Below are 113,286 nucleotides of genomic sequence, written 5' to 3' on the forward strand. Positions count from 1 at the left end.
CCGTCTGAATTTGCGGCGGCCTGGAGAAAGGGTAATTCTGATAGTGAAGGATCCGACATTACTAAGTGAGCGTTGTATCTAATCCTGGGGGCAGGTCACAGGATATGCGCCAACATTTTTATTCCGTGGAAACGCTGGCGAAGTTTGTTTCTGCACAGCGTAGCAAATAAGGGGTTTTCATGGATAAGCAAGAAATTTACCTGCAAATTAAGACGTTGCTGGTCAAACTGTTTGAGCTTGATGCCGATGACATCAAGCCAGAATCCCGCCTGTACGAAGAGCTGGATCTGGACAGTATTGACGCGGTGGATCTGGTGGTGCACCTGCAAAAAACAACCGGCAAGAAGATCAAACCGGAAATGTTCAAGTCGGTGCGCACCGTGCAAGACGTAGTTGATGCCATTGATGAGTTGCTTAAGTCAGACAGCTAAGGCCGCTGCGTTAAGGTGAAAACGTCCCCTTGGATAAACCCGATGTTGCGGCTGTTGCAGGCCGTAACCTGGCTGGTGTTGCTGCTTTACCCGCTGGCGGTCTGGGTGGGTTTGGCGCGTTGGGGTACCACCGTTCTGGCACCGCTGTTGGTGACGGTCTTTACCTTACGCCTGATACTGCTGCGCGGTAAACTTCGTCAGCAAATGTGGTTGGGCAAGGCCTTGGCTATGGTCGGCATCTTGTTGGCGCTTGCCAGTTGGGCGCTGAAGCAGAGTCATTGGCTGCTGTATTACCCGGTCTTGGTTAACGCATTACTGCTGTTGCTGTTTGCATATTCGCTGTTTACGCCACCCACTGTGGTGGAGCGATTGGCGCGTATAACCGAACCACAGCTGGATGCCGCTGGCGTGGCTTATACTCGCAAGGTGACTCAGGTCTGGTGCGGGTTCTTTATTGTTAACGGTGCGATAGCTCTGGCAACCTGTCTGTCCGGGGATATCACACTCTGGACGCTGTATAACGGCGGCATCAGCTACCTGCTGATGGGGGCATTAATGGGTATTGAATGGATAGTCAGGAAAAGGGTCAGACGCGCCTGAGTTTGCCGATGAGCCAATGGCTCAGCGTGGAGCGTGATGATGGGATGCTTATTGCCTGGCGTGGGGCTCAGGCATTCTGTCTCGGTCAATTTCGCCGTGATGTTGCCGTATTGGTCGCACAACTGGCAGGTAGGGAAGAGCAGCGTTGGGCGCTGTGTTTTGATGATAGCTATCGTTTTGCCGTTGCGTTGTTGGCCTCTTTGTATGCCAACAGGGTGCCGGTAATTTTTGGTCATCAGCGCGAAGCTATCCTCAAAGAGCAGCGGGCAGACTTCGACGCACTGCTCACTGATTTACCCCTCAATCTTGAGGTACCGATTTTGCCGGTACCAGAAGCGGGCAGTACGGAGATAGCACTGCCCGCTTGGCCTCAAGACCCACGGTTTATCCTTTATACTTCTGGTTCGACCGGCCAACCACAGGCAGTGACCAAGTCCGTTGCCTGCATGGATCGTGAAAGCGAGCTGTTGGCCGCAAGCTGGAAAGATGTCTTTCAGGGTTGCAGCGTCATCGCGTCGGTCTCTCATCAGCATATGTATGGCCTGAGCTTTCGCTTGTTCCTGCCACTGGCGTTTGGCCTGCCGTTCGATGCGCAGTTAACGCAGTATCACGAGCAGTTGATTGCCCGTCACCAGGGGCGGCGTTTGGTGTTTGTCAGCAGCCCAGCCTGGCTTAAGCGTTTGGATAACCGTTTGGCACTGGCTGAGTGCGTTGAGGTATTTTCCGCCGGCGGTCCGCTATCTTACGCGGAGGCTAATCTGTCGCAGCAAACATTGGGCGTATTGCCGCTGGAAATTTACGGCACAACGGAAACCGGCACGCTGGCATGGCGCAAGCAAGTTCGAGAGGCCTCCCTGTGGCGATTGTTTGCCGGAGTGACGTTAACGGTAAATCCAGATAACAGCATGAATGTTGCATCGCCACTGATACCCGATACCGGTGAACTTACTCTAAGCGATATTATTCAGCTCGCGCCGGATGGTCGGCAATTTCAGTTAAACGGTCGGGCTGACCGCATTATCAAGCTGGAAGAAAAACGTCTGTCGCTGACCGAAGTTGAGCGTCGGCTGGTTTCCCTGCCGGAGGTCGCCGATGCTGCCGTGTTAACACAGCAGCGAACAGGGCGTACGGTATTGGTCGCGGCGATAGTATTGTCGCCCTATGGCGAAAGCCGTCGACAAGAATTGTCAGAAGGGCCGTTAACCCGCGAACTGCATCAGGCGTTGCGGGGCTGGCTGGAACCGGTGGCCCTGCCGCGCCGTTGGCGTATTATCGATGCTATCCCTCTGAATCCGCAGGGCAAGCGCGCCTATGCTGAATTACAGGAGCTGTTTTTATGATGCAACCTGAGGTGCTGCAACAGCAGGTGAGCGATGCTACCCATGCCAGCCTGCTACTGCGCTTGCCTGCCGAACTGTTTTGGTTTCGCGGTCATTTTCCTGAGCATCCGATCCTGCCGGGGGTCACACAGCTGAATTGGGTGATGCAGTATGCCCGTCAATTGCTGGCTATCGAGGCCGGGTTCAAAGGGATCGAGGTGGTGAAGTTTCAACAGCCCTTGCTGCCGGAGCAAAGCGTGTTATTGCAGCTTGAGTGGCAGCCGGCGCGGCATAAACTGTTGTTTAGCTACCGTGTGGGCGAGGCGATCGCCAGCAGCGGCAAGATCTCATTATGTCAGTGAAGGCACCCTTTACTCCCTGCATTGTTATTCCCTGTTTCAATCACGGACAGATGATGGCCGCAGTGCTGACCAGGTTAGCTGATTATGGCCTGCCATGCCTGATAGTGGACGATGGCAGCGATGTTAGCACCGCCGAAGAGCTACAGCGCCTGGCTGCTGACCGGCCATGGGTCAGGTTGATGCGGTTGGATAAAAACCAGGGGAAAGGAGCGGCGGTGATCGCCGGCCTGCAACTGGCGCAACGGCAGGGTTACAGCCACGCTTTACAGGTGGATGCCGACGGCCAACATGAACTGAGTGATATACAGGCAATGATTGACGAAGCCCGCGTTCATCCGGATTGTCTGATTTCCGGTCGCCCCATTTACGACAGCTCCGTGCCAAAAGCACGCCTGTATGGCCGCTATGTCACCCATGTCTGGGTGTGGATAGAAACCCTGTCGCTGTCGCTGAAAGACAGTATGTGCGGTTTCCGCGTGTATCCGGTGGTGCCGACGTTGGCATTAACAACGCGCCATCAGCTCGGCAAACGGATGGACTTCGATACCGAAGTGATGGTCAGACTGTACTGGCAGGGCGTACCCAGCCGTTTTCTGCCGACGCGCGTGATCTATCCGGCTGACGGTGTTTCTCATTTTGATGCACTGCGCGATAACCTGCGCATTTCCTGGATGCATACCCGTTTGTTCTTCGGCATGTTGCCGCGTATTCCTCGTCTGCTGCGCCAACGCCGACGTGCTGCCAGTTCACAACACTGGTCGGCAACCCAGGAACGCCATGGCCTGTGGGGCATCCGGCTGATGTTACAAGTCTACCGACTGTTTGGCCGCCGGGTATTTCAATTATTGTTGTATCCGGTGATCGGTTATTTCTGGCTGACCGGGCGCAGTCAGCGTGAGGCCTCACGCGACTATCTGCAGCGCCTGCGGCAATTCGCCGAGCAGCGGCAGCAGCCACTGCCTGCACCGCTCAACAGCTTCAGTCACTTTATGAGATTTGGTGATGCGATGCTCGACAAGCTGGCGAGCTGGCGAGGAGAACTGAATGACATTCGGTTGGTGGATCGCACGGGCTGTGAGCGGCAGATAGCGTCCGGCAAAGGCACGCTGATACTGGCTTCACACCTGGGGGATATCGAGTCTTGCCGCGCACTGGGCGAGTTGGATTCTGGCGTAAAGGTGAATGCCCTGGTGTTTACCGAGCATGCCGAACGCTTCAATCAGGTGATGAAAGAGGTGAATCCGCGTGCCAATCTGAACCTGATCCAGGTGACGTCGCTGGGACCAGAAACTGCCATGCGCCTGCAAGATAAATTGGATGCCGGTGAATGGGTGGCGATCGTCGGCGATCGTACCTCGGCCGGCAAGCATCAGCGGGGTGAGCAACCGCGCGTAGTGTGGAGTCGCTTCCTTGGCCAACCGGCGCCCTTTCCGCAGGGGCCATTTGTCCTGGCCGCAGCCCTGCGTTGTCCGATATTTCTGATGTTCGGCCTCAAGCAGCAGGGGCGCCTTAACGTTTATTTCGAGCCGTTTGCCGATCCGCTGTTATTACCTCGTCAGCAGCGCCAGCAGGCGTTGCAAGATGCGGTGGACAGTTATGCCGCGCGGCTGGAGCATTATTGCCTGTTGGCACCGCTCGACTGGTTTAATTTTTTCGATTTCTGGCAGTTGGCGGCACCGCCGTCAGTGCAACAGAGGCCTGAGACATGAAGCTAAAAGACGATCCGCGATTTTCCGTCAGCATTGAAATCGCTATCCCTTTCCATGATACCGATGCCATGGGCGTGGTATGGCACGGCAACTACTTCCGTTATTTCGAAGTCGCGCGTGAAGCGCTACTCAAACAGTTTAATTACGGTTATCGGCAGATGCAGGATTCGGGCTATGTCTGGCCGATCGTGGATACGCGAGTGAAATACATTGCGCCAGTGCTGTTTGAACAACGCATCATCGTCTGTGCCGAGCTGGAAGAGTATGAAAACCGCCTGCGTATTGGTTACCGAATCCTCGATGCGGATAGCGGCAAACTCACTACTCGCGGTCATACCATTCAGGTCGCGGTGGATGCCGACAGCAAAGAAATGTGCTTTGCCTCGCCGCAGGTGCTGTTGGACAACATTGAGGGGGCGAAATGAAGTACGGGTTATTGTTTCTTATCACCTTTTTCAGCCTGAGCGTCCAGGCGGTCACGCTGCCGGAACTGCAACAGCGCTTTAGCCAACAGCCGGTACTGCGCGCTGAGTTTGAACAGCAGCGCAGCATCAGCGGTATGACGAAACCCTTGAAGTCCAGCGGTGAGCTGCTGATTTCACAGCAAAAAGGGCTGTGGTGGGCACAACAGAAACCCTTCCCGCTGACCCTGCTGCTGGATGATAAGCGTATGGTGCAAACTCTGGCCGGCCAGCCGCCGCAGGTAGTGACGGCAGAAAATAATCCGCAGATGTTCCAGTTCAACCACTTGCTGACCGCATTATTCCACGCCGACAGTCAGGCACTGGAGCAAAACTTTGCTTTGCAGTTCAGCGATTTGGGTAATAAGCAATGGCGACTGGTGCTGACGCCAAAAACCACGCCGCTCGACAAGCTGTTCAGGCGCATCACCCTCAACGGCGGGGATTTCCTGGAAACCATTGATATCGATGATATGCAAAGTGACGCTACCCATATCCGCTTTTTTAACCAGCGTACGGCACCACAGACGCTGACCACCGAGGAGCAACAGCGTTTTGCGTCCTGAGCTGCACCGGCGGCTGGCGTTTGGCTGGCTGGCGATTTGCCTGCTGTTGTTGGCGGCACTGTGTTGGCTGTTGCCTCGCAGCCAGATCAACAGCAGCGTTTTGGCGTTACTACCGAAGCAGCAACTGGTGGGCGTGCCGGATGAATTGGCCGAAGGTTTCAGTCGTCGGCTCGACCGGCAACTGATGTGGTTGGTCAGCCCGCCGCCGGGTGCGGACAACGCCGCGGTGAGCTGGTGGTGGCAGCAATTGCGCCAGATGCCTGAACTACAGCAGGTAGGCGGGCCTATGGATGCGCAGCGCCAGCAGCAGTGGGGGCGTTTTTTCTATCAGCACCGCAATGTGCTGCTCGATGACACCACCCGGCAGCGTTTGCAGCAGGGCGCGGACGCGCAAAGCCAGTGGATCCTCGGGCAACTCTATTCTGCCTTCGCTGGGGTTAGCGGCAAGGAGCTGGCTAACGATCCGCTGATGCTGGTGCGTGCCTCGCAGTTGGCTCAGCAGCAAAACGGTGGCTTGCTGAGCCTGTCCAATGGCTGGCTGGTGGCGCGCGATGCGCAGGGCCGCAGTTGGTATCTGCTGCACGCCGAATTAAGTGCCTCTTCTTACGACATCAGCAGTGCCCGACGCACGGTGGACAAACTGGGCGCGTTGCAACAGCAACTGCAGCAGCGCTGGCCGGGGGCAGAGGTACTCAACCGCGGTACGCTGTTTTACAGCAACTATGCCAGCCAACAGGCCGAGCGAGATATTTCGACTATTGGCCTGGCGTCGGTAGTTGGCGTGTTCTTATTGGTGTTGTTGATGTTCCGTTCGCCATTGCCACTGCTGTTGTGCGGGTTATCCGTGGGGATAGGGGCCTTGGCAGGCACCGTCGCCACGCTATTGGCTTTTGGCGAAATACATTTGATGACGCTGGTGTTGAGCATCAGCATTGTCGGCATTTCGGCCGATTACACGCTCTATTTCCTGACCGAACGTATGGTGCACGGTGACCAATCAACGCCGCTGGCCAGCTTGCAGAAGCTGTTGCCCGCGTTGTCGATGGCCATGCTGACCACCGTGGTTGCCTATCTGGCGCTATTAATTGCTCCTTTCCCGGGCCTGCAACAGTTAGCGGTATTTGCCGCTGCCGGGCTAAGCGCCGCCTGTATCACCGTAATTTGTTGGTACCCAGGTTTGTCGCGCCGGCTGCCGGTGCGTCCGGCACCGGGCCTGCGGCTGATCCTGGCCTGGCTGCACGCCTGGCGTCATCGGCGCTTGCTGCGCTACGGGTTGCCCACGGCGGTATTGTTACTGGTGGTGGGCGGTTTCAGCCAGTTGAAGGTTGACGACGATATTGGCCAATTGCAGGCTTTACCCGCGGCGTTGCAACAACAGGAACAACGTATCGCGGCTTTGACCGGGCAGCATAACGATCAGAAATGGTTGGTGGTGTACGGCGAAAATGCCGAACAGTTGTTGCAACGTATCGAACTATTGCAGCCCAGGCTGGCACAGGCAAAACGGCAGGGCGTGCTGGCGGATTATCGTCTGTTACCTCTGCCTTCGCTTCAGCGTCAGCAGCAGAACGTCGCTCTGTTGCAGCGGGTGGCACCGCAGGTGATGGCGCAATTACAACAGGCGGATCTGGCCCTGAAAGCTCCCGATTTAACCCCGGAATGGGTGCAACCGGATCAGTGGCTGGGCAGCGTGGTTAGTGAGGGGTGGCGGCTACTGTGGTTATCTCTGCCGGATGGGCGCAGTGCGGCGCTGGTACCGGTCAACGGCGTGCAGAACAGCGCGGCGATGCAGGCCCTGGCCGAACAGGTACCGGGCACGGGTTGGATCGACCGTAAAACCGAGTTCAGTGAGCTTTTTGGCCAGTACCGGCTGTATCTTTCCTATTTGCTGATGCTGTCGGTGGCGGCGATCGCACTGATTTATCTGTGGCGTTTTGGCCTGCGTCACGGCCTGCGCTGCATGGTGCCGACTCTGCTGTCGCTGGGCAGCGGCATCGCGGTATTGGCGTTGAGCGGGCATACGCTGAACCTGTTCTCGCTGTTGGCACTGGTGCTGGTATTGGGGATCGGCATTAACTATACGCTGTTCTTTACCAATCCCCGGGGCACGCCGACCACCTCGATGTTTGCCATCTTTATGGCGGTATTCACCACCCAACTGACCTTTGGCATGTTGGTGCTGAGTCATACTCAGGCCATCAGCAGTTTTGGTATCGTATTGAGCAGCGGTATCGCCGTGGCCTTTCTGTTGGCGCCACTGACGTTAGCAACCAGAAGAAAAAGAGGAAAAGCCTGATGTGCGGCTTACGAATGACGTTGTTAATACTGGCCACCCTGCTGGCCGGCTGTGCCGGTTCGCAGAAACAAACCCTGCCTCAGGCGTGGCTGAAACCCGGTACGCGGGTGACATTACCGGCTCCGACGCTGGCGCAACCTTTCAGTCAGCAGCAACTGTTGACCGCCGAAGTGAAAGGGCAGCAGCATTCGATGCTGGTGTTGCTCAACGCCGACGGCCAGCGCCTGCAACTGGTTGGCATGTCACCGCTCGGTATCCGGTTATTCAACCTGACTTACGATCGCCAGGGGATCCATACCGAACAGTTGATCAAAGTGGGTGAATTGCCCCCTGCCAATCAGGTGTTGGCCGACATTATGCTGAGTTACTGGCCGTTGGCAGACTGGCAGCCTTTGTTGCCCGCCGGATGGCGGCTTGAGGATCGGTCGCAGGTACGGCGGCTGTTTGACGATCGCGGGACGATCATTAGCGAAATCCATTACCAGCAGGTCGACGGCCGGCGCGAACCTCAGTCGATTGCCCAATCCGCCTTCCACTACCGCATCGTTATTCAGAATCTGGGGAGCGAATAATGGTTTACTTCTCTGCCGTAGGGATGGTGAATGCGCTGGGCAACAGCCTGTCGCAGATCGCGGAAAATCTGGCGCTTGGCGTGTCGCCCGGCATGCAGCAGCAGACGCAGTGGCTGCTGGGCGGGGAACCTTCCTGGTTCGGTAACGTACAGGGCGAACTGCCCGTCATTCCCGAACCTCTCAAACGGCATAACTCGCGCAATAACCGCCTGCTGTTGGCTGCGCTGGCGCAGATCGACACGCCAGTGCGTGCCGCCATCGCCCGCTACGGTGCGGATCGCGTTGCGGTGATTATGGGTACCAGCACCTCCGGTATTCATGAAGGAGAGCTGGCGTTGCAGCAGTATCAGGCGGGACAGTGGCCACAGGGCTATGACTATCGGCAGCAGGAGCTGGGCGATCCGGGCTTGTTCCTTAGCGCTTTTCTCGCGACCCGTGGTCCGGCCTATACCCTGTCTACGGCCTGTTCTTCCAGCGCGCGGGCCATCATCAGCGGTAAACGGCTGATCGACGCCGGGCTGGTGGATGCGGCGATTGTCGGTGGTGCCGACAGCCTGTGCCAAATGCCCATTAACGGGTTCAACAGCCTGGAGTCACTGTCCGCACAACGTTGCACGCCATTTGCGACGGGGCGCAGTGGCATTAATATCGGCGAGGCAGCGGCGTTGATGCTGTTAACGCGGGAACCAGCAGCGGTAGCGCTGTTGGGCGTTGGCGAATCATCCGATGCCTGGCATATGTCAGCACCGCATCCCGCCGGTGAGGGCGCCGAACGGGCCATCAGCATGGCGTTGCGGCAGGCCGGTCTCAATGCCGGACAAATTGGTTATATTAATCTGCACGGCACGGCTACGCGGCTGAACGATCAGGTTGAAGCGCAGGTAATCAATCGTCTGTTTGGCACCGAGACGCCCTGCAGTTCTACCAAACATCTCACTGGCCACACGCTGGGCGCGGCCGGTGCGGTCGAGGCGGCGTTGAGTTGGCTATTGCTGACTCAGCCGTTGCCGCTGCCGCAGCAAGATTTCAGCCACGTGCCGCGCGATGCCGAACTGGCACCGATCGGTCTGGTTTGCCAGCCACAATTGCTGGGGCAGCGTGCGATTTTGTCCAATTCGTTTGCCTTTGGCGGTAACAATGCTTGTCTGCTGCTGGGGGACGCCCGATGAATCGTTATCATGCTGCCGAATATTACCTGCCCCATGCAGCTCCAATGGTGCTGCTGGAGCAGGTGCTTGAAGTAGGGGAAGAACATGCCCGATGCGCCGTCACGGTTAGTCGCGACGGCGTGCTGGCGCCCTTTCTTGATGCACAAGACGCCCTTCCAGGCTGGTATGGCATTGAGCTGATGGCGCAGGCGATCGGGGTCTGGAGCGGCTGGCATGCTTGTCAGAGCGCTCAGCTACCGCAGCTTGGCATGCTGCTGGGCGGACGCGCGATTCACTGTGATCTACCGACTTTTCCTGCTGGCAGTAAACTGTTGGTTAGTGTGCAGCAACTGTTGAAAGATGAAAAACTGGCCAGTTTTGAGTGTGAAATCAGTATCGATAATGTGCGCATCGCGCAGGGCAGGCTGAACACTTATCAGCCTGATCAACAAGAAATCATTCAATTGACGACCTTAAGGGGAGACGCATGATGCGTTCCGTTTTAGTCACCGGTGCCAGTAAAGGGATCGGCCAGGCTATTGCCTGCCGCCTGGCTGCCGATGGCTTTTTGATAGCCGTTCATTACCACAGCGATAAGACCGGGGCCGAACACACACTGCAGCAGATTGTCAGCGCCGGCGGGCAAGGGCGACTGATTCAGTTTGATATCAGCCATCGTAGCCAGTGTCGTGAGGTACTGGAGCAGGATATTGCCACCCACGGCGCCTATTATGGCGTGGTGAACAATGCCGGTATTACCCGTGATGGTGCTTTCCCTGCGCTGAGCGAAGACGACTGGGATGGCGTGATCCATACCAATCTCGACAGCTTCTACAACGTACTGCACCCCTGCGTGATGCCGATGATTGGCCTGCGTAAGGGCGGGCGGATCGTCGCGTTGTCATCGGTTTCCGGCGTGATGGGCAACCGTGGGCAGGTCAACTACAGTGCGGCCAAGGCCGGAGTGATCGGTGCCTGCAAGGCGCTGGCGATTGAGCTGGCGAAACGCAAAATCACCGTTAACTGTATCGCCCCTGGGCTGATTGACACCGGCATGATCGACATGGAGCAGGCGGCGCTGGATGAAGCGATGCGTGTTATCCCGCTCAAACGTATGGGTTCGGCGGAAGAGGTGGCCGGGCTGGCCAGCTATTTGATGTCGGATATCGCCGGCTATGTGACGCGGCAGGTCATTTCCATTAATGGAGGAATGGTATGACACAACGAGTGGTAGTGACCGGCATGGCAGGCGTGACCGCGTTTGGCAATAGCTGGGCAGAGGTGTCCAGCCGCTTGCAGCAGGGCAAGAATGCGGTGCGTTATATGCCGCAGTGGGAAGAGTATCAGGGGCTGAATACCCACCTTGGCGCGCCGGTAGAGAATTTTGTGTTGCCGGATCACTATACCCGCAAGCGCATTCGTTCGATGGGGCGGGTTTCACTGTTGGCCACCCGCGCGACCGAACTGGCACTTGAGCAGTCTGGGTTGCTGGGGGAGGCGGTATTGATCAATGGTGAGACCGGTATCGCTTACGGTTCATCGACCGGTAGTACCAAGCCGGTCAGCGAGTTCGCCACCATGTTAACCGAGAAGCACACCGGCAATATTACCGGCACCACCTATGTACAAATGATGCCTCATACCGCGGCGGTGAACACTGGCTTGTTCTTCGGTCTGCGCGGCCGGGTGATCCCGACCTCCAGCGCCTGCACCTCGGGCAGTCAGGCAATCGGCTACGCTTACGAGAGCATTCGTCACGGGTATCAGACCGTGATGGTGGCGGGCGGTGCCGAAGAGCTGTGCCCTTCAGAGGCGGCGGTGTTCGACACGCTGTTTGCCACCAGCCAGCAGAACGATCACCCGGAGCTTTCGCCACGTCCGTTTGACGGTCAACGTGACGGACTGGTGATAGGCGAAGGAGCCGGGACGCTGATCCTGGAATCACTCGAGCATGCGCTGGCGCGTGGTGCCACCATTTATGGCGAGATTATCAGCTTCGCCACCAACTGCGATGCGGCACATATTACCCAGCCGCAGCAGGAAACCATGCAAATCTGCATGCAGCAGGCACTGAAGGCCTCCGGGCTGGCGAGCAGCGATATCGGTTATATTAGTGCCCATGGCACGGCGACCGATCGGGGTGATATCGCAGAAAGTCAGGCAACGGCAGCGATCTTCGGCAATAGCACACCGATTTCGTCATTGAAAAGTTATTTTGGTCATACGCTGGGGGCCTGCGGCGCACTGGAGGCCTGGATGGCGCTGGAAATGATGCGTGAAGGCCGCTTTGCGCCGACCATTAACCTCAGTGAGCCGGACAGCGCCTGTGGAGATCTGGACTACATCATGGGCGGCTATCGCCAGATCGAGACCGAGTTTGTGCAATCGAACAATTTCGCGTTTGGCGGCATCAATACCTCACTGATCCTGCGCCGCTGGGCGTAATTTTGCGTTGCCGGGGTGCTCGCCCCGGCAATTGTTGCCGTTTAATCAAAAGTCTTATGCACAATAGGGCGTTTTTGATCAACAAAACAGTTGCCATAATCCTCTCATATCGCTTCAACATCCCAATGAGAGAATAAAATTATGAGCATCCCTGCATTTGGTTTAGGTACCTTCCGTCTTCAGGAACAGGTTGTCATCGACTCGGTCAGCACGGCGCTGGAACTGGGGTATCGCGCCATTGATACTGCACAGATCTACGAGAATGAAGCTGCGGTGGGCCAGGCGATCGCTGCCAGCGGCGTGCCACGTGACGAGCTGTTCATCACCACCAAAATCTGGATTGCCAATCTGTCGAAGGGCAAGCTGATCCCAAGCCTGCGGGAGAGCCTGAGCAAACTGCAAACCAGCTATGTTGACCTGACTCTGATCCACTGGCCTTCGCCGAATGACGAGGTCTCGGTGGCCGAGTTTATGACCGAGCTGGCGGAAGCCAAAAAACTGGGCCTGACCCGCCAGATTGGGGTGTCCAATTTCACTTTGGATCTGATGCAACAGGCGATTGATACCGTGGGTAGCGACCAGATAGCCACTAACCAGATCGAGCTGTCGCCGTATCTGCAGAACCGAAAAGTGGTGGCGTTTGCCCAGCAGCACGGTATTGCCATCACTTCCTACATGACGCTGGCCTATGGTCAGGCACTGCAGGATGAGGCCATCAAGGCCATCGCGGCACGCCGCCATGCTACTCCGGCGCAGGTTATCCTGGCCTGGGCGTTGCAACTGGGTTACGCGGTGATCCCATCATCAACCAAGCGTGAAAATCTGGCGAGCAACCTGTTGGCTCAGCAGTTGACGCTGACCGCTGATGAAATGGCAGAGATCGCCAGGTTGGAAAACAATGGCCGTTTGGTCAGCCCGGAAGGTTTGGCTCCCAACTGGGACTGATTCTTCGCAGGTGACACATCGGGGCGCCCACAGGGGCGCCTTTTTTATTACGCCAATCGCTCACTGATAAAATCGATAAAGCTGCGCAGGCGGTTGCTGACCGCACTGTCGCTGTAATATACCGCGTTAACGGGCATTGCTACCGGCAGGGTTTCTTTAACCAAAATCGGTACCAGATCGCCGCGTTTGATATCTGCATCAATCATAAAATTCGACAGGCAGGCAATACCATTGCCGTGCAGACACAGATGACGCTGGGTTTCCCCACTGTTGGTGGTCAGGCTCGGAGTAATTTCCAACTGGCGGCCATCAGTACAGGCCAGCGGCCAGCGGTTGAGGCTAGGCAAATCGTTAAAACCAATACAGCTATGTTGTGCCAGTTCCTCGACCGAGCCCGGTGTGCCGTACTGTGCCAAATAGGCGGGGGAGGCCAGGACACGCCGGTAACTGGTCATCAGCTTGCGCGCCTTGAGGCTGGAGTCGGTCAATTCGCCGACGCGAATGGCGATATCCACCTTACGCTCAATCAGATTGATAAAGTTCTCCGATGACACCAGCGACAAAGACATTTCCGGATAGAGCGCCCGGAACTCCGCCACCAGCGGGGTCAGTACGTGCAGCACTACCGGGGTGGCGGCATCGACGCGTAGTAGTCCCTGAGGACGCTGACGGCTCTCCATCAGCGCATTCTCTGCCGCAGCCATATCACTCAGTACCTTCTGCACCTGACGGAAATAGTTTTCCCCTTCCTGCGTCAGACTGATCTGGCGCGTAGTGCGGTTGAGTAACGTTACGCCCAGCTTGGCTTCCAGCTTCTTGACCGTGCGGCTGACCACCGAATTGGCCTGATCAAGTTGTTCTGCCGCCCGGCTGAAGCTGCCGCTTTCCACCACGGTGACAAAGGTAATTAACTCATCAGAGTTCGCTTTCACTATTGCTCCTTTGGCAAAATTAATTTGATATTTTGAGCATTTTTATCATTTAAGCACGGGTCGATAATAGCCGCCATCAACCTGAATGCTATTTGGAGTAAAAAGATGCCTCTCGCATTACTTGCATTGACCATCAGTGCCTTTGCCATCGGCACCACGGAGTTTGTGATTGTCGGACTTATCCCTACTATCGCAGAACAGCTGGGGGTGACCGTGCCGTCAGCCGGGCTGCTGGTGACCATTTATGCTATCGGTGTGGCCATCGGTGCACCGGTGCTGACAGCCTTAACCGGTCGCGTGCCGCGCAAGTTGCTGTTGATCAGCCTGATGGTATTGTTCACTCTTGGTAACTTATTGGCCTGGCAGTCGCCTGGCTATGGGACGCTGGTGGTGGCCCGTTTGCTGACCGGCCTGGCTCACGGGGTCTTCTTCTCAATCGGTTCGACTATTGCTACCGGCCTGGTCGCGAAAGAGAAGGCCGCCTCGGCGATCGCTATCATGTTTGGTGGTCTGACCGTGGCGCTGGTGACAGGGGTGCCATTGGGAACCTTTATCGGTCAGCACTTTGGCTGGCGTGAAACCTTCCTGGCAGTATCACTGATTGGTGTAATCGCCACCCTGGCCAGCGCTATTTTGGTGCCAAGCAACATTAAAAATCAGGCCAGTGCCAGTATTAAGGAACAGTTTAAAGTGCTGACCCATCCTCGCCTGTTGCTGATTTATGCCATTACTGCACTGGGCTACGGCGGCGTGTTTACGACTTTCACCTTCCTGGCACCGATGATGCAGGAACTGGCGGGTTTCTCTGCTCCGGCAGTCAGCTGGATCCTGCTGGCCTACGGCATTGCGGTGGCGATAGGTAACATCTGGGGTGGCACACTGGCGGATCGTCACGGAGCGGTACGCGCACTCAGCTTCATTTTTGCCGCGCTGGCCGTTCTGCTGCTGGTATTCCAATTCACTGCCAGCCACAGCATTGCCGCGTTGCTGACGGTGATCGTCATGGGGGTGTTTGCTTTTGGTAATGTTCCTGGTCTGCAGGTGTATGTGGTGCAGAAAGCTGAGCAGTACACACCTAATGCGGTGGATGTGGCTTCCGGTCTGAACATTGCGGCTTTTAACGTAGGTATTGCCCTTGGCTCGGTGATTGGTGGGCAAACGGTAGCCACTTTGGGGCTGGCACAAACTCCGTGGATTGGTGCTTCGATTGTGCTGGTGGCTCTATTGTTGGTTAGCTTAAGTGGACGGCTGGATAAGAAATACCGGCCGCAATTAGCCTAAACTCCAGCGCTTTCCCTTTTCAGGCCCACATTTTGCGGGCCTTTTCGCATTTATGACACGGCGCCGCCAACCTTTACACACATATACTGTCAGAAGATTGAAATCCCTGCATCACGCCCCTATAACTGAAAGGGTATAACCCCTAAAAGCCATGCCGTCAGCCGAGGGCAGGCGTATAATCAATTCATTGTTGGCGGGAATGTCACTGCCAGTTTTATCCTAATGGGAAATAGGCGAATAGCGTGCCGAAACGAACTTATGCAATGAGGTATGTTGCAGGTCAGCCAGTTGAGCGAATTTTCCCTGGCGCTATCACCCAACCGCTGCCGCCTGGGGCTGCATTGCCCACGTCCGGCGCATTACGGGTGATGGTGTGGAATATCTTTAAACAGCAGCGGGCCGATTGGCTTTCAGTGCTGAAAAGTTATGGCAAGGATGCACAACTGGTGCTGTTGCAGGAGGCGCAAACCACGCCTGAGCTGGTGAGCTTCGCCACGTCAAACTATTTGGCTGCCGATCAGGTGCCGGCATTTGTGTTGCCTCAGCATCCTTCTGGCGTAATGACGCTGGCGGCGGCGCATCCGGTCTATTGTTGCCCACTGCGTGAACGTGAGCCATTGCTGCGACTGTCCAAGTCGGCACTGATTACTGTCTACCCGTTGTTTAACGGCCAGCTTTTGATGGTGGTGAATATCCATGCGGTGAATTTCAGCCTGGGTGTGGATGTCTACAGTAAACAACTGGGGCCGATTGGTGAGCAGATTGCCAATCACCATGGGCCGGTGATCATGGCCGGGGATTTTAATGCCTGGAGTCGTAAGCGAATTAATGCGCTATACCAGTTTGCCAGTGATATGGCGCTACGTGAGGTGAACTTTACCGATGATCACCGCCGCAAGGCTTTTGGCCGCCCGCTGGACTTTGTGTTTTACCGCAATATGGGGGTAGCAGAGGCCTCGGTGCTGGTGACCAGCGCGTCGGATCATAATCCGCTGCTGGTGGAGTTTCACCCTGAGGCCGACAAGCCGCACTGGTAATATTCGCTCCGTATGCAGACAATAAAAAAGCACCCCGAAGGGTGCTTTTTTTGTGCCGAAAATTTAGGTATCCGGCGACGTTTTATCGCTGACAAACAAGGTCAATTTCAGACCCGGCTGCAGGTTGCTGTTGGCTTTGGCAAGCGTTGAGTTCCAACGCATCACGTCGTTAATATCGACGCCGTGACGACGTGCAATACTGGCAAGCGAATCACCTTTACGAACCTGATAGGTGATGCTGCTGTTACTGCCGGTATTGCTGGCCACTTGCAGGGTTTGCCCAACTTTTAGCGTGCTCTTGGCGCGCAAATTGTTCCAACTCTGCAAATCGCTGGACTTAATATTCAACCGCTTGGCAATACCCGATACCGTGTCGCCGGAGCGCACTTTATACGAGCTGCCACCAGACAAGCCGCTGTTCTTTGCCAACTGAGTGGTTGGCTGAGTCACTGCGATCTGGCCATCGGCCAACGAGTCTTTCAGCTGATCGGCATGACCTTTGGGAACCATAATATAATGGGGCCCGTTGGGTGCCGTAACGCCTTTTTTGTAGCCTGGGTTATAAGCCTTCATCTTGGTCAGTGAAAGCCCAGCCATCTCAGCCGCCTGAGTTAACTGTATTTGCTGCCCAACATCTATACGCGCCAGTGCACGGGTGTTATCAGTCTTAGGCAGATTGATACCGTACTTCTTGCTGTTTTTAATGATGTCGCTCAGCGCCAGCATTTTCGGGACATAAATTGACGTTTCACGTGGAAGCGACAATGCCCAGAAATTGGTTGGCTTACCCTGGCGTTTATTCGCCTTAACCGCCTGCATGACACGGCCTTCACCACTGTTATAAGCGGCAATGGTCAGTAACCAGTCACCGTTAAACATGCGGTTCAAATACTGCATCATATCAAGCGCAGCAGTTGTCGAGGCCACGACATCGCGTCGCCCGTCATACCACTGATTGTTTTTCAAACCATAATTCCGACCCGTTTGCGGCACGATTTGCCATAGCCCTGCGGCGTTGGCACTTGACGTGGCGTGAGGGTCAAAAGCGCTCTCCACTATGGGTAGCAGTACCAGTTCCATCGGCATATTACGTTTCTTAATCTGCCCGACTATCCAGTACATGTACGGCTCTGCCCGTAATGTTACATCGTGGAGATAGCTCTTACTTTTTAGGTACTTTCTTTTTTGATCACGGATCCGGGAATTTTCCGGAACCTCCATCTTCAGCTCGTCGCTAATGAAGTTCCACAGGTTCTGTTGCGCGGCACCACTATTGTTATCTAGCCACCGCGCCGAGCTCGCTCGACCATTCGCTGTGTACTCTCCTGCTTCACCTTCTTGACCTGCCGAAGACAAACTCTGTGCATGCTGCTCTGGGGCCGGTGCGTCCTGCTTGGACGACTGGCACCCCACTAGCAAGACTGAGGCGAGAAATATCGCTTTAGCCTTCATGTGTATGTCAATGTAGTTGCTTAAAAGACGAGCAATCATACTTTGCTTCGCCAAACAACACAACTAAAAGCTCAGAAGTTGTCTTTACGCAGGCGTAATTCGGAAAAAACTGAATGAAGGTGCTGCGGTGGCGTATGAAAGCCTAATTCTCTTTGTAAATCAGTGTCATGACAGCGTAAAAATAGGTTAATTTTACGCTCTAATTGTAGCTTGGTTGGCACGCTGGGTTGGCCTTTTGCCCGTAACGCATCGACTTGTTGCTGATATGTTTCAATGTGTCGATCTTCCGGCAAAATAGCTCGCGCAAACTTAAGATTTGAAAGCGTATATTCATGCGCGCAACAAATTAAGGTGTTATCGGGAAGTTGCGCTATCTGTTGAAACGAGTTGAACATTTGCTCTGCGGTTCCTTCAAAAAGCCTTCCGCAGCCGGCAGAGAAAATAGTGTCTCCGCAGAACAGATAAGGTGCGCTATAGAATGCTACATGGCCCAAGGTATGTCCGGGAACCGCGATTGTGGCGAATTCTTGGCCGTTAATTTCGATGGTTTCGCCATCATGAACGATGTGGTTGGCTCCCTTGTCGGCAGTTTCCTGCGGCCCATAGACTTTCAGCCCGGAATAACGCGCTACAATTTGCGCTACCCCGCCAACGTGATCGTGATGATGATGGGTAAGCAGGATTGCGTCAGGTGTCAGACTCAGGCGATCCAGAGTTTCCAATACCGGCTGCGCTTCACCGGGATCGACGATAATGCAATGCCCCTGCTGGTTATCCAATAACCAAATGTAATTGTCCTGGAAGGCGGGAATGCTGATAAGATTCATGTTGGACCTCTCTCTCTCTGTTGGCAACGGCTTGAAAGAAGATAATAAATCATGAAACCAGCCCATACTCTACAAAAGCTCACCGGCCCACAGTCCTGGGCGGAGTTGCCGTGGGGGGAATACTATCGTGAGGCGCTCGAGCGGCAGTTGCAACCCTGGTGGTCGAAGCTGTTTGGTTTCCACCTGTTAAAGCTCGGTAATCTCAGTGCCAGTCTGGCGACCGACAAATGCGCCATTTCTCATCAGGTAAATGTAGCCCTGGAAGGGCAGAATCTGCAGGTGATCGCGGATGCCTATCAGCTCCCCTTTGCTGCTAAATCGGTGGATGCCTGCCTGTTGGCGCATACGCTGTCCTATGCCGATGACCCGCACCGCATGCTGCGAGAGGTCGATCGCGTGTTGATCGATGACGGCTGGCTGGTGATTAGCAGCTTCAATCCGTTCAGTTTATTGGGATTGGGTAAACTGGTGCCTGGGTTACGTCACCGTCAGCCTTATGCTAGTCGGATGTTCACCCAGATGCGTCTGCTGGACTGGCTGAGCCTGCTGAATTATGAAGTATTGCATCAGTCACGTTTTCACGTGTTGCCGTGGCAGCGTAAAGGCGGGACGTTTTTATGCACTCATTTGCCGGCATTGGGCTGCATGAGCGTGATTGTGGCGCGTAAACGCACCTTGCCGCTGACGCCAACGCCGATGAAATTCGGTGCGAGAAAACCTGCTCTCAGCCGCGCCGTCGGCGCGACCAAGAGTTATCGCAAACTGCCTTAACTTTCCGGTTTGTAACCGACATCATCCTGGGTTGGATTGCCGGCCGCATCACGCGCCAGCACGTCGCAGCGTTCGTTTTCCGGATGGCCGGCGTGGCCCTTGACCCATTCCCATTTAACCGTATGTCGCTGAATGGCCAAATCCAAGCGCTGCCATAAATCGACATTCTTGACCGGTTTTTTGTCGGCCGTTTTCCAGCCGCGCTTTTTCCAGTTGTGGATCCAACTGGTAATGCCCTGGCGCACATACTGGCTATCGGTGCTCAGGGTCACTTCGCACGGCGTAGTCAGAGCTTCCAGCGCGACAATCGCCGCCATCATCTCCATGCGGTTGTTGGTGGTCAGGCGGAAGCCCGCGCTGAAGGTTTTTTCAGTCTGCTTATAACGCAGTATTGCACCATAACCACCGGGGCCCGGGTTGCCAAGGCAGGAGCCGTCGGTGAAAATTTCTACCTGTTTGAGCATCTCTGGTAGACTCTTCCTATCAGTTTTATAAAAGCCAAGTCTGACATAAACAAGCGCTGCGAGCACTGCAATATGATCTCTACAACCACCAGACAGATTGTCCTCGATACCGAAACCACCGGTATGAACAAACTCGGGGTACATTACGAAGGCCATCGCATCATTGAAATTGGTGCGCTGGAAGTGATTAACCGTCGCCCAACCGGTCGTCACTACCACGTCTACATCAAGCCGGACCGGCTGGTGGATCCTGAGGCTTATGGGGTCCATGGCATCAGCGATGAGTTCCTGGCGGATAAACCGACCTTTGCCCAAATTGCCGATGAGTTTATCGATTTTATCCGCGGCGGCGAGTTAGTCATTCATAACGCGGCGTTCGACATCGGCTTTATGGATCACGAATTCCGCATGTTGCAGCAGGGCATCCCGAAGACCGATACCTTCTGTACCATCACCGACAGCCTGTTAATGGCGCGTCGTCTGTTCCCCGGCAAGCGTAACAATCTCGACGCCCTGTGCGGCCGTTACGAGATAGACAACAGCAAGCGTACGCTGCACGGCGCCTTGCTCGATGCCGAGATCCTGGCGGAAGTCTATCTGGCGATGACCGGCGGTCAAACCTCGATGGCATTCCAGATGGAAGGCGATACGCAAAATAGCAATTCAACGCAGGACATTCAGCGCATTGTGCGCCCGGCGACGACGATGAAAGTCGTCTATGCCAGCGATGCAGAAGTGGTGGCCCACGAAGCGCGTCTGGATTTAGTGGCGAAAAAGGGTGGCAGCTGCCTGTGGCGCACGGAAGTGGAATAACGCGGTTTTAATCCGGGCAGATAATCTTTCGGCCCTGTTAGCTGAAAAACTGTGCAAACGGTTCATTTGGTAAGAAAAAGGCATTGACGGCATAGTGGCTCAACCGTAATATGCGCCTCGTTCCTCTCGAAAGAGAAGAACGGCGCGGAGCGGTAGTTCAGTTGGTTAGAATACCTGCCTGTCACGCAGGGGGTCGCGGGTTCGAGCCCCGTCCGTTCCGCCAACATTAAGAAGCCCTGAGTTAGCAATAACTCAGGGCTTCGTTGTTTTTAATCTTTGCTCAATTCTGCCCTGGCAAAGGTTACCGCTCGATTGGCTGCCCATTCGCGGCGGGCAATGATTCGATAGCATCCCCCCAGCGGCGCACCAATAAAACCACTGACATTCGCTACCCGATACAAACTTGGTGCAAAGCCGATCAAGAAGCTGGCGGACACCGCATAGCCTCCCTTTGTTCATGCGTAGGTACCAGGTCGTCGTTACACCGCTTTGGCCTATAGTTTGCATTAGGGTATGAGAGGGTATTTTGACGAGCCGACGCCATGGTCTGTTTTGGCGCTCCGTGTTTACGGGTTTTAACGGACAATCAGAAGAGGGAAACTGCATGAATGAATATCAGTTCAATAAAGATTATCCCCGAGATTTAATAGGCTACGGTGGCCGTCCGCCGCACGCTGGTTGGCCTGGTCAGGCACGAATCGCGGTGCAGTTTGTTCTCAACTACGAAGAGGGCGCGGAAAATAACGTGCTGCACGGCGACGCCGGTTCTGAACAATTTCTTTCCGATATCATTGGTGCTGCCAGTTACCCCGAACGGCACATGTCGATGGATTCCTTGTACGAATATGGTTCACGTGCTGGTTTCTGGCGCATTCATCATGAGTTTCAGCGCCGTGGTCTGCCGTTGACGGTGTTTGGCGTGGCGATGGCGCTGGCGCGTAATCCGTTAGTAGTTGAAGCGATAAAAAATGCCGATTACGACGTAGTCAGCCACGGCTGGCGCTGGATCCACTATCAACATATGGATGAAGCGACCGAACGGCAGCATATGCAGCAGGCCATCACAGTACTGCGCGATCTGTTCGGCAAGGCGCCTCTCGGCTGGTATACCGGCCGCGACAGTCCGAACACCCGCCGGTTGGTAGTGGAACAAGGTGGATTGTTGTACGACAGCGATTATTACGGTGATGATTTGCCGTTCTGGACCGAAGTGCAGTGCGTCAATGGCCAGAAGAAACCGCATTTGATCGTGCCTTATACGTTAGAAGCTAATGACATGCGCTTTGCCTCGCCGCAGGGGTTTAACACCGGTGAGCAGTTCTTTACCTACCTGAAAGACAGCTTTGACGTGCTGTACGCCGAAGGGGCAGAGTCGCCGAAGATGCTGTCGATCGGGATGCATTGTCGCTTGCTGGGGCGTCCTGGCAAGTTTCGCGCATTGCAGCGTTTTTTGGATTATATCGAGCAACACGATCGGGTTTGGGTATGCCGGCGGCAGGATATCGCCGAGCACTGGGTAGCGCAGCACCCGTTTAATAAATGAAGAAAGGGCCGAAGTGGCCCTTTCTTCATGCTGTTTGGGCGCGAAAATGCGCCCAGGCAGGGATCAGAACAGTACGGAGTAGTTCAGACCGAAAGTGCGGCCACGGCCTTTATAGCTGTAAAGCTCTGGTGAGCCGTAGGTTGGGCTATAAAGGATAGGTGCGCGCTGGCCCCAGACGGTGGTGTATTCCTTGTCCAGCAGGTTCTCTACGCTAAAGCTGAGTTTACCCACCGGCAGGGCATAGCTGCCGAGGAAATCGATGGTGTTGTAGCCATCAATTTTGCGGCCCTGAGTGGAGCCGGCCTTGGTGTAATCACCGTCATCCGATACGTCGAAGCTCTGCTGTGACTGCAGACGCAGGTTCCAGTCGCCCGGTGCCCAGCCGACATAGGCGGTGACTTTCGATGGGCTGGCCGTGTCCACCAACAATTTTTTCCACTCGCCGTTGACCTTGGTCTCGGAGCGAATGAAGTTGAAGTTGGTGCCCGCGCTCCAGTCACTGTCTTCGAAGAAGTAATCGACCGCGCCTTCCACCCCGTAGATACGACGCTTATCCGAATTGACGTTGATGGTCATATCGGTTTTGTTGACTGAAATACTCTTATCGGACAGTGAGTAGTAGCCGGCGATCTGCGTGCGCAGGTTGTCACCGGTATAGCGCCAGCCGAGCTCATAGGAATTAACCTTAATGCCTTCCAGCTTGGAATCGCCGACGTTGACGCTTTTGTTCAACTGATAGTGACCGTTGTTCAGCGAATAAGAGCCGTTGCCGTAATATTTGCCCGGATCCGGGATCTCGTAACCCTGCGAGAAGTTGACCCAGGTCTGTTGACGTTCAGTCAGGTGCGCCAGCAGGCCGGCGTTGAACAGGGCGTTGTTGTAGTCGGTTTTCCCACCTGGGATCGCGTCCGCTGAGGTTGCGCCGCCGGTGGCGATGGCCTGCTGTTGGCTATAACCGACAAAGTCATCAATCTTGTTTTCAGTGTACTGATAACGTACGCCGCCGCTTAGGGTAAAGATAGGGTTGATATCGTAGCTGGCCTGCATAAACGTGGCCAGATTGCTGGTGGTGTAGCCCGGATAGCGCCCGGTGTTATAGGCATTCTCCAGCGTCATACCGCCGGATTGCTGTGCCTTGGCCAGATTGAAGAACTGCTGGTTGGAGTTGAACGTTTCATGCTCGGCGTCGATGCCGTAGGTCAGCGTCAGAGCGTCGATCGGTTTGCTGTTCAGCGTCAGCTTGCCGCCGTAAAAGTCGGTTTTCTGCTGTGAGGCGCCGATGCTGCTGACGTAGTAGTTCGGTGCTTTGCCCGCCAGCGTCGGGAACGGGTAGAAGGTCAGCGACTCATCGCGATAATAAACCTGCGCCACCAGATCCTGCCCGAGGAAATCGGTGTTGGAGTACTGCAGGTTAATCAGGTGACGTTCAGTGCCAGGAATACGATCCGAATTCAGGTTGCCGCTGTTATAAGCTTTGGCGCTGCCGGTCACCGCGGAGAAATTCTCCCCCAGGAACAGGCCGTGGTCGCCGTCGGACTGGCTTTTGTAATACTGGGTGGTCAGTTGCAGCTGCTGGTGATCGTCGATATTAATGGTGCCGGTACCCATCACGTCGAGGCGATCGGAGTATTGCAGGCCAGTCTGGGTATTGTCGATCAGGACTTCATTGCCCTTACCGTCGTACCAGCCGCCGTAGCGCTGGTAAGAGACCGACAGGCGGCCAGAGGCATTATCGTTACCGCCGCTGACTGCCGCCGCCACGTTTTCGTCGTGGTCGTTATGGCCGCCAAAGCCGGTTTTACCACCGATCTGCAGCTCAACCTGCTGCTCCTTCTGGCCTTTTTTGGTGACGATGTTGATCAAGCCGCCGGTACTGCCGCCGCCGTACAGCGAGGTGGCACCGGAGATCACTTCAATGTGGTCGATATTAAACGGGTCGATCGAATCCAACTGACGGCTGTCGCTACGTGAAGAGTTCAAACGCACGCCGTCGATCATCACCATCATTGAACGGCCACGCAGGTTCATGCCGTAGTTGGTCCGGCCCTGACCGCTGACGTCCATCCCCGGGATCAGCTGCGCCAGCATGTCCTTGATCTCTTTACCGCCCTGTACCTGTTGCTCAATTTCCTGGCTCTCAATCACCCAGGTGGTCTGCGCCATTTCTGCTACGGTACGGTGCGCACGGCTGGCGGAGACTACCATTTGCTCTTCGCTTTTTTGTTCTTCTGCCCAGGCTGCTGTTGGTGCGATCATCGCCAGCAGACAAGGATTTAATACCCAGAGGTGTTTGCGCTTCATCATTATCTTCCAGTGTTTCCCATCATTGGTGTGTATACCCGTCATCTTTCAAGCTGCAGCGTTGTTACCTGCACTAACTCACCCCAGTTACTTACTAAAGTAAGCGCCTGGGGATGAGTTAGCTGGCCGCCTGGCTGCAACTTGAAAGCTATAAGGTAGAGTTAAAACTCGGTGTAATTGAGCATGGCGTGTGCCGCTCGGGCTGGGGTGCCCGGTTGCTGGCTGCGCCATTGGATCACCGCCGGGGTGGACGTTAAATCGAACTGGTCGCGTCCTAAAGCCCGGTTGAGAATACGAGCCGAACGCCAGGCCATCAGGCTGAGCTGGGGTTCGGCGATGCCGTGACTGTGCATACCGGCGTTAACCGCAAACAGGCAATTTTCGCTGGGGCCTTGCCACTCCAGGGTGAAGTCGGGGGCCACGCGGTATTGGTCATCGGCGCTGGTTAACAGACGGTCCGCCAGCGGTTCAAGGAACGCCGGGCGATCCTGCTGATAGCCGGTGGCGAAGATCACCACATCGGTATCGAAGGTTTCTTTGCCCTGATCGAGATGATGGTGGGTCACTAACTGCCAGCCGTTGCCTGCGGCCTGGATGGCCGCCAGCGAGCGGCTGGGTAACAGGCGTGCCCAGGGCTTTTCGCGCAGCACTTCGAACTGGTGGTACATCGCCCGGTAAATTGCTAACAGCGAGTCGCTGGTGATGCCGTCAGAGGTCATCTTCTGTTCGGTCAGCATGCGCTGTTTGGCGCCGTCGTTAAGGCCATAGAAGCTGTCAACGTAGTCCGGGGTGAAGTACTCGTTGGCGAAAGCGGCTTCATCCAGGGCGTTATAGTTGTTGCGACGCGAGATCCAGTTCAACTGCGCCGGTTGGCCCCACTCGGCGCGGAAGATGTTCAGGAACAGATCGGCACCACTCTGGCCGCCGCCGACGATGGTGACGCGCTTGCCGGTCAGATCCGGGTTACGCAACGTCATCTCGCTGGCATGGAAGCAGCGATCGTTTTGTTCGGTCACGCAGTCCGGCAGCTTGATGCGTTTGCCGATGCCCAGACAGACGTGGCGTGCCCGGTAGGTGGCGCGCTGGGTGGTGACGACAAACAGCCGCTGCTGGTCGTCAAAGTCCACGCTTTGAATATCCTGGCTGAACTCGAGCGACTTCAGGCCATTGGCGGCCCAGTCGAGGTAGTCGGCAAACTCTTCGCGCGACACCGTGCGCAGTTCGGTGGTCAGGAAACGGTAAAATTTCTTCCGTTTCACCAGATAGTTAATAAAGCTGTAGGGATTGGTTGGCGATACCGCGCTGACCAGATCCTTGAGGAAACTGGTCTGCATATGGCAATCCGGCACCATCATGCCGGGGTGCCAGGAAAAGTGCGGTTTGCGCTCGAGAAATTTACTGTTAAAACCGGCAACTTCGCTGCCGAGTGCGGCAATACTGAGGTTGAACGGACCTACGCCAATGCCGATGAAATCCAGGGGCTGATTCATTGGGCAAACTCCTTGGTGACCAGGTAAAGAGGGTTATCCAGATCCTGCAGATAGTTTGGCAACATACGGTTGCCGCCATCCTGCTCCGAGTAGGTAAGTTTCACCGGGTTGAGCACCACGCGAATGATGTGTGGTTTAAACAGATCAAACAGGGCAAAACGTTCCGCCATCTCCGGGTGCCGTGCCATATAGCCTTCCAGCACCTGCGCCAGCAGCTGATAGAAACGGGGTTCACTGACTCCGCAGGCCTGCATCAGCGGTGAGATAAAGCGCAACACGGTGACGAAATGCCCGGTTTGCAAGTCATGGATCAGGTAGTCGGCGGACAGACGTACGGTGACGTCCTTCACTACTGTTGGCAGCGTCGCCGCTTCGGGGAAGTCCTTATCCACCAGGCGCATATCTCCCTGGAAGTCTTTAAGCAGCACGCGCTGCGGCACGTGGTCTTTCATCACCAGCGTGATGTTCTGCCCGTGGGCGATCAGCGCCACGCCGTAGCGGCACATCAGGTGATACATCGGCAACACCACCACGCTGAACATCTGTTGCAGCCAGGCTTCAGCGCTCAGGCCGGAGCGAGCAATATAGGCGGCGATCAGCGGCTGGCCATGGTTGTCGGTTTCCATCAGCGTCGCCATCAAAATGGCTTGCTCACCTTCTTGCAGATAGCATGAAGGGTTCTCACGCCAGATCACGCCAAGCATTTCCTGATAGCGGTAGGGGGCTTTGGTCAGGGATGCGTAGGTTGGGTGGGTCATATAACCCGCCGCCGGTTCACCCAGGATTTCGGCGCCGCTGGCACGCAGCGTGCTGTCTTCGGAAAAGATCTGCTGCAGCCAGCGGGAAGCGGCCGGCCCGGCGCTGATATACTTGCCAGGAATACCTCGATAGCACGAGGTGTTGTAAATGGTCAGCGGCAGCTTGATGTCGAAGGCGGAGCGGCGGCTGATATTGGTCAGGGTACGCAACGATTGCTGTGCCAAATAGTTGTCACCAAATTCCCCCAACTCCACCAGTTCACCTTCGGCCAACTGCGGCAGGAAGTGCAGAGCGATCTTTTGCTGCCACTGCCACGGATGCAGGGGCACCGGGATCCAGTCATGGGTCAGTTTCAGTTCACGCCAGCGGTGGTCGAAGCGCTGGCGTTCGGCGCTGTCCATGGCGCTATCGAGCAGCTGGGTCAGCGGATATTCTTCATCAGCACACCAGACGAAGCTGCCACGCTTGGCCGCCACCCAGTGCAGGCGGAACTGGCCCTGGTATTCCGGGGCATACTGCTGCAGCGCGGTCAGGCCCCAGCCACGACGACCTTTATTAAAGATAAACTTGGGATGTCCGGCCAGCAGGCATTGCAGCTTATCGGCGTCCAGCGCGATCAGATCCTGCGCACTCATGCCGTGACGGGCAGACAACAACTGCATATCGCCGCGCAACGTGGCGTACAGGTCTTCCAGATGTTCGGCGACCTGCGCATCGTCCATCTTCAACACCTGTGCCAGTTGGCGCAGCGTTTGGTCGGCGGCTAACGGCGATTGATCGCAGGCCAGCGTAGCAGGATCGATGTGCAGCCAGCCCCAGATGCCGCGTTCGGCGCGAAAGCGGTAGTGGGCGTCGCCCAGCGCAATGTGCCATTGTTCGTCGTGCTGTTCGGCCTGCAGCGCGCGCTCGTATTCCAGCTCGGCGAGGATCTTGGCGATCATCTGGCGGTTAACGCGCTGCCAGTCGGCGTAATCTGGGGTCATCATACGCAGGTCTCCTGGAAGAATTCGGCACGCTTATTCACGATCAAACGCGAACGCTTATGTGGGAAATCAAACTCTTTAAGGGTGTGATAACCGGCGGCAGGCAGATGACGGAACAGGCGTTGGTTGTCGGCACGCGGCTCGGCGACCACTCGCGTGGTGCGTGGCTCGTCCAGGTACAAATAATGCGTCAGGCCGCGCAGCCAACTGCGGATGTACTGCGCACCGCGGCAGTCTTCTTCACCCACCAACATGTGCAGCCCACGATCGAAGGGTTGCCAACGGTAGTGACGGCCAATGCGATCTTCGGGGGCCCAATAGACTTCGAAATAGCCGAACGGGCGATCGTCAAAGCAACCCAGCAGCGGGTAGCAGTAGCTGGAGTCCAGTTGACGCTGCAGGTAGGCGGCCTGGGTTTCGAGCGGGCCGCTCATTTCCCAGAAGGCGTCAACGCGCGGTGAATTCATCCAGCGGGTGAACTGTTCGGCGTCGCGTTCCACTTCCGGCAGGCGGAAACTGAGGGTTTTCTTCAACTGCGGATCGTAACGGCGATACACCTCACCGTTGGGACGCGCCGGGCGCTGTGGGTACCACAGGCTGCGTTCGGCGTCATACTGCATCTGGCCGGAGGCGCGGTTGCGTTCAGCCATCAGCCACAGCGGCAACTGATAAAAGGTTTCACGTGCCAGATAGTCACCGCTGGCCAACGCGAACAGCGCCTGCGCCTGCGGTTCTTCACGCCATTGCGCGTAAGGCAACGTGACGCCGCTGAGCTGTGGCGCGGCCACCAGTAACTGGTCTAACGCTTGAACCAGCCAGCCTTGTGGCAGCGGGCCCGGATAGTGCAGCACGGCGCTACCGTCGAGACCGAGACCCAGCTGCAGCTCCCGTTCCAGCCGTTCACAGCGAAAACCGTTGCCGGTATGCATCAGTTTGGCGTGCGGTATCATTGGGCGGCCCCCTGGCGCAGCGGGTTAACGAAATCGAAGTAAATCACCGCCGGATCAACGATGGTGTTTTCGTTATGGTCGTGCAGGTAACAGAAGAAGTTGCCTTTGCAGTTCCAGTGGCTGCTGTCGAGCACGTAGTCCAGGCACAGGGTGTTTTTGGCGCTGGCGCGCAGGCCGCTCAGTGCGTCGCGTACCCGGGCCATCAATGCCTCTTCACTGTCGAAACCGGCCGCAGCCAGTGCGGCGGTGACCGCCAGGCTGGAGTTGACCAACAGGTAGTAAGGGAAGTAGCGCAGCAACTGTTGCTCGCTGAAGCGGTTTTCCGCATCGGCTTCGCCAATTTCTTCCAGCCAGGGGCCGGCGTCACGGGTAAAACCACTGCCCTGGCAGTCGCGATACAGCATGCCGATCGGCAGGTCCTGCTGCATCTCTACCAAAATGTTTTGCTGGTGAGCCAGCAGCACCAGCCCGTAATCGGCTTCGGTGCTGAACAGCGGCAGCAATACCTGTTGGCAGTAGGCATCCAGCCAGGTGTGGGCGGCTTGTTGCAACGGCAGGTTCAGGCGGCTGGCCAAACGGCGCACCGCGGCAGCCAGCAGACTGTCGCCGCCATCCGGTGCGGCCTGGGTCAGCGTCACCAACACGTTGGTCTGGCTTTGCGGCTGCTCGAACAGCAGGTTATCGCGCAGCGCCATCAGGCTTTCTTCCTGGATGGTGCCGTCAGCCGAGCGAAGACCGGCCCAGCCGTCTTCCTGCATTACGCGGAAGGTTGGATAGCGCGCCTGCAACTGTTGCCAGCGTGGAGTTTGCGCCAGACGCGCCAGGCGGATCCCACGCTTCACTTCTTTTACCGACAGGGTGCGCACCGAGTTGGTCAGGCGCACGCTAAGGGAGAATTTGATCATGTCACGGTTACTGGCGCTGTACAGCGAACGCGAAGAACTGGTAGGCAGCCAGCGTTCGCCGGCTTCGCCCAGATCGCACAGCAGGCCCTGGGTCACCAGATCCTGGCACCAGCTCTGCGTCAGTAAATGGTCGGCCTGCCAGGGATGCATCGGCAGCAGCCAGACGTTATCGCTAAAGTGTGCCAACAGCTGCGGGGCACTTTCGGCGGCAAAACGTTGCAGACGCTGCTGCAGCGTCAGGTTCAGGCTGTCGCCGCACAGTTGGCGTTTATCGACGGCAAACCAACGCAGCGGGAAGCTGGCGGCAAAATCCGGCAGATAGCGGTGCGCCTGCTGTTGGTTGAATGACTCATGAGACTTCGGTGCCGGGTGGAAGGCGTGCCCCACCAGCAGGCCCTGCTCCGCCTGGGCGAAGTTCAACGGCTTGTCGCGCAGCGCGGGCCAATCGAGACGAATATCGATCGCCTGCTGGGTGTTGTCATGACTCTCCAGCACTCGCTGACGGAAGCGGGCCACCACTTCATCCGACAGTTCGCCTTTTACCGCCGGTTTTTCCAACAGCAAGGAGATAAGCTGTTCCACGCTCAGCGCAACCCCTGCACCGTCATCCTGCTGATACAAATAAGCGGGGAACAGGTACTGGTGATGCTGAGTGGGGGAGGTATGGCGTAAAGCGATGCGAATAGCCTGAGAAGACGAAAGTGGAATGTGCAGTTGCGGATACTGTTGGTGGCTGGCCGCCGGAACGATTTGCCAGTCCCGGGTTTCACGCATCAATGCGTTGAGAAAACATTGTGCAGCCACGTCGGTCGTCGCGGTTTCAAACTGGATTGTCATGATCCCATTTCACTGTTGAATCAATTGAGAATGATTCTTATATCAATAATATTTATTGTTATCAATCGTCCTATGATACAATTTTTCAATGAATTGAACATAACCTTATAATTTTATTAACGGTAAATTTACGTTTGATGCATATTTCTTCTCCCCCTAAATCACCGACAATTGGGAATACGTCTCCTTCCAACTGGCCGCTGGCGCTTTGTGCCGGGTTGTTGGGCATCGGGCAAAACGGCCTGCTGGTGGCATTGCCGGTGTTGGTCAGCATGACTCATCTGTCGCTTTCCGTCTGGGCCGGGCTATTAACGCTCGGCTCAATGTTGTTTCTGGTCGGCTCGCCGTGGTGGGGCAAGCAGTCGGAAATTCGCGGCTGCAAGTTTGTGGTCACCATGGCGCTCGCAGGGTATTTGTTCAGTTTTGCCTTGCTGGCACTGGCGGTTTGGGGGCTGGCGGCCGGTTGGCTTTCGCCAATGCCGGGTTTGGGCGGCCTGATTGTGGCACGGATTATCTATGGCTTGACGGTGTCCGGCATGGTGCCTGCCAGTCAGACCTGGGCCCTGCAGCGGGCCGGTTATGAGCAACGTATGTCGGCGTTGGCGACCATCAGCTCCGGGCTGAGCTGCGGGCGGCTGCTAGGGCCCTTGTGCGCCGCGCTGGCGTTGTCGATTCATCCGATGGCACCGCTGTGGCTGATGGCGATTGCGCCATTAATCGCCTTGCTGGTGATATGCCGCCAGCATAACGATCCGCCTTTGCCACCGGTGGCTCATCAGCAAAATCGGCTGCGCCTCAATATGCTGCCTTATTTGCTGTGCGCGGTCCTGTTGGCGGCCTCGGTCAGCCTGATGCAACTCGGGTTGGCGCCGCATTTGAGCCGTTTATTCAGCCACTCTGCCACCAGCGTCAGCCATCATGTGGCGGTGCTGTTGAGCGTAGCGGCGGGTTGTACCTTGTTGGCACAGTTTCTGGTGGTGCGCCCGCAGCGCTTTAGCGCATCACAACTGCTGCTGCTTGCAGCGGTATTGATGGTGGTCGGGCTGGGCCTGATGTGCGCTGAGCCGCTGGCGTTGTTCTATGCCGGTTGTGCGCTGGCCTCCTTTGGCGCGGCTATGGCGACACCGGGCTACCAGCTGTTGCTGAACGATAAATTGTCCACCGGCAAAGGGTCGGGAGCCATCGCCACCAGCCACACGCTGGGTTACGGTCTGAGCGCGCTGATGGTGCCGGTGGTGGCCAGGTTTTATGGTGAGTCGCAGCTGATTGCGGCGGCTCTGACGATGGCGGTGCTGTTGGGCGGTATCAGCGGCTGGCTGTGGTGCCAGCACCGTGTCAGGGTAAATTCTGCGGGAGAGTAACAGCTATGTCCGGCGCATCAAGCTACAGAGTTTTTGATATCACACTGAAAGTAAAAGAAAACGTATCGCCTTCCTTACTGCGCTGCGTTTTCGAAGGACCGGACGTCCACCGCATGAAGCTGGAGGCGCCGGATCAGCGCATCAAACTGTTGTTCCCGGCCGAGAATGGTCAACTTTCCTGTCTGGAAAACAGCGACGACTGGTATCGTCTTTATATGGCGATACCGAAAGAGCAGCGCCCGGTGATGCGTACTTACACGCTGCGAGCCTTGCGCACTGAACTCCATCAGATGGACGTCGAGTTTGTGTTGCATGGCGTCAACGGCCCGGCTTCCGCCTGGGCGACCGAGGCCAAACCGGGTGATACCCTGCAGGCGGTTGCGCCCAATGCCGATTTTGATGGCGACAGCGGCGGCTATGAATGGTCACCGCCGAGCGCCTTGCAACAGGCACTGCTGATCGCCGATGAAACTGCAGTGCCGGCGGCCGTGGGGATTTTGGAACAGTTGGCGCAGCAGGCCAATCCGCCACGGGTACAGGCGTTCTTTGAAGTACCGGTCGCAGGTGACTGCCTGAATATGGACCGCTTCCCGTTTGCCGAGGTGTATTGGTTACCGCGTGACGTGGGGCATCAGCAGATGCACGGCACCTTGCTGGTGGAATCGGTGCGCCAGCGGGTGAATATTCCGGCGTCGGCGCGTACGCAGTCACAATCGCTGACCGAAAACAGCCTGGGTGGCGACCTGCTGTGGGAACGGGCCGAAGGGGCGAAAAGCTTCTACGCCTGGGTCGCGGCAGAATCTTCAGCGGTGAAGGCGTTGCGCCGTTATTTGATTGGCGAACGCGATTTGGACCGTTCCACCGTTAACTTTATGGCCTATTGGTGTTGAGTTAATCCCTCAATAACCGGCTTCACTTTGGTGGCGTACCGCCAGCAGTACTGCGGTGTTGCCATCAAAATGATACAGCGCGATATAACCAGTGTTGCCAAAATCGATGGGCCATTCTCTAAATTCCGTATCCATCTCTTCTATCGGACGGCCTACCTGTGGCTGGTGAGCCAGGATATTGATGCTACGACGGATAGTGACAACCGCCCGTTTTGCCGAGTTGAGGTCTTTCTCCGCCAGAAATCGATACAATCGCTGAATATCTTGTAGCGCTGCAGGCGTCCATATCAGTTGTGGCACTCCGGGATCTCCGTATCGTCACCTTTTTCCAGGTCGGCGAGCCAATTATTGGCCTCTTCCTGAGACAGATGTTTACCATTTGCCTGATAGGCTTCCCATGCCTGTAACGCATCTTTGCGCAACGCTTCGCGTTTTTCTTCTCGTTCGACATATTCACGGATCGCCTCACGCATTATCCAGTGTGCGCTGCGCTGACGTGTAGCCGCAATTTCCTGTATCCGCTGCTTCAGTTGTTCATCAATTTTTATCGATGTTGCACTTGTCATTGGTCGTCCCAGTTAGCTAAAGGTAATACCTTTGGCTACTATACGGCGGGCTGCATCGAGCTGTCCAATTTTTGTTCAGTCGCAATTATTCCGCCATCAAACTCACATGCGCGGCGACGATGCGCCAGCCGCAGGGCAATTTGACCCAGGTTTGCATCTGACGGCCTAGGCTGTCGCTGCCAGGGCGGCGGAATTCGGTGCTGGCGACGGCCATATCGTCACCGTAGGTGGTGATGACGGTGTTTTCCAGCACGCGATCCAGCCCTTTTGATGGCCGCTGTTGGCGGAAGTCGCGGATCTGTTCGATACCGTACAAATTCTCCGTCGCACCATAACGGACGGTGCGCCCATCGTGCCAAAACAGCTCGTCCAATACGTCAATATCATTGCCAGTCAGCGCCTGTTCGTAACGATAAAAGGCGGCGTTCACTTCTGCCAGCACTGCCGGCCGATCGATATATTCACTCTTCATCAGTTAATCCTGTTTCCCCGGTAAAACACAGGTAGCTACGCCGCGTTGCTCCAGCGCATAGGCGGCTCGCAGCGCCAGATCCTCACGCCATGGCGGTGCGATAAGCTGCAGGCCGATCGGTAGCCCCGCCGCGGTTTTCAGCGGCACCGTCACCACCGGCAGGCCGAGGAAGGATATCGGCTGTGTCAACATGCCCATGCTGGCGCGGATCGGCAGGTCGGTGCCGTTGATACGCATAGTTTCCTGACCAATGACCGTTGCGCTGCACGGCGTGGCCGGGGCGATCAGGATGTCCCAGTGTTCAAACAGCGGCAATACCCGCTGCTGGAAATGGGTGCGGAAACGTTGTGCCTGCAGGTACCAGGCGGCGGGCAGCATGGCACCGGCAAGTAACCGTTCGCGCGACAGCGGTTCAAAGCGCTCAGGTTGGCTGCGCAACTGCGGCAGATACTGGTTACCTCCCTCGGCGGCAGTGAGAATAAACGCCGCCGAACGCGCCAGTTCAGCCTGTGGCAGTTCGACTTCGGTGATGGCCTCCAGCGCCTGAGCGACCTGCTGCACCGCCGCTTTGGCGTCGTCATTGCACCATTGCTGGAAATAGCCGGCCAGCACTGCGCAACGCAACCCTTGTTGACCACGCGGCAGCAGCGATTCGGTTTGGGTGATCGGTTTTTCCGCCTGGAAGCGGTCTTCGATATCGGTGCCCTGCATCACGTCATACACCGCGGCCAGATCGCGCACCCGCCGGGCAAAGGGGCCGACATGATCCAGACTGGCGACAAACGGCTGGCTGCCGCTGCGTGACAGGCGGCCAAAGGTCGGCTTCAGCCCGAAAATGCCGCACAGCGAAGCGGGGACGCGTATTGATCCGTTGGTATCGCTGCCGAGTGAAAATGTTACCAGCCCGGCGGCGACCGCAGCCGCTGAACCACCAGAGGAACCCCCGGCAATACGCGAGGTGTCGTGTGGGTTACGCGTCGCGCCGTAGTGGCTGTTTTCGGTGGTGAAACCGTAGGCATAGGCGTCCATATTCAGCATGCCGGAGAGCAGCGCGCCCTGTGCCGCCAGCTTGTTCACTACCCAGGCATCCTGTTTGGCTGGCGGGTTGTCGCACAACAGGCTGGCACCGGCCAGGGTGGTTTCGCCGGTGATATCGAACAGATTTTTCACCGCATAAGGAATGGCCGCCAGGCTGGGTAGCCTTTGCCCTTTGGCGCGGGCACGATCGAGGAGATCGGCCTCCGTCAGCATTCGTTCGCGGGTGACGTGGGTATAGGCGTTCAGCGAGGGATTTTGGGTGTCGATATTATCCAGCGTTTGCTGGGCTATCTCGCGGGCAGAAATCGCGCCCTGCATCAGGGCGGCGCGGATCTCGGCGATCGACAGTGCGCTTATCGGACTCATGCTCGATATACCCCGGCAACTTCCAGACGTTGATCGAGCGGCAGGGCCATCAGCGGCTCTGCCATTGCGGCGATGCGGTTGAATTGGAGCAGCAGTTCCTGACGGCGTGCGTCATTCAATTCCAGGGCCAGTATGTTCTCCATCTGGCTGATATAAGCCGCCCAGTCGGTGGCAGGTGGATGGTTCATGGGGATCCCCTTATTGAGAGAGCGGCTAGAAGCCGGCGGCGCTGCCGTTGCTGCGTGGATCAAAAGCGCCTTCGAGCATGCCGTTAGTATGGCGAACAATGGCGCCGGCGTGGCCGACCGCCTCGCTGAAATCCGCTAACAGTTCTACCTCATGGCCGCGTTGACGCAGGTAGGTCAGGGTTTCTTGGCTAAAGCGCCCCTCCAGTTTTAATGAGTCGGAGCTTTCACCCCAGGTGCGGCCGAGCAGCCAGCGCGGCGCGCTGATCGCCTGTTGCAGCGGCAGCCCCTGCACCACATGGCGGACAAACACCGCCGCCTGGGTTTGCGGCTGGCCGTCGCCGCCCATCGAGCCGTACACCAGGGTACGCCCGTCATACAGGCGTGCAGCTGCCGGGTTCAAGGTATGGAAAGGTTGTTTACCCGGCGCCAATGCCAGCAGGTGCGCGGCATTCAGGCTGAAGGACGCGCCACGGTTTTGCCACAGCACGCCACTTTGCGGCAGTACCACGCCGCTGCCGAATTCGTGATAAATGCTTTGAATAAAGGACACCGCCAGACCGCTGCTGTCCATCACCCCCATCCACACGGTATCGCCCGGCCCTTTGCCTTTACCCCAGGGGGCGGCGTGTTCAGGATCGATGCGCCTGGCCAGCGCATCCAGATGTTCGGCCGTCAGCAACGCCTGCGGATCCTGCGTCATTTGACGCGGATCGGTGATGAATTGGTCACGCAGGCCGAAAGCCAGTTTGGTGGCCTCGACGATGCCATGCACCACCGCGCCTTCACTGCGGCTGGCAAGCGGCAGACGGTCGGTCAGCCCGAGGATCGCCAGCGATACCAGGCCCTGAGTCGGCGGCGTCAGGTTAAAGATTTCACCTTTCTGATGCTCCAGCCGCAGCGGCGTGCGGCGGCGTGGCCGATAATCCGCCAGATCCTGCGCAGTGAGCGGCATGCCCAGCCTGGCCATATCCGCCGCCATGTTCTCTGCCAATCGGCCGCGATAGAAGCTGTCCAACCCCTGTTCGGCCAGGGTAATCAGAGTCTCCGCCAACTGTGGCTGGCAGAAACGCTGTCCGGCGTGAGGAATCTCACCGTGCGGCAGGTAGGTGCGGGCAAAATGCTCTCGTTCTGCCAGCTCATGATATTTGCTGCGGGTAGCCGCCTCCTGCGAGGCGGTGACCGGAATACCGTCTGCGGCGTAGCGAATTGCATCGGCCAGCAGGCGCGGCAACGGCAACTGTTCGCCGCCCAGTTCAGCGGAGTAATCCAGTGCTTCCTGCCAGCCCCCGACGGTACCGGCGACGGTCAGTGCGGCTTTGGGTCCCCGATGGGGAATGTGACTTTCCCCGGCGTAAAAATCCAGCGTGGCCAGAGAGCCGGCTGCGCCGCTGGCGTCGATGGCCACCGGGTCACCCTGCGGTGGCACGATCAGCCAGAAACCATCGCCCCCCAGGCCGTTCATATGCGGGTAGACCACGGCGATGGTAGCGGCGGCGGCGACCATGGCTTCAATCGCGTTGCCGCCTTTGCGCAGTATCGCCAATGCGCTTTCGCTGGCGAGGTGGTGCGGCGTGACGGCCATGCCCAATGGCGCGGTGTTGCTGTTAATCATTTCTTGGCCCTTGTTTGAGGTCAGCGTCTGCCTCAAACACAAGCAAGAGACGTTCCATGTTTTCCGCCAGGACAATAATCGCTTGCCAGCGGGTGGATTGGCCGTGTTATGTTCCGCTGAAACAAAGGTTACAATCCCCGTCATATTTCATATTGCTGCGGCGTTGGCTTCCCTCGCTCACCCCAGTCACTTAGTTGATTAAGCTTCTGGGGACTTGCTTGGTTGCCGCCTGGCTGCACTTTGAAATCTATTGGGGAAAGCAGGAGTAGCAATGCAGCAGATTGATGAACGCCTGCGCGGGGAATATCCGCAGCTCACGCCGCAGGAACAACGGGTGGCCGATTTTATTTTCGATCACTTTGATGACCTGATCAGCTACAACAGCGCTGAACTGGCGCGGCTGAGCGGGGTATCCAAAGCCACCGTCAGTCGCTTGTTCAAACGCCTGGGCTACCCGAGCTACCGCGCGATGCGTGACGAATTGCGTACACTGCGCCAGAGCGGTATGCCGCTGACCGATAACCGTGACGCGGTGCAGGGCAATACCCTGCTGGCACGCCACTACAAGCAGGAAATGGCTAACCTTACCCAGTGGGTTAACCATATTGATGCTGACCAGTTCAACGCAGTGATTGCTGCTTTGGTGCAGGCTCGCCGGGTGGTGTTGATGGGGTTTCGCAACAGCTATCCGGTGGCGATGCACCTGCGCCAGCAACTGATGCAGGTGCGTGATCAGGTGTTACTGGTGCCACAGCCGGGTCAGACACTGGCGGAAGAGCTGGTGGATCTAGACCTGCGAGATGTCGCGATAGTGGTGGCGTTTCGCCGCCGACCGCGCCAGGTGCGGGCGTTATTGATGCAGTTGCAGGTTCAACAGGTGCCGACACTGCTGGTGTGTGAACCCCAGGCACAGGCGTTGATCCCGCTGGCCAACTGGCATCTGGCGGCACCGCTCGACAGCGTTTCCGCCTTTGACAGCTATTCCGCTGCCATGAGTCTGGCCAACCTGCTCAGCAATGCTCTGCTGCATGAGACGCTGGCGCAAGGGCGGCAACGAATTCATCAAATCGCAGACCTGTATGCTGGTTTGGATGAGCTGGAGCAGCGCTGATCCCAGCGCCATTTTGGTGCTTTCGCACTTTGATGGTGCGCAAATTGCTCACTTTATTCATTCACCCTGTCATCGCGTTGACAGGGAAATTCCCATCTTAATCCCCTAACTTAGCGGCACTAAAGCCGATCGTTTCCGATGCTGCTTGTTGGCACATTAGTTGCAGAGTTGTGATCAAGGAATCTTTTGTTTCATCATTTCATCATCGGGGATAGTCTATGAACTTCAAGAAAATCGGCGTAGTGGCATTAGGTGCAGTGCTGTTGATGGCTCAGGCCGCTTCGGCGATGGCGGATCAACTGCAGGAAATCCAGCAGCGCGGCGTGTTGCGGGTAGCGGTGCCGCAGGACTTCCCGCCGTTCGGCTCCGTGGGCACCGATCTGCAGCCACAGGGTTATGACATCGATATGGCGCAGTATCTGGCCGACCAGATGAAACTTAAGTTGCAGCTGGTGCCGGTCACCAGCGCCAACCGCGTGCCTTATCTGCAGACCAACAAGGTTGATCTGGTGATTTCCAGCCTGGGCAAAAACGCGGAACGCGAGAAGGCGATCGCCTTCAGCCGCACTTATGCGCCGTTCTTCCTGGGGGTATTTGGCCCGAAAGAGTCGGCGCTGGCAGACGCCACGCAGCTGAATGGTAAAACCATCGGCGTCACGCGAGGGGCGGTGGAAGACATGGTGCTAAGCGACACCGCGCCAAAGGGCACGCAGATCAAGCGCTATGAAGACAACAACACCACGCTGTCGGCCTATCTGTCCGGTCAGGTGCAATACATCGCTACCGGCAATCTGGTGGTGAGCGCCATTGCGCGGCAGAATCCGAGCAAGGCACCGGTGGCCAAATTTATGCTGAAAGATTCCCCCTGCTTCGTTGGGCTACGTCTGGGGGAGCCGGCGTTGAAAGCGAAAGTGGACCAACTGATTGAACAGGCATTGAAGGATAACACCCTTAATGGCCTGTCCGAGAAATGGCTCAAAGCGCCGCTGCCTGCCAACTTCGGCGCATAACGGGGACGCCTGATGACCTATCAGCTGAACTTTCCCGCCCTGTGGCCTTACCTGCCCGAGTTGCTGGCCGGTTTGTTGACCACCATTGAACTAACGGCTCTGGCCACGTTGATCGGGGTGGCGCTGGGGATTTGTGGTGCGGCGATCCGCAGCGGCAAGGCTAACCTGGTGAGTCGCGTTTGGGGCATTTACGTTGAGGTGGTGCGCAATACGCCGTTCGTGGTGCAACTGTTCTTCATCGTCTTCGGCCTACCGAGCCTGGGTTGGAAACTGACCGCCGGTCAGGCGGCGCTGCTGGCAATGGTGATTAACCTGGGGGCCTACAGCACCGAGATTATTCGTGCCGGTATTCAGGTGACGCCGAAAGGCCAGTGGGAGGCCGGCAGGGTGCTGGGCCTCAGCCGTAGCCAGACTTTTTTGCGCATCGTGCTGCCACCGTCACTGCAGCGGATTTATCCGGCGTTGGTCAGCCAGTGCATTATCGTCATGCTGGGGTCATCGGTGGTGTCGCAGGTGTCGTTCGAAGAGTTGACCTTCGCCGCCAACCTGATCCAGTCCCGTACCTTCCTCAGTTTTGAGGTGTATCTGGTGACGGCGCTCCTTTACCTGCTGTTATCCATACTGATGCGCCAGCTGTTGCTGGCCGCCGGACGCCGTTTTCTAGGGAGCCAGAGCTGATGCTGACTTTTACCGACTGGGACATTGTGCGCAACCTGCTGCTGGCGGCACGCTGGACCTTACTGTTGTCGCTGACGGCATTTTTGGGCGGCACCCTGGTGACGCTGCCGCTGTTATTGCTGCGCCTGAGTAAAGGGAAGTGGGCGCTGCGGTTTGTTCGCGGTTATTCCGAGCTGTTTCAGGGCACGCCGCTGCTGATGCAGCTGTTCCTGGCCTTTTTTGGACTGGCACTGTTCGGCATAGATGTTAGCCCCTGGACCGCGGCCGCATTGGCGCTGACGTTATTCACCAGCGCTTTTCTGGTGGATATCTGGTCCGGCAGCATCGCCGCACTGCCGAAAGGCCAGTGGGAAGCGTCGCGCTGTCTGGGGCTGAGTTTTGGCCAGACGCTGGTACGGGTAATTGTGCCGCAGGCCGTGCGTATCGCCATTGCACCTACCGTCGGCTTTTCGGTTCAGGTGATCAAGGGGACCGCACTGGCGTCGATCATCGGTTTTGTCGAACTGACCAAGGCCGGCACCATGCTGAACAATGTTACTTATCAACCCTTTAAAGTTTTTGGCCTGGTCGCGTTGGGCTATTTCCTGATGTGTTATCCGCTGTCGCGCTACAGTCATTATCTGGAGAAGAAATTCCATGCCGCTCATCACAATTAATCAGGTTCAAAAATATTACGGTCAGAACCATGTACTGAAGGGCGTGGATCTGGATATCGACATGGGCCAGGTGATTTCGATCATTGGCCGCAGCGGCTCCGGCAAAAGCACCTTGTTACGCTGCATCAACGGGCTGGAAGGTTATCAGGAGGGCAGTATCAAACTGGGCGGTATGACGGTGACCGATCGCGATTCGCAAGCGCGTGAAATCAGTCGCTCCATTGGCATGGTGTTCCAGAACTTCAATTTATTCCCGCATATGACCGCGCTGGAGAACGTGATGCTGGCGCCGCGTCGGGTGCTGAAAAAAAGCCCGTCCGAATGCCGCGAGCTGGCGGAAGAGATGTTGAACAAGGTTGGGTTGAGTGAGCGCATGCATTACTCACCGGCCAACCTTTCCGGTGGCCAGCAGCAGCGGGTGGCGATTGCCCGGGCGTTGGCGATGAACCCGAAAGTGTTGCTGTGTGACGAAATTACCTCGGCGTTGGATCCTGAACTGGTGGGCGAAGTGCTGAAAGTGCTGGAACAGCTGGCCAAAGAGGGCATGACGCTGATCCTGGTGACCCATGAAATGAACTTTGCCCGTGAGGTCGGTGACCGGGTGGTGTTTATGCACCAGGGCAAGGTCTGGGAGCAGGGCGATAGCCGCACGCTGTTCGCCAATCCGCAAACGCAGGAATTAAAACAGTTTATTGCATCGGTTCGCGGCCTGTCTGAGCACTGATAAGCGTAAATCTCTACCCAATAGATTTCAAGATGCAGAAAGGCGGCAACGCAGCAAGTCCCTGGGAGCGTACAGGTAGTACGTGGCCAGGGCGAGCGAGGAAAGCCAACGCATCTGCAACTTGAAAGATGAAGGGAATATTAAGCTGGTAAGGAATTAACATGTTAGATATCACCCAATTCGATCAGATTAATCCACCCGCCCGCCTGTTGATGGGGCCGGGGCCGATCAACGCGGATCCGCGCGTGCTGCGTGCCATGTCGAGCCAGTTGATTGGTCAGTACGATCCGGCGATGACCGGGTACATGAATCAGGTAATGGAACTGTACCGCGCATTGTTCCGTACCGAAAACCGCTGGACCCTGCTGGTGGACGGCACTTCTCGCGCCGGTATAGAAGCCATGCTGGTTTCCTCCATTCGTCCTGGTGACAAGGTGCTGGTGCCGGTATTTGGTCGTTTTGGCCATCTATTGTGTGAGATAGCCCGCCGCTGCCGCGCCGAAGTACACAGTATCGAGGTACCTTGGGGCGAAGTATTCAGTGCCGACCAGATTGAAGACGCGATCAAGAAAGTGCGCCCGCGCCTGCTGTTGACGGTGCAGGGCGATACCTCCACCACCATGCTGCAGCCGCTGGATCAACTGGGTGATATCTGCCGCCGTCACGGCGTGCTGTTTTACACTGATGCCACTGCTTCCTTTGGCGGTAACCCGCTGGAAACCGACGCCTGGGGACTGGATGCGGTCTCCGCCGGTCTGCAGAAATGCCTGGGCGGCCCATCGGGCAGTTCGCCGGTCACGCTCAGCCCGCAGTTTGAAGAGATTGTTCGCCGTCGCAAATGCGTGGAGCAGGGTATTCGCACCCTCGATCACGCCGATGGTGAGGACGAGATGATCTACTCCAACTATTTCGATCTCGGCATGATCATGGATTATTGGGGCCCGGAGCGCCTGAACCACCATACCGAAGCCACCAGCATGCTGTTTGCCGCGCGCGAGTGCGCCAGAGTTCTGCTGGAAGAAGGGCTGGATAACGCCATCGCCCGTCATAAGCTGCACGGCGCGGCCATGCTGGCCGGGATTCAAGGCATGGGGCTGGAAGTCTTTGGCAGCCTTGATAATCGAATGAATAATGTGCTTGGCGTGGTGATCCCGCAGCAGGTTCATGGCGAGCAGGTACGCCAGATGATGCTGAACGACTTCGCCATTGAGATCGGCACCTCGTTCGGCCCGCTGCAGGGTAAAATCTGGCGCATCGGCACCATGGGCTATAACGCGCGTAAAGACTGCGTACTGCAGACGCTGACAGCACTGGAGGCGGTGTTGAACCGGTTGGGTTTCGCCAGCAAACAGGGCGAAGCGCTGCAGGCGGCATGGAATACCTACGACGACGGCAGCCATTGATGGCCGCGCTGTTAACCGCCCAGGAGGCGGAGCAGGCCGCAGCACGGGTGATGGCCCGCTGCGATGCGCTGGCGGCGATCAGCGCCACGCCGGGCCAGTTGACGCGGGTCTACCTGTCGCCGGAGCATCAGCGAGCCAACCAACTGGTCGGCGACTGGATGCGCACTATCGGCATGAAGGTCTGGCAGGACAGCGTCGGCAACCTCTGTGGCCGCTATGAAGGCCAAACGCCCAATGCCCCCGCACTGCTACTCGGTTCGCATCTGGATACGGTACGCAACGCCGGGCGCTATGACGGCATGCTCGGCGTGTTGACCGCGCTGGAAGTGGTGGCGCATTTACATCGGCAGCAGCGGCGTTTGCCGGTGGCGGTAGAGGTGATTGGTTTTGCCGATGAAGAGGGCACACGTTTTAGTATCGCCCTGTTGGGCAGCCGGGGCATCAGCGGGCAGTGGCCGGCCGACTGGCTGCAACGCACCGATGCCGACGGCATCAGCGTGGCACAGGCGTTACGTGAGTTTGGGCTGGATCCGGCAGCCGTCGGTGAAGCGCGGCGATCACCCGGTGATATTTGTGGCTATCTGGAATTGCATATTGAACAGGGGCCGTGCCTGGAGGCCGCCGATTTGGCTTTGGGGGTGGTGACGGCCATTAACGGTGCCCGTCGGCTTAACTGTACCTTTACCGGCCAGGCTGGGCATGCCGGTACCGTACCGATGGGGCAACGCAAAGATGCGTTGGCGGCGGCGGCGGAATGGATGGTGGCGGTAGAAGCGATCACCTCGGCCGCCAATCGGCACCTGGTGGCTACCGTTGGCCGGATTGAAAGCCTGCCGGGGGCGGTGAATGTGATCCCCGGTGAGGTCAGGCTGTCGCTGGACGTGCGTGGGCCTGAAGATGGCGCGCTGGCGGCGTTGTTGACGCAGTTGCTGGAACAGGCGCAGGCGATCTGTACCCGTCGGGGACTGCGTTTTGACAGTGAAGAGTTTTACCGCATAAATGCAACGGCCTGTGATGCAAATTTGCAACAGCGCTGGCAGCAGGGCGTGATGGCGGTTCAGGGGCGCAGCATGGCGTTGCCGAGCGGTGCCGGGCATGATGCTATTGCCGTAGCGGCCTGTTGGCCGGTGGGTATGCTGTTTGTCCGCTGCGATCGCGGCATCAGCCACCATCCGGCCGAAGCCGTCAGCCAGTCCGATGTGGCGCTGGCGATCCAGGCTTACTGCCATACGGTTGGCAGTTGGGAGGAGGGCTGATGAGTCTGCAGCGATTTAATCAGTTACCGGAGGCGCAAGCGGAGCTGTTACTGCGGCCCTGCGTGGACATTGCGGCCTGGATTGCGGCGGTGGTGGTAGCGCGGCCATTCAGCAGTGTTGATGCCGCGCTGGCGGTGGCCTGGCAAGCGGCATTGCGCTGGCAACCGGAAGAGGTAAGACAGGCACTGGCCCAGCACCCGCGTATCGGCGAAGGTGCCAAAGGCCTGGGGCAAGAGGCGCAGTTTTCGCAGCGTGAACAAGCGGCGGTCAATGCGCAGGATGCAGAGCTGAGCGAAGCGCTGCGGGTCGGCAATCGACGCTATGAACAGCAATTTGGTCAGGTGTTTTTGATCCGTGCCGCCGGTCGTGACGGCCAGAGCATTCTGCGCGAGTTGCAACGGCGATTGAATAACAGTGCGGAGCAGGAACGGCAGGAAACGGCCGAACAACTGCGCGAAATCACGATGCTGCGTTTTAAGGAGCTACTGAGCGATGAGTAATATCAGCACCCATATTCTGGACACCTCACTCGGTAAACCTGCTGCGGGCGTGCGGGTGTGGCTGGAACATCAACAGGACGGGCTATGGCGAACCCTGGCAGAAAGCCAGACCGATGCTGACGGCCGCGCGCGTGATCTCACTTCTGACAGTCTGGATGCCGGACATTACCGCCTGTCTGCCGATCTCGGCGCTTACTTTACCCGTGACCTGCGTGAAACGCTGTACGTCACGGCAATTATCGATTTCGTTATCCAGGATGCGGCGCAGCATTACCATTTACCGCTGCTCATCAGCCCGTATTCCTACTCAACCTACCGGGGCAGTTAAATGCCAGCCTGAGGTTACGGGTGCAGCGGACCGCACCCGCAATGATTAATCGTGGCGCAGGAAGCTGTCGGCATCACGCCAGGCCGGGAAGGCGCTGCGGTAGCTTTGCAGGTTTTCCAGTGACAGTTCGGCGTCCAGCCGCGCGGCGGCACCGGGTTCCACCTGGGCCAGTGTTTCTCCCTGCGGGCTGAGGATCAGGCTGTCGCCGCTGTAGTTCAGGCCGTTACCGTCTTCGCCGACGCAGTTACAACCGGCCACATACACCTGATTCTCGATGGCGCGAGCCGCCAACAGCGTTTGCCAGTGGTTACTGCGCGGGGCCGGCCAGTTGGCGACGTACAGCGCCAGATCGTAATCCTGCTGATAGCGTGACCACACCGGGAAGCGCAGGTCGTAACAGATTTGCGGCAGAATGCGCCAGCCGCGCCACTCGAAAATTTCACGTTTTTTGCCTGCCTGATAGTGCAGGTGCTCACCGGCCATGCGGAACAGGTGGCGCTTATCATAGGCATGCACTCGGCCGTTCGGCTCCACCAGCAGAAAACGGTTAACCGCGCCTTCGGCGGTTTTCAGCGCCACGCTGCCGCCGACCAGAGCGTTACTTTTGCTCGCCCAACCGTGCAGCCAGTCGACAACCTGTTGTTCCGGCAGTGCGCTTTCTCCGGCATCCATGGCAAAACCGGTGGTAAACATCTCCGGCAGTACAATCAAGTCGCGGCCGCTTAATGGCGCCAATAGCTCGTCAAAATGCCGCAGGTTGGCTTCGCCATCACGCCAAACCAGGGGTTGCTGCAACAGGGTAATTTTTAAAGTCGACATAACCGCTCCGCAGCCGCATCCAGCGTGGCATCCTGTTTAGCGAAGCACAGCCGGACCAATTTATGAGGGAAAGGATCGGCACAGAAGACCGACAGCGGGATCGCCGCCACGCCTACGTGCTCGGTTAACCAATGGCAGAACGCCACGTCGTCCAAATCGGAGACGGCGCTGTAATCTGCCAGTAAGAAGTATGTACCCTCGCAGGGCAAAATTTCCAGTCGACTGCTGGACAGCGCCTGCACAAAACGATCGCGCTTGGCGCGATAAAATGCCGACAGCTGTTGCCAGTGTTCCGGCTCGCTGCGCAGCATATCCGCCAGCGCCAACTGGGCCGGGGTATTGACCGAGAAGGTCAGGTACTGATGCACCTTGCGCACTTCCGCGCTAAGCGCTGCCGGTGCTACGCAGTAACCTACTTTCCAGCCGGTCATGTGGAAGGTCTTACCGAAAGAGGACACCGCGATGGCGCGTTGCCGCAGTTGCGGGTGAGCCAATACGCTGGTATGGCCGCCTTTGGCGAAACAAATGTGTTCGTAGACTTCATCACTCAGCACGTAGATTTCGCGATCGCTAATGGCGTGCCACAGTTGCTGCATATCTTCCGCCTGCCAGGCAGTAGCAGAAGGATTGTGCGGCGTGTTGAGGATCACCAGCCGGGTGCGTGGTGACAGCAACTTGCCGAACTGTTGCCAGTCGACGCTGAACGCCGGGGGCTGCAACGCAATGCGTTTTAGCGTGCCACCGGATAGGGTCACCGCCGGCGCATAGCTGTCGTAGCTGGGATCAAAACAGACAACTTCATCACCGGGGCGCACCAGCGCGCTGATGGCGGCGAACAGTGCCTCGGTGGCACCCGCCGTGATGGTGACTTCGTTAGTGGCATCCGGTAGCCAGCCGTACAGAGCAGCGGTTTTCTCGGCGATGGCTTCGCGCAGTGGGGCAACGCCGGTCATTGGTGCATATTGGTTCGCCCCCTGGCTGACATGCCAGGCCAGACGTTCTTTCAGGTAGTCCGGGCCATCGAAATCGGGGAAGCCCTGCGACAGGTTGATTGCCTGATGCTGCGCCGCCAGCGCACTCATCTGGGTGAAAATAGTGGTGCCCAGCGCGGGTAGTTTACTGTCGGGGATCAGTGCTGAAGTGCTCATCGTAGGCTAATACTCCTGGCGCTTATGTTGCCGTCAATATAACACGATGTTAGTATTTGGCAATCAAGACGCTTAGATGGCTAAATGAAGAAAAAGTCTTACTATTAATCAAATCATTCTAGGCATCATTTGCTTATAACCTACAGGTCAAAAAATGTTAATGACTGAAAATCAGCAACTTAAAGCGTTATTGTCGGCCTGTCACTGGATTGGTGAAAAGGGCTGGTGCCCGGCGACCGGCGGCAATATGTCGCTGCGTCTCGATGAGCAACATTGTCTGGTCACCGAATCCGGCAAGGATAAGGGCAGCCTGACCGAAACTGACTTCCTGCTGGTGGAAACCGCAGGCAACCATGTGCCGAGCGGCCGCACGCCATCAGCGGAAACCGGTCTGCATACCCTGATTTACCGTTTGTACCCACAGATTGGCGCGGTACTGCATACGCATTCGGTGAATGCGACCGTGCTGTCGCGGGTGGAACGCGGCGATGGGCTGGTGTTGCAGGGCTATGAAATGCAAAAATCACTCGGTGGACAGACTACGCATCTGGACAGCGTGGTGATCCCGATTTTCGATAACGATCAGGATATTCCGCGATTAGCAGCGCGGGTGGCAGCCCATGCCGAAGCCACGCCGTTGCAGTACGGTTTTCTGGTGCGTGGCCACGGTCTGTATTGCTGGGGCCGCCAGGTCGCGGAAGCTCGTCGTCATCTTGAAGGGCTGGAATTCCTGTTCCAGTGCGAACTGCAACGCCGTTTACTGGAGGCCAAATGATCCGCGCCATCGTTACCGACATTGAAGGCACCACCAGCGATATCCGTTTCGTTCATCAGGTGCTGTTTCCCTACGCACGTGAACGTCTGGCCACATTTCTCCGTCTTCACGCTGAAGATGCCGAAGTCGCCGCGCCACTGACTGCCTTACGCCAGGAGCTTGACCAGCCGCAGGCGGATATTGAGCAACTGATTGCCGCGCTGTACCGCTTTATGGACGAAGACCGCAAATCCACCGCGCTGAAGGCGCTGCAAGGTATCATTTGGCGCAGCGGTTATCAGAACGGTGATTTTCGCGGGCATTTGTACCCCGAGGTGGCCGCGCAGTTGGCCGCCTGGCAGCAACAGGGGCTGAGGCTGTACGTCTATTCTTCCGGCTCGGTGGAGGCGCAAAAGCTGCTGTTCGGCTACAGCGATGCCGGGGATCTGCAGCCGTTGTTCAGCGGTTATTTTGATACTCACGTCGGTGCCAAGCGTGAAACCGCTTCGTACCTTAATATCGCCGGTAAAATCGGTATTGCACCTGATGAACTGTTATTTCTTTCCGACATTCATCAAGAACTGGACGCCGCGCGTGCCGCTGGTTGGCATACCTGCCAACTGATCCGCGATGAAGCCGATAACCAAAGCCAGCATCCGCAGGTTAACCGTTTTGATCAAATCGATTTAGGGGAGTTTGCCTCATGAGTGGATTGACCATTTTCAGCGATAAAGAGCCGCAACAGCCACTGTGGCAGAGCCGTGACGCGCAGGCCATTGAGCAGCAACTGGCGCAGATTGGCGTACGTTTTGAACGCTGGCAGGCGGATCGTGAGCTGGGTGAAAACCCGGATCCGGCAGCGGTGATCGCCGCTTATCAGCATCAAATAGACCGCTTGGTGGCGGAGAAAGGCTACCAGAGCTGGGATGTGATCAGCATGCGTCCGGATAATGCCCAGCGCGAAGTGTTGCGCAGCAAGTTTTTGTCCGAGCATACCCACGGCGAAGATGAAGTGCGTTTCTTTGTCGAGGGGGCCGGGCTGTTCTGCCTGCATCTGGAGGGCAAGATCTTCCAGATCCTGTGTGAGAAGAACGATCTGATCTCGGTGCCGGCCAATACCCGCCATTGGTTCGATATGGGCTCAGCACCGAATTTCACTGCGATCCGCGTGTTCGATAACCCGGAAGGCTGGGTGGCGCATTTCACCGGCGATAACATCGCCGATGCCTATCCGCGTCTCGACTGAGCGCTATAACGCGGGCGTTAACCCAACGCCCGTTGGAAAATCCCTTCATTGACCTGCTGTGGCGTTATCACGCCGCTGTCGAAGACCCAACCGCTAATCAATGCCGCCGGTGTCACGTCAAACGCCGGGTTATAAACCGGGGCATCGACGGGTGCCCACTGACATGAGCCAAAGCTGCCGGTGACACCGGTCACTTCAACTGCGGCCCGTTGCTCAATCGGGATGGCAGCGCCGTTCGGGCAGTGCGGATCGTGCGTGGTGTGCGGTGCGGCGACGTAGAATGGAATGTGATGATAGTGCGCCAGTACCGCCAGGCTATAGGTGCCAATTTTGTTGGCGACGTCACCGTTGGCAGCGATGCGATCGGCCCCCACCCATACGGCGTCTACCTGTCCCTGCGCCATCAGACTGGCCGCCATGGAGTCACAAATCAGCCGGTAGGGGATACCCAGTTCACCCAGCTCCCAGGCGGTCAGTCGGCCACCCTGTAATAGCGGACGCGTTTCATCGACCCACACCTGCTGCACCTTGCCCTGCTGATGAGCACGTAACACTACGCCGATAGCGGTACCAATACCGGCGGTAGCCAGGCCCCCGGTATTGCAGTGGGTCAGCAGGCGGCTGCCGGGTTTCACCAGCTCGGCACCGTGATCGGCAATGCGATCGCACAACTTTCGGTCTTCTTCCACCAGCCGCTGCGCTTCTTCCACCATCGCAGCTACCCATTGTGGCTGTGCCAAGGCCAGCTTCATACGGTCCAGATTATTCATCAGGTTGACTGCCGTTGGCCGTGAGGCACGCAGAGTGATTAGTGCCTGTTCCAGTTCCTTACGCGGCAAGCCGCGCTCGGCCAGCAAGGCCAATAACAGACTGGCGGACAGGCCGATCAGCGGTGCCCCCCGTACTCGCAGGGTAAGGATATGATCGACCAATTCTTCCACGCTGTCGCAGCTGCGCCACTGTTTTTCCTGTGGTAAAGCCTGTTGATCGAGGATCCAAAGTCGGTTGTCACTCAAGGTCAAACTGGTGGTGTTAAGCGCTTGCATCGGCGGTTAATTCCTTGTTGCGTAGTTATTGCATCTGGAAAGCTATTCTGCCAACATGACTTCCGGATGTATAGACGTCCAAATGCTTTTACGTCTAAAAAATATAATCGCTGGGTCAGTGAGAAAGTTCAGAGGGGTTGGGAATGTCGCATTATCGTACGTTTACTGCTGCTGATGCCGTTGAGTATGCTCGCCAATACGGGCAGTTAGCCGATCCTCTGGCGTTGGTGAGCGCTGACGAGATTGGTGACGGTAATCTGAACCTGGTGTTCAAGATCCGCGATCGTGACGGCGTTAGCCGGGTGATAGTCAAACAGGCGCTGCCGTATGTACGTTGTGTGGGCGAATCCTGGCCGCTAACGCTTGACCGGGCGCGCATTGAAGCGGAAACCCTATTGATCCACGGCGGTTTTTGTCCAAGGCATACGGTAAAGGTGTTGCATCACGATGCCGAATTGGCGGTGATGGTGCAGGAAGATCTTTCTGATCACCACATTTGGCGCAGTGAGTTGCTCAAGGGCCACTATTACCCCTTGGCGGCCGGGCAGCTGGCGGAGTATTTGGCACAAACTCTGTTCCATACTTCCGACTTTTATCAGACCGCGCAGGAGAAAAAAGCGGAGGTTAGTCGCTTTAGTAACCCCGAACTGTGCCAGATCACCGAGGATCTGTTCTTTACCGATCCCTATATCGAGCATGAGCGCAATCAGTTCGAACCGCGGCTCTTACCGCAGGTGCTTGAGCTGCGTAACGATGCGGCGCTGAGATTGGCGGTCGCCGGACTGAAGCACCGCTTCCTGAGTAAGGCGGAAGCGCTGTTGCACGGGGATATTCACAGCGGTTCGGTTTTTGTTGCAGAAGGCAAGTTGAAGGCGATCGACGCCGAGTTCGGCTTCTATGGCCCGATCGGTTTTGACGTCGGTACCGCGCTGGGTAATCTGTTATTGAATTACTGTGGTCTACCGGGCCTGTTTGGGCCGCGCGACGCCGCTGCCGGGCGTGAACAACGTCTGCAGGATGTGCGCGAGCTGTGGTTGATTTTTGCCGATCGCTTCCTGGCATTGTGCCACCAACAGACCCGCGAAGTGGCACTGGCGGTGCCGGGTTATGCCGAACAGTTCCTGCAGCAGGTGTGGACAGATGCCGTTGGCTACTGCGGCAGTGAGTTGATCCGCCGTACTATCGGTCTGGCGCACGTTGCCGATCTGGACAGTATCGATGATGTTGAGATGCGTACCGAATGTCAGCGCAACGCTTTGGGGTTGGGCCGTGCGTTGATTGTGAATGCGCCCCAGATTGAGCATATCGATGCGTTGTTGGCGCGTATTCGCCAGAACGGTTAAATCTCCTGGATACCGTGAAAAAGGGTGCTCATGGATCCGTCGCCAACAACCAACAGGCGGGGCGAACCCCGCCGTTGGGTTGCCTTACCCTTCGGTTTCGTAAGCCAAAATGGCGGCAACCTCCGTGTCTCCCAGTGTGATGCGCAGTTCACATAGCGAACCACGGGTGATCCACATCAGCGCTATCAGCGTGATGCAGATAATCATCAGCCTCAGAACGACCCGTTCTTGCTGCATTTTTGACCTCCTTATCCTTGCCTTGCGGCGGGGAAGAGGCTAACCTGACGTTGCTAAGCGTTCAGAGTGGCCTCGGGTTGATTACATCGACTCGGGGCCTTTCTCTTTCTATCCGTTATCAATACAAGGCTCCGGACAGAAAGATCCAGAGCACCCATCCGCAGTCTATCCGATTATCCCCGGGGTTAAATTAGCCGTTCTGGTAACCTTGCGGTGTGCCACGCAGTTTAAGCAGAAATAGAAAAGGGGCGATGATTATCGCCCCTCAAATTGCTGATTAAGTTCTTTGCAGTTACGCGGCTTCGGTGTGTTTCAGGCGCTTATCCTGCTTGAGTGACTTTTCCGGCTTGCTGGCCGCCAGCGCATCCGGTTCGAAGTCATCCACGTTGATGGAGCGCAGACGGCTCTCCTCGGCTTTCACCAGGATCTTCGCCTCGTCGGCGCTGATCTTGCCTTCTTCCAGTGCACGTTGTGCCAGACGATCCAGTCGGGTGAACGGCAGGTTCTTGCCGGCCGCCTTGCACAGACGGTCGTGAATCGGTTCGGCGGCGATCACGTCAGCCAGTGCGGCTTCCAGCAGGCCAACCGGGTTGTGCTCGCTGGGTGTCAGATACTGGCCACGGCCCAGACGGCTACGGGTAGCAGACGGCTGTTGGATAATCTTGGCCAATTGGTGATCCAGACGGTCAGACGGTGCAGTATGGACACGGCCTAACGGGAAGACGACCAGGCGCATCACTCCGGCGATAAAGCGGTTCGGGAAGTTGCGCAGCAGATCGTCCAGCGCCTGTTCTGCCTGATGCAGACTGTCCTGTACGGCCCAATGTACCAGCGGTAAATCTTCTTTCTGACGGCCTTCATCTTCAAAACGTTTCAGTGCCGCAGAAGCCAGATACATTTGGCTGAGGATATCCCCCAGACGGGCGGAGATACGCTCACGGCGCTTCAGGCTGCCACCCAGCACGCCCATGGAAACGTCTGACAACAGTGCCAGGTTAGCGCTCAGGCGGTTCAACTGTTGGTAGTAACGACGAGTCGCGTCTTTGGTTGGTGTGCTGCTGGTGCGACCGTTAGTCAGGCCCAGCCAGAAGCTGCGCACCTTGTTGCTGCCCACGTGGCCCAGATGGCCGAACAGCAATTTGTCATAGGCGTTCAGGTCGTTCTTCTGCGCTGCAGCCATTTCGTCCAGCACGTAAGGATGGCAGCGAATAGCCCCCTGACCGAAGATCATCATGGTACGGGTCAGGATATTGGCACCTTCTACCGTGATGGCGATAGGCGCGCCCTGATAGGCTCGGGCCAGGAAGTTGGATTTACCCAGCATGATGCCTTTACCGCCGGCGATATCCATTGCATCAATGATTGCCTGCTGGCCGCGATGGGTACAATGGTATTTCACGATGGCCGACAGCACGGCCGGTTTCTCGCCCAGCATCAGGCCACTGGTGATAAGCGTAGCTGCAGCGTCCATCACATAGGTGTTACCGGCGATACGCGCCAGTGGCTCTTCGATACCTTCCATCTTGCCGATTGAGAGCTTGAACTGACGGCGGATATGGGCGTATGCCCCAATCGCCAGTGCCATGGACTTCACGCTACCGGTCGAGTTGGAAGGCAGGGTGATGCCACGGCCTACCGACAGGCACTCAACCAGCATACGCCAGCCCTGACCGGCCATTTTTGGCCCGCCGATGATGTAATCAATAGGGACGAACACGTCATTGCCGCGAGTCGGGCCGTTTTGGAACGGCACGTTCAGCGGGAAGTGGCGGTTACCGATTTCAACACCTGGGGTGCTGGTTGGGATTAGCGCACAGGTGATGCCCGGTGATTCGTTATCGCCCAGCAGGTGATTCGGGTCATACAGTTTGAACGCCAGGCCCAGCACGGTAGCAACCGGTGCCAGCGTGATATAGCGTTTGTTCCAGGTCAGGCGCATGCCCAGTACCTGTTCGCCTTGCCATTCACCCATGCAGACGGTGCCGACGTCCGGAATGGCCCCGGCATCGGAACCGGCTTCCGGGCTGGTCAGGGCGAAACAAGGGATCTCGTCGCCGCGCGCCAGGCCTGGCAGGTAATGGTTTTTCTGTTCGTCAGTACCGTAATGCTGCAGCAATTCGCCAGGACCAAGGGAGTTTGGCACGCCGACGGTGATGGCCAGAATGCCGGAAACGCCGGACAGTTTTTGCAGCACGCGCGCCTGAGCATAAGGAGAGAAATCCAGGCCGCCGTACTCTTTCTTGATGATCATCGCGAAGAAGCGGTGTTCTTTCAGGTATGCCCACAGTTCCGGCGGTAAATCGGCCAGCTCGTGGGTGATTTGGAAGTCGTTGGCCATACGGCAGGCTTCTTCCACCGGGCCGTCGATGAACGCCTGCTCTTCGGCGGTCAGCTGCGGTTTCGGGTAGTTATGCAGCTTGTTCCAGTCCGGCGTACCGCGGAACAGATCGCCTTCCCACCAGGTGGTCCCGGCTTCGATCGCTTCCTTTTCAGTGGTGGACATTGGCGGCATCACCTTGCGGAATGCGCGCAGCGCCGGGGCGGACAGCATTGAACGGCGTAATGAGGTGACGTTCAACGGCAGCAGGATAATCGCCAGCGGCAGCAGCATCCAGAAGCTCCACAGGCCGATAGCGCCCATGGCGGCGGTGTATGCCAGAAGAATAAGGCTACTGAGGGTGAGGTTCACTCGGTGATAAAACACCACACCAATGAGTGCCAGTAAAACAACAATACTAAGAACCATCATAAGAAGCTCCAAAGTGGCAAGAGGTCTGACCTGTTGTGTGTATGTAATAGGTTTTAGTACAACCCCATATTTTTATCAATGCATTTACAGTTTAATTACAACTTAAGTCACAAACTGACCGCATCAATCATCAAAAACCTCATCGCTGCCTCAACCGGGCTGCTGTTTGACTGACAATGCTTCTCGGTTTTTCCCCAATCCGTTACACTGCGGGGCGGAAGATTGACGATAACAAGAGGTTCCTCATGTACCACGACCTTATTCGCAGTGAACTGAACGAAGCGGCCGATACCCTGACGAAATTTATCAGTGACGACGCCAATATCGACGCCATCCAACGCGCAGCCGTGCTGCTGGCCGATTCCTTTAAAGCCGGCGGGAAAGTCATTTCGTGCGGTAACGGCGGCTCCCACTGTGACGCGATGCACTTTGCCGAAGAGCTGACCGGCCGCTACCGTGAAAACCGTCCGGGTTATCCGGCGATTGCCATTTCCGACGTTAGCCACCTGTCTTGCGTCAGCAATGACTTTGGTTACGAGTATGTGTTTTCACGCTATGTGGAAGCGGTAGGCCGTGAAGGCGACGTATTGCTGGGCATTTCCACCTCGGGTAATTCCGGCAACATTATTAAAGCCATCGAAGCGGCGCGCGCCAAAGGGATGAAAGTGATCACCCTGACCGGCAAAGATGGTGGAAAAATGGCCGGTTCTGCCGATGTGGAAATCCGCGTACCGCACTTCGGTTACGCTGACCGCATTCAGGAAATTCATATCAAAGCGATCCACATCTTGATTCAGCTGATTGAAAAAGAGATGGTTAAGGCTTAACGGCTTTAGGGGGCACCGTGCCCCCATAAATAATGCACAGGGGCGCAGCAGGCCGCGCCCGAATAGACGGTGTCAGTGTGGTCAAGGAGTGCTGGCGATGTGTGAACTGCTCGGGATGAGCGCAAACGTACCGACCGATATTTGCTTTAGCTTTACCGGGCTGGTTCAGCGCGGTGGCCGTACCGGGCCACATAAAGATGGTTGGGGCATTACCTTCTACGAAGGGAACGGTTGCCGCACGTTTAAGGATCCCCAGCCGAGTTTCGACTCGCCGATTGCCCGTCTGGTGCAGGAATACCCGATCAAATCCTGTGCGGTGGTATCGCATATCCGCCAGGCCAATCGCGGTGAAGTTGCGCTGGAAAATACCCACCCTTTTACCCGTGAACTGTGGGGCCGTAACTGGACCTACGCGCACAATGGCCAGTTGAAAGGCTACCGTCAGTTGGAAACCGGCACTTTCCGCCCGGTGGGTCAAACTGACAGCGAATATGCTTTCTGCTGGTTGCTGCATCAGCTTTCGCTGAAATACCCGCGCACTCCGAGCCGTTGGCCAGCAGTTTTCCGGTATATCGCTTTGCTGGCGGATCAGCTGCGTCAGAAGGGGGTATTCAATATGTTGCTGTCGGATGGGCGCTTCGTGATGGCTTATTGCTCGACCAACCTGTACTGGATCACGCGTCGCGCGCCGTTTGGCAAAGCCACCTTGCTCGATCAGGACGTAGAGATTGATTTCCAGCAACAGACCACACCTAACGATGTGGTCACGGTGATTGCTACCCAGCCGCTGACGGCGAATGAAACCTGGCACAAGATTGCACCAGGTGAGTTCGCATTATTTCACTTCGGTGAGCGGCTTGGTCTGAGCGAAGGGATTGGTACTGATAACGGGAGCCGTGGTTGACGCGTACTGCGTCATCTGGCTGCTGCTCAGCACGGGCTGACCCAATACGTACTGGCCATTGGCTACGCTGACCATCGGCGGCTGGTGGTTTTTGACGAAGTAGTCATAGCCCGGTTTCAGCTGACGCCAGAAGGAGATATAGCTGGAGGAGCTGTGGCGCTTCAGGTTATTGTCGGTCATGCGGAACGGATAGATACTGATATCGATTCGGCTCTGGCCGTAAGCGAATGCGGCTTCGACGTAACGATAGATCTCGTCCATATAGGTGTTGGTCATCGCGTAACAACCAATCGATTTACATTCACCGTGGATCATCAGATAAGCGCCGGAATACCCCTGTGATTTATCGTAATCATTAGGGAAGCCGATATTTATTGCCCGATAATATTTACTGTCGGGTTTCAGATGACGTGCGTCAACGCTATAAAAGCCCTCCGGGCTTTTAAAGTCACCTTCACGGCGTTTCGGGCCGAGGCCGCCGGAGAAATTACAGATTTGGAAAGAGTTCACCAAGCGGAATTCGTTGCCCATTTTGGCATACAATTCCAGCGTGCGTTCCTCTTTGAAGATCTGAATATAAACCGGTGAACCCACTAATTGCTGTTTAACTACCGGAACCTCGGGAACCTGCTCGCTGGCGCTGCAGGCCGTGATCATCGGCATAGAAAAAAGCATCGCAAACAACAACGCGATTTTGCTCATTATTATTCCTGCTTATATTTATCTGCTGGCTCAATGCACTTGGCCAACATGCCACTGATTATTGTTTTACGGTCTTAAAACACCGCCAGATTACCAGTGTGTTCTTTTTTAGCAATATGTGTTGTGTATAAAAAAACTACAAACTTCGATAAAAGTGAATCGACAGGCAGATTTTAACGATTAGTGGGGCGAAACAGCCGGAATTTAATTGTGTTTGCTTGACTCAGGTCACTGCCTAACGCAGAAAAATGTTATGGAAAATGTTAATATTCCGCCTCGAATTAGCGCGCAAAAAATGGACGCAGGAGTTAACCAACGGAATGTACGCTACCCCATTTTGTCAGTGCGAAAGATTTCATGTTGAGCGTGATGTCGTTGCGCTCAACCCAGAGGCTACCGAAGCGGCCTCATCATCCAGGCATCGTCAGCACCAGCCTCTGGGGCCGGTAAGACGTGTGAAACTAACCAACATCGTATAAATCCTATGATTAAAATCAGAAAAGGGTTAGATCTGCCAATTGCCGGAGCCCCGGCTCAGGCGATTCAGGACGGCCCAATCATTCAGCATGTCGCCCTGCTTGGGGAAGATTACGTCGGAATGCGCCCGTCTATGCTGGTGCAGGAAGGCGAGAGCGTTAAGAAAGGTCAGGCGCTGTTCGAAGATAAAAAGACCCCCGGAGTTTTTTTCACCGCTCCTGCCAGTGGCCGTATCCTGGCAGTCAACCGCGGTGAACGGCGCGTATTGCAGTCGGTGGTCATCGCCGTTGAAAATGGCGGCGATGAGCAACTGGAGTTTGCCCATTATCCGGTTGCCGAACTGGCCATGCTGCCGCGGGAACAGGTCGAAAGCGAATTACTCGCCAGCGGTCTGTGGACCGCGCTGCGTACCCGCCCATTCAGTAAAACGCCTGCGCCGGGTACCACCCCGCGTGCCATTTTTGTTACTGCCATGGACAGCCAGCCTCTGGCTGCCGATCCACAGGTGATCATCGCCGAGCAGTTGGCAGCGTTCAACGCCGGGCTGGCGGTTTTGGCCCGCCTGACCGACGGCAAGGTGCACGTTTGCCACGCCGCGGGCGTGAACCTGGGCAAACAACCCGATGCCCAAGTGACCTATAACGAATTTGCCGGCCCACATCCAGCGGGCCTGGTAGGCACGCATATTCATTTCCTCGAGCCGGTCAGTTTGAAAAAAACCGTCTGGCATATCGGCTATCAGGATGCGATCGCCATCGGCACCTTGTTCACCACCGGTAAGCTCGATACCCGCCGGGTGGTAGCACTGGCCGGGCCGCAGGTGGAACAGCCAGTGTTGCTGCGCACCCGATTGGGCGCCAGTATCGAAGAGCTGACCGCCGGGCGTCTGAAAGCCGGTGAGAACCGGGTGATTTCCGGATCGGTGCTGAGCGGTACCCACGTTGCCGGGCCGAACGCTTACCTCGGCCGTTTCCATTCGCTGGTTTCCGTGCTGCAGGAAGGGCGCGACAAAGAATTATTCGGTTGGATCGCGCCATCACCGGATAAATTTTCCATCACCCGCACCACGCTGGGCCACTTCCTGAAGAACAAACTGTTCGCCTTCTCGACTACCACCCACGGGGGTGAGCGTGCGATGGTGCCGATTGGCAACTACGAGCGGGTGATGCCGCTGGATATCCTGCCGACCCTGCTGTTGCGTGACCTGCTGGCAGGTGACAGCGACAGTGCACAGGCGCTGGGCTGTCTGGAGCTGGATGAAGAAGATCTGGCGCTGTGCACCTTCGTTTGCCCCGGCAAGTATGAATACGCTCCGGTGTTGCGCGATGTGCTGACCAAGATTGAGCAGGAAGGATAACCGATGGGCCTGAAGAACTTTTTTGAAAAAATCGAGCATCACTTCACACCAGGCGGCAAGTTGGAAAAGTGGTACCCGCTGTTTGAAGCGACTACCACAGTGTTCTATACCCCTGGTTTGGTGACGCGCGGTGCTTCGCACGTACGCGATGCCATCGATCTGAAACGTATGATGATCCTGGTGTGGCTGGCGGTATTCCCGGCGATGTTCTGGGGGATGTACAACGTCGGCCAACAGGCCATTCCGGCATTGCACCACCTTTACAGTGGCGATCAACTGCAGCAGGTGTTGGCGGGCGATTGGCACTATCGGTTGGCGCAATGGCTGGGGGCATCACTGGCGGCAGACGCGGGCTGGATCAGCAAAATGGTGCTGGGCGCCTGCTATTTCCTGCCGATTTACGCCGTGGTGTTCCTGGTTGGTGGTTTCTGGGAGGTACTGTTCGCCGTCATTCGCAAGCATGAGATTAACGAAGGCTTCTTCGTCACCTCGATTCTGTTTGCGCTGATTGTGCCACCAACGCTGCCGCTATGGCAGGCCGCATTGGGTATCACCTTCGGCGTAGTGGTGGCGAAAGAAATATTTGGTGGCACCGGACGCAACTTCCTCAACCCGGCTTTGGCTGGGCGCGCGTTCCTGTTCTTTGCTTATCCGGCGCAGATTTCCGGTGATCTGGTGTGGACCTCCGCCGACGGGTTCTCTGGCGCGACGCCGCTGGCACAGTGGAGCGCGGGCGGGGCACACAGCCTGAGCAACGTGGCTACCGACCATTCCATCAGTTGGATGGATGCGTTCCTCGGCAACATTCCCGGCTCGGTGGGGGAAGTCTCCACGCTGATGATCCTGCTCGGCGGGGCGATAATCCTGTTTGGCCGCGTAGCATCCTGGCGCATTGTCGCCGGCGTGATGCTCGGCATGATGGCGACCGCCTTCCTGTTCAACAGTATCGGTTCAACCACCAACCCGCTGTTTGCCATGCCCTGGTACTGGCACCTGGTGTTGGGCGGCTTCGCCTTCGGCATGATCTTTATGGCTACCGACCCGGTTTCCGCCTCGTTCACCAACAAGGGGAAGTGGTGGTACGGCATTCTGATTGGCGTGATGTGCGTGCTGATCCGGGTGGTCAATCCGGCCTATCCTGAAGGCATGATGCTGGCGATCCTGTTCGCCAACCTGTTCGCGCCGCTGTTCGATTACCTGGTGGTGCAGGCCAACATCAAGCGGAGAAAAGCCCGTGGCGAATGAATCTAAAAACGACAGCATCGGTAAAACGCTGCTGGTGGTACTGCTGCTGTGCCTGGTGTGTTCTGTGGTGGTGGCGGGTTCCGCCGTCGGCCTGAAGTCCAAACAGCAGGAACAGAAGTTGCTCGACAAACAGCGCAATATTCTCGACGTGGCCGGTTTGCTGCAGCCGAAAATGGAAGGCGAGCAGGTCAAGGCGCTGTTCACCCAACGTATCGAACCGCGCCTGCTGGATTTGAACAGCGGTGAATTTGTTGCGGGTAACGCGACGGCGTTCGATCTGCCCGCAGCCCTGCGTGATAACGCCAAAAGCGTAGCGCTACCGGCGGCTGACGATCCAGCTGGCATCAAGCGCCGCAGCAACCAGGCGGAAATCTACCTGGTGCGCGACGACAGCGGCGCGGTCAACAAAATCGTGCTGCCCGTCTACGGTACCGGCCTGTGGTCGATGATGTACGCTTTTGTGGCGCTGGATAACGACGGCAACACGGTGAAGGGCATCACTTACTACCAGCAAGGGGAAACTCCGGGGCTGGGCGGTGAGGTCGAAAATGCCGGTTGGCGTCAGCAGTGGATCGGTAAGAAGCTGTTTGATGACAGCGGCAAACCCGCGATCCGCGTGGTGAAAGGCGGGGCGCGTCCGGGGGATGAACATGGGGTGGACGGCTTGTCCGGTGCCACGCTGACCTCCAACGGCGTGCAGCATACTTTTGACTTCTGGTTGGGCGAGCACGGCTTTGGCCCGTTCCTGCAAAAAGTTCGTGAAGGAGCGCTGAAAAATGGCTGATTCCAAAGAAATTAAACGGGTCCTTTTAGGGCCGTTGTTCGACAACAACCCGATTGCCTTGCAGGTGCTGGGTGTCTGTTCTGCGCTGGCAGTGACTACCAAGCTGGAAACGGCGGTGGTGATGACCATCGCGGTGACGCTGGTCACCGCGTTCTCCAGCTTCTTTATATCGCTGATCCGTCACCATATCCCAAACAGCGTGCGCATCATTGTGCAGATGGCGATTATCGCCTCGTTGGTGATTGTGGTCGATCAGTTGCTGCGGGCCTTTGCGTTCGAGATATCCAAGCAGCTGTCGGTGTTTGTCGGCCTGATCATCACCAACTGTATCGTGATGGGGCGCGCCGAAGCCTATGCCATGAAATCGCCACCGATCGAGAGTTTTATGGACGGTATCGGTAACGGCTTGGGCTATGGGGTGATCCTGGTGTTGGTCGGCTTCCTGCGTGAGCTGTTTGGTTCCGGCAAGCTGTTTGGCATCCCGGTGCTGGAAACGGTGCAGAACGGCGGCTGGTATCAACCGAACGGCCTGTTCCTGTTGGCACCGAGCGCGTTCTTTATCATCGGCTTGCTGATTTGGGCGCTACGCACCCTGAAACCAGCGCAGATCGAAAAGGAGTAATGGCCGATGGAACATTATATCAGCCTGTTTGTACGCGCCGTGTTCGTTGAGAACATGGCGTTGGCGTTCTTCCTGGGGATGTGTACCTTCCTGGCGGTATCGAAGAAGGTATCAACGGCCTTTGGTTTGGGCATCGCGGTGACCCTGGTGCTCGGGATCTCCGTGCCGGTGAACAACCTGGTCTACAACCTGATCCTGCGCGACGGTGCGCTGGTGGAAGGTGTTGATCTGAGCTTCCTCAACTTCATTACCTTTATCGGCGTGATTGCGGCGCTGGTGCAGATTCTGGAGATGATCCTCGATCGCTTCTTCCCGTCGCTGTACAACGCACTCGGCATTTTCCTGCCGCTTATCACCGTGAACTGCGCCATCTTCGGCGGCGTGTCCTTCATGGTGCAGCGTGACTACAACTTCGCCGAGTCGGTGGTGTACGGCTTCGGCTCCGGCACCGGCTGGATGTTGGCGATTGTCGCGATGGCGGGGATCCGCGAAAAACTCAAGTATGCCAATGTCCCCGCAGGGTTGCGCGGCCTGGGCATTACCTTTATCACCACCGGGCTGATGGCGTTGGGCTTTATGTCCTTCTCCGGTGTTCAGTTGTAAAGGCGGGAAGAATTTATGGAAATTATTTTAGGCGTCGCCATGTTTACCGGCATCGTTATGGTGCTGGTGCTGCTCATTTTGTTCGCCAAATCCAAGCTGGTGAACACCGGTGACATTGCGGTAGAAGTTAACGGCGATCTCGACAAGAGCTTTACCGCTCCGGCGGGCGACAAGCTGCTGAATATGCTCTCCAGTCAGGGGATCTTCGTTTCGTCTGCCTGTGGTGGCGGCGGTTCTTGCGGCCAGTGTCGGGTGGTGATCAAAGAGGGCGGCGGCGATATCCTGCCGACCGAACTGTCGCACATCAACAAGCGTGAAGCGAAAGAGGGCTGCCGTCTGGCTTGCCAGGTGAACGTGAAGCAGAACCTGAAAATCGAGCTGCCGGAAGAAATTTTTGGTGTGAAGAAGTGGGAATGCGAGGTTATATCCAATGATAACAAAGCCACTTTTATCAAAGAGCTGAAGCTAAAAATCCCTGATGGGGAAGACGTGCCGTTCCGTGCCGGGGGGTTTATCCAGATCGAAGCGCCGGTACACGATATCAGCTATGCCGATTTTGACGTGCCGGATGAGTACCGTGGCGACTGGGACAAGTTCAACCTGTTCCGCTACCGCTCGGTAGTGAATGACACCACGGTGCGCGCCTATTCCATGGCCAACTACCCGGACGAAAAGGGCATTATCATGCTCAACGTGCGTATCGCCACGCCGCCACCGCGCGATCCTGACGTGCCGCCGGGCATCATGTCCTCTTATATCTGGTCGTTAAAAGCCGGTGACAAGGTGACAATTTCCGGGCCGTTCGGCGAGTTCTTCGCCAAGGACACCGATGCGGAAATGATCTTTATCGGCGGTGGTGCCGGTATGGCACCGATGCGTTCGCACATCTTTGACCAGCTCAATCGCCTGAAGTCGAAGCGTAAAATCACCTTCTGGTACGGCGCGCGTTCACTGCGTGAGATGTTCTACGAGGAAGATTTCAACCAACTGCAGGCAGAGAACGAGAACTTTACCTGGCATGTGGCGCTCTCCGATCCGCAGCCTGAGGATAACTGGACGGGTTACACCGGCTTTATCCATAATGTTCTGTTGGAGAACTATCTGCGGAACCACCCGGCACCGGAAGACTGCGAGTTTTACATGTGCGGTCCGCCAATGATGAATGCCGCGGTAATCAAGATGCTGAAAGACCTGGGCGTCGAAGACGAAAATATCATGCTTGATGACTTTGGTGGCTAAATGCACGCATGGGCAATGAAGGGGTTAATGACGACGGTGGCGCTCAGCGCCACCCTGTTATTGACCGGCTGCGGACCGGAGCAGGTCAATCTCGATGGCAAAACCATGGGGACCTCATATTCAGTTCGTTACGTCACCGGTGACGACATGCCGTCTGCCGCCAAAATACAGGCGGAGATCGACAAGCGACTGGAGTTGGTGAATGACCAGATGTCTACCTACCGGCCAGGCTCTGAACTGAGCCGCTTCAACGCCAGCCGCGGAGTGGATAAACCCTTCCCGGTATCGGCGGCTACCACCGAGGTGGTGCTGGAAGCGCTGCGCATTAACCGCGTCACCGACGGCGCACTGGACGTGACCGTCGGGCCGCTGGTTAATCTGTGGGGCTTCGGCCCGGAAGGGCGACCGGACAAGGTGCCGAGCGCTGCCGAACTGGAGCGGCGCCGCGCCTGGACCGGTATCGACAAGCTGTCGGTGCAGGGTAACGCATTGGTAAAGAGCATTCCTGAGCTGTATGTCGATCTCTCCTCGATCGCCAAGGGCTACGGGGTGGATGTGATTGCCCAGTATCTGCAGTCGCAGCAGGTTAAGAACTACATGGTGGATATTGGCGGCGAAGTTCGTACTCGTGGCCACAACGGTGAGAAAAAACCGTGGCGTATCGCCATTGAACGGCCGACGGCCGGTATGGAGCAGAAGGCGCAACTGGTTATCCAGCCGGGGGAGATGTCGATCGCCACCTCGGGGGATTATCGCAACTACTTCGAACAGGGCGGCATGCGTTATTCGCATACCATAGATCCAGTTACCGGCAAGCCGATCCATCATCATCTGGTGTCGGTGACGGTGCTGAGCCCGACCTGTATGGCTGCCGACGGTCTGTCGACCGGGTTGAACGTATTGGGGCCGGAGCGCGGCATGGCGTTGGCGAACCTGATGGGGATCCCGGTGTTCATGATTGTGAAAACTGCCAAAGGTTTTGAAGAGCGCTACTCCGAAGCGTTCAAACCCTATTTGAACAAGAGCTAGTGAGGTCGCTATGTTGACAGTATTTATCGCCAGCTTCGTGTTGTTTCTGCTGATTGTCGGCGGGATGTCGTTGGGTTACGTGTTCAAACGTAAAAGCCTGCAGGGCAGCTGCGGCGGCATTACGGCGCTGGGGATGGATAAAGTCTGTGACTGTCCTGAACCTTGCGATGCACGCAAGAAGCGACTGGAGAAAGAGGCGCTGCGCCAGCAGCTGTTGGAAAAACACCGGATTATCTGACTTGGAAAAGCATCGGATTATCTGACTACAAGGGGCGCATGCAGCGCCCCTTTTTCTATCGGTTATTTGGCCTGGCGAAAGTTTTTCGCGTCGGCCGGTGAGTTGACCATCACTCCGTCGACCCCGAGTGCCAGCGCCTGTTGGTATTCCGCCGGAGAGTTGATGCCGAACAGAATGATGTGCGCCGGCCCTTGCGAGCGGAAGCAGTCGATCGATTCTTTATCCCAGGTCAAAAACGCCTTGGAACGCCCTTCACCCAGGGTAAATTTCTCCACCACTTCCACTTCACGCTTCAGTTCCAGCCCGTACCAGCGCGGTTGCTGATGGTCTGGCTTCAACTCGCACAGGTGCGACAGGCTGATATTCGCCAGCAGGTCGCGGGTTTTATCGCGGGTTTCAAAACGCTTGATCGCCGACGGCAGCGCCTGCAGATATTTGGCATCGGTGGAGTACACGCGGGTGCGATTCAGGCTGTTGGTCTTCTCCAGCGTTGCCAGCAGGGCTTTGCTGAACTGGGCAGGGTCTGCGTCTGGAGATTTGATATCCAGATAGAAGTTAACCTTGGGGAAGGCATTGAGGATCTCATCCAAGCGAGGAATGCCAATGCCTTTACCCCGGAACGGGTGGCTTTCACCTTTGGCAAATGACCAACCGGCGTCGACTTTCGCCAGTTGTTCAGCCGTAAAAGCGGAAACCAGCCCCTGCTGATTGGTTAGCGCTTTCAGATCCGAAGGACGGTACAACACAATTACACCGTCTTTGGATTCCTGCAGGGTGATCCAGATGGCGTCGGCACCGTTTTTCAGTGCGGTTTCAATGGCGACGCGGGTATTTTCAGGAGCGTCGGCGGTACCACCACGGTGAGCGATGATGGCGGGGGCTGCGGTAGCGGCAAGGGATATCAGGGATAAGGCTGAAGCTAACAAATAGACCGATAATGTTTTCATATAAGGCACCTTCCTGTGCGTAGCGTTATTGTTGTCAGTAACTGTGGCGACTAATTTGCCACAGCGTACTATTGAAAAATTACGCTTTTTTAACAAGTCGAAGATAATTGGGTGAAACCCTGTTTTCTCCGAATAGAGCCGAGGCTTGAGCTTTCCATTGTTGCCTGTATACTTATACAGTATTATTGGAGGCGCGATGCGTAAAATCATTCATGTCGATATGGACTGCTTCTTCGCAGCGGTAGAAATGCGCGACGATCCCAGCCTGCGCGATATTCCGTTGGCGATCGGCGGCAGTGCCGACCGGCGTGGGGTGATCAGCACCGCCAACTATCCTGCGCGCCGCTATGGCGTGCACAGCGCGATGTCGACGGCGATGGCGCTCAAGCTTTGCCCGCACCTTAAGCTGCTGCCCGGCCGCATGGCGGCGTATAAGGAAGCTTCGCAGCATATCCGCGAAATCTTCGCCCGCTACACCCCGCTGATTGAACCACTGTCGCTGGATGAAGCCTATCTGGACGTGACCGACTGCAGCCAGTGCAACGGCTCGGCAACGTTGATCGCCGAGCAAATCCGCCGGACGATCTCCGACGAACTTAATCTCACCGCTTCTGCCGGTATCGCGCCGATCAAGTTCCTCGCCAAAATTGCCTCAGAGCTGAATAAGCCGAACGGACAATACGTCATCACCCCGGCGCAGGTGCCGGCTTTTTTACAGCAGTTACCGCTGAGTAAAATCCCCGGCGTGGGCAAAGTGACCGCCAAACGTCTGGAGGAAGTGGGGCTGATCACCTGCGCCGACGTACAGCAATACGACCTGGCGGCGCTGTTAAAGCGCTTCGGTAAATTTGGCCGGGTGCTGTGGGAGCGCTGTCAGGGGATCGATCTGCGTGAGGTTTCGCCAGAGCGGTTGCGTAAATCGGTGGGGGTGGAACGCACGCTGGCGGAAGATATCCATGACTGGGAGGACTGCGAAGCGCTGATCGTCGACAAACTTTATCCCGAGCTGGAATTGCGGTTGCGTAAGGTAAAACCGGATCTGCACATCGCCCGGCAGGGGGTAAAACTGAAGTTTCAGGATTTCCAGCAAACGACGCAGGAACACGTTTGGCCAGTACTGAATAAAGACGATTTGATCAACGTGGCGCGGCAGGTATGGCGTGAGCGACGCGAAGGACGCGGGGTGCGACTGGTCGGGTTGCACGTGACGCTGCTGGATCCGCAGCTGGAGCGGCAACTGCTGCTACCCTGGGAATAACAAAGGCGCAAATAATTGCGCCTCAGACTGCTGACAAAGTCATTTGTAGCTAAAAGTACTGTTTTAGGTACTAATAAAAACAAAGAATTATGTCTTCTGGTTTATCCCAAACATCCGAAAACCACGTTTTTCGGGTGTTTGTCACCAAACTAAGGCGCAAATAATTGCGCCTTTGGTTTATCTGGAATATTACGCGCGTTCCGGGATCGCTTTCAGCAGTGCCGTCAGCAGCTTCCAGTACAGGCTCACGCTTTCGATATGCACCTGCTCATCCGGCGAGTGCGGCCCGGTGATGGTTGGCCCAATCGATACCATATCCATGTTCGGGTACGGCTTTTTGAACAGACCGCATTCCAGACCGGCGTGGATCACCATGATGTTCGGCGTCTTGTTGAACAGATCCTGATAAATTTCGCGCACCAGATGCATCACCGGTGAGTCCGCGTCTGGCTGCCAGCCTGGGTAGCCGCCTTTTGGTGATACTTTAGCGTTGGCCAACTGGCCCAGTGCGGTCAGCATGCCGACAACGTAGTCTTTACCGCTGTCGATCAGTGAGCGGATCAGGCAGATGATTTCTGCTTCGCTGTCGCTGGTGGTAACTACGCCCACGTTCAGTGAGGTTTCCACCACGCCTTTCACCGCGTCGCTCATGCGGATCACACCGTTTGGCGTGCCATTGAGCAGCGCCACAAAACGCTGTTGGCTATCGGTAGTCATCGCCTGAGAGGGACTGGTGACAGGCTCCAGCAAAACGGTAATGTTCTTCTCTTTGGCTGCCAGCTCGTTTTGCAGGGTAGCCAGGAACGCCTGGCTCAGCGCTTTCAGCGCATCGGCTTTCTCGGCCGGCACGGCAACCACCGCAGAGGCTTCACGCGGAATAGCATTGCGCAGCGTACCACCGTTCAGGTCCAGCAGGCGCAGGTTCAGCTCGGCGCTATGGTCGAACAGGAAGCGCGCCAGCAGTTTGTTGGCGTTGCCCAGCCCAACGTGGATATCCGCGCCAGAGTGGCCGCCTTTCAGGCCTTTGATCGTCAGCTTCAGGGTCTGATAACCGGCAGGCACGGCTTCGCGCTGCAGTGGCAGGGTGGTGATGAAATCAATACCCCCGGCGCAACCCATGTAGATCTCGCCTTCTTCTTCTGAGTCGGTGTTGATCAGAATATCCGCTTGCAGCCAGTTAGCCTGCAGGCCAAACGCACCGTCCATGCCGGCTTCTTCGGTCATGGTCAGCAGCACTTCCAATGGGCCGTGCTCGACGCTGTCGTCGGCCAGTACGGCCAGCGCGGAGGCCATGCCGATACCGTTGTCGGCCCCCAGCGTGGTGCCACGCGCTTTGATCCACTCACCGTCGATGTACGGCTGAATCGGATCCTTGGCGAAGTCGTGCACGGTGTCGTTATTTTTCTGGGGCACCATGTCCAGGTGCGCTTGCAGAGCAACCGGCTTGCGGTTTTCCATCCCTTTGGTGGCGGGCTTGCGCAGCAGGATGTTGCCTACATGGTCACGCTCGGCGTGCAGGTGTTTCTCTTTGGCCCACTCGAGGATGTGCTGTGCCAGCGCTTCTTCATGATAAGAAGGATGCGGAATAGAGCAGATTTTGGCAAAAATATCCCACAGCGGCTGTGGCGAAAGTTGAGACAATTCAGACACTATAAGTCTCCTGTAACAGCATTCTCGGCAGTGCGGGAATGCCGCTCGGTTAGGGTTAGGGGCATCTGTGCGGCTTTGGCACGATCTCCAGAGAATATCACTTTATTCCGGGCGGTGCCCGTACCGTATTGCGCTGTTTAAGCGCTTGATCACACTAGTTTGGTTGGTCATTGCTCATTTATTCAGCATCAATCACCAGACGAAATACTTATGAATTCCAAGGTACAACTGGTATTTGGTGCAGTCAGTCTTTATAATCTCGCGCAACCTTTTTTCCCCTGATTACTGAGTAAGCCGCACCACTGCTGGCTGGGACACCATTCTATGAGCGAAAAATACGTTGTTACCTGGGACATGCTGCAAATGCAAGCGCGCAAACTGGCTCACCGCCTGCTGCCTGCTGACCAATGGACGGGCATTATTGCCGTAAGCCGCGGCGGTTTGGTACCGGCTGCCTTACTGGCGCGTGAGCTGGGTATTCGCCACGTGGATACCGTCTGCATTTCCAGCTATGACCATGACAACCAACGCGAAATGAAAGTGCTCAAGCGCGCCGAAGGCGACGGTGAAGGCTTTATCGTTATCGACGATCTGGTGGATACTGGCGGCACCGCGAAAGCGATCCGTGAAATGTACCCAAAAGCACATTTCGTCACTATCTTCGCCAAACCGGCAGGACGCCCGCTGGTAGACGATTATGTGGTTGATATCCCACAGGATACCTGGATCGAACAGCCATGGGACATGGCGGTGACCTTCGTGCCACCGATTGGCGGTCGTTAAGTTTACCACGCTGATTTGTTAAAACGCCCGGCAGAGCCGGGCGTTTGCATTTCTGATTTCTGACCCACAGATGCGCCTTCAAGTATGACGGGTTTATCGCGCCAGACTTAGGTACACTACCTCCAGTTTATTAGGCTGTTTGCCGCCTATTACCAGATTTACGGAGGCTGTTGTTACCATGGCACAAGCCAACCTTTCTGAAATCCTGTTCAAACCCTCATTCAAACACCCTGAGACCTCAACTCTGGTACTGCGCTCGCGCAGTAAAGTCAGTGTCGATCTGCATTCCACGCTGGAGGGGAATACCGTCAGCAATTGGTACCGCATGCTCAACCCGCTGTTGTGGGCCTGGCGCGGTGTCGATCCCATTGAAATCAACGAAGTGCTGGCACGCATTGCCGTCGCGGATGTGGAACACACCAACGACAAATGGCTGGATACCGTGGTCGGTTACCGTAATGGCAACTGGATCTACGAATGGGTGCATCAGGGCATGCTCTGGCAGCAGCGTGCGCTGGAACAGCAGGATCCGCTGATCGGCGGCCAATATTGGCTCAACGCCGCCAACTTTTACAGCATTGCCGGCTACCCGCATCTGAAAGGCGATGAACTGGCCGAGCAGGCGGAGGCATTGTCCAACCGGGCTTACGAAGAGGCCGCGCTGTTACTGCCGTACCAGTTGAAAGAGCTGGAGTTTCGCATTGAAGGTGGCAGCAGCATCACCGGCTTCCTGCATTTGCCGGAGAAGGGCGAAGCGCCGTTCCCGACGGTGCTGATGTGCGGCAGCCTGGATACCCTGCAGACCGACTATCACCGCCTGTTCCGCGATTATCTGGCACCGCAGGGTATCGCCATGCTGACCATTGATATGCCTTCCATCGGTTCTTCTTACAAGTGGAAGCTGACGCAAGATTCCAGTTTCCTGCATCAGCAGGTGCTGACCCAGTTAACCTCGGTACCCTGGATTGACCATCAGCGCGTTACCGCGTTTGGCTTCCGCTTTGGCGCTAATGTGGCGGTGCGTCTGGCCTATCTGGAGCCACAGCGGCTGCGTGGCGTGGCCTGCCTGGGGCCGGTGGTGCATCGCCTGCTGTGCGACAGCAGCACCCAGAAGCACGTACCGGATATGTATATGGACGTGCTGGCCAGCCGAATGGGGATGGCCAACGCTTCGGATCATGTGCTGAAGGTCGAGTTGAACAGCTATTCGCTGAAAACCCAGGGGCTGTTGGGCCGCCGTTGCCCGACCCCGATGCTGGCCGGGTACTGGGAGCAGGATCCGCTCAGCCCGAAAGAAGAGTCGCAACTGATCGTTTCATCCTCGATGGACGGCAAACTGATCGCCATACCGCGCAAACCGGTGTACAGCAGTTTCCACAAGGCGCTGCAGCAAATGTCCCATTGGATGAAAGATAAAATGCGTTAATTAGTTGCTAAATTTTAACAATTTGTTAAAAAGAATGGTCTACATTGAGGAGCTTAAGAATGACGTTACCGAGTGGTCACCCTAAAAGCCGACTAATGAAACGTTTCGCCAGCTTGGGGCCGTATCTGCGTGAAGGGCAATGTGAGAACGACCGTTTTTTCTTTGATTGTTTAGCCGTCTGCGTCAATGTCAAGCCTGCTCCGGAGCTGCGAGAGTTCTGGGGTTGGTGGATCGAACTGCATGCTGAAGATACGCGTTTCACCTACGCCTATCAGTTTGGCCTGTTTGATAAAGAAGGGCAGTGGACGCCGGAAAAGATTAAGGATACTGAAGTCAAAACCAAGCTGGAAACCACCCTGCGTGACTTCCATTGTCGTCTGGGCGAACTGCTGGCCACCATGGAGTTGACGCTTGAACCCGCCGCTGATTTCAAAGAAAAACTGATTAAACTTTCCGCCTGACCCCGTTTGACCGCAAGTATTCTGCTGATTTCGCGTTGTGCCTGTTGGCATAACGCGTCTCTCCTGTTACAAAGTCCCTAGTACTATTCTTCTCATCTTACACGGCAGAAACACTATGAACGGCAGCCAGACACTGGTTGTGAAATTGGGCACCAGCGTGTTGACCGGCGGATCGCTGCGTCTTAACCGTGCCCATATTGTCGAACTGGTTCGCCAGTGCGCACAACAGCATGCAGCGGGTCACCGCATCGTTATCGTCACCTCCGGCGCGATTGCCGCCGGGCGCGAACATTTGGGCTACCCCGAACTCCCTGCCACCATCGCCTCCAAGCAGTTGCTGGCGGCGGTCGGGCAGAGCCGGTTGATCCAACTGTGGGAGCAACTGTTTTCCATTTATGGCATCCACGTCGGGCAGATGTTGCTGACGCGTGCCGATCTGGAAGACCGCGAACGCTTCCTCAATGCGCGTGACACCATGACGGCGTTGCTGGACAACCGTATCGTGCCGGTGATCAATGAGAACGACGCGGTTGCGACCGCAGAAATCAAGGTGGGTGACAACGACAACCTGTCGGCATTGGCGGCGATCCTGGCCGGGGCCGACAAACTGTTGTTGCTGACCGATCAGCAGGGGCTGTACACCGCCGATCCACGTAATAACCCACAGGCAGAGCTGATCCGTGAAGTACACGGCATCGACGACGCACTGCGCGCCATCGCCGGCGACAGCGTTTCCGGGCTGGGTACCGGTGGCATGGGCACCAAGCTGCAAGCCGCCGACGTGGCCTGCCGCGCGGGTATCGACGTGATCATCGCCGCTGGCAGCAAGCCGGGCGTAGTGGCTGATGTGATTGAAGGCAAACCGGTGGGCACCCGTTTCCATGCGCTGGAAACCCCACTGGAAAACCGTAAACGTTGGATCTTCGGCGCACCCCCGGCCGGTGAAATCACCGTCGACGACGGTGCGGTCGACGCCATTATGGCGCGTGGCAGCTCGCTGCTGCCGAAGGGCATCCGCGAAGTCAAAGGCGATTTCTCCCGTGGTGAAGTGATCCGTATCCGCAACCTGACGGGGCGCGATCTGGCGCACGGCGTCAGCCGTTATAACAGCGACGCGATGCGCATGATTGCCGGTCACCACTCGCAGGAAATCAGCGAAATTCTCGGTTATGAATACGGCCCGGTGGCAGTTCACCGCGACGATATGATTGTCAGCTAAGGAGTGAGCATGCTGGAGCAGATGGGGAAGGCCGCCAAGCAGGCCTCCTGGCAACTGGCGGTGCTGAGCACGGCGAAGAAAAACCAGGTGCTGTCGGTGATTGCCGACAAACTGGAAGCCGAAAGCGAAGTGATTTTACAGGCTAACGAACAGGACATGGAGCAGGCACGCGCCAGCGGGATGAGCGAAGCGCTGCTCGATCGTCTGTTACTGACCCCGGCACGCCTGGCGGCGATCGCCAATGACGTGCGTCAGGTATGCCGCCTGAACGACCCGGTCGGCCACGTATTGGACGGCAGCCTGCTGGACAGCGGGTTGAAGCTGGAACGCCGCCGGGTACCGCTGGGGGTGATTGGCGTGATTTATGAAGCACGGCCGAACGTCACCATCGACGTTGCCAGCCTGTGCCTGAAAACCGGCAACGCGGTGATCCTGCGCGGCGGTAAAGAAACCCACCACACCAACCAGGCGACGGTTAAAGTGATCCAGCAGGCGCTGGAACAGTGCGGCCTGCCGGCGGCAGCGGTGCAGGCGATTGAAAGCCCGGATCGCGCCCTGGTGAATGAATTGCTGCGCCTGGATCGCTACGTCGACATGCTGATCCCACGCGGTGGCGCGGGCCTGCACAAACTGTGCCGCGAACAGTCGACCATCCCGGTGATCACCGGCGGTATCGGCGTTTGCCATACCTATGTGGATGACAGCGTTGATTTCGACAAAGCGCTGACGGTGATCGAGAACGCCAAAATCCAACGCCCAAGCGCCTGTAACTCGCTGGAGACGCTGCTGGTGAACCGCAATATCGCCGCAGAGTTTCTGCCTGCCTTGAGCAACAAAATGGCGGCGGTCGGCGTCACCTTGCACGCAGCGGAGAACGCCATGCCGCTGTTGCAAGACGGCCCGGCAACGGTGGTGGCGGTAGCGGCGGAAGATTACGACGACGAATGGCTGTCGTTGGACTTGAACGTGGCGCTGGTGGATGACATCGATCAGGCCATCGACCATATTCGCACCCACGGCACCAGCCACTCAGACGCGATCCTCACCCGTTCACTGAGCAGCGCCGAGCACTTCGTGCGTGCGGTGGATTCAAGCGCGGTATACGTCAACGCCAGCACCCGCTTCACCGACGGCGGCCAGTTCGGCCTGGGCGCAGAAGTGGCCGTCAGCACCCAGAAACTGCACGCCCGCGGCCCAATGGGCCTGGACGCACTGACCACCTACAAGTGGATCGGCTACGGTGATGATTTGGTTCGCAGTTAACTTTTAGTTCGGTGTTTAGAAAATGCAGGGGCGCAGTTCATTTGGACTGTGCCCTTTGTCTTTGAGGGAGCTTAGCGTTGTTGGCTTAAGCGAAACCCTATCTGACAGTCGGCTTTGTGCTGTGAGTTCAACGGGTCGATGCAACGCTATCTAATCAACGGTGAGCAGGCCAATGAGAAAAAATAGGGTAGATTTAAAAGCTAAAAATGAATCAGGCATAGCCAATGTTTCACATTTCAGACGTTGATAAAGGCGATCTTGAGCTACGGACCCATTAAGTGTCTTTATGGGCAAAGAAATATAAATCATATAAATTAAATCTTTCTGCGCCCTGCTAAAGAGTTCTACATGTTGACCGGACTAAATCACATCACCCTTGCAGTGAGTAACCTAGCAAAGAGCCTGAATTTTTATGTTGAGATGCTTGGGTTCACACCTAAAGCCAAATGGGATCATGGCGCTTACCTTTCGCTGGGTGAGCTCTGGCTGTGTCTTTCAGTGGATAAAGTCTCTGTTGGTGATGACTACACGCATTATGCATTCAGTATTCCTACCGAAGAATTCGATGTGTTCGTTGAACGATTGAGGTCGTCTGGTGTTCCAGAATGGAAAACTAACAAGAGCGAGGGACAGTCCGTCTACTTTTTAGACCCCGATGGCCACAGGCTTGAGATCCATGATGGAGACCTTGAGAGCCGCATCCGTGCTTGCCGCACTCAGCCATACGAAGGCATGGAGTTCTTCTGAATGGTCATCGGTGTCTGTTTATAAGATCCATCTATTTGGTTGGCGCTGATGCGCCAAGCGGCTCCAACGCACGAAGAGGCGCAGCTATTCATACGAAGGAAGTAAGATGCTTTTGTCAGATGCAAGCTATACAAAAACCCTATATCAATCGTCATTTCAAGAATGAGCCGTCAGCTGTTTGTTTCCCTGGATGGGCCCAAGGGAGCCGGTAAAACCACACTGTTGGAGGCCATTACGAAAGTACTAAGGGCAGACAACAAGAAGGTGATCCGACTTTGCGAGAAAAAAAGCGATCCCTACAGAGGGGAAACAATGGCCCTCGTTAACCAGTTCGCCAGAAATCCCACCCTGGATTTGGAATTGGAGGTTTGTGAGCGCTTTGCTGATAGCCGTGCCTGGATTTCCCAGCACGTGCTGGCTAAACAGCCACCGGACAGCATTATCTTGATGGATCGCTGGTACCCGTCGGATGCCGCGTTTCGCCGGATGGTGCCATTTGCAGAGATTTTACAGCTTAACATTGAACGAAACGTGCGAACGCCAGACCTGCATGTCGGGGTGGTTACTGCGCCTGAAATTTCATGGGCGAGGGCCGCGGCCCGATCGCGTGGGCTAAGTAGCACGGTGATTTATAAGCTGGAAGAGCATGTCGCTTGTACCAAGGCGTTCGAGCGAGAAATTGCCAATCACGGCTGGGTTTTATGCCGTAACGAAGGAAGGATTGAAGACGCAGTGATGCAGGTGATTACCGAGATCTACAGAGTGCTTGGATGATGCACCACGTTCTTGCCATGGGCAGTTTTGTGCCAGAAGCGGACGTAAATAACATTCAGGATGTTAATAAACATGTCGCAGGTCAGTGCTAATCAATTTATTGATTTTGCTATAAAGACTTATGTCTGAAGCGAGATGGACGGTAACACTCAGGGATTTCATCGCTCTTACCGACGCGTAATTCTTCAGCGACCAGCCTCCCGATCGTCGCTGCGCAAGTAACCGCTGGGTGCATCACTGCGACATAAACGCCCTCGGACTCATCAGTAAAGCCGAGAACGGGATACCCATCCTGCGGAACAGGGCGCTCTCCTACTGAGTATTGGGTGAGCGAAGCCGACTCTGCGTCCCTGAGCCTGTCTCTTACTAAGGCCTGAGCAGCGATAATCGTTTCTCTGACACATCCGTGTTCCGGATAATCCTCTGCTGCTAATAAATCCCCGTTACGTGCATGCCTAACCTCGATATCGTCACCTGCGATGATAGTTTTGACTATGCACTTGGGTGCCGCAAAGCGCAGCAATATGGCAGGTGATGTCAGAACAGGAACAGGGGTACCCATCAGTGCAGTCAGAGCGGGAATACCTTTTCCACAAGCCAGCACAACGCAATCCGCCTCCAGTTGACCTCGAGAGGTCAGGACGCCTGTCATCTTGCCTTTGGCCATGCAGATGCCCGTAACTGTCGTTTGATTTTGCAGTACAACCCCTTTACCACAGGCTTTGTCCAGTATTATACGTGTCGCTTCGGTGGCATCGATGGCACCATCTTTTGCAGCATAGCGGGCTTCAGCGGGGGGAAGTGCCAACGCAGGTTCAAGATTGGCTATTCCGGCTCTGTCGAGGAGGCGTTCGTCCGGTAGGCAGGCCTGAGACCTTGCGCCGTATTTTAATGAACCACTCCAGTTAATCTGAAGCTCCGGAATTTGTTCTTCTAGTCTGTGCCAGTCCGCAAGTGCTGCGCGCCGAAGAAGCACATCAGGCGCATCATCACACACCACGCCGGTCAGCCAGCCAAATGCGCTGCCGGTCGCCCCGGATGCAGGCATATTTTGTTCAATAATAGTGACGTCAAACTCAAGGTTGGCAAGATGCCATGCGATTGAAACGCCAGTGATTCCGGCACCCACCACAACGATCTTTTTTTTCATACTGGCCACTGTAACCTTCCAATGTGTGGGAAACATATTCATGTCATGATGAAAAAGCTATTTTTTACGAGCAACCCCGAGGTGTTTTTATCACTGATTGATTCTCGGTTGGATAAACTGAGGTCATGGCGCTTCCGGTGAGTGATATTTCAAAATCGAATGTCTGCCATTATCCCCAAACCGGCTTGTTAAGCAATCAGTTAACCAAGAGAATTAATCATTATGGGTGAACGTGACAGGGACCCGGCGGACGTTGTTATCTGATCAAATAAGGGGCCAGGGCAGTAAAAACCACCCGTAGCCCCCAGTATTACCCCATCATTATTCTCGTTATTTCTTAACCATAAGATGTTTGCGTTGTTCCTTACTCATCGCCTTGTTTGAGCTGGAAATAACGCAGTTATATTCTTTACCTTTATTAATAATCATAAAGGTACTGACGGGGTTTTTAAAATCTTTGCCAATGGTGAAATAAACATAGTCCTGCGGTAACACATTGGGTTTGAAGGCACCAAAGGCATAAACCCCTTCCATACCGAGAGCGGACAAATCAACCGTCAACTCTAGTGGCTGTGTAGCCATCGGGGATGGCAGCATCGATTTCGCGGACATCATCATCGAGCTGGGGTTAACGGTGTATTCGCTGGTGACTTTCATCCCGACATACTTGGAGGTCGGCATCGAAAGCTCCTTCATACAGGCGGCATCATGCTTGGGCGCGGGGCTGCCATTCTCTTGCACGGCATGCACGTGTTCCAGGGTAACGGTCTCTTTGCCGGTCACCGGTTGTTTGCTGTCTGCTGCGTGTGCCATACCCGCCATTGTGATGGCGGCAAGCGTAGGTAAAATAACGCCAGTCATTATTTTCATTACTTTGCTCCTGACTTTATGATGGGAAGTTAATATTAACTTTCCCGTGTGTGTAGCCGATGGAATTTAATTAATGAAATCATAGGGTGCACTGCATCGCCTTGTGTGACCACAGGGCATGACGCACCTCTTCTGAAAAAAAACTGGCGTTTTTTAAGATGAATATAATGAGTGGCTAATAATATTGGTGACGGTTCTTCGTCAGCCCATGGGCTTATGATTTGTATGAATAACCTTAGTCAATAACTGGAATAGATACAACTCGCCGGTCGTTGTTTTTATTTTCAGCCATCCAGAAACTGTAGCTGTGGCATGAAATTAATAAGCTAATGGATTATATCCATTAGCTTATATTCACCGGCTTATTATTGTGTTGTTGGCGTTGTCGCCGGTGGCTAACGCTTTTTCAGCCATGGCAGCATACGCACCAGCGCATTGTCCTTAACGATGTAATGATGGAACAGCGCCGCGGCTGCATGCAGCCCAATCAGCCAATAGCCGAAGGCCGCCAGCGTCTTGTGCCAGCCGATAATCATCCGCGCCTGTGGTCGGTCAGCGACTTCGGTAAAGGGCATGGGCAACCCAAACAGAAACCACTCTTTACCGCCCAGATAACGGGAATAAACGCCCAGCACCGGCAGTGTCAGTAACAGCAGATAAATCAGGCTGTGCACCAGATGCGCCGCGCCAGTTTGCCATTTAGCCGACTTCGGGCTGATGGCAGGGCTGGTGTGGCGCCAGCGCAGGAACAGACGGGCGATCATCAATACAAAGACCGTCACCCCACAGCTGAAGTGGGTCACCACCAGGACATACCACAGCGGAGTGCCCGGTACGCTAAAGCCTCTCAGCTCAATCGTCGTACAGGTCACGACCAACAGGATCGCTACCAGCCAGTGCAGACGGATCTGCATTGGCATATAAGAGTTCTGCACCGGGCTGCCTTTTAATATTAAATCACAGTGCCGATGAGAGTAATCAAATGTTACAGATGAGGAAAGCGCCGGATGTGAATATCATCCGGCGCGGGCTGCAACTCAGTCGGCCTTGGCTTTGGCGAAGTCACTGCCGTTAACGTCAACCACATAGCCGCTGACGTTGCTGCGGGTGGCGTAGAACACCTTGCCGTTAGCCAATGGCAGCAGGGGCACCTGTTTGGCAAAAATCACCTGCGCCTGCTGGTAAAGCTTGGCGCGTTCGGCCGGGGCGCTGACCGAAATTGCCTGATGGATCAGCTTGTCATAGCTGCTGTCGCACCAACGGGCCACGTTGGCCCCGGTCTGTACGCCGGCGCAGTTGAGCAGGGTGGCGAAGTTGTCCGGGTCACCATTATCCGACATCCAGCCGTACAGCGCGCTTTGCTGTTCCCCTTTGCGTAACCCGGCCAGGTACTGGCCCCATTCCCAGGTGACAATTTTGGCCTTCACGCCCACTTTTGCCCAGTCGCTCTGGATCATCTCGGCGATGCGTCGTGAATTAGGGTTGTAAGGCCGCGCCACCGGCATTGACCAAATGTCAGTCTCAAAGCCTTTTTCCAGCCCGGCCTGCTTGAGCAGTTCACGCGCTTTGTCCGGGTTATAAGCGTATTCCGGCAGCTTGTCGTTGTAGCCCAGCATGCCCGGCGGCAGGATCGAGCTAGCCGTGGTGCCACTTTCTTTAAACACCGCAGCGACGATGGCCTTTTTATCCACCGCATAGCTCAGCGCCTGGCGCACCAGCACGTTATCAAACGGCTTCTTCTGGGTATTGAATGCCAGATAGCCGACGTTCAGGCCGTCGATGCTGTGCAGCTGCAGGTTTTTGTCGCTCTTGATGGCGTCAAACTGTTCCGCCAGCGGGGCTGGGATAATCTGGCACTCGTTGGTTTTCAGCTTCGCCAGCCGGGTTTGCGGGTTCGGCGTGATGGAGAAGATCAGGTGCTTGCTGGCGACCTCGCCCTGCCAGTAATGCGGGTTGGCGATGTAGCGGATCAGTGAATCCTGTTTGTACTGTTGCAGCGCGAACGGACCGGTGCCGATCGGCCAGTTATCGACGTTCTCCGGCGTGCCTTTTTTCAGCATGGCGTCGGCATATTCGGCGGAAAGAATCGAAGCGAAGTCCATGGTCCAGTCCGCCAGGAAGGCGGCGTTAGGCTGGCTGAGGGTAAAGCGCACGTGGTCGTTATCCACCGCTTCCACTTTGGTGATCAGCTTGTCCAGCCCTGTGTCGGTAAAGTACTCGTAGTTGCCGCCGGACACCTTGTGATACGGATTATTGGCATCTTTTTGACGCATCACGGTGAACACTACGTCCTCGGCGTTGAAGTCGCGCGTTGGGGTGAAGAACTTGTTGCTGTTGAATTTCACCCCCTTGCGCAGCGTAAAGGTGTAGGTCTTGCCGTCTGGGCTGATGGTCCACTCGGTCGCCAGTGAGGGAGCGGGGGTTTTATCGCTTTCACGCAGCGTCAGCAGGCGGTTGTACAACACCTGCGAGGTGGCGATAAAAGTGGTTCCGGAGCTCGATAGCTGCGGGTTGAAAGACTCCGGTGAGGCTACGGTGCAGTAGACCAGGGTATCGCTGGCGGCCAGGGCATTGCCCGCCGTCAACAGGCCGGTACCTGCCAATAACAGACCCACAGTGCTTGGTTTTAAACGCATAAAATGGATGGCTCCCTCAGGTTGATTGAGGACACTGCCGCCGCATTGGCATTCAGGCAGCCCTCAATTTAAATATAAGTGATTGATAGCAGATATGGGAACTGGGAGATGAGAGTTCTCTCCCGATATTCCTGCTTAGTCACGCTCCGGCTCGTTAAGCAAGTTTGTGGTATGAACAGGTTGTTCTATCTTCATGAAAAACGATAATAAGTGTTATTATCATTTTCATTTTCATTTGCAATTGAGATGAAATATTTTCAGTGCGCTGTGGCCACTGTTTTTAGTGGCCCACGCCGTCTCGTTTTACCTGAACCAGGGAGGTCAGGCACGCCAACCACAATAAGCAGGAACACGCCGGGCAGTTTGCCTACGGGGCACCCAGCCGTGTCCAGCATTCATCCCGCTTTGGCCGCTTTCAAACGTAATTTGCGGCGGCGGGGTTTTGGCTTGTGTTGTTTCAACATTTGTTTATGGCTTTTCAAAGGTAGGTAACATGTCGGGAACTGTTTTAGCTACTGAATGGCTGCCGCTGACACCGGCGCAGTTAGACTTCTGGGACGAATTTACCTTGCACCCTGGGCAACCTTTTTCCACCGTCGCCCACGTCACCGAACTTCGTGGCGCGGTGGACGAGGTGGCGCTGGCTCGGGCAATCACACTCACCATGGCGGAAACGCAGGCGTTTGCCCTGCGGTTTAGCGCCGGCACTGGCGATAGCCCGCCACTGCAGCGTTACGATCCTCAATCGGTGCCGTCCTTGCAGCGTATTGATCTGCAGGCGCAGTCCGATCCTTATCGGGCGGCGATGCGGCTGATGCAGGTGGATGTCGAACGACCGATAGATTTATGCCGTGAGCCGATGGCGGCCGCGTGGCTGATCAAACTGGAGCCGTCGCGCTACATCTGGTATCTGCGCGCCCATCATATTGTGATCGATGGCTTCGGTATGGCGTTGGTCGAACATCGCTGCGCCACGCTGTATGCGCACTTCCTTGGCAACGCCGCGGCGGGGCAGGCTCTGGGCACCTTCAGCACTTTCCAGCATCATGAACTGGCCTATGCAGCTTCAGAACGCTGCTCAAAGGATCGGCTTTTTTGGCAGAACTATCTGCCGCCGTTGCAGACCTTGCCGACGGTGCGCAAAGGCGGCCGGGAATACGGCGTGAAATGCCTGAGTTCCAGCACCGCACTGCCGGAAGAGATTTCTCTGCGGCTGCGTTGGCTATCGGAGCGCAGCGGTATTGGCTGGCCCGATCTGCTGTTGGCACTGTCCGCCGCCTGGCTGTTCTTTACTTTACCGCCGTTGCCACATGATAAAGGCGATACGCGTATCCTATGGATGCCGGTGATGAATCGCCGTAGCAGTCAGGCGACCAATACTCCGGCGCTGGCGGTCAATACGTTGCCGTTTTTGGTATCACTGCGCGGGGAGGAGACGCTGGGACGTTTTTTGTCAGACATGGCGCAGAGGCTGCGTGAGCTGCGCAGTCACGCCGGTTATCGCTTGCGACAGATTGCTGCCGATCGCGGCGTGACGCCGGCTTCGCGTTTGTTTATCTCTCCGTTTATCAACGTTCAGCCGTTTGATCCGGCCGGTTTCAGCGGCTGCACCAGCACGCGGCGGGTACTGGCTGGCGGCTCTGGCGACGGCGCTAACCTGACCTTCCGTGGGCGCACCGATGCCGGCGATCTGTATCTGGATGTTGATATTTACGTGCAGCAGTTCCCCACGGCTGGGGTTGCCGACTATGGCAATGCCCTGCAGGCGTTTTTACTGCGTGCGTTACAGGAAGAGGCGTTGGAAACGGCGGTCGGTGAACTGATGGCGATTCCCGCCTGATGGCTATCCGGTAGGGGTCGAACACGTTCGACCCGATTTACCCTTGGGTGAGGTGAGAGGGCGCAGCATGCAGCGCCCCTACGTTTAAACAGTGTTAACGCGCCAGCAGCGCTGCGACCTCCCGGGCATTTTTACAGGGGATCAGCAGCGTGGGTGGCAGACGGGTGCCGAAAGCGTCGTTGAGCTGCGCGGCCACCTGCCGAATGTGCGGCAGTTTCAACCCCATGCTGATAAAAGCGGTTTCATCCCCCCATTCCGGGCGCGGCGTTGCGCCGATGGTCTGCAAATAGATAGCTAAAACCTTGCCGCTATTGGCCGGTGCGGCGCTTGGCAATGGTGCTGCGCAGGCGTTTAAACCCGGCGCTGCCCGTTCGATGCTGAAGGCGGCGCGGATGCGGTGGCGGTCTGTCTTGCCATTGCCCGAAAGCGGCAGCGCTTCGGCATGGATGAAGCGCGTCGGGATATGGGTGCAGGGCAGGTAACCGGTTGAGAACGCGCGGATCGCCGCCAGCGACAGCGGTTCGCCGTCGTGAGTAAGGTACATCGCCCCGAGCGTGGTTTCTCCGTTATCTCCGCCAGGGTAATCCACCACCACGATGTCGAGGATCGCCTCGTGTCCACGCAGTACGTCTTCAATCTCCGGCAGCGAGACGCGCACGCCACGGATTTTTACGTAGCCGTTCACCCGGCTGGCGAACAGGATATTGCCATCGGCACGATAGTAACCCTGGTCGCCCGTGCGGAAGGCGCGCAGCGGTTGACCGTCTGGCCCATCCAGCGTGACGAAATCATGCTGTTTTAAATCGCCGTCTTCCAGATAGCCCAATGCCAGATTCACCCCGGCAGTGTGGATGCGGCCGACCACACCGGCCGGGCAGTGGCTGCCGTCGTCATGGCAAATAAAATACTGGTTGGCCGGCAGTGGCTGGCCATAGGGCACGGTTCCGGTGTCCTGCGGTGCTATCGAGTGCCAGATGCTCCAGATGGTGGTTTCGGTTGGCCCGCCGAGCGAGTACAGGCTGATATCCGGGCGCAGGCCACGCAATTGTTGCACCGTGGCCGGTTTGATGTAGTCGCCACCCTGAGCCACCAGCCGCAGCGAACGCAGGCTGTCGTCAGTTTTGCAGGTGAGCAGCATCTCCAAAATGGCCGGTACCGAACACCACAGGCTGACGCGATGGCGCTCCACCAACTGGTTCCAGCTGATGGCGTCTTTTTCCTGGTGCGGGGCCGGTAATACCAGCGTTGCACCGGCGCTGAGTGAGCCGAACAGATCAAACATCGACATATCATGGTGCGGCGGCGTGACCGAGATCATCACATCATCGGCGGTGACAGCCCAGCGCTGCAGGGTCTGGCCGATGACGTTAGCAGTGGCGCGGTTGTTGAGCACCACGCACTTCGGCTTGCCGGTGGTGCCGGAGGTATACAGGTAATAGCTGGCCTCGCTGCTGGCGCTGCGCTCGGTCAGCGTCTGGCTGTCCGGTAATGCTGCGAGGCTTGCTGGCGGGGCGAGCAGCTCTGCCGGCGTTACCCCGTTCGTCGTCTCCAGTTCACCACGCTGTACCACCAGATCGGGCCGACAGTTGGTCAACAGATAAGCGGTGCGTTCCGGCGGCGAGTTAATGTCGATCGGCACCCAGATAATCCCCAGCAGCGCACAGGCCAGCGAGACAGTGACATGCTCCGGGCTACGTGCCAGATACAGCGCCAGCACGCTGCCACGCCCCAGCCCGCGCTGCTGCAGATTGGCCATTACCGCGGTGACCTGTCGGCCAAGCTGCGGGTAAGTCAGGCTTTGTTGATCGCAGATCAGCGCCGGTCGCGGCTGCGGATCGTTAAACAGTCGTTCAGCCAACTGAGCAAGATAAGGATAGGTGCGGAAGGCCATTTCACTGTGGTTATGCCGGTAGTGCCGGTAATCGATAAACTGCGCCGACGCAATCTCCAACTCGCCTTCTTGGCACATCAGCAGCACCCGGCGCTGCAGCGCGTCCAGCATCGCCTGCACCTGTTCGCCATCCAGCGCCTGCTCGGCGTAGTCAACGCACAACAGCAGGTTGTTGTCGGCATCCTGCGTCAGCCGGATATCGATCGCCACCTGCGGTGTCTGGGTTACGCCGTCAAAATAACGCACTGGTGCATGGGCCGGCAGCGTCTCCCAACCCAGACAGTTGGTGAGGATCACCGGCAGCGCAGGTGATCCCTGACTGTGGCTTTGCAACTGCCGCGCCAGATCAACGCCGGAAAATGTCAGATGATCGAGTGCGCCCAGCACGTCGTCTTGCAGCGCCTGCGCGCGGCTGACAAAGCTCCCCCACAGACGGGTATAACGTACCGCCACGAAGGTAGAAGCGTTACTGAGTGAGCCATCCGCCGCAGGAAATGCCACCGGTATCCCAACGCAAAGTTCGCCGTCGGTGGTCCATTGCGCCAGCGTATCGAGGATCAGCGCCGAAAGGCTGCTGTTGCGCAGCAGGGCATGGGCGGAACCCAGGCGAGAGAACTGTTTCAGCAGCTCTCGCGGTAACGTCAGGCTGGCACGACGGTAGCGCGAAGATTTGATAGTGGCCAGCGGAGTGCGCCACGGCAACGCCGACGGGGTGGTGATGTCCTGCAGTTTGGCCTGCCAGTAGGCGGCGTCGGCCTGGCGCTGTTCTGCCGTGGCAGTGACCGGTGGGCTTGGCGGGGCGATTGGCGGCAGTGGCGCATCGTCAAACAGCCGGGCGATCACGCTGGAGATGCCCTGACCGTCGAGGATCAGTGCGTCGAAGCTGGTGAAAATCACGCTGTCGTAAGGGTTGCCTGCCACGTCCTGCATCTCTGGCAATTGAATGGCGACAATACGCCACAGCGGCTGCGTGGGGTCGTGGCGCTGGTGCGAATACTGCTCGCGCAGATCGACCAGACGTTGTTGTGCGGCCTGATGATTGAGCGTCCGCAGATCCTGTCGCTCCAGGTTAAGAGTGGCTTGCGGCCGAACATGCTGAGTAAAGCGCTGGAGATCGATGCAGGTGCGAAGCGCCGCGTAATGTTGTACCAGGTCACTCAGCCGGGCTTCCAGCCGTGCCAAATCCAGCCGCAGGCCGTGATATTCGCGAAAGTCGTGCATTGCCACGCCGCCGAGCGGCCATTGTTCGCTGCGGCCGAGCAGATAAGCCTGCTGAAGCGGGGTTAATGGTGTCTCCATGGTATTTCCCTATTGTCGCTAACCAACTAAAAAAATGCGGACCGCGTGAGGCTACGCCTCCGTCACCGGTATCAGGCTTTGGGTGCCAGCCCCTTCAGCAGTATTTGCGCCCCCTCGGCGGCGTTGGGCGCTTGCCGGCAGATCAGTGCGGCAAGGGCCGCCGGGGATGGGTTCGCCGCTACGTCCGCCGGGGTCAGCGCCACCGACAGATATTTGTTCACCACCGCCAGTAAGGCCAGCAGGCCGTCCTGCGGCAATGGCAGGGCGTTGATGTCGTCGTCATCGCTCAGTCTGGCGTCCGGTACCACGCGCGCCAGCAAACGATGCAGCAATTGGCGCACCGGTATTTGGCGGGCCAATGCCGGTGGGGAACACTGTGCCAGCCACTGCGCCAGCGGCAGATTGAAGCTGCCCGGTTGGTTGGCGGCCTGTTTCAGCAAGGCGCCATAGGTGGCAAACAACTGCGGCAGCAGCCGATCGGGGAAGGCATCCAGGCGCACGTCCCAGTTGATCAGAATGCCTCCGTTGGCGTGTGCCACCTGGGCATCCAGCGCCACCTGCGGTCCCTGGGAAATCACCCATTCCAGCGGACCAAAGGTGCGGGTGACATTGCCTGAGAACAGCGCTTTGCCGCGAATGCCGAAACCGGCGGTAAATACCACCGGTGAAGGCTGCATGCTGCCCTGCAGGCGTGACAGATCGCGCATCACGCTGACGCCCGGATAGTCGGCATGGGCGATCAATTCCGCTAACTGCGACATCAGGCGTCGGCAGAAGGCTGGCAGATTTTCTGCCGGATCCAGCTCTACGCCGAGCAGCACCAAGTTGGAGAAGTCGCCAATCAGATTGTCGACGTTCTCTTCGGCCCGATGGAACAGCGGTACGTTCAGCCGAAAGCGCGACAGCTTCCAGCCGTGGCCGACGGTGACGGCGAACAGCGCTAAAAACAATGATGAAAGCGTGATGCGGTGCGCTTTGGCGACGTGTTCCAGCGTTTTGGTTTCTTTGGCGCTCAGTTGCAGCGCCAGCCGATCGCTACGGCAGAGACCCGGGGTACGCAGCAGGTGGGGGGCGGGCGGCAGCTGGGCTAGCCGCTCACGCCACCAGGCCTGCGCGCGGGTGCGGCGTGCCTGAAGCTCTGTATCAGCTTGCTGCCGCTCCAGATAGTCAAAGTAGGCAACGCCGTTGTCGCTCGGCGCAGCCGGACATTGATGATAAAAACGCGCCAAATCCTCCATCAGCACGCGGAAGCCCATGGCATCACCGGCAATCATATCCAGATCGACATGTAACCTGCTGTGGCCACCCGGCAGCAAGCTGAGGCTGATATCACAGGGGATGCCCTGTTCCAGCGGCAGCTTTTGGCTGCTTTTCGCCAGACGTTTTTCGGCAAGCCGGTGGGTAACATCGGCAGTGTCCGCGTGGCTAAAATCATCCAGGTGCAGGCCATGTTGCGGGCCGCAGGGGGCGATAGTTTGCTGGCCATCGGTAGTGATCTGCAGGCGCAACATGGGGTGATGCAGGTAAAGAATGGCAACGGCCTGTCTCAGTCGTTCGACGTCCAGGTCGCAGCAGTTAAATTCCGCATACAGGTGGGCAGAGACGTCTCCCAGCGGCGCTGCGGATTGCCGACCCACCCAGTAGGCGGCCTGCATCGTGGTCAAGGCTTTCATCGGGTTTCCATCAATATTGAGAGACTGTAAGAATATATTACAATGTTAATGAGAATGAAAATTATTGCTATTAATATTTATTGTAATAACGCATGGGAATAATGTGGGTAAGGCGGGGAATTACTCAGAGGGGGGAATTATTAACGCTGATATGCTTATGTTTTTATATTATTTTTAAATGAAATTATTGATTTTTTAGTGATGTGAAGCTTTTGCTTTACCGATCTCCTTTCTGATTGTTTTTCATAGTATTCGTTCTCTCAAGTGATAATGATTTGCATTAAAATATGTAAAATATTATCATTATTAACAATTCTTTACGTTTCCAGACAAAAATCAGCCTCTACCCGCTGCGCATCGGGGGTGGGGCGTTTGTCTGCGGCAAGGATATGCAACAGCAAGGCCAGGAAGGCCGCAATGCCATTGTCAATGTGAAAAGCAGCGTCGTTACCTATGTGAAAACAATTAAATTTTTGTGCATCTGGGATGAAAGGAGAATACATCTATGAGCAAGCATTCAGCGGCTCAAAGGCATAAAATCGTAGGAAACAAGGAAAAAGCAGGCTTACAGGCCATTGGGGCATTTTCCTCACTCTTTCTGGGTCTTTTTTCTCTGTCCGTGGGTAGCGTTAACGCCGCCGTTGTGGACGAGAAGGTTCAGGAAACCGCAGACAGCAAACGTAACGATAACTGGCAGGACTCGGAAAGCCTGTTGGTCACCGGCGAAAAAATCAAGCGCAGCATTTTTGATACCGGCTCCAGCGTGCAAGTGTTCGACAGTGAACGCATTGCCTCTATGCCCAATGCGTTGCAGGTCCCCGATTTGCTGCGCATGACCCCCAACGTGGTGGATTTGGGCATTGGCAACAATCTGCCGACCGTGCGCGGCATCGACGGCTCCGGCCCGAATACCGGTGCCAATGCCTTCCTCAGCGGTACCCGCCCGCGCCTCAACCTGTCACTGGATGGGCGCTCATTAACCTATAACGAGCAGGCATTCGGCCCGCAGTCGCTGTGGGATCTGGATCGTGTCGAGGTGTTCCTCGGTCCACAGAGTTATATCCAGGGGCGTAACGCCATTGCCGGTGCCATAGTGATGACCAGTAAGGATCCTACTTTTGACTGGGAAAGTGCCTTCAAGGGCGGGGTTGGTAATCAACATTCATCTCAGTTGTCTGCCATGGCTTCCGGCCCGCTGGTGGAAGATCAACTGGCGTTCCGCGTCAGCGTTGACCGTCAGCGCCGCCGCAGTGACGTCGACTTGCCAGCTTATGAACCCGTGGGTGACCCACGCGAGGTAGAGGCTACCACCGCCCGCGCCAAGCTGCTGTTCAACCCGGCGGGGATGCGTGAACTGACCACCAAGCTGACCTTTAACCACTTTGGCAGCACCTCTCCACAGAACGAGAGCCTCAATCCGCTGGTGCACCCGGCCGGCCTGCGTCACGATCCGCGCCGTGCGGTGTTTAAAAGCAACTCGAATAGCGGCGTCTGGGATCTGGCCTGGGAGCAGTCCGACAGCCTGACGCTGGAAAACCGCGTTATTTACACCGACTTTAATATCAACCGTCCTACCGCCTATAACATTCAGTATGCCGAAATTGGGGGTAAAGAGGTGCATGTGGAGCCGGTGGCGCGCTTTGGCGGGCCGGATAGCCGCCTGCACGGGCTGGCGGGGCTGCGTTATTTCCACGCCAAGCAGGATGAGTTCGTTAATATTTTCGGCGGTTCCAGTTTCAAAGATAAAACCGACACCCATTCGGCGTTCGCCGAACTGACCTATGCCATCACGCCACAGGTAGACCTGACCGCGGCCAGCCGCCTGGAGCGAGAACACCGCCAGCGCAATGGCGGCAGCCAGGCGGTGCGTATCGACTTCGACGAAACCTACACGGTGTTCCTGCCGAAGCTGGATCTGGCCTGGAAACCGACGGATACCCAGACCTACGGTGCCAAGGTGGCACGTGGCTATAACGCCGGCGGCGGCGGTATCACGATTGGTGTGCCGGTGGTCAGTTATACCTACGGTTCCGAGTATGTCTGGAACTATGAACTCTACACCCGCCACCACCTGAAAGACGCCAACGTCATTCTGACCAGCAATATCTTCTACAACGACTACAAGGACATGCAGCTGCCGTATTCTCTGGGGCCAAACTCATCGGTGATCCGCAATGCCGACAAGGTGGAAACCTACGGGGCAGAAATGGGAGCGACCTGGCAGCCGCGCTGGGACTTCGAGCTGTTCACCAACGTTGGCCTGCTGAAGACCAAGATCAAGAAGTTCTCGGGCAGCGGCGTTGATGGGCATGAGTTGGCACGTGCGCCGGCTTATACCGCCAACATGGGGGCCAAGTACCAACTGATGGCCGGGCTGGAACTGAGCGGCAACGTGGCGTTCTCGGACTCTTACTACTCGCAGTACGACAACGACTCACGCGGGCGCATCGGTTCCTATTGGTCGGCGAATACCCAGCTGGCGTACACCTTCGCCTATGGGCGCGCCACCCTGTATGCACAGAACCTGTTTGACTCTGAGCGCCGCGTGATGGTCAGCGGCAACGACATTTATACCGCGACTCAGCAGCGTCCGCGCATGGTTGGTGCGGCAGTTGAACTGACATTCTGATGCGTTAGCAACCAGTCTGCATAGGGGCGTATCGACGCCCCTTCTTATCATCAGCGTTCCCCCGATGCCCCGGCATAGCCGGGCACAAGGAGATAAAGCAGTGAGCGGTTATTTTGACAATATTCTCAGCGATGACGAGGCCCAGCGTCTGGATCTGGCGTTCGAGACTCTGGGTGTTCGGGCGGAGGACGCCAGTCAGCCATTGAGCGAAGCGGAAGAGCTGGCGTGGTTTATGCACCAGCAGCGGGGCGATGGCAGCAGCCAGCAGGCAATGGCCTGGCGCCTGGGTGGCGAGCCGGATATCGGCCGTTTGGTTAGCGCGTTGGAAGCCCTGATGCGGCTGATGCCGGAACTGGACGTTCGTTATGACTTTGATGATGAACAGGGTTTACGCAAACTGCGGGGTAGCGCGACGCTGAACCCAGTGAGTATTCAGGCGGTCACTGGCCAGCAACAGGCGGTTAGCCGTTTGCTGCAGGCGCAGGCCACTCCTCTCGAACTGGCGCGAGTAGCGCCGATACGTTTTCTGCTATTCACCGGCACCGGTGCAATATTAGGCGTAGTGGCGCACGATATTTTGGCCCCAACCCTGTCCTGTCGGCAATTATTGACCACGCTGTCGGCGCTGTATAACGGCATTGAGCCGACGCCGAGTTTTGCCATCATTCCTCCGGTGGCGACCCTGGCGGAAGCCACCGAGCTGGTGCTGCCATGGCCGCGCCAGGCGACGGCCCTGCGGGATCACCAGACATCCGTCCCTCAGGATGCGCTTTTGGCTCAGGCTGGGGTGCGTATAGCGACCCGCGTAGCGCGCAAAATCTTGCCGGCTGCAGACAACCCCGCGACGCTGCTGGCGGCGATTGCCGTGCGTTTTGGTCGCTTTATCAGCGCCCAGTCCGGCGGGCAGCCGGTGCAACTGAGTGTGCCGCAGGGCGATGCGCAGCAGGCGAGCGGTCTGGATACCTGGATGAGCACTGCGCAGCTAAACCGCCTGACCCTGGGGCCTGTGGATCCAGAGGCGGAAAGTCGCCTGCTGGCACAGCAAACGGCGGAAGTGGCTAATCCCCAGCTGGCCCAACTGTTGGTGACCTGGCTGGCGGACTCGTCGGTGGCGTTGCAGCTTGACGGTGTCAGCGCCGAACGGCTGTTGCTGCCACCACTGCATACGCCGTTTGAAATGGTGCTGGCCCTGAGCCTGCCGGATCCGGACTCGGTGGTGCTGGAACTGGTTACGGATCCCCGCTTAACTCCGCATGCCGCGCCTTTCCTGCTGGAACAGTTTGTTGCTTTCCTCGCCGGACGGTTAATAACGGCGGCGCAGCTTCCTGCCGCTAAACAGCCGTCAACCTTGTCCGAGAGCGTTTTGGCGACGGAACACGCGCAGGCCGAGAATGCAGATATTGCCCAACTGATCCTGGCGGAATTCCGTGACGCACTGGTTGCGCCGGAGATGACCGCCGATGAAGATTTCTTCGATCGCGGCGGGCACTCGCTGGTGGCTACGCGTGTTATTGGCCGTTTACTCAGCCTGCACCGTATCGAACTCAACATTAACGATCTCTTCAGCCATGCCACAGCCCGAGGTTTGTCGGTTTACGCCAAACGTCAGGTCGCTGCCGCCCCGGTCGTGCAGGAACTTGCCACGCTGCGGCAGGACGACGTCATACAGGCACCGTTGTCGCTGGCACAGCACTCTCTGTGGAAAGTTTATGAGGCGTTTGGCCACGACGAGATCTTCAATCTGCCATTCGCCATCTGTTTCCTCGATCCGGTGGATGAAACCGCGCTGCGTCAGGCGTTTATCGACGTGATGACCCGCCACAGCGTATTGCGCTCGCTGTTTATCGAACGCCAGGGCGAGGTATATCAGCAGGTGGTGCCAGCCACTGGCTTGCTGGATTACGGCTGGTTCCATTTCTCCGATGAAACACCGGCCGGTGATGCCAGTGAGTTGTTGGCCAGGGCGGGGGATCATCGCTTTGACCTGACCGCCGAGCTGCCGCTGCGTGCTACCTTCCTGCGGGATGCGGCCACCGGTCAGCAGTTGCTTTCGCTGCTGTTCCACCATGTGGTGCTCGACGAGTGGTCGCTGAACCTGATGATGGACGAATTGGGGGTTGCCTATCGCCAGCGTGTGGCGGGGCAAGCGCCGCAGTGGAAAAGTGACGTGCCGCAGTTTCATGCCTTTGCCCGGCGGCAGCAGGCGGGCGGCGTAGTACAGCAACACCTGGATTACTGGCTGGATAATCTGCGCGACGCGCCGGTCGGTCAGCCTCTGTTCCAGCAGGAACCTTCACACCATCCTGCGGTACCGGCCGAGGCCGACGTTGACGGCGGCTGGCTGGAGTTCGACGTCGATCCGGCGGTGGCCGATGGGCTGTACGCGCAGGCCAGAAAGAACAACGCCTCACTGTTCAACGTGGTCTACGCCGGTATTACCTCGGCCCTGCGCCTGCTCGGCGGCCCGGCGGATCTGCTGGTAGGCACTTCCACTTCCGGGCGTAACGACGCCGAGTATTTCGACACCATCGGCTACTTCACCACTGTGGTGGTGCACCGGATACGTTTCGCCGAACAACTGACGGTGGCGGGCCTGATTGATCAGGTTAAAAACACCATCAACGGTTCCATGCCCTACACCGATATTCCCATCGATCTGGTGGAGGAAGGGCTGTTTGGTGTTGATGCCGATCGCAAGAATCACATGTTCGAAGTGTTCATTCAGATCCACAGCCGCATCAAGTTGAATGGGGCATTTACCCTGCAGGATGGCAGCAGGGTGGCCTACCGTCAGGTCGAGCCGGAGAAAACCGCGTCGCTGCTCGGTCTGCAGTTTGAAGTGATGGAAGAAAACCTAGACGGCGTGAAATCCCTGCGCGTAATGATGACCTATCGCACCGATCACTACACCGCGCAACAGGCAGAGCTGATCGCCGGCAGCATTCAGCACGTGTTTTCACATTTTGCCCAGTTGGCCGACGGGGACATGCCGCTGGCCACCCTGCCGCCGGTACCACGGCAATGACGCTGTTCACCCTAACTGACTTTATTACTTTCATGGAGATAAACGGATGTCTGGAAATTTAGGAACACCCCGCGCTTTACTGTCATTGTTGATCGCCACGTCGCTGGTGGTGGCCGGTGCGGCACAGGCCCGTGATGCCGGGATTAAGCCAGAAGATATCAAGCGTCAGCCGTTGTCGTCGGCGGTGGTGGAAATGGCCTTCAGCCCAAGTCAGCAGGCGCTGTTTGTCAGTGCACCGGACTGGAAGGAAGAGGCGAAATCCCGCGTGCTGCGTCTGGATCCGGCCACGCTGGCGGTGCAGGCGGAGGTCCCGTTGCAGGTGAAAGGCTTCGGCGTGGCACTGGATGATGCCGGGCATCGGCTCTATCTGACACAGGGGTTCAACGGTTCGGTCGGCGTGGTCGACACCAGCACTAACCGTGCACTGGCCAGCATCCCCGTGACCGAAAAGAGCATGTTGGAAAAAACCTACAAAGACGCCGGTATCAGCGGTAAACGGCTGGCGTTTCTGCTTGAGGAGCTTAAGCGCTTCAAGATAACTGAAGACTATCAATACCGCATCCGCGAGGTGAAATATGATGCGCAGACCGGTCGCTTGTTCCTGCCGGGGCTGGGGTTCGGGGTGGATAGCGTGCTGTTTGTGGTGGATACCCGTAACAAAAAACTGGAAAAAACGATCCCCGGTTTTGGCTACAACGCGGTAGGGATCACCATAGATGAAAAAGGACGGCGCGTATTTGTTTCTAACATGCAGGGGCAGTTGATCACCTTGAATGCCGACACGCTGGCGATCACCTCCACCAAAGAGATCCAGGCGGATCAGTTGCTGAATTTGGTGTATGACGGCAAGAACAACCGTTTGTTAGGCGTGGATCAGGGGATCGATCGCGATAACTATCGCAACACTCATCTGGATCGCGACTACGTGAAGCGCAGCAGTGGTCACCGGGTATTTTCCCTGGACGCGGACAGCGGCAAGGTTTTGGCCAGCGAACTGACCGATGAAGTGCCGATCGGTCTGCTGCTGGACGATCGTAACCAGCGGCTGTACGTCGCCAATCGCAAAGGGATCCGCGTTGATCACGGCACCGGCACGCTGACGGTGTTTGATGCGAAGACGCTTAAACGCCTGCAAACGCTGGATTTGCCGCCGCATCCAAACAGCCTGGCACTGGATACCAGTAACAATGTGCTGTTTGTAACGGTGAAAAATGACGGTGCCAGCACCAAAGCCGGCAAACCGGAAAGCGTGGTGCGTATTCAACTGCCTAAAAACTAGCTTTATCCTGCTGCGTCGGTGAAGGCTGACGCAGCATATTCCCGCCCGCCCCAAGCTTCAGAACGATCGGCATACACATTCTGTGCTTCCTGGCCGCCAATGAGATTGATCCCCGCAGCAACCCAGAACTACACTGCGTGGTAGAAGGCTATCACCGTTCCCCCGATGTTATATCCGCCAGAAACACCAATGAAGGACACCCCATGAATCATTTTCGACCCGTTGCACTGGAACATGCCAGCCGTTTACTTAACCATGGCCCGACGGTGTTGATCACCAGCAGAAGTCAGGATGGGACACGCCGCAATGTGATGGCGGCCGCTTGGTCGATGCCGGTTGAATTTACGCCGCCGCGAATTGCCATCGTGGTCGACAAGGGGGCGCATTCACGGCAGATGATTGAGCAGAGCGGGGTGTTCGGCATCTGCATTCCGGCAGCCATGTTTATCGATACCACCTATGCGGTGGGCAGTATTTCGGGGCAGGAAGTGGAGGACAAGTTTTCCCGCTTCAATATTGCCACCTTCTCCAGCGCCCAGTTGAATGTTCCCTTGATAGAACAGGGTTGCGTGGCCTGGCTGGAGTGCCGTCTGTTGCCGGAAAGTGGCGCGCAGCAAAAATATGACACTTGCTTTGGTGAAGTGGTCGCCGCCGCCGCAGATGAGCGGGTGTTTCAGGGGGGCCGCTGGAACTTTGCCGACGCCGATCCGCAGTTACATACCATCCATCATCTGGGAGCCGGCAATTTTATTCGCAGTGGCGATACCCTGCGGGCAAAAGAGCTGTAAATCATGCCCCGAGACTCGCCCCCACGGCATGCCGGCGGGTAAGTTTTCCACAGTCGAGTTGTCGCTGTTCAATCACTGGCATTAATAATCGCGATCGGTGGGGGCGGGTTAATATCCCGCCCTGAGCATTTCATCGCGTAATAAATCGATAATTGCCGGCTCTATATGAGGGAACTTGCGTTTAATCTCTGCGATGGCTTCTGCCACGGAAGGGGCGGCAAAGCGACCGGAGAATGGCAGCAGGGGAAGACTGGCATCGCTGTCCGGGAATTCACCGCTGATGGTGCCGGTGATGATGTCCGCTCTCTTTTCCGCAGTGAAGTCGTATTCGCCAATGTTTTTGTTAATCGGTGTCATTTTAACCTCGGTATAGGATTTCCTGGTGCTGTTACGCACCGTTCAACGCCTTCTTTTAAGCATAGAACCTGAGTCAGAGAATACCACCGAGCGCCTGGCCCACGCTTTTGATATGGGTCAATTCCACATAAACATAAGGTAATAAAGCCTGGCCTTAAGCCAGTAATTTGATTATAAACACCGGCGTTAGGGATAATGTTCTCATCTGAATTGGAGTATTTATGTTGGCTAGAATTAATCGGCTGCTTGCCGGTGCGTTATTGGTGTTACTGCTTCCTGCCGCCGCGGGTGCGGCAGATTACCGAGCGGGCGAACAATACACCCGCCTGGATAAACCGGCCGCTTCGGCCCCTGCGGTGGTGGAGTTCTTCTCCTTTTATTGCGGGCCGTGCTATCAGTTTGCCGAGACTTACCATGTGGGCAGCACCGTCAGCCAGGCATTGCCTGAGGGCACTAAACTGACCAAATACCACGTTGGCCTGATGGGTAAGCTCGGGAATGAGCTGACCGAAGCCTGGTCGGTGGCGATGGTGATGGGCATCGAGGATAAAATCGAAGGCATGCTGTTCGACGAGCTGCAAAAGAAGCGTGCCATCAACAGTGAACAGGATATTCAGCGGGTGTTTGCCGCTGCCGGTGTTGATGCGGCCACCTATGAAAATGCGCGTCACAGCCTGCTGGTGAAAGGCATGATCGCCAAACAGAATGAAGCGGTCAAAGCGCTGGACGTGCGCGCCACGCCATCGTTTTATGTTTCCGGCAAGTACAAGATCGACAATGCCGGTATGGCGAGCCAAAGCGTTGACGGCTATGCCAAAGAGTACGCCGCCGTGGTCCACTATCTGCTGACCACCCAGCCTTAAGCATTCCCTCTTATGCTTGTAAACCCGGCTGCGGCCGGGTTTTTCATATCGGGTGGCTCAAGACGCAATCTGTGATCTCGGCGCCAGATCCCGGTTCCGTCATTGCTTGTATGTTATCGGGTTGTTATGTTGATTTTCTGTTCAACGCCGGCAGTGCTTGTCGGTGATGTTTGAAGGGGGAAAGCATGGCAATTTCCGCACAGGTCAGGGAGTCCGGCTTCGAGGAGTGGTTGGCAAAAATCAACTCCGCCTGCGGCCGGTTTTGCGCCAGGACATTGGGGCCTGGCTTTAGCGGTGCTATGCAAGAGTACCGCGCCCACGCGCTGCGCCTGAGCGTGGTGGATGCCGCTCAGACCCGACTGTATCGTACCCAACAGGAGATTGCCCGCAGCGACGGTTCGCACTTTTTCACGGTCTTTCAGCTACGTGGCAGCTCATTGATGGAGCAGGACGATCGGCAGGCGGTGTTGTCCGCCGGTGACGTCACGTTAATCGACGCTTCGCGCACCAGCAGCTTTACCTTTCAACAAGACTCTCGCCAAATTTCATTGCTGATGCCTCGCAGCTATCTTGAGCAGTCTGCATCCGATGTACAGTGCGTGCGGCGGCTTGATGCACAAAGCAGCGTGGTGCGCCTTAGCCGGCAACTGGTGCTGGGGTGTATGCAGGACTCACAGATGAGCGCTCCAGAGAGTGAGGCGATATTGAACGCGGTTGCGACGCTGTTGCGTCCGGCGCTGGTCGATCGCGTGGTGGGGGAAGACAGCCCTCCGCGCAGCTTTAGCCGTACACTGGCGTTTATCGATACGCATATTCAGTCGCCGCAGTTGCGGCCGGAGTGGATCGCCGATGAGCTTGGCGTTTCGGTGCGCAGTCTTTATCGGATGTTTGCTCGCCAGGGACTGGTGGTGGCGCAATATATCAAGCACCGCCGTCTGGATTTGTGCGCGCAGGCATTACGCCGCGCACCGGAGCGACAGAAACTGGCCACTGTCGGCTATGACTGGGGCTTTAGCGATCACAGCCACTTTTCCACCGCCTTCAAAAGCCGCTTTGGCGTTTCGCCGAGCGAATACCGCAAGCAGTATCAATAGCGCCATCTGCGGCGCTATTGATGATTAAAGCGCTCTTTAGTAGCGAATACACACCGATTTGGATTCGGTATAGGCATCCAGCCAGTCCGGGCCGAAGTCGCGGCCGCTACCCGATTGTTTAAAGCCGCCGAAAGGCATGTTGGCGTCGATCAACGTATGGGTGTTGACCCAGACCGTACCGGCCTGAATGCGGGGGGTATAAGCCATTGCTGCCTGCAGGCTGGTGGTCCACAGGCTGGCGGTCAGGCCGTAATCGGTGTCGTTGGCTTTGCTCAGTGCTTCTTCGGCGTCCGCCACCCGGATCAGATTCACCACCGGGCCAAACACTTCTTCGCGTGCCAGATTCAACTTATCATCCGGGTTAATCACCAGCGTCGGCGGAATATAGAACCCTTGCGAGTCCGGCCCGGCTGCGCCGCTGATCAGTTCCGCATGTTTGGATCTGGCGTCGTCCAGATAGGCCGCGACTTTATTACGGTGATCGCTGGAGACCAGCGGGTTGATCTGCGCGTTGACATCCATGCCCGGCCCGACGGTCAGCGATTTCACCGCCTGCTCGAACCCGGCGACCAGGCTGTCGTAGATCGGTGCTTCAATATAAATCCGCGAACTGGCGGCGCACACCTGGCCCTGATTGAGGAAGCTGCCCGCCATCAGGCCTTCGATAACCTGTTGTAGGTCCGCGTCTTTCAGCACGATGGCCGGGTTTTTACCGCCCAGTTCCAGCGTAACGCGGGTCAGACGATCTGCTGCCGCACGCGCGATGCCTTTACCCACCGGTGTGGAACCGGTAAAACTCACTTTGGCGATCAGCGGGTGTTCTGTCAGTGCCTTGCCACAGCCGGTGCCTTTGCCGGTCACCACGTTAAATACGCCCGGCGGTATACCGGCTTCGGTAGCCAGTTCTGCCATGCGCAGCAGGGTGAGCGGGGTGGTTTCTGACGGTTTGATGACGATAGAGCAGCCCGCTGCCAACGCCGGCATCACCTTCCACATACCGATCATCAGCGGGAAGTTCCACGGCACGATTCCGGCTACCACACCAATCGGCTCTTTACGGGTATAGACCTGATATTTGGCACCCGGCGGCATCGGGATCGACACGTCCAGCGTCTGGCCGGTGATTTTGGTGGTCAGCCCGGCGGTATAGCGCATCCAGTTCAGCGTGCAGCCGACCTCGAACATGCGGGCAATATTGATCGATTTGCCCTGTTCCAGCGTTTCCAACTGGGCCAGTTCTTCGGTGTGTTGTTCAAGCAGGTCGGCATAACGCAGTAAAATGCGCTCGCGCTCGGCGGGTAAACGTTGGGCCCAGACTCCGGAGGTGAAAGCCTGATGGGCCGATTGCACGGCACGCGCGACGTCCTGTGCATTGGCGTCGGCGGTGGAGGAAATTTGTTTTCCGTCAGCGGGGTTATATACCGCCAACCGATCTTCGGCACTGGACTCGCACCATTGGCCGTCAATATACAGCCCATGATGACGATCGAGAAAACGCGAAACGCTGTCCATCACTGCTAGGATGTTGTCAGGCATACGCCCTCCTGTCAGACAAAAAAGGTCGTACCCTTAATTATTGAAGCTACATCTGTGTTGGCTTCTCTCACTCACCCGAATCACTTACTTGTGTAAGCTCATCGCGATTCACGCGCTAGCCGCCTTGATGTAGCTCCAATTATTTTGGGTAAATCGTTAACCTTAAAAGTCTACAGCAGGCCCGGCGGCACGACTTTTGTCTGCCTGACAATCGGTTTGCTCTGCGTGACATAACGGCTGACTGAGTCAGCCGTTAATCGGCGGGATCAGGAGCTGAGGGTCGCCAGGCGGGTGGCGAAGCCGAGGAACAGCAGGCCAATCAGGCCATTGCCCAGTTTTGCCAGGCCTTTCTTATGGTTGAAGAAGTGCGCCAGCATCGCGCCGGAGAAAATCAGCGTGGTCATATAGATAAAGCTGACCGATTCGAGGATCAACGCCAGAATGGTGAACGACAGACCGGTGTGGGCATAGTTGAAGTCGATAAACTGCACGAAGAACGACACATAAAACAGGATAGCTTTCGGATTGGTCAGGCTGAGCGTCAGCGATTTGCGCAGAATGCTGTGGCTGCCTTCAATCTGTTGATGCTGCTCGGCATTCTTCTGGATAAAGGTGGCGTAGAGAATCTTGGCACCCAGGAACAGCAGGTAGATCGCGCCGAGAAAACGCACCAGGGTAAACAGAAACGGCGTGGTGCGGATCAGCGAAGCCACGCCGATATAGGCGCAGAAAATCAGGATAGCATCACCGATAAACACGCCCAGCGCGGCGGTATAGCCGGCCCGCACACCGCGTGTTACGCCGGTTTTCAATACATACAATGTATTCGGGCCCGGCAGGATGATGATAAAAACCACCCCGGCCAGATAGGTCCAAAGATTCAGGACGCCAAAACTTTCTAACACAATAACCTCTCCATGCGCGGAACTGACAGCCAATAACACTGGCTACACCCGTAGCCGGGCGCGATCCTAACGCCGCGGGGGCGGGTTGGCAACGTAATAAACTTCATGTTGATTACCGTGTTTCGCCATCAGTTGCGCGCAGGCAGACAGGGGTTATGGCTTACGTGCCAGCAGCGTGGCGAAACGCAGCGAAATACGATTACCGGCGGCATCGGTTTTGTGCAGTTGGCCAACCTCTTCGTTGTACTTAAGCACTTCCCAACCGGCGTAATACTCTTTCAACTCACCCGGTTTAAAAGTGAATGGGAAGGGCAGGCTGCAAGGGTAATCCGGGGTATCCATTGCCGCGACGATCAGGTTGTAACCGCCGTTGACCGTGCTGTCCTGCATGTTTTTCACCAGCCGCGGGATCTGCGCCGGGTTGAGGAACATCAACACCACGGTAGAAAGGATAAAGTCGTATTCGCCGCTGAAGCTGTGGGTATTGAGATCCTGCACGCTGGCGCGAAGGTGCGATAAGCCTTCTCTGTCGATGATGCCGTTGAGATTATCGACCGATGGGCCGTGCTTGTCCCAGGCGGTGACGTCAAAGCCTTTCAGGTTGAGATAAAGCGAGTTGCGTCCGCCGCCACAGCCCAAATCCAGCGTCTTGCCGGGCGCGATCTGCTGGACGGCCTCAATCACTTCGGAGTGGGTACGCGTCAGTTGGTATTTCTTGTGATAGTAATCTTCCGGCGAGCAATAGAAAGCCAGTTGGCAGGTCATATCATCGGAGAATGAAACGATGCGATGCCATTGCTGCGGCTCGATAAACGGCGGTTGGCTCTCGGGGCTGAACTGCCAGGTTTCGGTGGTTTCACCCTCTTCAGTCATCAACGCGAAGGTCAATGTTCCGCTCAGCAGCCTGAGTTTGGCCCAGGTACCGCTTTGGGTGTTGTGCTTTTGCTGGAAGCTCTTTGGTAGCGTAGTGCTGTTCCACTCCGGCAGGGTTTTATAACAAAGCAGTTCGTTCATCTATCACTCCTCGGGTTCTGCGTTGCCGCATCGCTATTTTATATGTTGCATATAAAATACATGTTTATAGTGGCTTTGAACATGCCTGAGATCATCAAAGCGGATTTTCCTGGTGGCCGTACGAGAGGATTGGCATATTTAAACTGGATCGCGGCCCCAGCCTGGGCTAACGTCAGTGGAGTTTATGCTAAAAGGTCAGGGAAAAGATGCTAATTCGCCATTTTATCAAGCCATTGAGCCTGGGTGCACTGTTGGTGTTGGCCGGTTGTAGCACCAAAACCACGACCACTACGCCGGTACAACGTCCGGCAGACGTCAAAGCCCAACTGGTGCGGTTAATGCCGGCCAATACCGCCGATCGTCAGGGGTGGGCCACCGATATCACCGCCGCTTTTGCCGCGCAGGGTATTGAACCCAGCGACCAGAACCTGTGTTCGGTGCTGGCCGTCACCGAGCAGGAATCGACCTTCCAGGCTAACCCGCCGGTGCCGGGGCTGCCAAAAATCGCCTGGAAAGAGATCGACCGCCGCGCCGACCAACTGCATATCCCCAATTTCCTGGTGCACACCGCCCTGATGATCAAATCGCCGAACGGCAAGAGTTACAGCGATCGGCTCGATAAGGTGCGCACCGAAAAAGACCTGAGCGATATTTTTGATGACATGATTAATTCGGTGCCGATGGGGCAAAAGCTGTTTGGCAGCCTGAATCCGGTGCATACCGCCGGGCCGATGCAGGTGAGCATTGCCTTCGCCGAAGCCCATGCCAAAGGCTACCCGTACCCGATTGACGGCACGATTCGTCGTGAAGTGTTCAGCCGCCGTGGCGGCATGTATTTCGGTATCGCTCACCTGTTGGGCTATCCGGCCAACTACAGCCAACCGATTTACCGCTTTGCCGACTTCAATGCCGGTTGGTACGCCAGCCGCAACGCGGCCTTCCAGAGCGCAGTCAGCCGGACGACAGGTATTCCATTGGCGCTGGACGGCGATGTGATTAACTACGGTACCGACAAGCCGGGGACCACCGAGCTGGCGGTACGCACCCTCGGCCAGCGTTTGAATATGAGCGACTCGTCGATTCGTCGGGCGCTGGAGAAGGGCGATTTGCCGGAGTTTGCCGACACCGACCTGTATGAGCGAGTCTATGCCCTGGCGGAGAAATCCACCGGCAAGAAACTGCCACGGGAAATGCTGCCGGGCATTCAACTGGAAAGCCCGAAAATTACCCGCAAGTTGACCACCGCCTGGTTTGCCAAACGGGTGGATGAGCGGCGCCAACGCTGTATGACGCGCGCCTCGGCGGGTTAAACCTGCGGGGTGCTGATAAACGCAGGATGCCGTTCGGCCTGAGCGGCAAATGCCGCCAGCGTCGGGTGGTTATCGGCGCTAATCTGCCCGGGCAGCATGAGTTGAGTGAAGCTCCAGGCCACCGCTACGCTGACCTCTGCACTGCCCATAACCTGTGGTGCAGTCACGGCTTGCGCCAACTGTTTTTCCAGTTCGACGTAGGCCGCCAGCAGTTGGCCCTGAACGCGATCCAACCAAGGCTGATGTTGTTTCTCTTGCGGCCGTAGCTGTTGCTCATAAACGATTTGCACCGTTTTTTCGCAGGCGGCCAGCGCCAGGCCATTCAGTTGCAGGGCATGCAGTCGTGCTGCGCTCTCGGCTGGCAGCAGAGCCTTACCGCTGGGGGCGATGCCGGCGGCGTATTCCAGGATCAGTGAAGAGTCCATCAGGATTTGATCGTCGGCCAGCACCAGCGTCGGGGCTTTCACCACCGGGTTAATGGCTTTGAATTGCTCAAAACCGCTGAATACCGAAATTGCGCGGTGCTCAAACTCGAGCTCCAATAATTTCAGACAAATTGCCACCCGGCGCACATAGGGTGAATCCAGCATGCCAATCAGTTGCATCATGTTCTCCTGGGCCTATTCGCCCGATTTAAGTGAATGAATAAACGTCACCAGCCGTTGGGCTACCGTTTCTGGTGCGTCTTCCATTAAAAAATGCCCCGCCTGAGGGATCACCTGCAGCCTGGCACCGGGAATATCGCTCTGCAAACGGTAGGCGTAACTGACCGGTTGCCACTCATCGTTCTCACCCCACAGGATTTGCACCGGCAGACGTAGCTCAGGTAAGCGCAGGGCGAAGTCCTCAGTATAGCGGGCGTCATAATGGGCGATTTGATGCTGATAAAATGCCGGTTGGCCGACCACGCCGACAATCGGCGCCAGATAGTGCTGCAATAGCTCTCCTGACATCCGCGACTTGTTGAACACCGCCATTTTCAGTTGGCGAGCCAGGGTTTGCTCATGCTGTGAGGCGTCCATGACGGCGTACTGATGATAATTATCGCGGATGCCGCGCCAGCTTGGCGAAGGCCAGGAATCATAACTGCAAATATCCGCGATGGTCAGGGAGCGGAAACGTTCGGCATGCCCAAAAGCCGCGCGCAGCGACAATGCGCCCCCAATATCGTGACCAAACACATGGGCGGAATTCAGTTGCCAGTGGTCCAGCAGGGCGATCAGTAATTCCGCTTGGGCGGCAATGGAGGTATCTGCCGACAATGGGCGTTCTGATGCGCCGTAACCCAGCAAATCGTAGAGATGGACTCTAAAGCCCGCCGCCGTCAGGCTTGGCAGCAAATCCCGCCAGATTATCGCGTGGGCAGGGGTGCCGTGTACCAATACCAGGGGGGCGCCGGTACCATGTATGCCGGTGGCAATACGATGGCCATCGACAATAACTTGCTGATTAAGCACAGATGTTAAGCCATTCATGTTGATTATCCGGTTGCCGTGTTGTACGCAAACCATACTGATCGTCTTCCTATGACGCCAATGACAAGTTATGGTGGTTAAATCCAATTTTTGTCATGAGGCGTCTATGAACCAGCGCTTATCCATTGATGCATTGCGGGCGCTGCAGAGCGTTATCGACACCGGCAGTATGACGCGTGCGGCACAACAGCTAAATCTCAGCCAGTCGGCGGTAAGTTGGAAAATCAAACGGCTGGAGGAGCAGTTGGGGCGCACGCTGGTCAATCGTCAGGGCATGACGTTGACCGCCACAGCGGATGGCGAGGCCCTGTTGTCGCATGGACGGCAGATTCTGCAGGCGCACGATCGGGCACTGGCGCATTTCTCCCCCTCGTTATTGCAGGGCAAGGTGCGTTTTGGCGCCACGGAGCAGATGTCTTTACCGCAGTTGGCGGCCTTGCTGGCGGCATTCACCCACCAACACCCGCAGGTGGATGTGCAGTTGGTCATCGAGCAAAGCCAGGTGCTGCGTAACGCACTGGATCAAGGGACGCTGGATCTGGTGCTGCATCAACAGTTTTGCGATGCGCTGAGCGCGGAAGATATGGTGCTGGCAACGGAGCGTATTCACTGGTGTGTGCCACCGGGTTGGCGCTATCAGCCGGGGGATAGCGTGAAGCTGGTAAGTTACGGACCTGATTGTTTTTACCGCCGCCTGGCGCAAGAGCGCCTGAGCGCCGCGGGTATTGCCTGTCAGGTGTCGGTGGAGTGCCCGTCGGTGGCGGGGATGTTGGCGGCCATCTCTGCAGGAATGGGCGTGGGGTTACTCAATCAGCAGTCTGTCGATCGGCGAGTGCAGATCGAGGCCAACTTTGAGCGCAGGCTGCCTTTGCCGACAGTGGCGCATGCCTTGCGCCTGGGAGCCAAGAGGCAACACCCGCTACTGCAAACCTTGCAGCAGCAGGTGGTACAGGTTTTGGGAAAATCCGCCGTTACCTGAGCAACGGCGGAGGGAGGCTGATGGGGCTAAGCGCGGCGCGGGTTGGTCAGGCCGAAGTTAAAATTATTGCAGCGGTTGCAGAACTCCTTCATCACCGGCGGCGTGTCCATCATCGGCACCTTTATTTCGATAAAGGTCAATTGATCCTGCCGTGAGGCGTGCTCCAGCGCCAACTCCAGCTGTTGGGTGGTTTCTACCGCCACGCAATACGGTGTCGCCTGGGTGTTGAGCACCGCCGGCAGCTTGGCGTAGTCCCACGGCCCAATATCGTTGTACGACGAATTTTCGCCGAGAATGTAACGCTCGATGGTGTAACCGTCGTTATTAATCAGGAAGATAATCGGTTTCTGATCGTAACGCAGCAGGGTGGAAACTTCCTGCGCGGTAAGCTGGAACGAGCCATCGCCAATAAACAGCAGGTGCCGACGTTCCGGTGCGGCCATCATGGTACCCAGCAGCGCCGGCAGGGTATAACCGATCGAACCCCAAATGGGCTGATTGACCACGTTGACGCCATCCGGCATTCGCATGCCGCCAATCGCCGCGCCCGAGGTGCCGTTTTCTACCACCAGTACGTCATCGGCCCGAATAAAGCGTTGCAGGCGCTGCCATAAATAGGCCTGATCGATGGGGGTTTCGCCCGGCGTCGCCAGCCGATGGCGTACTTCGGGTAGCGCGGCCGGCTGATGGTCTGCCACGCCTTCACCCAATGCCAGCAGCGCCTGCAGCAGATCTGCCGTCGCCACTGCCGGATAAGACGTCTCGCCCAGCTTCACTGAAAATGGCTGAATATCGATTTGCGCGTCGGCCGGGATGCGATGCGAGAAATAGCCGGTGGTGGAGTCCACCAGCCGTACGCCGAAGCTCAACACGCAGTCTGAGTGCGCCATGTGTTCAAAGAGTTCGGGGCGTGACAGGTTACCGCTGTAACCGCCGATCCAGCCCGGCGTGGTTTCCGGAATAATACATTTGGCCGTTGGCATGTTGGTGAGCGGGATGGCGAATTTATGTGCCACGTCGATCACTAATTGCTGTAGCTGAAAACGGTCCACCATTTGGTCGACCAGAATAATCGGTTTTTTTGCCAGTTTGATTCGCGCAAGCAACGCCATTGCTGCCAGTTGAACATTATATTTGTCGCTGGCGGGTAATTGCGGTGGTGCCACCGCCTGAGTGATTTCAATTTCTACATCACAAATATCGGAAGGCAATTGCAAATAAACCGGTTTCTTTTCCGTCCAGGCGCGGGAAATAACGCGGGGGATTTCCACCGCCGCATTTTCGGGCGTAATTAATGCCTGGGCGACGGTGAATTGTTTAAAACAGTTCATCACGTTATCAAAGTTACCGTCCGCCAGCGTGTGGTGCAGCAGCAGGTGATTTTTCATTGCATGCAGCGGCGGGGTACCGGACAGACAGACCACCGGGGCCGATTCGGCGTAGGCACCGGCAATGCCGGACAGCGCGGCCAGGTCACCGACGCCGTAGGTAGTGATTAGCGCTCCGGCACCTTTTAGTCGTGCATAGCCATCGGCTGCGTAGGAGGCATTGAGTTCATTACAGTTGCCGATGAACTCAAGATTGTCATCCTGTTCAATCAGTTCCAGCAGCGCCAAATTATAGTCGCCGGGTACGCCATAAATACGATCGATGTTCAGGGTGCGGAGCTGTTGCAGGATAAAGGCTCCAATAGTGATTTTCATGTATTTCTCCGGATTTCTTATCTTTCTTTTATCAGGCAGAGAACGGCACAATTAATTGCCGGTGATGTTGTGTAACGAATCATGAAATAACGCTGGGCCCTGTAGGCTGGGCTTCGCTGGTTAGCTTTAACAATTATTTAAACTATCGGCTTGTTCAAGTTGCGGTGGCGGTATCGTGGGGCGGTGGCTTGTATTCGCGGGTTTACGTTGTGCTGATGCTGCATGAATTGTGTGGATATTACCGGTGGTATTTTTCATCGAATGTAATAGATATGTAAAATCTGGCTTGTGTAGCCAGATCATGGGGCACGGGTTACGCACCCGGTACTTTTGCCTGCTGATTAAATGACTCCCTGCCATCCGCCTGTTATTGGTGGCTCGGGCCACTATTGCAGCGATGTAACTGCATATTTACAGCAGCTCTGCACGGCAAGGGCCTTAGTTTGGCAGGATCGTCGATAAAGCGGCTTTTCAGTAGCGATTAAAAACGTGACCGCCGTTACATTTGCTTGCCGGAAGGGAGTAAACATTTCACTACACCCAGCGCAGAAAAGAAGTTTTACCGCATGCCGCATAGCCGCCAGCACTTGCTGCCGTGGCGGCGCGATTGCGGAGTTTTCTGACAGACGCTGCCCTGAGGGAAGGGTAGCCTGAGCGCCCAAAATCGGCTCTCTTCCCTGATGGCGACTAAACTTAACCAAGTGACAACAGGGGGCAGAAACAGGCTGGATAAATAAGATACAGCTTGATCTTGATGGGGCAATCGGTAAGAATCCTCGGCCTTATTTTTTACAGGAATTTATGATGTTTTTTAAACGGACTATTTTGGCTTGCACAATGGCGTTGCTATTTCCTGCACTACCTTCTTACGCTGAGGTTGGTGCAGAAAATAGCAACGCCACGCAGGCTGAAAAGCCGGGTCTGTGGCAGCGTTTCACCAGTAACGTGGCGGAAACCTGGAACAACTCTCCGAATAAAGACCTCTATGTGCCGGCAATTACCTGGCACAACCGTTTGACTTACAGTCAGGAAAAAATCGACTCGTACAACGAGCGGCCGTGGGGCGGTGGCTATGGTATCTCGCGTTACGACAGCGACGGCGACTGGCATGGCCTCTATATGATGGTATTCAAGGATTCGTTCAATAAGTGGGAACCGATCGGCGGTTACGCTTATGAGAAGATCTGGCGGCCGCTGGAGGACAAGGATTTCCGCCTTGGCCTGGGCTTTACCGCCAGCATCACCGCGCGAGATAACTGGAATTACATTCCTATCCCGGCACCCTTGCCGTTGGCCTCTATTGGCTACAAACAACTGACCTTCCAGGCCACCTATATTCCCGGTACCTACAATAACGGGAACGTGTTCTTTGGCTGGTTCCGCTGGCAGTTCTAATCACCGGCGGGTCGTTCGATCTGCCCCCTGTTGCTGATTATTCAGCCAAAAAATTACCTGAATTCCGAAAAAATTGCGGCGCGATCGGTTAAAAGGAACTTGTCGCCGGTGGTGGCGTCCGAAGATGTGAACCAGCGCATTGCGCTTATTGCAGCGGATAGACCCGCCTGATTTCTCCTGCCGCACAGGGCAATGGAAGCAGGCAGGAATGGCGAGATAACAGGAGTTTTACCCCCATGAACACCAAGCAACGTTTACTTTTGGCACTGACATTGACCACCGCTATGGCCTGTGGCGCGGCTCAGGCTGCCGGACTGATGGATTCTCTCAGCAGCGCCGCCGGTGAACTGAGCAAGTCAGGCGACAGCACTGGCGGCACTTCACTGTCCTCGCTAACCGGCCTGTTGAATGGCGGTGATAAAGCGCTGAGTTCCAACAGCATGACCAATGCCGCCGGCATCCTGCAGTACTGTGTGAAAAACAACGTATTGTCAGGTAACAGCACTGAAGCGGTACAGGACAAGTTGTTGAGCAAGCTGGGTATCAGCAGCCCTGAGAATGCCAAGAGCCAGGACTACCAGCAAGGGCTGGGCGGTCTGTTGCAAACCGGCGAAGGCAAGAGCCTGGATCTGAACAGTCTGGGCACCTCGCAAATTACCGAGAAAGTGAAGCAAAAGGCCTGCGATCTGGTACTGAAGCAGGGCGCATCCTTTATTTCCTGATAGCGTAAACGGCGGTTAACCAGAGTTACCGCCGTTTTAATTGGTATAAGCTGAAAACATGAAAAAAATTCTGATGATCTCGCTGTTCGCAGGGATGGCGATGCTACAGGGCTGCACCATGAACTCCAACGATGCGCCACCCCCACCCAAGATGAAACCGATCGGCATGGCTAATCCGGCAGACGTTTATTGCACCGAGATTGGCGGCAAATTGAATGCCAAACAAAATACCAACGGCCAGTATTCCACCTGCACCCTGCCTAACGGCCAGGAAATTGAAAGCTGGGAACTGTTTCGCCGCGATCACCCGGTGAAGAAATAAGCGCTCAGGTTAAAACTCACGATCGCTGATCGGCTGGAGCCTCACGCTGCCGTCCGTTTGCGGGGTTAGCGGCAGACGCCAATTCTGCTGACTGCTGAGGGTGAAAGGCCGGGAGCGGAAGTTACAGCCGCTTTTGATATTTCTGATCTTCAGGACATATTCGCCGGCCGGATTGGTTTTGAGATTGAAACTGCCTGCCGCGGGAATAAATACTTCGGCCAGCTGTTGCGGCTGGCCGGGTGTTTCCAGTTTGACCAACACCGGAAAATCGTTGTTTTGATTGTCCAGCGTCAGTTGCTGCAGGCGCCCGTTGGCCTGGTGTTCCGCCTGGTGCAGGAAACCGGCTGAGGTTGGCCAGGGTCGTCCAGCATTGTCATGCAGGGGGCCACCGCACTGTTCGCGTGCCTCGCGCAGCGGCATTTCACGCTGGATAGCCCGGTTGTAATCAGTGGGGATGACCGAGACAAACTCATCGTCATTTTGATGAGCACGCAGATAGCGTTTGGCGCTGAACACCCCAACGGCGATCAGCATAAAGAAGATAAAAATCGTCAGGCGACTCCTGAAAATCCCCCCAAACAGCCTGACCGGCAACTGAAACAGCCACTTCACTATTTTTGACAGCATCTTTTTCCCTTAGCGCCCAAGCCGTTACGTTCTGCGGTAACGTTGCTTGCCTCAGTATAGCCAAATCATTCGGGCTGAGGAGATCGTCTGATGAAATTCCCGTGTTTACCCGATCCCTTCTTCCAGCAACGGCAGCAGTAAATGTCCACCACGACGGCAACCACAAAACCCGCCAGCCCTGTTCTCGAATTATTTGTACGTTTATGCACACTTGTGTACATTCATGATCACTTGTTCGCCACCGAGAGACAGAATGTCCAAACTGCTTCCCAACCAACGCCATGAAGCGATCCTGACCCTGCTGCAGCAACAGGGGCAGGTGCTGGCGGTCGAAATGGCCGAGCGGCTGAACACGACCGAAGCCACCATTCGGCGCGATCTGCGTCAGTTGGCGGCTAAAAACCTGTGTAAGCGCATTTATGGTGGCGCACTGGCAGCGACACCGGCAACCGGGCCGATTAGTACACGACTGCATTTGAGCGGTGATGAGAAACAGGCGTTGGCGTTGGCCGCACTGGCATTGATCAAGCAGGATCAGGTGATTTTCCTCGATGCCGGCAGCACCCACCTTTACCTGGCCGATTTGTTGCCATCTGACCAACGGCTGACAGTGGTGACCAATTCGCTGAGTATCGCCGCTAAGATGCTGGAAAGACCGGGGATCCGCACTATTTTAATCGGCGGTGAGCTGGATGCCGACATCGGTGGTTGCGTGGACGCTAAAGCGGTGCAGGAAATTGACGGTTTTCATTTCGATATCGCCTTTACCGGCATATGCGCCTATGAGCCGGGCAGCGGTTTTTCGGCGCTGAATTATCAGGATGCTCAGTTCAAAAAACGCCTGCTGACGCGTTGCGGAAATGTGGCGGTGCTCTGTACCGGCGACAAACTTAATACCTATGCCCCTTACAGCTTCCTCGATGCCAGCCGCGTTGATTATTTGGTGACGCTTCCCGGCAGACATCCACAGCTCGAACAGCAGGTGACCCACAGCGGTGGCAAGGTGTTGTACAGCGATTTCCCTATTGGAGAGTGAAATGAAAATAGCCCATGTTGCCCTGTGGACCCGTGACATTGATGCGCAGGTGGCGTTCTGGCAGCGTTACTTCAACGGCGTGGCCGGAGAATTGTACGTCAGCAAGAATCGCCCGGGTTTTGTTTCCCGTTTTGTCAGCCTGGCTAGCGGCCCAACGCTGGAGATCATGAGTTTGCCGGTGTTGCTGTCGGCGGAGCAGGCCAATGAGCGAGTAGGTTGGGCGCATATTGCGCTGTCGGTTGGTGACGAGAACCTGGTCGATCAACTGGCGCAGCGCGCGCAACAGGAAGGGATCCTGCAAGCGCCGCCGCGCTGGACCGGCGATGGTTTTTACGAAGCGATCATCCGCGATCCGGACGGTAACGCCATCGAAATTACCGGTTGATCACTCTTCTTCGATAGTCGCGAACTGTTGCGCCAGATAGTCGAGCAGTAGCCGCACCGCTGGCAATAGCCCACGGCGTGACGGGTAAACCGCATGCACCACGCCGCCCTGCGGCTGCCAGCCGGGTAACAGTTGTACCAATTCCCCACGCAACATGTCATCGCGCATCATCATCGACGGCAGTTGTACAATACCGGCGCCGGCAATCGCCGCGGTCCGCAACATCAGCATATCGTCGGTGACCAGCCGTGGCCTGTGTTCCCATTCCGCTTTCACGCCGTCCGGCCCGGTCAATTGCCACAAATGTTGTGCACGCGCAGGCCCGAGATCGAGCGTGGGGTATTTATGCAGATCCTCCGGTCGTTGCACCGGCCCGAGGGTGCGTACCAATGCCGGGCTGGCGGCGACACACCAGGTACGTTGCGCCAGGATCTTCAGTACCAGATCGCTGTCTTCCAGCGGCGGTGGCCGCACGCGGATCGCCAGATCCAGCCCTTCACCTACCACATCTACCCGACGGTTGGTGGCGTCCAGATGCACCGTGACTTTCGGGTAATCGGCCATAAAGGCTGCCACCATACTGCCGACTCGGGTATGCAGGATCGCTACCGGGCAAGACATGCGCACCGTGCCGCAGGGTTCGGCGCGGGTTTGTTCGATGGCCTGCTGCGCCGCATCGGCTTCCACCAGCATCGCCTTGCAGTGTGCGTAGTAATTCAGCCCCACGTCGGTGACGGAAAAACGCCGCGTTGAGCGCTGTATCAGGCGTACGCCCAGGCGCTCTTCCAACAGCGCCACGCGGCGGCTCAGTTTGGACTTGGGAATACCCAGCGCACGACTGGCAGGGGCGAATCCCTGATGGTCGACCACGCTGGCGAAATAAAACAGATCGTTCAAATCAGTGAACATCGGCTGTCCTTATCGTTCCATATATAGAACGCTGAGTGTACATCTTGCCTACTACTGCAGCAAATGGCATTGGATTAAACTTCTGGCATCAACCTAAGGTCGTGAGACCTGAAACAGGAGTCCAAGATGAAAAAAATCCTCGGTATTTACAATAGCCCTGAAGCCCACTGGGTCGGCAATGGTTTCCTGGTGAATTCACTGTTCTCCTATAACGATCTGGGGGCGGAAATGAGCCCGTTCCTGCTGTTGGATCATGCGGCGCCAACCAAGTTCCGCTCTGCTTCCGGCACCCGTGGCGTTGGCCAGCATCCGCATCGCGGATTTGAAACGGTGACCATCGTCTATCAGGGGGAAGTCGAACATCGCGATTCCACCGGCAGCGGCGGGGTGATTGGTCCCGGTGACGTGCAGTGGATGACTGCCGCCTCAGGTATTTTGCATGAAGAGTTCCATTCGCGGGATTTCTCGCGCAACGGCGGCACCATGGAAATGGTGCAGTTGTGGGTAAACCTGCCGGCCAAAGACAAAATGGCTGAGCCGGGTTACCAGACGCTGCTGAATGCGGATATCCCGGTGGTCTCACTGGCGGATGGCGCAGGGCAGGTTCGGGTGATTGCCGGTAGCTTCGGCGACGCATCAGGCCCGGCACGCACCTTCAGCCCGCTTAATGTCTGGGACATGAAGCTGAACGCCGGTCACACCACCACGTTGACGGTGAAAGAAGGCCATACGCTGGCGCTGGTGATGCTGCACGGGGCCATTCATGTTAACGGCGAGGAAGTGGTGCGTGAAACCCAAATGGTCAGGTTTGACCGTGCGGGGGATTCAGTCACTATCGAAGCCAATAACGATGTCAGCTTGCTGGTACTGAGCGGCGAGCCCATCGACGAGCCTATCGTGGGTTATGGCCCGTTCGTGATGAACAGCGATGCGGAAATTCAGCAGGCTTTCCATGACTTCAACGGCGGTAAGTTCGGCAGCATGGCAGCTGAGCACCAGGCTGGTTAAGCACTGATCTACACTTCAGAACCGATCCGGAAAAACAGCTCCGGATCCGGTTCTACACTTTAAGACAATCTCTGCGCTCTGGCCTTATCGGCCAAGGGCAACTTTAGCCGCAATAATCAAACCCCCACAGGAGTAAACCATGACTGCAAATTACAAACGCCTCGACAAGGATCAGGCCGCCGTATTGCTGGTGGATCATCAGGCAGGGCTGCTTTCACTGGTACGAGATATCGATCCCGATCGTTTTAAAAATAACGTACTGGCATTGGGTGATTTAGCGAAGTATTTCAACCTGCCGACCATCCTGACCACCAGTTTTGAAGATGGCCCCAATGGCCCGCTGGTACCGGAGCTAAAAGCTCAATTCCCCGATGCGCCCTTTATTCCTCGTCCTGGACAGATCAATGCCTGGGACAACGATGACTTCGTCAAGGCAGTGAAAGCCACCGGCCGTAAACAATTGATTATCGCCGGGGTGGTTACCGAAGTGTGCGTGGCCTTCCCGGCGCTGTCTGCTCTCAGTGAAGGTTTTGAGGTGTTTGTGGTCACCGACGCTTCCGGTACCTTTAACGAACTGACTCGTCAATCGGCCTGGAGCCGTATGGAAGCGGAGGGCGCGCAGTTGATGACCTGGTTCGGCGTTGCCTGTGAACTGCACCGTGACTGGCGTAACGATGTGGAAGGGCTGGGGGCGCTGTTTGCGAATCATATCCCTGACTACCGTAACCTGATGACCAGTTACAGCACGCTGACTCGCGGCAAGTAATGTCTCTGGAGCGCAGCTTCTGGCTGTGCTCCATTTGATTTGAATCAAGCGGAGTGATATTGGTTGACTGAACAATTTTAGTAGATAAATCCATCTGTTATACACATCTTCTTGCCGTTTACCTCGTTCTGTCCCACCAGCGAAATACAAAATATATAAAAACGAAATACTGAAATTTAATTTTGACTGCAATTATTTAATTTCTATAAGTTTTCTTATGGTTATGAATGCTGACCGATTATTTTTGAACTGTGTATTAATATTGAATTGATGCCTTTGATCAAAGCTTGCTTGTTCTGCTATATATTTAATGTTTAACGTTAATATTATTTTATTCAATAAATAAACTCAGCCAGTTACTGATACGGTAACGTCCGTGAAATCAGTAACCCTTTCTGTAGGTATGACTTTAAGATATGACCAATTTCTAACACAGCAAGAGGGATGTTTGATGAATGCATTCAGAGACAAGCTTAAAGCACATGTACATCATGTCGCTGCGGTAGGCCAGCATTGCAACACGGAAGAAACAACAAAGCAGGCATTAATTTTACCATTATTGGAAATTCTTGGTTTTCACCCTTATGACCCCACTAAAGTAAAAGCAGAATATGGTGCTGATTTCCCAGGGGTTAAAGTGGGAGAGCGGGTTGATTATTCTCTTTTCTGTCATGCCGTACCTGTCATGTTTATTGAGGCGAAATCCTTCAGCCAAAACTTAACAAACCACAGCCCACAGCTATCACGCTACTTTAATGCCACCCCAGAAGTCACCGTATCAGCAATCACCAACGGCAAGGAATGGCGGTTCTTTACCGATCTAAAAGATAAAAATATTATGGATGATACGCCCTTCCTTAAGATAGATTTTAATGATTTGAATGACTCTGATATTGAACAGCTTTATAGGTTTAGGCACGATCAATTTCAGCCGGAAGCGTTGAGAACCTTGGCTGAAGAGAGCATTTATCTGACTTCATTTACCAAGACCATCAGTGCCAGCCTAAGGGATGTGGACGTGGATTTTGTCAGATATGTGGCGAATCGTTCTAACGTCCAACGTCAACTTAACCAGCGTTTTCTTGAGACGATCACCCCTTTGGTGCGCCTGGCCGTAGAGAAAGCGGTTAGTGCAATGGTTGTTTCAGGATTGTCTGTGACTTCTGAAAATAAAGCGCCGTCTGAAGAGTTTGGTGACGTTAAGAAAAGCAACGAAATCGATCCGTTAGCGCCGATTATTGACCCAGAAAACAGTAAGATAGTTACTACTTTTGCTGAGCGGGCTTTATTTGAAAATGTGGCAATGATCCTGGGTGAAAGTGCAGATTTAACAGCAAAAGATACGGAAAGTTATTTCAGTATTTTGGTTCAGGGGAAGACGACCCGATGGGTGCTACGCTATTTCGACAATAAGCAAAGACCTACCGTATTACTCCCTTTGGAAATCAATGAAGAGAGACATGCCGAAATTATCCGAGCGGGTTTGGAACTTGCGGCTGGAGGGCATATTATTATTGACCGACCTGAGAATATCTTGCGGCTAAC

108 protein-coding genes, 1 tRNA gene and 1 pseudogene (1 of these 110 only partly in view) are annotated in these 113,286 nt (G+C 56.2%); 71 read left to right on the plus strand and 39 right to left on the minus strand.

All coding sequences use genetic code 11. From position 1 onward, the window contains the following. Window positions 1-95 precede the first annotated feature (95 nt). From OCH02_RS25445 to dkgB, 15 genes and pseudogenes are all read left to right on the plus strand, one after another. Window positions 96-170: pseudogene (locus OCH02_RS25445) on the plus strand (acyl carrier protein); the annotation flags it as partial. A 9-nt stretch (window positions 171-179) separates the two neighbouring features. Then, a complete protein-coding gene (locus OCH02_RS17125; RefSeq protein WP_261432206.1) occupies window positions 180-431 on the plus strand; it encodes an acyl carrier protein in 252 nt (83 codons plus the stop codon). A gap of 42 nt (window positions 432-473) precedes the next feature. Continuing rightward, the gene (locus OCH02_RS17130) at window positions 474-1,031 is read left to right on the plus strand and encodes a hypothetical protein (protein WP_261432399.1); all 558 of its coding nucleotides are present in this window, start codon (window positions 474-476) and stop codon (window positions 1,029-1,031) included. Further along, entirely contained in the window at window positions 998-2,371 is a 1,374-nt protein-coding gene (locus OCH02_RS17135; RefSeq protein ID WP_261432207.1) for an AMP-binding protein, read from the plus strand. Before OCH02_RS17130 ends, OCH02_RS17135 begins: the two co-directional genes overlap by 34 nt. Next, on the plus strand, window positions 2,368-2,712 hold the full coding sequence (locus OCH02_RS17140) for a 3-hydroxyacyl-ACP dehydratase FabZ family protein (protein ID WP_261432209.1): 345 nt from the start codon (window positions 2,368-2,370) through the stop codon (window positions 2,710-2,712). Before OCH02_RS17135 ends, OCH02_RS17140 begins: the two co-directional genes overlap by 4 nt. Continuing rightward, on the plus strand, window positions 2,703-4,421 hold the full coding sequence (locus OCH02_RS17145) for a glycosyltransferase family 2 protein (RefSeq protein ID WP_261432211.1): 1,719 nt from the start codon (window positions 2,703-2,705) through the stop codon (window positions 4,419-4,421). Before OCH02_RS17140 ends, OCH02_RS17145 begins: the two co-directional genes overlap by 10 nt. Further along, window positions 4,418-4,846, plus strand: a complete 429-nt coding sequence (locus OCH02_RS17150; protein ID WP_261432213.1) for an acyl-CoA thioesterase — start codon at window positions 4,418-4,420, stop codon at window positions 4,844-4,846. Before OCH02_RS17145 ends, OCH02_RS17150 begins: the two co-directional genes overlap by 4 nt. Then, window positions 4,843-5,448: a LolA family protein gene (locus OCH02_RS17155; RefSeq protein ID WP_261432215.1), complete on the plus strand. Its 606-nt coding sequence runs from the start codon at window positions 4,843-4,845 to the stop codon at window positions 5,446-5,448. The genes OCH02_RS17150 and OCH02_RS17155 overlap by 4 nt, the downstream gene beginning before the upstream one ends. Beyond that, entirely contained in the window at window positions 5,438-7,744 is a 2,307-nt protein-coding gene (locus OCH02_RS17160; protein ID WP_261432216.1) for an MMPL family transporter, read from the plus strand. Before OCH02_RS17155 ends, OCH02_RS17160 begins: the two co-directional genes overlap by 11 nt. Beyond that, window positions 7,744-8,316, plus strand: coding sequence for a DUF3261 domain-containing protein (locus OCH02_RS17165; protein WP_261432217.1), 573 nt, complete (start codon window positions 7,744-7,746; stop codon window positions 8,314-8,316). The genes OCH02_RS17160 and OCH02_RS17165 overlap by 1 nt, the downstream gene beginning before the upstream one ends. After that, a complete protein-coding gene (locus tag OCH02_RS17170) occupies window positions 8,316-9,485 on the plus strand; it encodes a beta-ketoacyl-[acyl-carrier-protein] synthase family protein (RefSeq protein ID WP_261432219.1) in 1,170 nt (389 codons plus the stop codon). The genes OCH02_RS17165 and OCH02_RS17170 overlap by 1 nt, the downstream gene beginning before the upstream one ends. Further along, on the plus strand, window positions 9,482-9,955 hold the full coding sequence (locus OCH02_RS17175) for a hotdog family protein (RefSeq protein ID WP_261432221.1): 474 nt from the start codon (window positions 9,482-9,484) through the stop codon (window positions 9,953-9,955). The genes OCH02_RS17170 and OCH02_RS17175 overlap by 4 nt, the downstream gene beginning before the upstream one ends. Continuing rightward, a complete protein-coding gene (locus OCH02_RS17180) occupies window positions 9,952-10,683 on the plus strand; it encodes a 3-ketoacyl-ACP reductase FabG2 (protein ID WP_261432222.1) in 732 nt (243 codons plus the stop codon). The genes OCH02_RS17175 and OCH02_RS17180 overlap by 4 nt, the downstream gene beginning before the upstream one ends. Further along, window positions 10,680-11,909 carry a beta-ketoacyl-ACP synthase gene (locus tag OCH02_RS17185; RefSeq protein ID WP_261432223.1) on the plus strand — a complete coding sequence of 410 codons (1,230 nt, stop codon included), beginning with the start codon at window positions 10,680-10,682 and terminating at the stop codon, window positions 11,907-11,909. The genes OCH02_RS17180 and OCH02_RS17185 overlap by 4 nt, the downstream gene beginning before the upstream one ends. 141 nt (window positions 11,910-12,050) lie before the next feature. Next, entirely contained in the window at window positions 12,051-12,854 is an 804-nt protein-coding gene (gene dkgB, locus OCH02_RS17190; protein WP_261432224.1) for a 2,5-didehydrogluconate reductase DkgB, read from the plus strand. 47 nt (window positions 12,855-12,901) lie between these two features. On the opposite strand, the gene yafC is transcribed toward dkgB, so the two are convergent. Next, window positions 12,902-13,786 carry a DNA-binding transcriptional regulator YafC gene (yafC, locus tag OCH02_RS17195; protein ID WP_261432225.1) on the minus strand — a complete coding sequence of 295 codons (885 nt, stop codon included), beginning with the start codon at window positions 13,784-13,786 and terminating at the stop codon, window positions 12,902-12,904. A 105-nt stretch (window positions 13,787-13,891) separates the two neighbouring features. Here yafC and OCH02_RS17200 point away from each other — a divergent pair, with 105 nt between their 5' ends. Further along, entirely contained in the window at window positions 13,892-15,067 is a 1,176-nt protein-coding gene (locus tag OCH02_RS17200) for an MFS transporter (RefSeq protein ID WP_261432226.1), read from the plus strand. Window positions 15,068-15,309: 242 nt separating this feature from the next. Further along, entirely contained in the window at window positions 15,310-16,104 is a 795-nt protein-coding gene (locus tag OCH02_RS17205; RefSeq protein WP_261432227.1) for an endonuclease/exonuclease/phosphatase family protein, read from the plus strand. A gap of 63 nt (window positions 16,105-16,167) precedes the next feature. Here OCH02_RS17205 and mltD read toward each other — a convergent pair whose 3' ends face one another. Together mltD and gloB are read right to left on the minus strand one after the other, a co-directional pair. Beyond that, window positions 16,168-17,556: a murein transglycosylase D gene (gene mltD / locus OCH02_RS17210; RefSeq protein ID WP_261423049.1), complete on the minus strand. Its 1,389-nt coding sequence runs from the start codon at window positions 17,554-17,556 to the stop codon at window positions 16,168-16,170. Between the two features lie 71 nt (window positions 17,557-17,627). Further along, window positions 17,628-18,383 carry a hydroxyacylglutathione hydrolase gene (gene gloB, locus OCH02_RS17215; RefSeq protein ID WP_261432228.1) on the minus strand — a complete coding sequence of 252 codons (756 nt, stop codon included), beginning with the start codon at window positions 18,381-18,383 and terminating at the stop codon, window positions 17,628-17,630. A 51-nt stretch (window positions 18,384-18,434) separates the two neighbouring features. Between gloB and OCH02_RS17220 the strand changes: the two genes are divergently transcribed. Further along, window positions 18,435-19,154 carry a class I SAM-dependent methyltransferase gene (locus OCH02_RS17220; protein ID WP_261432229.1) on the plus strand — a complete coding sequence of 240 codons (720 nt, stop codon included), beginning with the start codon at window positions 18,435-18,437 and terminating at the stop codon, window positions 19,152-19,154. Here OCH02_RS17220 and rnhA read toward each other — a convergent pair. After that, window positions 19,151-19,618, minus strand: a complete 468-nt coding sequence (gene rnhA / locus OCH02_RS17225) for a ribonuclease HI (protein WP_153857954.1) — start codon at window positions 19,616-19,618, stop codon at window positions 19,151-19,153. The genes OCH02_RS17220 and rnhA overlap by 4 nt on opposite strands. A 72-nt stretch (window positions 19,619-19,690) precedes the next feature. Between rnhA and dnaQ the strand changes: the two genes are divergently transcribed. After that, the gene (gene dnaQ, locus OCH02_RS17230) at window positions 19,691-20,431 is read left to right on the plus strand and encodes a DNA polymerase III subunit epsilon (RefSeq protein WP_410001266.1); all 741 of its coding nucleotides are present in this window, start codon (window positions 19,691-19,693) and stop codon (window positions 20,429-20,431) included. A gap of 146 nt (window positions 20,432-20,577) precedes the next feature. After that, window positions 20,578-20,654, plus strand: a tRNA-Asp gene (locus OCH02_RS17235). Between the two features lie 46 nt (window positions 20,655-20,700). Here the strand turns inward: OCH02_RS17235 and OCH02_RS17240 are convergent. Further along, on the minus strand, window positions 20,701-20,868 hold the full coding sequence (locus OCH02_RS17240; protein WP_261432232.1) for a hypothetical protein: 168 nt from the start codon (window positions 20,866-20,868) through the stop codon (window positions 20,701-20,703). A 167-nt stretch (window positions 20,869-21,035) separates the two neighbouring features. Here OCH02_RS17240 and puuE point away from each other — a divergent pair, with 167 nt between their 5' ends. Continuing rightward, window positions 21,036-21,974, plus strand: coding sequence for an allantoinase PuuE (gene puuE / locus OCH02_RS17245; protein ID WP_261432233.1), 939 nt, complete (start codon window positions 21,036-21,038; stop codon window positions 21,972-21,974). A gap of 63 nt (window positions 21,975-22,037) precedes the next feature. Here the strand turns inward: puuE and OCH02_RS17250 are convergent, their stop codons facing one another. The 5 genes from OCH02_RS17250 to OCH02_RS17270 all read right to left on the minus strand — a co-directional run bounded on the left by OCH02_RS17250 (window position 22,038) and on the right by OCH02_RS17270 (window position 30,199). Continuing rightward, complete coding sequence (locus OCH02_RS17250; RefSeq protein WP_261432401.1) at window positions 22,038-24,275, minus strand: TonB-dependent siderophore receptor; 2,238 nt, start codon at window positions 24,273-24,275, stop codon at window positions 22,038-22,040. 161 nt (window positions 24,276-24,436) lie between these two features. Continuing rightward, window positions 24,437-25,765, minus strand: coding sequence for a lysine N(6)-hydroxylase/L-ornithine N(5)-oxygenase family protein (locus OCH02_RS17255; protein WP_261432234.1), 1,329 nt, complete (start codon window positions 25,763-25,765; stop codon window positions 24,437-24,439). Beyond that, a complete protein-coding gene (iucC, locus tag OCH02_RS17260; RefSeq protein ID WP_261432236.1) occupies window positions 25,762-27,510 on the minus strand; it encodes an aerobactin synthase IucC in 1,749 nt (582 codons plus the stop codon). Before iucC ends, OCH02_RS17255 begins: the two co-directional genes overlap by 4 nt. Next, complete coding sequence (locus OCH02_RS17265; RefSeq protein ID WP_261432237.1) at window positions 27,507-28,457, minus strand: GNAT family N-acetyltransferase; 951 nt, start codon at window positions 28,455-28,457, stop codon at window positions 27,507-27,509. The genes iucC and OCH02_RS17265 overlap by 4 nt, the downstream gene beginning before the upstream one ends. Further along, a complete protein-coding gene (locus tag OCH02_RS17270; protein WP_261432238.1) occupies window positions 28,454-30,199 on the minus strand; it encodes an IucA/IucC family protein in 1,746 nt (581 codons plus the stop codon). Before OCH02_RS17270 ends, OCH02_RS17265 begins: the two co-directional genes overlap by 4 nt. A gap of 137 nt (window positions 30,200-30,336) precedes the next feature. On the opposite strand from OCH02_RS17270, the gene OCH02_RS17275 reads away from it, so the two are divergent. Together OCH02_RS17275 and OCH02_RS17280 are read left to right on the plus strand one after the other, a co-directional pair. Beyond that, window positions 30,337-31,560 (plus strand): MFS transporter, encoded by a 1,224-nt coding sequence (locus OCH02_RS17275; RefSeq protein WP_261432239.1) that lies wholly within the window; start codon window positions 30,337-30,339, stop codon window positions 31,558-31,560. A 5-nt stretch (window positions 31,561-31,565) separates the two neighbouring features. Continuing rightward, window positions 31,566-32,450 carry a siderophore-interacting protein gene (locus OCH02_RS17280; RefSeq protein ID WP_261432240.1) on the plus strand — a complete coding sequence of 295 codons (885 nt, stop codon included), beginning with the start codon at window positions 31,566-31,568 and terminating at the stop codon, window positions 32,448-32,450. Between the two features lie 9 nt (window positions 32,451-32,459). Here the strand turns inward: OCH02_RS17280 and OCH02_RS17285 are convergent, their stop codons facing one another. The 6 genes from OCH02_RS17285 to OCH02_RS17310 form a co-directional block, all read right to left on the minus strand. Then, entirely contained in the window at window positions 32,460-32,750 is a 291-nt protein-coding gene (locus tag OCH02_RS17285; protein WP_261432241.1) for a type II toxin-antitoxin system RelE/ParE family toxin, read from the minus strand. After that, a complete protein-coding gene (locus OCH02_RS17290) occupies window positions 32,738-33,016 on the minus strand; it encodes a CopG family ribbon-helix-helix protein (protein ID WP_261108012.1) in 279 nt (92 codons plus the stop codon). Before OCH02_RS17290 ends, OCH02_RS17285 begins: the two co-directional genes overlap by 13 nt. Before the next feature lie 85 nt (window positions 33,017-33,101). After that, a complete protein-coding gene (gene hpxZ, locus OCH02_RS17295; RefSeq protein WP_261432242.1) occupies window positions 33,102-33,488 on the minus strand; it encodes an oxalurate catabolism protein HpxZ in 387 nt (128 codons plus the stop codon). 3 nt (window positions 33,489-33,491) lie between these two features. Then, window positions 33,492-34,892 carry an AtzE family amidohydrolase gene (locus OCH02_RS17300; protein ID WP_261432243.1) on the minus strand — a complete coding sequence of 467 codons (1,401 nt, stop codon included), beginning with the start codon at window positions 34,890-34,892 and terminating at the stop codon, window positions 33,492-33,494. Further along, the gene (gene hpxX, locus OCH02_RS17305) at window positions 34,889-35,080 is read right to left on the minus strand and encodes an oxalurate catabolism protein HpxX (RefSeq protein WP_261432244.1); all 192 of its coding nucleotides are present in this window, start codon (window positions 35,078-35,080) and stop codon (window positions 34,889-34,891) included. Before hpxX ends, OCH02_RS17300 begins: the two co-directional genes overlap by 4 nt. Before the next feature lie 25 nt (window positions 35,081-35,105). After that, window positions 35,106-36,692, minus strand: a complete 1,587-nt coding sequence (locus OCH02_RS17310) for a gamma-glutamyltransferase family protein (protein ID WP_261432245.1) — start codon at window positions 36,690-36,692, stop codon at window positions 35,106-35,108. Window positions 36,693-36,963: 271 nt separating this feature from the next. On the opposite strand from OCH02_RS17310, the gene OCH02_RS17315 reads away from it, so the two are divergent. From OCH02_RS17315 to uraH, 9 genes are all read left to right on the plus strand, one after another. Beyond that, window positions 36,964-37,803, plus strand: a complete 840-nt coding sequence (locus OCH02_RS17315) for a MurR/RpiR family transcriptional regulator (protein WP_261432246.1) — start codon at window positions 36,964-36,966, stop codon at window positions 37,801-37,803. Window positions 37,804-38,021: 218 nt separating this feature from the next. Continuing rightward, window positions 38,022-38,813 (plus strand): transporter substrate-binding domain-containing protein, encoded by a 792-nt coding sequence (locus tag OCH02_RS17320; protein WP_261432247.1) that lies wholly within the window; start codon window positions 38,022-38,024, stop codon window positions 38,811-38,813. A 12-nt stretch (window positions 38,814-38,825) separates the two neighbouring features. Further along, the gene (locus OCH02_RS17325) at window positions 38,826-39,491 is read left to right on the plus strand and encodes an amino acid ABC transporter permease (protein ID WP_261432248.1); all 666 of its coding nucleotides are present in this window, start codon (window positions 38,826-38,828) and stop codon (window positions 39,489-39,491) included. Further along, a complete protein-coding gene (locus OCH02_RS17330; protein WP_261432249.1) occupies window positions 39,491-40,147 on the plus strand; it encodes an amino acid ABC transporter permease in 657 nt (218 codons plus the stop codon). Before OCH02_RS17325 ends, OCH02_RS17330 begins: the two co-directional genes overlap by 1 nt. Further along, window positions 40,128-40,871: an amino acid ABC transporter ATP-binding protein gene (locus tag OCH02_RS17335; protein WP_261432250.1), complete on the plus strand. Its 744-nt coding sequence runs from the start codon at window positions 40,128-40,130 to the stop codon at window positions 40,869-40,871. Before OCH02_RS17330 ends, OCH02_RS17335 begins: the two co-directional genes overlap by 20 nt. A gap of 161 nt (window positions 40,872-41,032) precedes the next feature. After that, complete coding sequence (locus OCH02_RS17340) at window positions 41,033-42,274, plus strand: pyridoxal-phosphate-dependent aminotransferase family protein (RefSeq protein ID WP_261432251.1); 1,242 nt, start codon at window positions 41,033-41,035, stop codon at window positions 42,272-42,274. After that, a complete protein-coding gene (hpxK, locus tag OCH02_RS17345; RefSeq protein WP_261432402.1) occupies window positions 42,274-43,530 on the plus strand; it encodes an allantoate amidohydrolase in 1,257 nt (418 codons plus the stop codon). Before OCH02_RS17340 ends, hpxK begins: the two co-directional genes overlap by 1 nt. Beyond that, window positions 43,530-44,030, plus strand: a complete 501-nt coding sequence (uraD, locus tag OCH02_RS17350) for a 2-oxo-4-hydroxy-4-carboxy-5-ureidoimidazoline decarboxylase (protein WP_261432252.1) — start codon at window positions 43,530-43,532, stop codon at window positions 44,028-44,030. The genes hpxK and uraD overlap by 1 nt, the downstream gene beginning before the upstream one ends. Continuing rightward, a complete protein-coding gene (uraH, locus tag OCH02_RS17355) occupies window positions 44,023-44,358 on the plus strand; it encodes a hydroxyisourate hydrolase (protein ID WP_261432253.1) in 336 nt (111 codons plus the stop codon). The genes uraD and uraH overlap by 8 nt, the downstream gene beginning before the upstream one ends. Before the next feature lie 45 nt (window positions 44,359-44,403). On the opposite strand, the gene OCH02_RS17360 is transcribed toward uraH, so the two are convergent. Then, the gene (locus OCH02_RS17360) at window positions 44,404-45,177 is read right to left on the minus strand and encodes an amidohydrolase (protein ID WP_261432254.1); all 774 of its coding nucleotides are present in this window, start codon (window positions 45,175-45,177) and stop codon (window positions 44,404-44,406) included. Beyond that, window positions 45,165-46,325, minus strand: a complete 1,161-nt coding sequence (locus OCH02_RS17365; protein ID WP_261432255.1) for a pyridoxal phosphate-dependent aminotransferase — start codon at window positions 46,323-46,325, stop codon at window positions 45,165-45,167. Before OCH02_RS17365 ends, OCH02_RS17360 begins: the two co-directional genes overlap by 13 nt. Window positions 46,326-46,485: 160 nt before the next feature. On the opposite strand from OCH02_RS17365, the gene OCH02_RS17370 reads away from it, so the two are divergent. The 3 genes from OCH02_RS17370 to OCH02_RS17380 are packed head-to-tail and all read left to right on the plus strand — an operon-like array spanning window position 46,486 to window position 48,325. Then, window positions 46,486-47,100 (plus strand): methylthioribulose 1-phosphate dehydratase, encoded by a 615-nt coding sequence (locus OCH02_RS17370; protein WP_261432403.1) that lies wholly within the window; start codon window positions 46,486-46,488, stop codon window positions 47,098-47,100. Then, window positions 47,097-47,786 carry an acireductone synthase gene (gene mtnC / locus OCH02_RS17375; protein ID WP_261432256.1) on the plus strand — a complete coding sequence of 230 codons (690 nt, stop codon included), beginning with the start codon at window positions 47,097-47,099 and terminating at the stop codon, window positions 47,784-47,786. Before OCH02_RS17370 ends, mtnC begins: the two co-directional genes overlap by 4 nt. Continuing rightward, window positions 47,783-48,325: a 1,2-dihydroxy-3-keto-5-methylthiopentene dioxygenase gene (locus OCH02_RS17380; RefSeq protein WP_261432257.1), complete on the plus strand. Its 543-nt coding sequence runs from the start codon at window positions 47,783-47,785 to the stop codon at window positions 48,323-48,325. The genes mtnC and OCH02_RS17380 overlap by 4 nt, the downstream gene beginning before the upstream one ends. Window positions 48,326-48,342: 17 nt before the next feature. On the opposite strand, the gene mtnA is transcribed toward OCH02_RS17380, so the two are convergent. Continuing rightward, window positions 48,343-49,371, minus strand: coding sequence for an S-methyl-5-thioribose-1-phosphate isomerase (gene mtnA / locus OCH02_RS17385; protein WP_261432258.1), 1,029 nt, complete (start codon window positions 49,369-49,371; stop codon window positions 48,343-48,345). A gap of 143 nt (window positions 49,372-49,514) precedes the next feature. Between mtnA and mtnK the strand changes: the two genes are divergently transcribed. Further along, the gene (gene mtnK, locus OCH02_RS17390; RefSeq protein WP_261432260.1) at window positions 49,515-50,714 is read left to right on the plus strand and encodes an S-methyl-5-thioribose kinase; all 1,200 of its coding nucleotides are present in this window, start codon (window positions 49,515-49,517) and stop codon (window positions 50,712-50,714) included. A gap of 84 nt (window positions 50,715-50,798) precedes the next feature. On the opposite strand, the gene OCH02_RS17395 is transcribed toward mtnK, so the two are convergent. Both OCH02_RS17395 and fadE read right to left on the minus strand, forming a co-directional pair. After that, complete coding sequence (locus tag OCH02_RS17395; protein WP_012005392.1) at window positions 50,799-50,951, minus strand: Hok/Gef family protein; 153 nt, start codon at window positions 50,949-50,951, stop codon at window positions 50,799-50,801. A gap of 292 nt (window positions 50,952-51,243) precedes the next feature. Next, complete coding sequence (gene fadE, locus OCH02_RS17400; RefSeq protein ID WP_261432262.1) at window positions 51,244-53,700, minus strand: acyl-CoA dehydrogenase FadE; 2,457 nt, start codon at window positions 53,698-53,700, stop codon at window positions 51,244-51,246. Window positions 53,701-53,945: 245 nt separating this feature from the next. Here fadE and lpcA point away from each other — a divergent pair, with 245 nt between their 5' ends. Continuing rightward, complete coding sequence (lpcA, locus tag OCH02_RS17405) at window positions 53,946-54,527, plus strand: D-sedoheptulose 7-phosphate isomerase (RefSeq protein WP_261432263.1); 582 nt, start codon at window positions 53,946-53,948, stop codon at window positions 54,525-54,527. Window positions 54,528-54,624: 97 nt separating this feature from the next. After that, complete coding sequence (locus OCH02_RS17410) at window positions 54,625-55,431, plus strand: class II glutamine amidotransferase (protein WP_261432265.1); 807 nt, start codon at window positions 54,625-54,627, stop codon at window positions 55,429-55,431. Here the strand turns inward: OCH02_RS17410 and dpaA are convergent. Further along, window positions 55,363-56,133: a peptidoglycan meso-diaminopimelic acid protein amidase gene (gene dpaA / locus OCH02_RS17415; RefSeq protein WP_261432268.1), complete on the minus strand. Its 771-nt coding sequence runs from the start codon at window positions 56,131-56,133 to the stop codon at window positions 55,363-55,365. The two genes, OCH02_RS17410 and dpaA, sit on opposite strands and share 69 nt — an antisense overlap. A gap of 484 nt (window positions 56,134-56,617) precedes the next feature. Here dpaA and OCH02_RS17420 point away from each other — a divergent pair, with 484 nt between their 5' ends. From OCH02_RS17420 to nqrM, 8 genes are read left to right on the plus strand one after another with little or no spacing between them, the layout of a single operon-like run. Continuing rightward, complete coding sequence (locus OCH02_RS17420) at window positions 56,618-57,967, plus strand: Na(+)-translocating NADH-quinone reductase subunit A (protein ID WP_261432269.1); 1,350 nt, start codon at window positions 56,618-56,620, stop codon at window positions 57,965-57,967. A gap of 3 nt (window positions 57,968-57,970) precedes the next feature. Further along, on the plus strand, window positions 57,971-59,212 hold the full coding sequence (locus OCH02_RS17425) for an NADH:ubiquinone reductase (Na(+)-transporting) subunit B (protein WP_261432270.1): 1,242 nt from the start codon (window positions 57,971-57,973) through the stop codon (window positions 59,210-59,212). Beyond that, window positions 59,202-59,996 (plus strand): Na(+)-translocating NADH-quinone reductase subunit C, encoded by a 795-nt coding sequence (locus tag OCH02_RS17430; protein WP_261432271.1) that lies wholly within the window; start codon window positions 59,202-59,204, stop codon window positions 59,994-59,996. The genes OCH02_RS17425 and OCH02_RS17430 overlap by 11 nt, the downstream gene beginning before the upstream one ends. Beyond that, window positions 59,989-60,618: an NADH:ubiquinone reductase (Na(+)-transporting) subunit D gene (locus OCH02_RS17435; protein ID WP_261432272.1), complete on the plus strand. Its 630-nt coding sequence runs from the start codon at window positions 59,989-59,991 to the stop codon at window positions 60,616-60,618. Before OCH02_RS17430 ends, OCH02_RS17435 begins: the two co-directional genes overlap by 8 nt. A 6-nt stretch (window positions 60,619-60,624) precedes the next feature. Continuing rightward, window positions 60,625-61,221, plus strand: a complete 597-nt coding sequence (nqrE, locus tag OCH02_RS17440) for an NADH:ubiquinone reductase (Na(+)-transporting) subunit E (protein ID WP_012005400.1) — start codon at window positions 60,625-60,627, stop codon at window positions 61,219-61,221. Window positions 61,222-61,236: 15 nt separating this feature from the next. Beyond that, a complete protein-coding gene (nqrF, locus tag OCH02_RS17445) occupies window positions 61,237-62,460 on the plus strand; it encodes an NADH:ubiquinone reductase (Na(+)-transporting) subunit F (protein ID WP_261432273.1) in 1,224 nt (407 codons plus the stop codon). Beyond that, entirely contained in the window at window positions 62,461-63,489 is a 1,029-nt protein-coding gene (locus OCH02_RS17450) for an FAD:protein FMN transferase (RefSeq protein WP_261432274.1), read from the plus strand. 10 nt (window positions 63,490-63,499) lie between these two features. After that, the gene (nqrM, locus tag OCH02_RS17455) at window positions 63,500-63,727 is read left to right on the plus strand and encodes a (Na+)-NQR maturation NqrM (protein ID WP_261432275.1); all 228 of its coding nucleotides are present in this window, start codon (window positions 63,500-63,502) and stop codon (window positions 63,725-63,727) included. Window positions 63,728-63,789: 62 nt separating this feature from the next. Here nqrM and OCH02_RS17460 read toward each other — a convergent pair whose 3' ends face one another. Continuing rightward, entirely contained in the window at window positions 63,790-64,674 is an 885-nt protein-coding gene (locus OCH02_RS17460) for a glycerophosphodiester phosphodiesterase family protein (protein ID WP_261432277.1), read from the minus strand. A 196-nt stretch (window positions 64,675-64,870) separates the two neighbouring features. Here OCH02_RS17460 and dinB point away from each other — a divergent pair, with 196 nt between their 5' ends. Beyond that, window positions 64,871-65,932: a DNA polymerase IV gene (dinB, locus tag OCH02_RS17465; RefSeq protein WP_261432278.1), complete on the plus strand. Its 1,062-nt coding sequence runs from the start codon at window positions 64,871-64,873 to the stop codon at window positions 65,930-65,932. 189 nt (window positions 65,933-66,121) lie between these two features. On the opposite strand, the gene pepD is transcribed toward dinB, so the two are convergent. Next, window positions 66,122-67,582: a beta-Ala-His dipeptidase gene (gene pepD, locus OCH02_RS17470; protein ID WP_261432280.1), complete on the minus strand. Its 1,461-nt coding sequence runs from the start codon at window positions 67,580-67,582 to the stop codon at window positions 66,122-66,124. A 324-nt stretch (window positions 67,583-67,906) separates the two neighbouring features. Between pepD and gpt the strand changes: the two genes are divergently transcribed. From gpt to OCH02_RS17505, 7 genes are all read left to right on the plus strand, one after another. Beyond that, window positions 67,907-68,365 carry a xanthine phosphoribosyltransferase gene (gpt, locus tag OCH02_RS17475; protein WP_012005407.1) on the plus strand — a complete coding sequence of 153 codons (459 nt, stop codon included), beginning with the start codon at window positions 67,907-67,909 and terminating at the stop codon, window positions 68,363-68,365. Between the two features lie 178 nt (window positions 68,366-68,543). After that, window positions 68,544-69,791, plus strand: coding sequence for an esterase FrsA (gene frsA / locus OCH02_RS17480; protein ID WP_261432281.1), 1,248 nt, complete (start codon window positions 68,544-68,546; stop codon window positions 69,789-69,791). A 59-nt stretch (window positions 69,792-69,850) separates the two neighbouring features. Next, window positions 69,851-70,252: a sigma factor-binding protein Crl gene (crl, locus tag OCH02_RS17485; RefSeq protein ID WP_261432283.1), complete on the plus strand. Its 402-nt coding sequence runs from the start codon at window positions 69,851-69,853 to the stop codon at window positions 70,250-70,252. 115 nt (window positions 70,253-70,367) lie between these two features. Next, window positions 70,368-71,471 carry a glutamate 5-kinase gene (proB, locus tag OCH02_RS17490; protein ID WP_012005410.1) on the plus strand — a complete coding sequence of 368 codons (1,104 nt, stop codon included), beginning with the start codon at window positions 70,368-70,370 and terminating at the stop codon, window positions 71,469-71,471. Between the two features lie 9 nt (window positions 71,472-71,480). Beyond that, window positions 71,481-72,734, plus strand: coding sequence for a glutamate-5-semialdehyde dehydrogenase (gene proA, locus OCH02_RS17495; RefSeq protein ID WP_261432284.1), 1,254 nt, complete (start codon window positions 71,481-71,483; stop codon window positions 72,732-72,734). Between the two features lie 348 nt (window positions 72,735-73,082). Continuing rightward, a complete protein-coding gene (fos, locus tag OCH02_RS17500; RefSeq protein ID WP_261432286.1) occupies window positions 73,083-73,481 on the plus strand; it encodes a fosfomycin resistance glutathione transferase in 399 nt (132 codons plus the stop codon). Between the two features lie 162 nt (window positions 73,482-73,643). Next, the gene (locus OCH02_RS17505; protein ID WP_261432287.1) at window positions 73,644-74,255 is read left to right on the plus strand and encodes a dTMP kinase; all 612 of its coding nucleotides are present in this window, start codon (window positions 73,644-73,646) and stop codon (window positions 74,253-74,255) included. Window positions 74,256-74,364: 109 nt separating this feature from the next. Here the strand turns inward: OCH02_RS17505 and OCH02_RS17510 are convergent, their stop codons facing one another. From OCH02_RS17510 to OCH02_RS17525, 4 genes are all read right to left on the minus strand, one after another. Then, window positions 74,365-75,405, minus strand: coding sequence for an NAD(P)/FAD-dependent oxidoreductase (locus OCH02_RS17510; protein ID WP_261432288.1), 1,041 nt, complete (start codon window positions 75,403-75,405; stop codon window positions 74,365-74,367). Window positions 75,406-75,735: 330 nt separating this feature from the next. After that, a complete protein-coding gene (locus tag OCH02_RS17515) occupies window positions 75,736-76,275 on the minus strand; it encodes a hypothetical protein (protein ID WP_261432289.1) in 540 nt (179 codons plus the stop codon). 395 nt (window positions 76,276-76,670) lie between these two features. Then, window positions 76,671-77,195: a cytochrome b561 gene (gene cybB, locus OCH02_RS17520; protein WP_261432404.1), complete on the minus strand. Its 525-nt coding sequence runs from the start codon at window positions 77,193-77,195 to the stop codon at window positions 76,671-76,673. Window positions 77,196-77,312: 117 nt separating this feature from the next. Then, complete coding sequence (locus OCH02_RS17525) at window positions 77,313-78,911, minus strand: ABC transporter substrate-binding protein (RefSeq protein WP_261432291.1); 1,599 nt, start codon at window positions 78,909-78,911, stop codon at window positions 77,313-77,315. Between the two features lie 493 nt (window positions 78,912-79,404). On the opposite strand from OCH02_RS17525, the gene OCH02_RS17530 reads away from it, so the two are divergent. After that, complete coding sequence (locus OCH02_RS17530) at window positions 79,405-80,751, plus strand: condensation domain-containing protein (protein ID WP_261432292.1); 1,347 nt, start codon at window positions 79,405-79,407, stop codon at window positions 80,749-80,751. A 94-nt stretch (window positions 80,752-80,845) separates the two neighbouring features. On the opposite strand, the gene OCH02_RS17535 is transcribed toward OCH02_RS17530, so the two are convergent. After that, window positions 80,846-83,941: an amino acid adenylation domain-containing protein gene (locus tag OCH02_RS17535; protein WP_261432293.1), complete on the minus strand. Its 3,096-nt coding sequence runs from the start codon at window positions 83,939-83,941 to the stop codon at window positions 80,846-80,848. 71 nt (window positions 83,942-84,012) lie between these two features. Next, a complete protein-coding gene (locus OCH02_RS17540) occupies window positions 84,013-85,614 on the minus strand; it encodes a condensation domain-containing protein (protein ID WP_261432294.1) in 1,602 nt (533 codons plus the stop codon). 505 nt (window positions 85,615-86,119) lie between these two features. Here OCH02_RS17540 and OCH02_RS17545 point away from each other — a divergent pair. The 4 genes from OCH02_RS17545 to OCH02_RS17560 all read left to right on the plus strand — a co-directional run bounded on the left by OCH02_RS17545 (window position 86,120) and on the right by OCH02_RS17560 (window position 93,335). Beyond that, window positions 86,120-88,243: a TonB-dependent receptor gene (locus OCH02_RS17545; protein ID WP_261432295.1), complete on the plus strand. Its 2,124-nt coding sequence runs from the start codon at window positions 86,120-86,122 to the stop codon at window positions 88,241-88,243. Between the two features lie 100 nt (window positions 88,244-88,343). Further along, entirely contained in the window at window positions 88,344-91,268 is a 2,925-nt protein-coding gene (locus OCH02_RS17550; protein ID WP_261432296.1) for a condensation domain-containing protein, read from the plus strand. 46 nt (window positions 91,269-91,314) lie between these two features. Next, window positions 91,315-92,547, plus strand: a complete 1,233-nt coding sequence (locus tag OCH02_RS17555) for a YncE family protein (protein WP_261432297.1) — start codon at window positions 91,315-91,317, stop codon at window positions 92,545-92,547. 203 nt (window positions 92,548-92,750) lie between these two features. Further along, window positions 92,751-93,335, plus strand: a complete 585-nt coding sequence (locus tag OCH02_RS17560; RefSeq protein ID WP_261432298.1) for a flavin reductase family protein — start codon at window positions 92,751-92,753, stop codon at window positions 93,333-93,335. 108 nt (window positions 93,336-93,443) lie between these two features. Here the strand turns inward: OCH02_RS17560 and OCH02_RS17565 are convergent, their stop codons facing one another. Next, a complete protein-coding gene (locus OCH02_RS17565) occupies window positions 93,444-93,692 on the minus strand; it encodes a hypothetical protein (RefSeq protein ID WP_261432299.1) in 249 nt (82 codons plus the stop codon). Window positions 93,693-93,913: 221 nt separating this feature from the next. On the opposite strand from OCH02_RS17565, the gene OCH02_RS17570 reads away from it, so the two are divergent. After that, a complete protein-coding gene (locus tag OCH02_RS17570; RefSeq protein ID WP_261432300.1) occupies window positions 93,914-94,555 on the plus strand; it encodes a DsbA family protein in 642 nt (213 codons plus the stop codon). A 185-nt stretch (window positions 94,556-94,740) separates the two neighbouring features. Further along, window positions 94,741-95,649 (plus strand): transcriptional regulator FeaR, encoded by a 909-nt coding sequence (gene feaR / locus OCH02_RS17575; protein WP_261432302.1) that lies wholly within the window; start codon window positions 94,741-94,743, stop codon window positions 95,647-95,649. A gap of 36 nt (window positions 95,650-95,685) precedes the next feature. On the opposite strand, the gene OCH02_RS17580 is transcribed toward feaR, so the two are convergent. From OCH02_RS17580 to tehB, 3 genes are all read right to left on the minus strand, one after another. Beyond that, on the minus strand, window positions 95,686-97,185 hold the full coding sequence (locus OCH02_RS17580) for an aldehyde dehydrogenase family protein (RefSeq protein WP_261432304.1): 1,500 nt from the start codon (window positions 97,183-97,185) through the stop codon (window positions 95,686-95,688). 266 nt (window positions 97,186-97,451) lie between these two features. Continuing rightward, on the minus strand, window positions 97,452-98,090 hold the full coding sequence (gene leuE, locus OCH02_RS17585; RefSeq protein ID WP_261432306.1) for a leucine efflux protein LeuE: 639 nt from the start codon (window positions 98,088-98,090) through the stop codon (window positions 97,452-97,454). Window positions 98,091-98,243: 153 nt separating this feature from the next. Next, a complete protein-coding gene (tehB, locus tag OCH02_RS17590; RefSeq protein ID WP_261432307.1) occupies window positions 98,244-99,104 on the minus strand; it encodes an SAM-dependent methyltransferase TehB in 861 nt (286 codons plus the stop codon). A 206-nt stretch (window positions 99,105-99,310) separates the two neighbouring features. On the opposite strand from tehB, the gene OCH02_RS17595 reads away from it, so the two are divergent. Further along, a complete protein-coding gene (locus OCH02_RS17595) occupies window positions 99,311-100,414 on the plus strand; it encodes a DUF1615 domain-containing protein (protein ID WP_261432308.1) in 1,104 nt (367 codons plus the stop codon). Here the strand turns inward: OCH02_RS17595 and OCH02_RS17600 are convergent. Together OCH02_RS17600 and OCH02_RS17605 are read right to left on the minus strand one after the other, a co-directional pair. Continuing rightward, window positions 100,411-101,019, minus strand: coding sequence for a glutathione S-transferase (locus OCH02_RS17600; protein WP_315899230.1), 609 nt, complete (start codon window positions 101,017-101,019; stop codon window positions 100,411-100,413). The genes OCH02_RS17595 and OCH02_RS17600 overlap by 4 nt on opposite strands. A 15-nt stretch (window positions 101,020-101,034) precedes the next feature. After that, a complete protein-coding gene (locus OCH02_RS17605) occupies window positions 101,035-101,889 on the minus strand; it encodes an alpha/beta fold hydrolase (RefSeq protein ID WP_261432311.1) in 855 nt (284 codons plus the stop codon). A 70-nt stretch (window positions 101,890-101,959) separates the two neighbouring features. On the opposite strand from OCH02_RS17605, the gene OCH02_RS17610 reads away from it, so the two are divergent. After that, window positions 101,960-102,868 (plus strand): LysR family transcriptional regulator, encoded by a 909-nt coding sequence (locus OCH02_RS17610; protein WP_261432313.1) that lies wholly within the window; start codon window positions 101,960-101,962, stop codon window positions 102,866-102,868. Window positions 102,869-102,894: 26 nt separating this feature from the next. Here OCH02_RS17610 and OCH02_RS17615 read toward each other — a convergent pair whose 3' ends face one another. Beyond that, a complete protein-coding gene (locus OCH02_RS17615; RefSeq protein ID WP_261432314.1) occupies window positions 102,895-104,571 on the minus strand; it encodes an alpha-keto acid decarboxylase family protein in 1,677 nt (558 codons plus the stop codon). Between the two features lie 801 nt (window positions 104,572-105,372). Here OCH02_RS17615 and pagP point away from each other — a divergent pair. The 3 genes from pagP (at window position 105,373) to OCH02_RS17630 (ending at window position 107,010) form a co-directional block, all read left to right on the plus strand. Continuing rightward, window positions 105,373-105,966: a lipid IV(A) palmitoyltransferase PagP gene (gene pagP, locus OCH02_RS17620; protein WP_261432315.1), complete on the plus strand. Its 594-nt coding sequence runs from the start codon at window positions 105,373-105,375 to the stop codon at window positions 105,964-105,966. 236 nt (window positions 105,967-106,202) lie between these two features. Further along, on the plus strand, window positions 106,203-106,688 hold the full coding sequence (locus tag OCH02_RS17625) for a DUF2501 domain-containing protein (RefSeq protein ID WP_261152654.1): 486 nt from the start codon (window positions 106,203-106,205) through the stop codon (window positions 106,686-106,688). Window positions 106,689-106,746: 58 nt separating this feature from the next. Further along, window positions 106,747-107,010: a DUF333 domain-containing protein gene (locus tag OCH02_RS17630; protein WP_261432316.1), complete on the plus strand. Its 264-nt coding sequence runs from the start codon at window positions 106,747-106,749 to the stop codon at window positions 107,008-107,010. A gap of 9 nt (window positions 107,011-107,019) precedes the next feature. Here OCH02_RS17630 and OCH02_RS17635 read toward each other — a convergent pair whose 3' ends face one another. Then, window positions 107,020-107,637 carry a hypothetical protein gene (locus OCH02_RS17635; RefSeq protein ID WP_261432317.1) on the minus strand — a complete coding sequence of 206 codons (618 nt, stop codon included), beginning with the start codon at window positions 107,635-107,637 and terminating at the stop codon, window positions 107,020-107,022. Between the two features lie 253 nt (window positions 107,638-107,890). Here OCH02_RS17635 and OCH02_RS17640 point away from each other — a divergent pair, with 253 nt between their 5' ends. After that, a complete protein-coding gene (locus tag OCH02_RS17640) occupies window positions 107,891-108,673 on the plus strand; it encodes a DeoR/GlpR family DNA-binding transcription regulator (RefSeq protein ID WP_261432318.1) in 783 nt (260 codons plus the stop codon). A 1-nt stretch (window position 108,674) separates the two neighbouring features. Further along, window positions 108,675-109,058: a VOC family protein gene (locus OCH02_RS17645; RefSeq protein WP_261432319.1), complete on the plus strand. Its 384-nt coding sequence runs from the start codon at window positions 108,675-108,677 to the stop codon at window positions 109,056-109,058. Here the strand turns inward: OCH02_RS17645 and OCH02_RS17650 are convergent, their stop codons facing one another. Next, the gene (locus OCH02_RS17650; RefSeq protein WP_261432320.1) at window positions 109,059-109,967 is read right to left on the minus strand and encodes a LysR family transcriptional regulator; all 909 of its coding nucleotides are present in this window, start codon (window positions 109,965-109,967) and stop codon (window positions 109,059-109,061) included. A 126-nt stretch (window positions 109,968-110,093) separates the two neighbouring features. On the opposite strand from OCH02_RS17650, the gene OCH02_RS17655 reads away from it, so the two are divergent. The 3 genes from OCH02_RS17655 to OCH02_RS17665 form a co-directional block, all read left to right on the plus strand. Further along, a complete protein-coding gene (locus OCH02_RS17655) occupies window positions 110,094-110,975 on the plus strand; it encodes a pirin family protein (RefSeq protein WP_261432321.1) in 882 nt (293 codons plus the stop codon). 139 nt (window positions 110,976-111,114) lie between these two features. Beyond that, window positions 111,115-111,741, plus strand: a complete 627-nt coding sequence (ycaC, locus tag OCH02_RS17660) for an isochorismate family cysteine hydrolase YcaC (RefSeq protein ID WP_174353368.1) — start codon at window positions 111,115-111,117, stop codon at window positions 111,739-111,741. A gap of 451 nt (window positions 111,742-112,192) precedes the next feature. After that, window positions 112,193-113,286: the 5' portion of a type I restriction endonuclease gene (locus tag OCH02_RS17665; protein WP_261432405.1), read on the plus strand. Its footprint extends 76 nt past the window's final position; the window shows 1,094 of its 1,170 coding nt (coding positions 1-1,094); it begins with the start codon at window positions 112,193-112,195; its stop codon lies beyond the right edge, outside the window.

Source organism: Serratia quinivorans, from assembly GCF_946227985.1.
Taxonomy (GTDB): Bacteria; Pseudomonadota; Gammaproteobacteria; order Enterobacterales; family Enterobacteriaceae; genus Serratia; species Serratia quinivorans_A.

What these genes read in the sequence shown, in the direction of transcription:
- fadE (WP_261432262.1), bottom strand. Translation starts at nt 53,700, where the DNA reads ATGATGGTTCTTAGTATTGTTGTTTTACTGGCACTCATTGGTGTGGTG.
- frsA (WP_261432281.1), top strand. Translation starts at nt 68,544, where the DNA reads ATGGCACAAGCCAACCTTTCTGAAATCCTGTTCAAACCCTCATTCAAA.
- OCH02_RS17610 (WP_261432313.1), top strand. Translation starts at nt 101,960, where the DNA reads ATGGTGGTTAAATCCAATTTTTGTCATGAGGCGTCTATGAACCAGCGC.
- feaR (WP_261432302.1), top strand. Translation starts at nt 94,741, where the DNA reads ATGGCAATTTCCGCACAGGTCAGGGAGTCCGGCTTCGAGGAGTGGTTG.
- OCH02_RS17255 (WP_261432234.1), bottom strand. Translation starts at nt 25,765, where the DNA reads ATGAATCAGCCCCTGGATTTCATCGGCATTGGCGTAGGTCCGTTCAAC.
- OCH02_RS17335 (WP_261432250.1), top strand. Translation starts at nt 40,128, where the DNA reads ATGCCGCTCATCACAATTAATCAGGTTCAAAAATATTACGGTCAGAAC.
- crl (WP_261432283.1), top strand. Translation starts at nt 69,851, where the DNA reads ATGACGTTACCGAGTGGTCACCCTAAAAGCCGACTAATGAAACGTTTC.
- OCH02_RS17565 (WP_261432299.1), bottom strand. Translation starts at nt 93,692, where the DNA reads ATGACACCGATTAACAAAAACATTGGCGAATACGACTTCACTGCGGAA.
- OCH02_RS17130 (WP_261432399.1), top strand. Translation starts at nt 474, where the DNA reads ATGTTGCGGCTGTTGCAGGCCGTAACCTGGCTGGTGTTGCTGCTTTAC.
- ycaC (WP_174353368.1), top strand. Translation starts at nt 111,115, where the DNA reads ATGACTGCAAATTACAAACGCCTCGACAAGGATCAGGCCGCCGTATTG.
- proB (WP_012005410.1), top strand. Translation starts at nt 70,368, where the DNA reads ATGAACGGCAGCCAGACACTGGTTGTGAAATTGGGCACCAGCGTGTTG.
- OCH02_RS17360 (WP_261432254.1), bottom strand. Translation starts at nt 45,177, where the DNA reads ATGTCGACTTTAAAAATTACCCTGTTGCAGCAACCCCTGGTTTGGCGT.
- OCH02_RS17645 (WP_261432319.1), top strand. Translation starts at nt 108,675, where the DNA reads ATGAAAATAGCCCATGTTGCCCTGTGGACCCGTGACATTGATGCGCAG.
- OCH02_RS17625 (WP_261152654.1), top strand. Translation starts at nt 106,203, where the DNA reads ATGAACACCAAGCAACGTTTACTTTTGGCACTGACATTGACCACCGCT.
- OCH02_RS17140 (WP_261432209.1), top strand. Translation starts at nt 2,368, where the DNA reads ATGATGCAACCTGAGGTGCTGCAACAGCAGGTGAGCGATGCTACCCAT.
- nqrE (WP_012005400.1), top strand. Translation starts at nt 60,625, where the DNA reads ATGGAACATTATATCAGCCTGTTTGTACGCGCCGTGTTCGTTGAGAAC.
- OCH02_RS17420 (WP_261432269.1), top strand. Translation starts at nt 56,618, where the DNA reads ATGATTAAAATCAGAAAAGGGTTAGATCTGCCAATTGCCGGAGCCCCG.
- OCH02_RS17155 (WP_261432215.1), top strand. Translation starts at nt 4,843, where the DNA reads ATGAAGTACGGGTTATTGTTTCTTATCACCTTTTTCAGCCTGAGCGTC.
- gpt (WP_012005407.1), top strand. Translation starts at nt 67,907, where the DNA reads ATGAGCGAAAAATACGTTGTTACCTGGGACATGCTGCAAATGCAAGCG.
- OCH02_RS17270 (WP_261432238.1), bottom strand. Translation starts at nt 30,199, where the DNA reads ATGACAATCCAGTTTGAAACCGCGACGACCGACGTGGCTGCACAATGT.
- OCH02_RS17545 (WP_261432295.1), top strand. Translation starts at nt 86,120, where the DNA reads ATGAGCAAGCATTCAGCGGCTCAAAGGCATAAAATCGTAGGAAACAAG.
- rnhA (WP_153857954.1), bottom strand. Translation starts at nt 19,618, where the DNA reads ATGCTCAAACAGGTAGAAATTTTCACCGACGGCTCCTGCCTTGGCAAC.
- OCH02_RS17200 (WP_261432226.1), top strand. Translation starts at nt 13,892, where the DNA reads ATGCCTCTCGCATTACTTGCATTGACCATCAGTGCCTTTGCCATCGGC.
- cybB (WP_261432404.1), bottom strand. Translation starts at nt 77,195, where the DNA reads ATGCCAATGCAGATCCGTCTGCACTGGCTGGTAGCGATCCTGTTGGTC.
- nqrF (WP_261432273.1), top strand. Translation starts at nt 61,237, where the DNA reads ATGGAAATTATTTTAGGCGTCGCCATGTTTACCGGCATCGTTATGGTG.
- OCH02_RS17220 (WP_261432229.1), top strand. Translation starts at nt 18,435, where the DNA reads ATGAAACCAGCCCATACTCTACAAAAGCTCACCGGCCCACAGTCCTGG.
- OCH02_RS17170 (WP_261432219.1), top strand. Translation starts at nt 8,316, where the DNA reads ATGGTTTACTTCTCTGCCGTAGGGATGGTGAATGCGCTGGGCAACAGC.
- mltD (WP_261423049.1), bottom strand. Translation starts at nt 17,556, where the DNA reads ATGAAGGCTAAAGCGATATTTCTCGCCTCAGTCTTGCTAGTGGGGTGC.
- mtnC (WP_261432256.1), top strand. Translation starts at nt 47,097, where the DNA reads ATGATCCGCGCCATCGTTACCGACATTGAAGGCACCACCAGCGATATC.
- OCH02_RS17530 (WP_261432292.1), top strand. Translation starts at nt 79,405, where the DNA reads ATGTCGGGAACTGTTTTAGCTACTGAATGGCTGCCGCTGACACCGGCG.
- OCH02_RS17640 (WP_261432318.1), top strand. Translation starts at nt 107,891, where the DNA reads ATGTCCAAACTGCTTCCCAACCAACGCCATGAAGCGATCCTGACCCTG.
- OCH02_RS17145 (WP_261432211.1), top strand. Translation starts at nt 2,703, where the DNA reads ATGTCAGTGAAGGCACCCTTTACTCCCTGCATTGTTATTCCCTGTTTC.
- OCH02_RS17300 (WP_261432243.1), bottom strand. Translation starts at nt 34,892, where the DNA reads ATGAGTCCGATAAGCGCACTGTCGATCGCCGAGATCCGCGCCGCCCTG.
- mtnA (WP_261432258.1), bottom strand. Translation starts at nt 49,371, where the DNA reads ATGCAAGCGCTTAACACCACCAGTTTGACCTTGAGTGACAACCGACTT.
- hpxK (WP_261432402.1), top strand. Translation starts at nt 42,274, where the DNA reads ATGGCCGCGCTGTTAACCGCCCAGGAGGCGGAGCAGGCCGCAGCACGG.
- OCH02_RS17125 (WP_261432206.1), top strand. Translation starts at nt 180, where the DNA reads ATGGATAAGCAAGAAATTTACCTGCAAATTAAGACGTTGCTGGTCAAA.
- OCH02_RS17370 (WP_261432403.1), top strand. Translation starts at nt 46,486, where the DNA reads ATGACTGAAAATCAGCAACTTAAAGCGTTATTGTCGGCCTGTCACTGG.
- dnaQ (WP_410001266.1), top strand. Translation starts at nt 19,691, where the DNA reads ATGATCTCTACAACCACCAGACAGATTGTCCTCGATACCGAAACCACC.
- OCH02_RS17320 (WP_261432247.1), top strand. Translation starts at nt 38,022, where the DNA reads ATGAACTTCAAGAAAATCGGCGTAGTGGCATTAGGTGCAGTGCTGTTG.
- OCH02_RS17655 (WP_261432321.1), top strand. Translation starts at nt 110,094, where the DNA reads ATGAAAAAAATCCTCGGTATTTACAATAGCCCTGAAGCCCACTGGGTC.
- tehB (WP_261432307.1), bottom strand. Translation starts at nt 99,104, where the DNA reads ATGAACGAACTGCTTTGTTATAAAACCCTGCCGGAGTGGAACAGCACT.
- dkgB (WP_261432224.1), top strand. Translation starts at nt 12,051, where the DNA reads ATGAGCATCCCTGCATTTGGTTTAGGTACCTTCCGTCTTCAGGAACAG.
- OCH02_RS17505 (WP_261432287.1), top strand. Translation starts at nt 73,644, where the DNA reads ATGAGCCGTCAGCTGTTTGTTTCCCTGGATGGGCCCAAGGGAGCCGGT.
- OCH02_RS17165 (WP_261432217.1), top strand. Translation starts at nt 7,744, where the DNA reads ATGTGCGGCTTACGAATGACGTTGTTAATACTGGCCACCCTGCTGGCC.
- OCH02_RS17535 (WP_261432293.1), bottom strand. Translation starts at nt 83,941, where the DNA reads ATGGAGACACCATTAACCCCGCTTCAGCAGGCTTATCTGCTCGGCCGC.
- OCH02_RS17380 (WP_261432257.1), top strand. Translation starts at nt 47,783, where the DNA reads ATGAGTGGATTGACCATTTTCAGCGATAAAGAGCCGCAACAGCCACTG.
- hpxZ (WP_261432242.1), bottom strand. Translation starts at nt 33,488, where the DNA reads ATGAAGAGTGAATATATCGATCGGCCGGCAGTGCTGGCAGAAGTGAAC.
- fos (WP_261432286.1), top strand. Translation starts at nt 73,083, where the DNA reads ATGTTGACCGGACTAAATCACATCACCCTTGCAGTGAGTAACCTAGCA.
- OCH02_RS17450 (WP_261432274.1), top strand. Translation starts at nt 62,461, where the DNA reads ATGCACGCATGGGCAATGAAGGGGTTAATGACGACGGTGGCGCTCAGC.
- OCH02_RS17180 (WP_261432222.1), top strand. Translation starts at nt 9,952, where the DNA reads ATGATGCGTTCCGTTTTAGTCACCGGTGCCAGTAAAGGGATCGGCCAG.
- uraD (WP_261432252.1), top strand. Translation starts at nt 43,530, where the DNA reads ATGAGTCTGCAGCGATTTAATCAGTTACCGGAGGCGCAAGCGGAGCTG.
- OCH02_RS17275 (WP_261432239.1), top strand. Translation starts at nt 30,337, where the DNA reads ATGCATATTTCTTCTCCCCCTAAATCACCGACAATTGGGAATACGTCT.
- mtnK (WP_261432260.1), top strand. Translation starts at nt 49,515, where the DNA reads ATGTCGCATTATCGTACGTTTACTGCTGCTGATGCCGTTGAGTATGCT.
- OCH02_RS17615 (WP_261432314.1), bottom strand. Translation starts at nt 104,571, where the DNA reads ATGAAAATCACTATTGGAGCCTTTATCCTGCAACAGCTCCGCACCCTG.
- lpcA (WP_261432263.1), top strand. Translation starts at nt 53,946, where the DNA reads ATGTACCACGACCTTATTCGCAGTGAACTGAACGAAGCGGCCGATACC.
- OCH02_RS17595 (WP_261432308.1), top strand. Translation starts at nt 99,311, where the DNA reads ATGCTAATTCGCCATTTTATCAAGCCATTGAGCCTGGGTGCACTGTTG.
- OCH02_RS17265 (WP_261432237.1), bottom strand. Translation starts at nt 28,457, where the DNA reads ATGATACCGCACGCCAAACTGATGCATACCGGCAACGGTTTTCGCTGT.
- OCH02_RS17515 (WP_261432289.1), bottom strand. Translation starts at nt 76,275, where the DNA reads ATGAAAATAATGACTGGCGTTATTTTACCTACGCTTGCCGCCATCACA.
- OCH02_RS17510 (WP_261432288.1), bottom strand. Translation starts at nt 75,405, where the DNA reads ATGAAAAAAAAGATCGTTGTGGTGGGTGCCGGAATCACTGGCGTTTCA.
- OCH02_RS17315 (WP_261432246.1), top strand. Translation starts at nt 36,964, where the DNA reads ATGCAGCAGATTGATGAACGCCTGCGCGGGGAATATCCGCAGCTCACG.
- OCH02_RS17280 (WP_261432240.1), top strand. Translation starts at nt 31,566, where the DNA reads ATGTCCGGCGCATCAAGCTACAGAGTTTTTGATATCACACTGAAAGTA.
- OCH02_RS17525 (WP_261432291.1), bottom strand. Translation starts at nt 78,911, where the DNA reads ATGCGTTTAAAACCAAGCACTGTGGGTCTGTTATTGGCAGGTACCGGC.
- OCH02_RS17540 (WP_261432294.1), bottom strand. Translation starts at nt 85,614, where the DNA reads ATGAAAGCCTTGACCACGATGCAGGCCGCCTACTGGGTGGGTCGGCAA.
- OCH02_RS17570 (WP_261432300.1), top strand. Translation starts at nt 93,914, where the DNA reads ATGTTGGCTAGAATTAATCGGCTGCTTGCCGGTGCGTTATTGGTGTTA.
- OCH02_RS17290 (WP_261108012.1), bottom strand. Translation starts at nt 33,016, where the DNA reads ATGACAAGTGCAACATCGATAAAAATTGATGAACAACTGAAGCAGCGG.
- OCH02_RS17650 (WP_261432320.1), bottom strand. Translation starts at nt 109,967, where the DNA reads ATGTTCACTGATTTGAACGATCTGTTTTATTTCGCCAGCGTGGTCGAC.
- OCH02_RS17580 (WP_261432304.1), bottom strand. Translation starts at nt 97,185, where the DNA reads ATGCCTGACAACATCCTAGCAGTGATGGACAGCGTTTCGCGTTTTCTC.
- OCH02_RS17150 (WP_261432213.1), top strand. Translation starts at nt 4,418, where the DNA reads ATGAAGCTAAAAGACGATCCGCGATTTTCCGTCAGCATTGAAATCGCT.
- OCH02_RS17395 (WP_012005392.1), bottom strand. Translation starts at nt 50,951, where the DNA reads ATGCAGCAAGAACGGGTCGTTCTGAGGCTGATGATTATCTGCATCACG.
- hpxX (WP_261432244.1), bottom strand. Translation starts at nt 35,080, where the DNA reads ATGAACCATCCACCTGCCACCGACTGGGCGGCTTATATCAGCCAGATG.
- OCH02_RS17325 (WP_261432248.1), top strand. Translation starts at nt 38,826, where the DNA reads ATGACCTATCAGCTGAACTTTCCCGCCCTGTGGCCTTACCTGCCCGAG.
- pagP (WP_261432315.1), top strand. Translation starts at nt 105,373, where the DNA reads ATGATGTTTTTTAAACGGACTATTTTGGCTTGCACAATGGCGTTGCTA.
- uraH (WP_261432253.1), top strand. Translation starts at nt 44,023, where the DNA reads ATGAGTAATATCAGCACCCATATTCTGGACACCTCACTCGGTAAACCT.
- OCH02_RS17135 (WP_261432207.1), top strand. Translation starts at nt 998, where the DNA reads ATGGATAGTCAGGAAAAGGGTCAGACGCGCCTGAGTTTGCCGATGAGC.
- OCH02_RS17605 (WP_261432311.1), bottom strand. Translation starts at nt 101,889, where the DNA reads ATGAATGGCTTAACATCTGTGCTTAATCAGCAAGTTATTGTCGATGGC.
- OCH02_RS17175 (WP_261432221.1), top strand. Translation starts at nt 9,482, where the DNA reads ATGAATCGTTATCATGCTGCCGAATATTACCTGCCCCATGCAGCTCCA.
- OCH02_RS17435 (WP_261432272.1), top strand. Translation starts at nt 59,989, where the DNA reads ATGGCTGATTCCAAAGAAATTAAACGGGTCCTTTTAGGGCCGTTGTTC.
- OCH02_RS17340 (WP_261432251.1), top strand. Translation starts at nt 41,033, where the DNA reads ATGTTAGATATCACCCAATTCGATCAGATTAATCCACCCGCCCGCCTG.
- OCH02_RS17555 (WP_261432297.1), top strand. Translation starts at nt 91,315, where the DNA reads ATGTCTGGAAATTTAGGAACACCCCGCGCTTTACTGTCATTGTTGATC.
- OCH02_RS17560 (WP_261432298.1), top strand. Translation starts at nt 92,751, where the DNA reads ATGAATCATTTTCGACCCGTTGCACTGGAACATGCCAGCCGTTTACTT.
- dpaA (WP_261432268.1), bottom strand. Translation starts at nt 56,133, where the DNA reads ATGAGCAAAATCGCGTTGTTGTTTGCGATGCTTTTTTCTATGCCGATG.
- nqrM (WP_261432275.1), top strand. Translation starts at nt 63,500, where the DNA reads ATGTTGACAGTATTTATCGCCAGCTTCGTGTTGTTTCTGCTGATTGTC.
- puuE (WP_261432233.1), top strand. Translation starts at nt 21,036, where the DNA reads ATGAATGAATATCAGTTCAATAAAGATTATCCCCGAGATTTAATAGGC.
- OCH02_RS17310 (WP_261432245.1), bottom strand. Translation starts at nt 36,692, where the DNA reads ATGATTAACAGCAACACCGCGCCATTGGGCATGGCCGTCACGCCGCAC.
- OCH02_RS17365 (WP_261432255.1), bottom strand. Translation starts at nt 46,325, where the DNA reads ATGAGCACTTCAGCACTGATCCCCGACAGTAAACTACCCGCGCTGGGC.
- OCH02_RS17600 (WP_315899230.1), bottom strand. Translation starts at nt 101,019, where the DNA reads ATGCAACTGATTGGCATGCTGGATTCACCCTATGTGCGCCGGGTGGCA.
- OCH02_RS17460 (WP_261432277.1), bottom strand. Translation starts at nt 64,674, where the DNA reads ATGAAAACATTATCGGTCTATTTGTTAGCTTCAGCCTTATCCCTGATA.
- OCH02_RS17425 (WP_261432270.1), top strand. Translation starts at nt 57,971, where the DNA reads ATGGGCCTGAAGAACTTTTTTGAAAAAATCGAGCATCACTTCACACCA.
- OCH02_RS17330 (WP_261432249.1), top strand. Translation starts at nt 39,491, where the DNA reads ATGCTGACTTTTACCGACTGGGACATTGTGCGCAACCTGCTGCTGGCG.
- OCH02_RS17250 (WP_261432401.1), bottom strand. Translation starts at nt 24,275, where the DNA reads ATGAAGCGCAAACACCTCTGGGTATTAAATCCTTGTCTGCTGGCGATG.
- OCH02_RS17185 (WP_261432223.1), top strand. Translation starts at nt 10,680, where the DNA reads ATGACACAACGAGTGGTAGTGACCGGCATGGCAGGCGTGACCGCGTTT.
- proA (WP_261432284.1), top strand. Translation starts at nt 71,481, where the DNA reads ATGCTGGAGCAGATGGGGAAGGCCGCCAAGCAGGCCTCCTGGCAACTG.
- OCH02_RS17630 (WP_261432316.1), top strand. Translation starts at nt 106,747, where the DNA reads ATGAAAAAAATTCTGATGATCTCGCTGTTCGCAGGGATGGCGATGCTA.
- OCH02_RS17635 (WP_261432317.1), bottom strand. Translation starts at nt 107,637, where the DNA reads ATGCTGTCAAAAATAGTGAAGTGGCTGTTTCAGTTGCCGGTCAGGCTG.
- dinB (WP_261432278.1), top strand. Translation starts at nt 64,871, where the DNA reads ATGCGTAAAATCATTCATGTCGATATGGACTGCTTCTTCGCAGCGGTA.
- gloB (WP_261432228.1), bottom strand. Translation starts at nt 18,383, where the DNA reads ATGAATCTTATCAGCATTCCCGCCTTCCAGGACAATTACATTTGGTTA.
- iucC (WP_261432236.1), bottom strand. Translation starts at nt 27,510, where the DNA reads ATGATGACCCCAGATTACGCCGACTGGCAGCGCGTTAACCGCCAGATG.
- OCH02_RS17410 (WP_261432265.1), top strand. Translation starts at nt 54,625, where the DNA reads ATGTGTGAACTGCTCGGGATGAGCGCAAACGTACCGACCGATATTTGC.